101 protein-coding genes, 2 tRNA genes and 4 pseudogenes (1 of these 107 running past the window's edge) are annotated in these 115,343 nt (G+C 58.3%); 67 read left to right on the top strand and 40 right to left on the bottom strand.

Translation table 11 applies throughout. The features are described 5' to 3' along the window. The 6 genes from pheT to IFT47_RS05435 all read left to right on the top strand — a co-directional run. Positions 1–867, top strand: partial view of a phenylalanine--tRNA ligase subunit beta gene (gene pheT / locus IFT47_RS05460; protein WP_192171981.1) — the final stretch only. Its footprint begins 1,512 nt before the window's first position; only the last 867 of its 2,379 coding nucleotides appear in the window; its start codon lies beyond the left edge, outside the window; its stop codon occupies positions 865–867. Positions 868–870: 3 nt separating this feature from the next. Next, complete coding sequence (ihfA, locus tag IFT47_RS05455; protein WP_002553164.1) at positions 871–1,173, top strand: integration host factor subunit alpha; 303 nt, start codon at positions 871–873, stop codon at positions 1,171–1,173. Next, on the top strand, positions 1,154–1,510 hold the full coding sequence (locus tag IFT47_RS05450) for a MerR family transcriptional regulator (RefSeq protein ID WP_074887387.1): 357 nt from the start codon (positions 1,154–1,156) through the stop codon (positions 1,508–1,510). Before ihfA ends, IFT47_RS05450 begins: the two co-directional genes overlap by 20 nt. A 108-nt stretch (positions 1,511–1,618) precedes the next feature. Next, a tRNA-Pro gene (locus IFT47_RS05445) sits at positions 1,619–1,695 on the top strand. A 301-nt stretch (positions 1,696–1,996) separates the two neighbouring features. Next, complete coding sequence (locus IFT47_RS05440) at positions 1,997–2,368, top strand: hypothetical protein (RefSeq protein WP_244655884.1); 372 nt, start codon at positions 1,997–1,999, stop codon at positions 2,366–2,368. Between the two features lie 127 nt (positions 2,369–2,495). Further along, a complete protein-coding gene (locus IFT47_RS05435; RefSeq protein ID WP_192171980.1) occupies positions 2,496–2,837 on the top strand; it encodes a hypothetical protein in 342 nt (113 codons plus the stop codon). A 63-nt stretch (positions 2,838–2,900) separates the two neighbouring features. On the opposite strand, the gene IFT47_RS05430 is transcribed toward IFT47_RS05435, so the two are convergent. Continuing rightward, entirely contained in the window at positions 2,901–3,401 is a 501-nt protein-coding gene (locus IFT47_RS05430) for a hypothetical protein (RefSeq protein ID WP_192171979.1), read from the bottom strand. Positions 3,402–3,783: 382 nt separating this feature from the next. Here IFT47_RS05430 and IFT47_RS05425 point away from each other — a divergent pair, with 382 nt between their 5' ends. Then, on the top strand, positions 3,784–4,203 hold the full coding sequence (locus tag IFT47_RS05425) for a hypothetical protein (protein ID WP_192171978.1): 420 nt from the start codon (positions 3,784–3,786) through the stop codon (positions 4,201–4,203). A gap of 1,320 nt (positions 4,204–5,523) precedes the next feature. Here IFT47_RS05425 and arsH read toward each other — a convergent pair. Continuing rightward, the gene (arsH, locus tag IFT47_RS05420) at positions 5,524–6,237 is read right to left on the bottom strand and encodes an arsenical resistance protein ArsH (protein WP_192171977.1); all 714 of its coding nucleotides are present in this window, start codon (positions 6,235–6,237) and stop codon (positions 5,524–5,526) included. A gap of 449 nt (positions 6,238–6,686) precedes the next feature. Here arsH and IFT47_RS05415 point away from each other — a divergent pair, with 449 nt between their 5' ends. Continuing rightward, positions 6,687–7,655, top strand: a complete 969-nt coding sequence (locus tag IFT47_RS05415; RefSeq protein WP_192171976.1) for an aldo/keto reductase — start codon at positions 6,687–6,689, stop codon at positions 7,653–7,655. Between the two features lie 14 nt (positions 7,656–7,669). Here the strand turns inward: IFT47_RS05415 and IFT47_RS05410 are convergent, their stop codons facing one another. Continuing rightward, the gene (locus IFT47_RS05410) at positions 7,670–9,643 is read right to left on the bottom strand and encodes an elongation factor G (protein ID WP_192171975.1); all 1,974 of its coding nucleotides are present in this window, start codon (positions 9,641–9,643) and stop codon (positions 7,670–7,672) included. Positions 9,644–10,379: 736 nt separating this feature from the next. On the opposite strand from IFT47_RS05410, the gene IFT47_RS05405 reads away from it, so the two are divergent. The 10 genes from IFT47_RS05405 to IFT47_RS05360 all read left to right on the top strand — a co-directional run bounded on the left by IFT47_RS05405 (position 10,380) and on the right by IFT47_RS05360 (position 19,863). Next, on the top strand, positions 10,380–11,633 hold the full coding sequence (locus tag IFT47_RS05405; RefSeq protein WP_192171974.1) for a tetratricopeptide repeat protein: 1,254 nt from the start codon (positions 10,380–10,382) through the stop codon (positions 11,631–11,633). After that, on the top strand, positions 11,630–12,064 hold the full coding sequence (locus tag IFT47_RS05400; RefSeq protein WP_192171973.1) for a VOC family protein: 435 nt from the start codon (positions 11,630–11,632) through the stop codon (positions 12,062–12,064). Before IFT47_RS05405 ends, IFT47_RS05400 begins: the two co-directional genes overlap by 4 nt. Then, positions 12,058–13,203 carry an outer membrane protein assembly factor BamB family protein gene (locus tag IFT47_RS05395; protein ID WP_192171972.1) on the top strand — a complete coding sequence of 382 codons (1,146 nt, stop codon included), beginning with the start codon at positions 12,058–12,060 and terminating at the stop codon, positions 13,201–13,203. Before IFT47_RS05400 ends, IFT47_RS05395 begins: the two co-directional genes overlap by 7 nt. 36 nt (positions 13,204–13,239) lie before the next feature. After that, the gene (locus IFT47_RS05390) at positions 13,240–13,887 is read left to right on the top strand and encodes a class I SAM-dependent methyltransferase (protein ID WP_192171971.1); all 648 of its coding nucleotides are present in this window, start codon (positions 13,240–13,242) and stop codon (positions 13,885–13,887) included. A 60-nt stretch (positions 13,888–13,947) separates the two neighbouring features. Then, positions 13,948–14,781: a hypothetical protein gene (locus IFT47_RS05385; RefSeq protein ID WP_192171970.1), complete on the top strand. Its 834-nt coding sequence runs from the start codon at positions 13,948–13,950 to the stop codon at positions 14,779–14,781. Between the two features lie 81 nt (positions 14,782–14,862). Then, positions 14,863–15,849, top strand: coding sequence for an ABC transporter ATP-binding protein (locus tag IFT47_RS05380; RefSeq protein WP_192171969.1), 987 nt, complete (start codon positions 14,863–14,865; stop codon positions 15,847–15,849). After that, positions 15,849–16,652, top strand: coding sequence for an ABC transporter permease (locus IFT47_RS05375; RefSeq protein ID WP_192171968.1), 804 nt, complete (start codon positions 15,849–15,851; stop codon positions 16,650–16,652). Before IFT47_RS05380 ends, IFT47_RS05375 begins: the two co-directional genes overlap by 1 nt. Positions 16,653–16,696: 44 nt before the next feature. Next, positions 16,697–17,437, top strand: a complete 741-nt coding sequence (locus tag IFT47_RS05370) for an ABC transporter permease (RefSeq protein ID WP_192171967.1) — start codon at positions 16,697–16,699, stop codon at positions 17,435–17,437. A 62-nt stretch (positions 17,438–17,499) separates the two neighbouring features. After that, entirely contained in the window at positions 17,500–18,273 is a 774-nt protein-coding gene (locus IFT47_RS05365; RefSeq protein WP_192171966.1) for an amidohydrolase family protein, read from the top strand. A gap of 9 nt (positions 18,274–18,282) precedes the next feature. Next, positions 18,283–19,863 (top strand): M28 family peptidase, encoded by a 1,581-nt coding sequence (locus IFT47_RS05360; RefSeq protein WP_192171965.1) that lies wholly within the window; start codon positions 18,283–18,285, stop codon positions 19,861–19,863. Between the two features lie 532 nt (positions 19,864–20,395). On the opposite strand, the gene IFT47_RS05355 is transcribed toward IFT47_RS05360, so the two are convergent. The 4 genes from IFT47_RS05355 to IFT47_RS05340 all read right to left on the bottom strand — a co-directional run bounded on the left by IFT47_RS05355 (position 20,396) and on the right by IFT47_RS05340 (position 25,248). Further along, the gene (locus IFT47_RS05355) at positions 20,396–20,803 is read right to left on the bottom strand and encodes a TetR family transcriptional regulator (RefSeq protein WP_056791201.1); all 408 of its coding nucleotides are present in this window, start codon (positions 20,801–20,803) and stop codon (positions 20,396–20,398) included. Further along, the gene (locus IFT47_RS05350; protein WP_342345358.1) at positions 20,769–22,613 is read right to left on the bottom strand and encodes an integrase; all 1,845 of its coding nucleotides are present in this window, start codon (positions 22,611–22,613) and stop codon (positions 20,769–20,771) included. Before IFT47_RS05350 ends, IFT47_RS05355 begins: the two co-directional genes overlap by 35 nt. 71 nt (positions 22,614–22,684) lie before the next feature. After that, positions 22,685–24,361 (bottom strand): hypothetical protein, encoded by a 1,677-nt coding sequence (locus tag IFT47_RS05345; RefSeq protein WP_192171963.1) that lies wholly within the window; start codon positions 24,359–24,361, stop codon positions 22,685–22,687. Further along, entirely contained in the window at positions 24,361–25,248 is an 888-nt protein-coding gene (locus IFT47_RS05340; RefSeq protein ID WP_244655883.1) for a tyrosine-type recombinase/integrase, read from the bottom strand. Before IFT47_RS05340 ends, IFT47_RS05345 begins: the two co-directional genes overlap by 1 nt. A gap of 547 nt (positions 25,249–25,795) precedes the next feature. On the opposite strand from IFT47_RS05340, the gene IFT47_RS05335 reads away from it, so the two are divergent. From IFT47_RS05335 to IFT47_RS05320, 4 genes are read left to right on the top strand one after another with little or no spacing between them, the layout of a single operon-like run. Beyond that, a complete protein-coding gene (locus IFT47_RS05335; RefSeq protein WP_074805594.1) occupies positions 25,796–26,944 on the top strand; it encodes a tyrosine-type recombinase/integrase in 1,149 nt (382 codons plus the stop codon). Between the two features lie 20 nt (positions 26,945–26,964). Beyond that, positions 26,965–28,575: a hypothetical protein gene (locus IFT47_RS05330; protein ID WP_192171961.1), complete on the top strand. Its 1,611-nt coding sequence runs from the start codon at positions 26,965–26,967 to the stop codon at positions 28,573–28,575. Then, a complete protein-coding gene (locus IFT47_RS05325) occupies positions 28,572–30,413 on the top strand; it encodes a tyrosine-type recombinase/integrase (RefSeq protein ID WP_192171960.1) in 1,842 nt (613 codons plus the stop codon). Before IFT47_RS05330 ends, IFT47_RS05325 begins: the two co-directional genes overlap by 4 nt. Beyond that, the gene (locus tag IFT47_RS05320) at positions 30,403–30,816 is read left to right on the top strand and encodes a TetR family transcriptional regulator (RefSeq protein ID WP_192171959.1); all 414 of its coding nucleotides are present in this window, start codon (positions 30,403–30,405) and stop codon (positions 30,814–30,816) included. The genes IFT47_RS05325 and IFT47_RS05320 overlap by 11 nt, the downstream gene beginning before the upstream one ends. A 5-nt stretch (positions 30,817–30,821) precedes the next feature. On the opposite strand, the pseudogene IFT47_RS05315 reads toward IFT47_RS05320, so the two are convergent. Continuing rightward, positions 30,822–31,028, bottom strand: a pseudogene (locus IFT47_RS05315) (DUF4113 domain-containing protein); the annotation flags it as partial. Between the two features lie 104 nt (positions 31,029–31,132). On the opposite strand from IFT47_RS05315, the gene tnpA (IFT47_RS05310) reads away from it, so the two are divergent. From tnpA (IFT47_RS05310) to tnpC (IFT47_RS05300), 3 genes are all read left to right on the top strand, one after another. Further along, a complete protein-coding gene (tnpA, locus tag IFT47_RS05310) occupies positions 31,133–31,465 on the top strand; it encodes an IS66-like element accessory protein TnpA (protein WP_197983742.1) in 333 nt (110 codons plus the stop codon). After that, positions 31,462–31,797, top strand: a complete 336-nt coding sequence (tnpB, locus tag IFT47_RS27545) for an IS66 family insertion sequence element accessory protein TnpB (protein ID WP_192171956.1) — start codon at positions 31,462–31,464, stop codon at positions 31,795–31,797. The genes tnpA (IFT47_RS05310) and tnpB (IFT47_RS27545) overlap by 4 nt, the downstream gene beginning before the upstream one ends. A gap of 61 nt (positions 31,798–31,858) precedes the next feature. Beyond that, positions 31,859–33,385, top strand: coding sequence for an IS66 family transposase (gene tnpC / locus IFT47_RS05300; protein WP_192171955.1), 1,527 nt, complete (start codon positions 31,859–31,861; stop codon positions 33,383–33,385). Between the two features lie 42 nt (positions 33,386–33,427). Here tnpC (IFT47_RS05300) and IFT47_RS05295 read toward each other — a convergent pair whose 3' ends face one another. Continuing rightward, positions 33,428–34,348: an AraC family transcriptional regulator gene (locus tag IFT47_RS05295; RefSeq protein WP_192171954.1), complete on the bottom strand. Its 921-nt coding sequence runs from the start codon at positions 34,346–34,348 to the stop codon at positions 33,428–33,430. A gap of 124 nt (positions 34,349–34,472) precedes the next feature. On the opposite strand from IFT47_RS05295, the gene IFT47_RS05290 reads away from it, so the two are divergent. From IFT47_RS05290 to tnpC (IFT47_RS05275), 4 genes are all read left to right on the top strand, one after another. Continuing rightward, positions 34,473–35,435, top strand: coding sequence for an SDR family NAD(P)-dependent oxidoreductase (locus IFT47_RS05290; RefSeq protein WP_192171953.1), 963 nt, complete (start codon positions 34,473–34,475; stop codon positions 35,433–35,435). Between the two features lie 307 nt (positions 35,436–35,742). After that, positions 35,743–36,075 (top strand): IS66-like element accessory protein TnpA, encoded by a 333-nt coding sequence (gene tnpA, locus IFT47_RS05285; protein WP_197983739.1) that lies wholly within the window; start codon positions 35,743–35,745, stop codon positions 36,073–36,075. After that, on the top strand, positions 36,072–36,407 hold the full coding sequence (tnpB, locus tag IFT47_RS27540; RefSeq protein ID WP_192171951.1) for an IS66 family insertion sequence element accessory protein TnpB: 336 nt from the start codon (positions 36,072–36,074) through the stop codon (positions 36,405–36,407). The genes tnpA (IFT47_RS05285) and tnpB (IFT47_RS27540) overlap by 4 nt, the downstream gene beginning before the upstream one ends. Positions 36,408–36,489: 82 nt before the next feature. Then, the gene (gene tnpC, locus IFT47_RS05275) at positions 36,490–38,037 is read left to right on the top strand and encodes an IS66 family transposase (RefSeq protein ID WP_192171950.1); all 1,548 of its coding nucleotides are present in this window, start codon (positions 36,490–36,492) and stop codon (positions 38,035–38,037) included. A 30-nt stretch (positions 38,038–38,067) separates the two neighbouring features. Here the strand turns inward: tnpC (IFT47_RS05275) and IFT47_RS05270 are convergent, their stop codons facing one another. The 3 genes from IFT47_RS05270 to IFT47_RS05260 form a co-directional block, all read right to left on the bottom strand. Next, the gene (locus tag IFT47_RS05270; RefSeq protein WP_192171949.1) at positions 38,068–38,946 is read right to left on the bottom strand and encodes a DMT family transporter; all 879 of its coding nucleotides are present in this window, start codon (positions 38,944–38,946) and stop codon (positions 38,068–38,070) included. A gap of 532 nt (positions 38,947–39,478) precedes the next feature. After that, a complete protein-coding gene (locus IFT47_RS05265) occupies positions 39,479–39,733 on the bottom strand; it encodes a hypothetical protein (RefSeq protein ID WP_192171948.1) in 255 nt (84 codons plus the stop codon). Beyond that, positions 39,730–40,926, bottom strand: a complete 1,197-nt coding sequence (locus IFT47_RS05260; RefSeq protein WP_244655882.1) for a PIN domain-containing protein — start codon at positions 40,924–40,926, stop codon at positions 39,730–39,732. The genes IFT47_RS05265 and IFT47_RS05260 overlap by 4 nt, the downstream gene beginning before the upstream one ends. Positions 40,927–41,460: 534 nt before the next feature. On the opposite strand from IFT47_RS05260, the gene IFT47_RS05255 reads away from it, so the two are divergent. The 5 genes from IFT47_RS05255 (at position 41,461) to tnpC (IFT47_RS05235) (ending at position 48,445) form a co-directional block, all read left to right on the top strand. Next, positions 41,461–42,288 (top strand): Hachiman antiphage defense system protein HamA, encoded by an 828-nt coding sequence (locus IFT47_RS05255; protein WP_197983737.1) that lies wholly within the window; start codon positions 41,461–41,463, stop codon positions 42,286–42,288. Next, entirely contained in the window at positions 42,275–45,796 is a 3,522-nt protein-coding gene (locus tag IFT47_RS05250) for a DEAD/DEAH box helicase (RefSeq protein ID WP_192171947.1), read from the top strand. Before IFT47_RS05255 ends, IFT47_RS05250 begins: the two co-directional genes overlap by 14 nt. Before the next feature lie 423 nt (positions 45,797–46,219). Beyond that, positions 46,220–46,537, top strand: a complete 318-nt coding sequence (gene tnpA, locus IFT47_RS05245) for an IS66-like element accessory protein TnpA (protein ID WP_044310050.1) — start codon at positions 46,220–46,222, stop codon at positions 46,535–46,537. Further along, positions 46,534–46,869: an IS66 family insertion sequence element accessory protein TnpB gene (tnpB, locus tag IFT47_RS27535; protein ID WP_192171946.1), complete on the top strand. Its 336-nt coding sequence runs from the start codon at positions 46,534–46,536 to the stop codon at positions 46,867–46,869. The genes tnpA (IFT47_RS05245) and tnpB (IFT47_RS27535) overlap by 4 nt, the downstream gene beginning before the upstream one ends. A 49-nt stretch (positions 46,870–46,918) precedes the next feature. Further along, positions 46,919–48,445 carry an IS66 family transposase gene (gene tnpC, locus IFT47_RS05235; RefSeq protein ID WP_192171945.1) on the top strand — a complete coding sequence of 509 codons (1,527 nt, stop codon included), beginning with the start codon at positions 46,919–46,921 and terminating at the stop codon, positions 48,443–48,445. An 83-nt stretch (positions 48,446–48,528) separates the two neighbouring features. On the opposite strand, the gene IFT47_RS05230 is transcribed toward tnpC (IFT47_RS05235), so the two are convergent. Further along, on the bottom strand, positions 48,529–49,059 hold the full coding sequence (locus tag IFT47_RS05230) for a glyoxalase superfamily protein (RefSeq protein WP_192171944.1): 531 nt from the start codon (positions 49,057–49,059) through the stop codon (positions 48,529–48,531). A gap of 1,178 nt (positions 49,060–50,237) precedes the next feature. Here IFT47_RS05230 and IFT47_RS05225 point away from each other — a divergent pair. From IFT47_RS05225 to IFT47_RS05200, 6 genes and pseudogenes are all read left to right on the top strand, one after another. Then, entirely contained in the window at positions 50,238–51,140 is a 903-nt protein-coding gene (locus IFT47_RS05225; protein WP_192171943.1) for an FRG domain-containing protein, read from the top strand. A 715-nt stretch (positions 51,141–51,855) separates the two neighbouring features. Next, positions 51,856–53,022, top strand: a pseudogene (gene umuC / locus IFT47_RS05215) (translesion error-prone DNA polymerase V subunit UmuC); the annotation flags it as partial. A 289-nt stretch (positions 53,023–53,311) separates the two neighbouring features. After that, a pseudogene (locus tag IFT47_RS28060) lies at positions 53,312–54,385 on the top strand (methyl-accepting chemotaxis protein); the annotation flags it as partial. After that, on the top strand, positions 54,368–55,240 hold the full coding sequence (locus IFT47_RS28055) for a methyl-accepting chemotaxis protein (protein WP_407073225.1): 873 nt from the start codon (positions 54,368–54,370) through the stop codon (positions 55,238–55,240). The pseudogene IFT47_RS28060 and the gene IFT47_RS28055, both read left to right, overlap by 18 nt. Before the next feature lie 331 nt (positions 55,241–55,571). After that, the gene (locus tag IFT47_RS05205) at positions 55,572–55,790 is read left to right on the top strand and encodes a hypothetical protein (RefSeq protein ID WP_192171940.1); all 219 of its coding nucleotides are present in this window, start codon (positions 55,572–55,574) and stop codon (positions 55,788–55,790) included. A 147-nt stretch (positions 55,791–55,937) separates the two neighbouring features. Then, a complete protein-coding gene (locus tag IFT47_RS05200) occupies positions 55,938–56,156 on the top strand; it encodes a hypothetical protein (RefSeq protein WP_192171939.1) in 219 nt (72 codons plus the stop codon). Positions 56,157–56,215: 59 nt separating this feature from the next. On the opposite strand, the gene pseH is transcribed toward IFT47_RS05200, so the two are convergent. Next, the gene (gene pseH / locus IFT47_RS05195; protein WP_192171938.1) at positions 56,216–56,770 is read right to left on the bottom strand and encodes a UDP-4-amino-4,6-dideoxy-N-acetyl-beta-L-altrosamine N-acetyltransferase; all 555 of its coding nucleotides are present in this window, start codon (positions 56,768–56,770) and stop codon (positions 56,216–56,218) included. A 168-nt stretch (positions 56,771–56,938) separates the two neighbouring features. Here pseH and IFT47_RS05190 point away from each other — a divergent pair, with 168 nt between their 5' ends. Then, entirely contained in the window at positions 56,939–57,271 is a 333-nt protein-coding gene (locus IFT47_RS05190; protein ID WP_192171937.1) for a DUF883 family protein, read from the top strand. Between the two features lie 121 nt (positions 57,272–57,392). Further along, positions 57,393–57,680 (top strand): DUF2934 domain-containing protein, encoded by a 288-nt coding sequence (locus tag IFT47_RS05185; protein ID WP_244655881.1) that lies wholly within the window; start codon positions 57,393–57,395, stop codon positions 57,678–57,680. A 74-nt stretch (positions 57,681–57,754) separates the two neighbouring features. Here the strand turns inward: IFT47_RS05185 and IFT47_RS05180 are convergent, their stop codons facing one another. Both IFT47_RS05180 and mltA read right to left on the bottom strand, forming a co-directional pair. Further along, positions 57,755–58,966, bottom strand: coding sequence for an MFS transporter (locus IFT47_RS05180; RefSeq protein ID WP_192171936.1), 1,212 nt, complete (start codon positions 58,964–58,966; stop codon positions 57,755–57,757). Between the two features lie 119 nt (positions 58,967–59,085). Next, a complete protein-coding gene (gene mltA / locus IFT47_RS05175) occupies positions 59,086–60,243 on the bottom strand; it encodes a murein transglycosylase A (protein ID WP_192172280.1) in 1,158 nt (385 codons plus the stop codon). 289 nt (positions 60,244–60,532) lie between these two features. On the opposite strand from mltA, the gene IFT47_RS05170 reads away from it, so the two are divergent. After that, positions 60,533–61,219: a hypothetical protein gene (locus IFT47_RS05170; RefSeq protein ID WP_192172279.1), complete on the top strand. Its 687-nt coding sequence runs from the start codon at positions 60,533–60,535 to the stop codon at positions 61,217–61,219. A gap of 118 nt (positions 61,220–61,337) precedes the next feature. Continuing rightward, positions 61,338–63,332 carry a methyl-accepting chemotaxis protein gene (locus tag IFT47_RS05165; protein WP_192171935.1) on the top strand — a complete coding sequence of 665 codons (1,995 nt, stop codon included), beginning with the start codon at positions 61,338–61,340 and terminating at the stop codon, positions 63,330–63,332. Positions 63,333–63,401: 69 nt separating this feature from the next. On the opposite strand, the gene IFT47_RS05160 is transcribed toward IFT47_RS05165, so the two are convergent. From IFT47_RS05160 to ppnN, 5 genes are all read right to left on the bottom strand, one after another. Next, positions 63,402–63,848, bottom strand: a complete 447-nt coding sequence (locus tag IFT47_RS05160) for a CBS domain-containing protein (protein ID WP_192171934.1) — start codon at positions 63,846–63,848, stop codon at positions 63,402–63,404. Between the two features lie 160 nt (positions 63,849–64,008). Then, on the bottom strand, positions 64,009–64,464 hold the full coding sequence (locus IFT47_RS05155) for a type III secretion system chaperone (protein WP_192171933.1): 456 nt from the start codon (positions 64,462–64,464) through the stop codon (positions 64,009–64,011). A gap of 56 nt (positions 64,465–64,520) precedes the next feature. Further along, positions 64,521–69,335 carry an AvrE-family type 3 secretion system effector gene (locus tag IFT47_RS05150; protein WP_192171932.1) on the bottom strand — a complete coding sequence of 1,605 codons (4,815 nt, stop codon included), beginning with the start codon at positions 69,333–69,335 and terminating at the stop codon, positions 64,521–64,523. Positions 69,336–69,415: 80 nt separating this feature from the next. Next, positions 69,416–70,009 carry a GNAT family N-acetyltransferase gene (locus IFT47_RS05145; protein ID WP_192171931.1) on the bottom strand — a complete coding sequence of 198 codons (594 nt, stop codon included), beginning with the start codon at positions 70,007–70,009 and terminating at the stop codon, positions 69,416–69,418. Between the two features lie 256 nt (positions 70,010–70,265). Next, positions 70,266–71,639 carry a nucleotide 5'-monophosphate nucleosidase PpnN gene (ppnN, locus tag IFT47_RS05140; protein WP_172612611.1) on the bottom strand — a complete coding sequence of 458 codons (1,374 nt, stop codon included), beginning with the start codon at positions 71,637–71,639 and terminating at the stop codon, positions 70,266–70,268. Between the two features lie 200 nt (positions 71,640–71,839). On the opposite strand from ppnN, the gene IFT47_RS05135 reads away from it, so the two are divergent. Together IFT47_RS05135 and IFT47_RS05130 are read left to right on the top strand one after the other, a co-directional pair. Then, positions 71,840–72,367 carry a sterol desaturase family protein gene (locus tag IFT47_RS05135; protein ID WP_192172278.1) on the top strand — a complete coding sequence of 176 codons (528 nt, stop codon included), beginning with the start codon at positions 71,840–71,842 and terminating at the stop codon, positions 72,365–72,367. A gap of 130 nt (positions 72,368–72,497) precedes the next feature. Continuing rightward, a complete protein-coding gene (locus IFT47_RS05130) occupies positions 72,498–73,217 on the top strand; it encodes a dienelactone hydrolase family protein (protein WP_192171930.1) in 720 nt (239 codons plus the stop codon). A gap of 21 nt (positions 73,218–73,238) precedes the next feature. On the opposite strand, the gene IFT47_RS05125 is transcribed toward IFT47_RS05130, so the two are convergent. The 5 genes from IFT47_RS05125 to IFT47_RS05105 all read right to left on the bottom strand — a co-directional run bounded on the left by IFT47_RS05125 (position 73,239) and on the right by IFT47_RS05105 (position 78,258). Then, complete coding sequence (locus tag IFT47_RS05125) at positions 73,239–73,958, bottom strand: SDR family oxidoreductase (RefSeq protein ID WP_192171929.1); 720 nt, start codon at positions 73,956–73,958, stop codon at positions 73,239–73,241. 23 nt (positions 73,959–73,981) lie between these two features. Next, positions 73,982–74,962 (bottom strand): sugar-binding domain-containing protein, encoded by a 981-nt coding sequence (locus tag IFT47_RS05120; protein ID WP_192171928.1) that lies wholly within the window; start codon positions 74,960–74,962, stop codon positions 73,982–73,984. Positions 74,963–74,998: 36 nt separating this feature from the next. Then, the gene (locus tag IFT47_RS05115) at positions 74,999–75,865 is read right to left on the bottom strand and encodes a carbohydrate ABC transporter permease (RefSeq protein WP_192171927.1); all 867 of its coding nucleotides are present in this window, start codon (positions 75,863–75,865) and stop codon (positions 74,999–75,001) included. A 1-nt stretch (position 75,866) separates the two neighbouring features. Then, entirely contained in the window at positions 75,867–76,772 is a 906-nt protein-coding gene (locus tag IFT47_RS05110; protein ID WP_192171926.1) for a carbohydrate ABC transporter permease, read from the bottom strand. Positions 76,773–76,926: 154 nt separating this feature from the next. Further along, complete coding sequence (locus IFT47_RS05105) at positions 76,927–78,258, bottom strand: ABC transporter substrate-binding protein (protein WP_192171925.1); 1,332 nt, start codon at positions 78,256–78,258, stop codon at positions 76,927–76,929. Between the two features lie 222 nt (positions 78,259–78,480). Here IFT47_RS05105 and IFT47_RS05100 point away from each other — a divergent pair, with 222 nt between their 5' ends. Then, positions 78,481–79,632, top strand: a complete 1,152-nt coding sequence (locus IFT47_RS05100; protein ID WP_192171924.1) for an ABC transporter ATP-binding protein — start codon at positions 78,481–78,483, stop codon at positions 79,630–79,632. A gap of 147 nt (positions 79,633–79,779) precedes the next feature. Then, on the top strand, positions 79,780–80,379 hold the full coding sequence (locus tag IFT47_RS05095; RefSeq protein ID WP_192171923.1) for a hypothetical protein: 600 nt from the start codon (positions 79,780–79,782) through the stop codon (positions 80,377–80,379). A 43-nt stretch (positions 80,380–80,422) separates the two neighbouring features. On the opposite strand, the gene IFT47_RS05090 is transcribed toward IFT47_RS05095, so the two are convergent. Next, positions 80,423–81,220 (bottom strand): CAP domain-containing protein, encoded by a 798-nt coding sequence (locus tag IFT47_RS05090; protein WP_407073224.1) that lies wholly within the window; start codon positions 81,218–81,220, stop codon positions 80,423–80,425. A gap of 322 nt (positions 81,221–81,542) precedes the next feature. Between IFT47_RS05090 and IFT47_RS05085 the strand changes: the two genes are divergently transcribed. Beyond that, positions 81,543–82,079: a GNAT family N-acetyltransferase gene (locus IFT47_RS05085; RefSeq protein WP_192171921.1), complete on the top strand. Its 537-nt coding sequence runs from the start codon at positions 81,543–81,545 to the stop codon at positions 82,077–82,079. Positions 82,080–82,240: 161 nt separating this feature from the next. On the opposite strand, the gene IFT47_RS05080 is transcribed toward IFT47_RS05085, so the two are convergent. Genes IFT47_RS05080 through IFT47_RS05050 form a run of 7 tightly spaced genes read right to left on the bottom strand, consistent with a single transcriptional unit; the run spans position 82,241 to position 88,876 of the window. Next, positions 82,241–83,293 carry an ABC transporter substrate-binding protein gene (locus IFT47_RS05080; RefSeq protein ID WP_192171920.1) on the bottom strand — a complete coding sequence of 351 codons (1,053 nt, stop codon included), beginning with the start codon at positions 83,291–83,293 and terminating at the stop codon, positions 82,241–82,243. Then, positions 83,290–84,486, bottom strand: a complete 1,197-nt coding sequence (locus IFT47_RS05075; protein ID WP_192171919.1) for an NAD(P)/FAD-dependent oxidoreductase — start codon at positions 84,484–84,486, stop codon at positions 83,290–83,292. The genes IFT47_RS05080 and IFT47_RS05075 overlap by 4 nt, the downstream gene beginning before the upstream one ends. Beyond that, a complete protein-coding gene (locus IFT47_RS05070) occupies positions 84,483–85,859 on the bottom strand; it encodes an FAD/NAD(P)-dependent oxidoreductase (protein ID WP_244655880.1) in 1,377 nt (458 codons plus the stop codon). The genes IFT47_RS05075 and IFT47_RS05070 overlap by 4 nt, the downstream gene beginning before the upstream one ends. Further along, on the bottom strand, positions 85,856–86,146 hold the full coding sequence (locus IFT47_RS05065) for a (2Fe-2S)-binding protein (RefSeq protein ID WP_192171918.1): 291 nt from the start codon (positions 86,144–86,146) through the stop codon (positions 85,856–85,858). Before IFT47_RS05065 ends, IFT47_RS05070 begins: the two co-directional genes overlap by 4 nt. 43 nt (positions 86,147–86,189) lie before the next feature. Beyond that, complete coding sequence (locus IFT47_RS05060) at positions 86,190–86,984, bottom strand: ABC transporter permease (protein ID WP_037010374.1); 795 nt, start codon at positions 86,982–86,984, stop codon at positions 86,190–86,192. A gap of 3 nt (positions 86,985–86,987) precedes the next feature. Further along, complete coding sequence (locus tag IFT47_RS05055; RefSeq protein ID WP_192171917.1) at positions 86,988–87,851, bottom strand: ABC transporter permease; 864 nt, start codon at positions 87,849–87,851, stop codon at positions 86,988–86,990. Further along, positions 87,848–88,876, bottom strand: coding sequence for an ABC transporter ATP-binding protein (locus IFT47_RS05050; protein ID WP_192171916.1), 1,029 nt, complete (start codon positions 88,874–88,876; stop codon positions 87,848–87,850). Before IFT47_RS05050 ends, IFT47_RS05055 begins: the two co-directional genes overlap by 4 nt. 246 nt (positions 88,877–89,122) lie before the next feature. On the opposite strand from IFT47_RS05050, the gene IFT47_RS05045 reads away from it, so the two are divergent. Beyond that, positions 89,123–89,959, top strand: coding sequence for an IclR family transcriptional regulator (locus IFT47_RS05045; protein WP_192171915.1), 837 nt, complete (start codon positions 89,123–89,125; stop codon positions 89,957–89,959). Positions 89,960–90,224: 265 nt separating this feature from the next. After that, a complete protein-coding gene (locus IFT47_RS05040) occupies positions 90,225–91,844 on the top strand; it encodes a methyl-accepting chemotaxis protein (protein WP_192171914.1) in 1,620 nt (539 codons plus the stop codon). A 296-nt stretch (positions 91,845–92,140) separates the two neighbouring features. Here IFT47_RS05040 and IFT47_RS05035 read toward each other — a convergent pair whose 3' ends face one another. After that, on the bottom strand, positions 92,141–93,079 hold the full coding sequence (locus tag IFT47_RS05035) for a class I SAM-dependent methyltransferase (protein ID WP_192171913.1): 939 nt from the start codon (positions 93,077–93,079) through the stop codon (positions 92,141–92,143). Positions 93,080–93,261: 182 nt separating this feature from the next. On the opposite strand from IFT47_RS05035, the gene IFT47_RS05030 reads away from it, so the two are divergent. Beyond that, a complete protein-coding gene (locus IFT47_RS05030; RefSeq protein WP_192171912.1) occupies positions 93,262–93,795 on the top strand; it encodes a GNAT family N-acetyltransferase in 534 nt (177 codons plus the stop codon). Between the two features lie 9 nt (positions 93,796–93,804). Here the strand turns inward: IFT47_RS05030 and IFT47_RS05025 are convergent. Next, positions 93,805–95,093, bottom strand: a pseudogene (locus IFT47_RS05025) (MFS transporter). 176 nt (positions 95,094–95,269) lie between these two features. Between IFT47_RS05025 and hemB the strand changes: the two are divergent. Next, positions 95,270–96,244, top strand: a complete 975-nt coding sequence (hemB, locus tag IFT47_RS05020) for a porphobilinogen synthase (protein ID WP_192171911.1) — start codon at positions 95,270–95,272, stop codon at positions 96,242–96,244. 381 nt (positions 96,245–96,625) lie between these two features. Here hemB and IFT47_RS05015 read toward each other — a convergent pair whose 3' ends face one another. Then, a complete protein-coding gene (locus IFT47_RS05015) occupies positions 96,626–97,573 on the bottom strand; it encodes a VTT domain-containing protein (RefSeq protein ID WP_192171910.1) in 948 nt (315 codons plus the stop codon). A gap of 210 nt (positions 97,574–97,783) precedes the next feature. Here IFT47_RS05015 and IFT47_RS05010 point away from each other — a divergent pair, with 210 nt between their 5' ends. Then, complete coding sequence (locus IFT47_RS05010) at positions 97,784–98,269, top strand: Dps family protein (protein WP_192171909.1); 486 nt, start codon at positions 97,784–97,786, stop codon at positions 98,267–98,269. Positions 98,270–98,390: 121 nt separating this feature from the next. Here the strand turns inward: IFT47_RS05010 and IFT47_RS05005 are convergent, their stop codons facing one another. Continuing rightward, complete coding sequence (locus IFT47_RS05005; RefSeq protein ID WP_192171908.1) at positions 98,391–99,821, bottom strand: mechanosensitive ion channel family protein; 1,431 nt, start codon at positions 99,819–99,821, stop codon at positions 98,391–98,393. A gap of 235 nt (positions 99,822–100,056) precedes the next feature. Between IFT47_RS05005 and IFT47_RS05000 the strand changes: the two genes are divergently transcribed. The 4 genes from IFT47_RS05000 to IFT47_RS04985 all read left to right on the top strand — a co-directional run bounded on the left by IFT47_RS05000 (position 100,057) and on the right by IFT47_RS04985 (position 106,053). Then, entirely contained in the window at positions 100,057–101,067 is a 1,011-nt protein-coding gene (locus IFT47_RS05000) for an MBL fold metallo-hydrolase (RefSeq protein ID WP_192171907.1), read from the top strand. Between the two features lie 315 nt (positions 101,068–101,382). Continuing rightward, positions 101,383–102,909, top strand: a complete 1,527-nt coding sequence (locus IFT47_RS04995; protein ID WP_192171906.1) for an ATP-binding protein — start codon at positions 101,383–101,385, stop codon at positions 102,907–102,909. Positions 102,910–102,931: 22 nt separating this feature from the next. Beyond that, entirely contained in the window at positions 102,932–103,549 is a 618-nt protein-coding gene (locus IFT47_RS04990; RefSeq protein WP_197983735.1) for a response regulator transcription factor, read from the top strand. A gap of 218 nt (positions 103,550–103,767) precedes the next feature. Continuing rightward, positions 103,768–106,053, top strand: a complete 2,286-nt coding sequence (locus tag IFT47_RS04985) for an ATP-binding protein (RefSeq protein ID WP_192171905.1) — start codon at positions 103,768–103,770, stop codon at positions 106,051–106,053. Positions 106,054–106,120: 67 nt separating this feature from the next. On the opposite strand, the gene IFT47_RS04980 is transcribed toward IFT47_RS04985, so the two are convergent. Then, a complete protein-coding gene (locus IFT47_RS04980) occupies positions 106,121–106,765 on the bottom strand; it encodes a phosphohydrolase (RefSeq protein WP_192171904.1) in 645 nt (214 codons plus the stop codon). Positions 106,766–106,990: 225 nt separating this feature from the next. Here IFT47_RS04980 and IFT47_RS04975 point away from each other — a divergent pair, with 225 nt between their 5' ends. From IFT47_RS04975 to IFT47_RS04940, 8 genes are all read left to right on the top strand, one after another. Further along, entirely contained in the window at positions 106,991–107,413 is a 423-nt protein-coding gene (locus IFT47_RS04975) for a helix-turn-helix domain-containing protein (protein ID WP_192171903.1), read from the top strand. Positions 107,414–107,546: 133 nt separating this feature from the next. Further along, positions 107,547–108,467: a LysR family transcriptional regulator gene (locus tag IFT47_RS04970; protein ID WP_133771037.1), complete on the top strand. Its 921-nt coding sequence runs from the start codon at positions 107,547–107,549 to the stop codon at positions 108,465–108,467. A 1,029-nt stretch (positions 108,468–109,496) separates the two neighbouring features. Beyond that, positions 109,497–109,913: a DoxX family protein gene (locus IFT47_RS04965; protein WP_192171902.1), complete on the top strand. Its 417-nt coding sequence runs from the start codon at positions 109,497–109,499 to the stop codon at positions 109,911–109,913. After that, positions 109,906–110,535 carry an antibiotic biosynthesis monooxygenase gene (locus tag IFT47_RS04960; RefSeq protein WP_192171901.1) on the top strand — a complete coding sequence of 210 codons (630 nt, stop codon included), beginning with the start codon at positions 109,906–109,908 and terminating at the stop codon, positions 110,533–110,535. The genes IFT47_RS04965 and IFT47_RS04960 overlap by 8 nt, the downstream gene beginning before the upstream one ends. Before the next feature lie 145 nt (positions 110,536–110,680). Next, positions 110,681–112,519 carry an amidohydrolase gene (locus tag IFT47_RS04955; protein WP_192172275.1) on the top strand — a complete coding sequence of 613 codons (1,839 nt, stop codon included), beginning with the start codon at positions 110,681–110,683 and terminating at the stop codon, positions 112,517–112,519. A gap of 125 nt (positions 112,520–112,644) precedes the next feature. After that, entirely contained in the window at positions 112,645–113,268 is a 624-nt protein-coding gene (gene ycaC, locus IFT47_RS04950) for an isochorismate family cysteine hydrolase YcaC (protein ID WP_192171900.1), read from the top strand. Between the two features lie 159 nt (positions 113,269–113,427). Beyond that, the gene (locus IFT47_RS04945) at positions 113,428–113,835 is read left to right on the top strand and encodes an SRPBCC family protein (RefSeq protein WP_192171899.1); all 408 of its coding nucleotides are present in this window, start codon (positions 113,428–113,430) and stop codon (positions 113,833–113,835) included. Positions 113,836–114,268: 433 nt separating this feature from the next. After that, the gene (locus tag IFT47_RS04940) at positions 114,269–114,955 is read left to right on the top strand and encodes a RibD family protein (RefSeq protein WP_192171898.1); all 687 of its coding nucleotides are present in this window, start codon (positions 114,269–114,271) and stop codon (positions 114,953–114,955) included. 114 nt (positions 114,956–115,069) lie between these two features. Here the strand turns inward: IFT47_RS04940 and IFT47_RS04935 are convergent. Next, a tRNA-Asn gene (locus IFT47_RS04935) sits at positions 115,070–115,145 on the bottom strand. Here IFT47_RS04935 and IFT47_RS27435 point away from each other — a divergent pair. After that, a partial coding sequence (locus IFT47_RS27435) for a hypothetical protein (protein WP_206759204.1) occupies positions 115,146–115,343 on the top strand: 198 nt, incomplete at its 3' end.

Below are 115,343 nucleotides of genomic sequence, written 5' to 3'. Positions count from 1 at the left end.
CGCGGTTATCAGGAAGCAATTACCTACAGCTTCATCGATCAGAAATGGTTCGAGCTGTTCAGCCCGGGTGTTGAGCCGCTGCTGCTGGCCAATCCGATCTCGGCTGACATGTCGGCAATGCGCTCGTCCCTGTGGCCGGGTCTGGTGAAGTCGCTGCAGCACAACCTCAATCGCCAGCAGGACCGCGTGCGCCTGTTCGAGAGCGGGCTGCGTTTTGTCGGTCAACTGGAAGGCTTGAAGCAAGAGCCGATGCTGGCCGGCGTGATCTGTGGCAGCCGTCTGCCGGAAGGCTGGGCGCAAGGCCGCGATGTCGTCGACTTCTTCGACGTCAAGGCTGACGTTGAAGCCGTGCTGGGCTTTGCCGGTGCGCAAGATGATTTCCGTTTCGTACCCGGAAGCCACCCCGCGTTGCACCCGGGTCAGACCGCACGTATCGAGCGTGACGGGCGAGAAGTGGGCTACATCGGCGCACTGCACCCGGAACTGTCGAAGACCCTGGGCCTTGATCGTCCCGTGTTCGTCTTCGAGCTGGTTCTGGCTGAAGTGGCGACCGGTCGCCTGCCGAAATTCCATGAGCTTTCACGCTTCCCGGAAGTGCGTCGCGACCTGGCGCTGCTTGCCAATCGTGATGTTTCCGCGACCGCCGTGCTGGACGTTATTCGTGAGAATGCAGGGGAATGGCTCACAGACCTCAGGCTGTTTGATGTTTACCAGGGTAAAGGCATTGATCCGCTTAGAAAAAGCCTTGCAGTTGGCTTGACCTGGCAACATCCATCGCGCACTCTTACCGACGATGAGGTAAACGCTTCGACGCAGCAAATTCTCACCTCGCTAGAGGCAAGGTTAAACGCCACGTTAAGGATGTAGCGTATGGGGGCTCTGACGAAAGCTGAGATGGCCGAACGTCTGTACGAAGAGCTAGGCCTGAACAAACGAGAAGCCAAGGAACTGGTCGAGCTGTTCTTTGAGGAAATCAGGCACGCTCTGGAAGATAACGAGCAGGTCAAATTGTCCGGATTCGGCAATTTTGATCTGCGCGATAAACGCCAGCGACCGGGTCGAAATCCCAAGACAGGGGAAGAAATCCCGATTACCGCTCGCCGTGTGGTCACCTTTCGCCCAGGGCAGAAACTGAAGGCCCGAGTTGAGGCTTATGCTGGAACCAAGTCATAACGACGAGCTACCGCCTATCCCCGGCAAACGCTACTTCACCATTGGTGAAGTCAGCGAGCTCTGCGCGGTCAAACCGCACGTTCTGCGTTATTGGGAGCAGGAGTTTCCTCAACTCAACCCGGTCAAGCGCCGCGGAAACCGTCGGTATTATCAGCGACAGGACGTGCTGATGATCCGCCAGATCCGCGCGCTGCTTTACGATCAGGGCTTCACCATTGGCGGCGCGCGGTTGCGCATGTCCAGCGATGAGGTCAAGGATGATTCGCTGCAGTACAAGCAGCTGATCAAACAGATGATTGTCGAGCTGGAAGATGTGCTGGTCGTGCTGCGTAAATGACTTCACGTGGTAAGCCGAAATACTTCCATCATTCAAAAGCTTAGGGTATATTCCTCGACGCTTTCGCAAGAACCCTTAACACAGAAGTAGCAGTGAGTAACGCCTAGTCGGGGCGTAGCGCAGTCCGGTAGCGCACTAGCATGGGGTGCTAGGGGTCGAGTGTTCGAATCACTCCGTCCCGACCATATTTTTCAATGACTTAGCCCAATCTTCTCAGGTTGGGCTTTTTCATGTCTGGAGATTTTCGGGGCTCATCCTGACTTCATTGTTGCAGACACGTCATCTCTGAGCTCACTGAACTGGCAATTCGGTCGATGCTCGGCGAGGCTTTTTTACAGCCCCGCCCATGATTTTCTGATGCGCAGGTTTCAGGCTCACCAGACAGCATCTTCGCGGAGGCCTCGACGATTTGCTTCCGAAGGGCCGGTGGCGATAGGGGCTGAATTAAGGTATTAAAGCGGCCTGCTTACTGAAAGGATTCGAGCTATGCGCTACTGGATTGGTTTTATGCTGCTCGCGGCCTCTGCCGCTGCATGGGCTGATGAAGCACAGATGAAACAATGGGCAAAAATGGATCGCTGCTCAAACGCAGCGTCCGTCGTTGTTTCGATAATCGAAGAAACCTCCGATACGTTCAAGCAAGCGCTCGCCCTTCAAGGCGCGATAAACGGACTTAAAACCAATTCGAAGTTGGGTGAGGCGACCCCTATACCCACTGAGGTGTCGGGCTCCTACAATATGGCGCTTCGGATATCTGCGGGAATGCCGCGACCATTCGGGAAACGGGATCACGACTGGTTGATCGCACAATCTGCATCAGCGTGCTCATTGTGGATACCGGACGCCAAGCCTGAGTAGTTAGCCTGATGATTGTTTCCGACGGTGGCGGATAGCTTGGTCTGACGGGTTTTGGTGCGCGATAAGGTGCGAGTCGCTTTGGCTGCCAGCGTGCGGGCCGAAGTTTCTATCAATAGGGAGTTTTTGAATGTCGTCGATCAGAATGTCTGCTCTGCCGCTTTGTCTGGCCCTGTTGGGCTATGCCGGCAACTCTTTCGCGAGCCCGGAAGATGAAAAGCAGCAAGGCCTTGTAGTGCTGGTTGCAATGGAGCAGGTCTGCAATAACGCGAATCCTGGCATGAAGAGCGATGTTGAGAACGCCATGGCATCGGATTCCACCATTGATGAGGCAACAAAGGCGGAAGTGAGAAAAATCAAATCTGACCCTGCCTATAAATTCAAGGTTAGCAGCATGGCCGACAACTTGATGCACTCCCCAATGGGGGCGTATGTCGCCAAAGACATGTGCAAGAATTACGGCTCGAAATAGTCAGTTCCACCGCAGCGCACCCGAAAATCACCGAGATCGTTGCTCAGTATTCGAGGCTGACGCTCAGTATTTCGTATGGAGGTGCTGTGCGTCATCTCGCTTCATGGCGCTGATGCGACCGAGCGTCCAGAAGGAAATTCCGAAGAAGAGCAGCGAAATCAGTACGCCGCCGCTCATGATGTAAAAACCCGGCCGAAAGCTACGGACGTTGGCTGCGACGGCGCTGTACTCCGGAAACCAACGCGAATAGATCAGGGTGACGCCTTCGTCTACTCCGCAGTTTTCCCTCTCGCCGCATCCAGTGTCCAGGTATTGCCCTTCGTGAGGTCGGTTATCTTGGTCCACGTAACGGTAGTGGACGATGTTAGCAAGTCGGTTTCTCGGGATTTCCTCCAGCTGCGTCACCGTGCCGGTCACTTGGGCCCCATTCCACTGAAGGGCTGCGTAGGTGAAACCTTCGTTTCTAGCCATCGCGGCAAATGCTAATAAAACACAGCATGCGATAGTTAGCAGGACGACCCGGTTGTACAGATGGTCTAGTTCTGCCTCACGTGGATTAAACATCCAATGCTCCATGGCTTACGGGGGAATGTGTACCTATCGGCGAGGTACACAAGAACTTTATCGTCATGGCCAGCCAGGGCCAGGCCGCTTCTCTTCTGCTTCATGACCCGCGCAGTGCACCTGAACCGCCAGCAAGTTGGAAACTGGGGCCAGCCTGTTGCTCCGACTGCTTGCAATGGTTCAGAGGGCGATGTACCCCATACAGAGAGTTGGCACTTAACGGACACCCCCTTTTCGATGCGCGGACGGGCAGGGGGGATCGCACCTTATATGAGCAGTAAGAGAAATGTAGCATTAGGCCATCTATGGGCGATTTAAGTGTGTACAATGCGCGGCGCTCAGTTCCAGCTCTGGCTGAGCATTATTTATATAGGGAATTCAGATGTACGCTCTTCGCAACTTGTCAGCAGCCGTTCTGTTAGTTTTGACTGCTGGCTGTGCCTCCGGTTTGGATCACACGCAGGAATCTGAACTGGCTGGCTATCGCGCCAACCATCTTGACGTTCAAGAAAAAAGTCCAGGCCTGGCCGCAGGACTGGGCCTCCTGCCTGGCGGTGGATCGTTCTACGGGCGCGCTTACGGCTACGGCGTTGTCAACCTGCTGCTGTGGCCATTGTCCATTATCTGGGATCCTGTCAGTGGCTACGACGCAGCTGAGTCCATCAACTATCAGGCATCAAAAGCTCATGTAGCCAGCTTGAAGCGCCGGGACATGGATCGTCTTGACGCCAAGCTTTCAGCTAACGAGATTGATCTGAAAACCTACACCCTGGAAAAGCGAAAAGTCGACAATCTGTACTAATTATCCTGAACAGGGAGAGTCTGCTGTGATGAGCTGAACTTCAGGCTCGGTACTCATCGTGGCCGAAATTGCCTTATCCTTTCCCAGCGGCAGGCTAGTTGTTCTGCCGAGCTGGGTATAGCCTCCCCGATGAAAGCGCCGAGGCTCGTCGAAACGATATTGCAGTAAAACCTCGACGAGCTCGTCGACATGAGTTGCATGAGCCGGTTGAATGCATTCATCTTGCTGCGAATGAAGGCACCACGTGTGCCTTCAATAACATCCTGGCTGATTCGGCGGTGTGCCATTGCAAGGAATGGTTCCGGCTCTGTGTATGCCCCGATAATCGCCTTGGCTAAAGTGGTTACACCCCGACAGCATAGCGACTGCAATGACCAGTAAAGCCAGCATCCCAGATTTCATCTTGTTTTCCCTATATGTGTAAGTTTGACTTGTATTCGCAACCCCTGATTCCTCACATTTCCCACTTCCGTCACACTTCGAACCCAGCGAATTGTCCCGCCGGCGTGCCGCACATCGCCATACCCTCAATACGAGCCGCCGGCGCGACATCGTAAGCTCGATCAGCCAAAAGTCGTATCCATTAATGACCAACTGCTCTGGCACAAGCCCCTCAGAGCAACGGTCCGCAGACTCGTAGATCGAGTAGCGTCCGCACCTACGGTCACCCGTCGAAAATTCCTACACAGTACATTGACCGGAGGCAGGCTAGAACGTTAACTGTATATATGTACAGTTATTCACGGCAAGGCTTGCATCATGAGCGTCACCTTTCTTGGCCCATCGTCGGCCGGCGCCGAAAAGCTGCGTCTTTACTTCTTTCACGTACCGGCCGATCGGGTGATCTGGGGCGTGGTGATTCAGCGTTCGCGATCATGACAAAGCCTGAGCCCGTCTTTGCGCTGATCGACTGCAATTCTTCTGGGGCTTTACTAACAGTTAGATAAGATTTTTTCTTGAGAATACAGGTGGTTAGGCTAGGTAACTTTTTTCACGTTTTTTTGTTTTTGAGGTGGTCGTCGACCACGTTAATCGGGCTCTGCACATCCGCTATCCATGTGGCTCCAAGGATCAGGCATGGAGGGGCATCGCAGGACTCCACGCGGCAATCGAGTTTCTGGCCGGGTAGTTGCACAGACTTGCCCGCCCGTTTGCATTCGACCTGACCAGTCCTTTGGGCTGGATTCGACCAGCACGCTTCTTGATCATCACCGGCAGAAGACGACCCAAAGCTGCCTCTGGTGAACGGCAGCAGCCGGCCAAGAGAGATCACTTAGGTTCGTTTAGATATCTGGGTCGTTTCAGTATGCCAGTCGTCTTTCAGCAATCCCTGTCAGCCTGCAACCTAGATAGCTCTTCAGCGGACTCTTTTCTTCCGGAGTAACAATCAATGAGGTAGTCCTGCCTGTCTCGTAGGAGAAGTGTGAACTTCATCAACTCCTCCATAAGATCTACTAAACGGTCGTAGTGCGAGGACGGCTTCATACGCCCTATTTCATCGAACTCAGTAAACGCCCTGGCAACGGAAGACTGATTCGGAATAGTGAACATCCGCATCCATCGGCCTAATACTCGTAGCTGATTCACCACGTTAAATGATTGGGAGCCACCGCATACCTGCATCACCGCGAGAGTCTTTCCCTGGGTCGGTCGTACCGTACCTATCTCCAGAGGAACCCAGTCAATCTGGGCCTTGAAGACCGCGCTCATAGCACCGTGAATCTCAGGAGAACACCACACCTGTCCTTCAGACCACTCCATCAGCTCGCGTAACTTCGTTACTTTCGGATGGGTCTCGAGCGCCTCGTCCGGTAACGGAAGACCTGAAGGATCGAAAATTTCGGTTTCAGCTCCAAACTCCTCCAGTAGGCGTGCTGCTTCTTGCGTGGCTAACCGGCTAATTGAGTGATCTTGCGTCGATCCGTAAAGAAGAAGAATTCGAGGTTTATGAAGTGAGGGTGCACGTGGCGTCAGTCGATCCAACGAAGGAATATCGATCAGGGAGGTGTGTACGTTCGGCAATGCGTCTTGCATATAAACTCCTATAAATGTACCAAACAGTCACAGCATAGACGGCTCTTCAACGCGAATCGATGCGTTCAGTTCAGTTCAGCTTTGTGCTATTCAGCGGTTATGGTCCTCAGTTGCAAAACGTAAGAACGGCGCTTACGCATCCGCGAACGGTGGCTAGGAGGGTTTTAAACTCTGCCCGGTTGCTCCGGGCTGATCGGCCAAGGTCCAGTGCGGCTCAAGGTCGGGGCCAGAGAAGATGGGACATCGTCGCCCTCTGACTTCTTGAAGGCGGCTAACTCACTATGGTTTGGCGTTGCTCTCGTTCCAGCGCCGCGTAAATTACATAAGCAATCTAGGGGCCTCTCGCTTTTTTTCCTCTCGCTTTAGCACCCCTCTAAAGAAGGCTACGAAAAAGTATCAGCTATAATGCAGCCAAACATTAGGAGTCTCTGCGACAAGGAAGGTGAGCAATGAATTTCAGGCGCCTTGGCCACTCGGGGCTGAAAGTTTCCACCATCGCGCTAGGAACGGCTCAATGTGATTGGTGGGTAGATGAAGCGACATCACATCGTTTATTCGACGCATATGTCGACGCAGGCGGCAATTTGATCGATACCGCAGACGTCTATCCAGTTTTGGGCGATGGCGTGGGTGGCAGAGCTTCAGAGGAGTTCGTCGGACGCTGGTTGAAAACCACGGCCAAACGTCACGATGTGTTGTTGGCAACAAAAGTATCTGGGCGGATGGGTCCCGGACCAAACGAAGAGGGACTATCTTGGCGGCATATCACAAAGGCAGTTGAGGGTTCGCTGCGCCGGTTGCAGGTCGACTGCATCGATTTGTATCAAGCGCATGATGATTATGACGACGTTCCAGTCGAAGAGACCTTGCGGGCGTTCGACAACCTCGTCCAGCGAGGGCTGGTTCGTTACACTGGATGTTCCAACTTCAAGGCTTGGCGACTGATGAAGTCGCTCGGGATCAGCGAACACTGCGGATGGAGCAGTTACGTTAGCATCCAAGAACGCTATAACCTGCTTGAACGCGTCCGGGTCGAGGCTGAACTACAATCGCTATGCGCTGCGGAGGGTGTAGGTTTATTGCCATACAACCCATTGGCCAAGGGGTTTCTTTGCGGTCAGTATTACCCCGACGCGAAGTTGCCGGGATCGCCACGGGCGGAGGGAGTGCGCAGCGTCTACTTCAATGAGAGGAACTGGCGGACTCTTGAGGTCGTGCGTGGAGTTGCTCAGGAATACGGCAAGACATGTACGCAAGTCTCACTCGCTTGGTTGCTCTCACGTCCGGCTGTAATTGCGCCAGTGGTTGGCGCTAGTACTGTTGAGCAATTGCTAGAGATCATGGGGGCCGCGCAGCTGCAACTATCGCAGCACGCACTGTGCCAACTGAATGAAATCAGTAACGCCTCTACAATATGATCGTCATACACCTATCAGGCGCTGTTAACCGGTTGGCCAATGCGAGTCCCAAGCCTAATATGGCGCAGGTATTCATGCCTATGGTAAGGGTTGGACATGCTGCGATCACGGCTAGGAGGTGCTCCGGGAACAGGTGCATAAGCCGCGAATTCACTTTCAATGAATCCGAGACCGCTGGTGACGTTGGGAATTTCATGTTGCAGTTTGTAAATTTTAGTTGTGACGATTGAGCCTTTGATCCGAACCGTTCCTTCGCTTATCGTCGCGCCAGTAGTGATGGCCCCTGCCCTGGCCAGTAGCGTTTGGATCGATGCACTCTGAGCTATGGGGACCTCGATATGAAACTGGCTTCGCGGCTCGCATACTGTGGTGCCCGCCTGTTCGATCGCTGCAGCTAGCACGAGCGGCGTGAGATGCCTAAAGTCAGCAGCCGTGCTTGAAGGGGATTCATAATCCACCATCGTCAGGGTGACCTCGCAGTCGCATACCGGCCATCCATGTCTTCCTTCACCGAGAGTTTTGATAACAGACTCCTCGATCGCCTTGTAAAAGCTCGCGGGCATTAAACCGGCATGGACCTTGCGGGTAAATATTTGTCCCGATCCAGGTGCTCTCGGAGTGACATGTAACCCTACCGTAGCCAAAAATGGGTTAGAAGGGTCACCAAGCGATTCAAGTCCTTCCCCCGTGCCAAGCAATGCTTCGACGCAGATTGCAGAGCTCTCTTCGAACTTAGCCTGGATAGCATATTCATCCTGCAAGATAGCTTGGATGATCTCTTTCTGTACTTCTCCGTACAGCGAGACGAACATCTGACCTGCAGTATTCCTTCGCAGGTCAATTAGCGGATCCTGCTCGGCCAGGGCGATCAGAGCTTCCCAAAGTGCTTTGGTCTGAATCGACAACGCTGCGTATACATGTGTTTCGATTGCAGGAGGTGTAAAGGTATGCACTCCTTCGTCCCGCGCGCTGCAAACGCCTATACGATCACCAATGCGAACGCCGTCAAGCCCGATAACACATGCGATCTGACCTGCAGTGGCTTCCCTCGCGGATTGTAGGCCACCACTTGCAGACACATAAATTCCGGTGACTCTGCAGGAGCCATGCGGAGTTTCGACGGTTTGCCTTAGATGCAACGTCCCTGCAAGAATCACTAGGTGAAAGCGCTTGTGACCACCCCAACCTCTATCGATCTTGAAGACTGATGCGTTCAGGGGGGCATTAGCGTTGCAATGCCTAATTGGCCCCAGATACGTGATCGCTTCGATCATTGCTGCGACACCAGCCCCAGTGATAGCTGATCCAGCGAACACGGGATTTACTAGGTTATCGCCAAGCTGCGTACGTAACGCCTGTTCAAGGCGCTCCTTATTGATGAGTTTGGGGGTTGTGACATATTCGTGCAGCAACACATCATCATGCTCGCAAAGTACATCCAGCCATTGAGACAGCATCCACGAACTGAGCGGCATGTCGTACTCAACGACTGCCATGCTGGACCCAGCACTCTTCACATCGCATAGGGCAAGCGGATGGCACTTGAGCTGCGTGCCGAGCGCTTCCAAGGTTTGCTGAAAACTTGCCCCTTTGCGATCAATTTTGTTAATGAAGAATACGTACGGTATCTCCATTCGCTCTAGCGCGTTTACTAAAACTCGGGTTTGAGCTTGGACGCGTTCAACCGCCGATACCACTATGATCGCAATGTCCAACAAGACAAGCGCGCGTTCCACCTCGGCGATGAAATCCGGGTGCCCAGGGGTATCCAATAAATTTATAAGCACCCCATTCAGCTCGAAAGAGGCAACTGCCGACTTGATCGTAATGCCTCGTTCACGCTCAAGCAGAAGGCTGTCAGTGAATGTGCTGCCTGTATCTACGCTGCCCAAACAGACCCGGGCTCCAGCTTCGAAAAGAATCCGCTCAGTGAGGCTGGTTTTGCCTGCATCGACATGCGCGAGAATACCCAGATTCAGGGATTTCATTATTGATCGCTCCTGATCTTACGGCTGGAAAACCAACCGAAATCCTTCGATTACAAGTTCCTATAAAGCGCTTTTGTGGATGTATCCGTCAGGGACACATTTAACCTATCCGACGTTTGAAAAGACGTCAAACAGCTAAAAAATGTAACAAATTGTTTCAGAGAGTCTGTTTACGCTTGAGGCCGCGAAATCAAAGGCTTTGCCGCTGTATATGACCTTCTGACAAAAAGCTGTCACCTCTATGATTTTTCACGGCAACTCAATGGGATAGAGGGAAAAACTAAAATCTAACTAATCTCGGCGTTAACCCCGCGTATGGAAAATTTTATGTGGAAGGGCTTGACTGGTTTTTGGCCTGGGACTAAATCTTAAAGCGCTGCAGTTATGCAGCAGACCTTAAATCACATGGAGATCGTGAAATGATTAAATTTCATAGTGTACAAAACCGGATGCTTTCCGCGCTGTTCATCCTCTGAAGCAGTAATTTTTTGCCTACCGAACTAGAGTTGTTTGGCTAGGCCTGAAATAACGGATAACGTGAGTTATCCATGACTACTAAAAGGAGATTCAACATGATTAAGTTCACTAGCGTACAGAATCGAATCTTGTCGGCACTGTTCATCCTCTGATTGTCCGCTGTACACAAGATACCGGTGTCTTGTGAGGTACGGCCGAGGCGTTGCTTCGGCCGTATTTAAACTCGATAACGTTTTCTACATGTCATTAGGGAAGTGATATGCACAGCAAATTGGATGACGCATTTTCACGCGCCGTGTTTTTTTACGAAGATGCAGGTGCGCATCAGACAAACTGGTCTCGCTCCGTATGCGCAGGCTTGGCCGAACAGAACTTTGACGAAGTGCCTTATCGGGTTCCTCAGCTGCTTGAACCCTCAACGCTGTTTGAGGTAGCCCAAAGACACTCAATCGGAATTGATGAACTCGAATATTTCTCGTATCCCATGGATGGTCCGGTGGCCAAAGTTAAGTGGCTGGCGGACATGCTGGATTGGGCGCCCCCCGTACAGATGCTTAGCTTGGCCCAATGTTTGGCCGCCAGCTGCAGGTACCGCTTCGCCAATGAAGTGCTGGCGAAGGTACCGTATGAGAGACTCTTCCCCGATCAACGGTTGACCTACCATCTCACCCGGTTTGCCATTCAGAATCGCCTAGAAATCACTTCATCACATCAAGAAGATTTCACCGCGCTAAGAGCGCTCATACAATCAAATCAAACAGCCCCCGCTAGGGTGTTGGACGTATGCTCGCAGGCTATTGTCTGGAAACTGAAAGGCAACGCGATCAATGACGAATTGAATAGGTGGTTCATTGACACCGGTGAGGCAGCTGCTAAGCAAATAGCATCGAGCTACGAACCGGTTGATCTGGTTTCACTTTCTTCGTTTTATCGCGGATTGGCCATGGTGCCTGCTGCTAAAGGTGATATCTCGGCCACGCGGCAATACATGCTGCTAGCGGAAAACTATGCCGAGGCGGTAATTAACAGCGAAAAGGGACGAAGTATCCCTGCGAGAGAAGCACGCAAGACCGTCTACGAGTCGAAGCTGAAGGAAATGCTCTACGTTGCCCGAGATGTTGAGAATGCCAGGGAAGTAGCGGAAGAACTGATTCACTTCGATCCACACTGGAGCATTTCCTATCATGAAGCCGCAGAGGTGGAAATGAAAGATGGGCAGTGGCAGCGTGCTTCTCAGCGTTTTCAGGAGGCTTACGATATCGGTTTCCCGCGACGGACTTACTCTCAGTACATGATCGGCGCTTGTAACCAGCAACTTGGGAAGTTTGACCTGGCACTGGATGCGTTTAAAAATACTCTTTTACTGGATGCTACAAACATATCAGCTGGAATTTCCGGATATGGAGTGGCACGTGCGCATCTACCCGAGCACATGTCTTTCTTCAAGTCTTACATTGACGACTGGGAAGCGGCCGGGCTGATGACGGAAGAATATCGGGAGATGATCCGATGAGTACACCGCTTGATAAAATCAATATTTTGGGTGTCGATCATATTCAACTCGACGTTGCAAATATTGAGGAAAGCCTAGATTTTTATGCGCGAGTATTTGGCTTTGAAGTTAAAGAAGTAGGTATTCGCGCATTTACGCGCTGGATGGTAATCGGTACCAACCAAGCACTTTATTTATGTATGCACGAATATGCCGAAGGTCGTGGCGTAAAAAATGACGGTCTGGAAATAACCCATTTTGGAATTTTGGTTAAAGACTTTGATAGTGTTCTGTCACAGCTGCGCGACCATGGCGTCAAATTACTTCCTGATTATGAGGTTAACTACCACTCCTCTCGCTCTGTTTATTTTCTAGACCCGAATGGCTACAAGGTCGAAATATCCGAAAAATATGGCGGCGGCATTGAGCCGGCCGGACGGATACTATGTTGATGGATGAAAAATTCCTGGGCCGGAGCGCAGAGGCGGATTACGCAAAGCACTTGCAGACCACTTGGTACAAGAATAATCAGGCGCTTCGCTGTCACCGCCCATGGCGAAATACCTCGTCAGTGGACTGGCAATTGCCACCCTCTTATCAGCGCACTATTTCCTGCGAAGAAAGGGTATGGAGCATTCCATGCCGAATCGCGGATGATCGTATTGTATTTGGTTGTTGGGACAATAGCCTGCAATGCGTGCGCCTGAGTGATGGCGCAAGCCTTTGGCGCTTTACCACTCAAGGCCCGGTTTATAGCTCCCCAGCTGTATCTGAAGATGGCAGCTTCGTCGTGGGCTGCGAAGATTATGTATTGCGTCGGATAAGCCGTGAAGGCCAATGTCTCTGGACCTTTGAGGCACAAGGGGCGTTTCATGCGAGTGCGACAATCGACTGTGCGAAGAACATTGTGTACGCAGGCAGCTATGACCACACGCTTTACGCTCTTGACCTCGCCACCGGCACATTATTATGGAAGCGATCGTTCGACGAACAGGTCGAGGATGACCTTTATAGCTCACCGGCGCTGAACGCGGACGGCAACATCATTGTGGGCACGGACAATATTCTGATGTGCTTAAGTCCAACAGGCGAAGAGCGTTGGAGAATAACCGAGACAAGCAGGTTCGAAGGGACTGCGGCGATCGATTATCCCTCTGGGCGTGGAATCATTGGCACAGAAATAGATGGAAAAATTATTGTATTTGATACTAGAAACGGTGAAGTTCTCAAGCAATTCACAACGGACGGCTTCGTAGTTTCATGCCCGAGCCTGTCCCCCCAGGGGGTGGCGTATGTCGGCAGCAACGATGGGTATGTTCACGGTATTGACCTTCAAACACTGGAAGTGCTGTGGCGGGTAAACCTAAAGTGCGAGTTTAGGTACACGCCCTTTACTGTGCTTCCAAGTGGCGATGCGTTGTTTGTAGGCACCGATGAGCGTCTGCATTGTCTCGCACAACACACAGGAGAGACTCTGTGGTGCCTCGAACACAGGGGAGGCTTTCATTCTTCGCCGTTGCTGACGGACGATGGCCATCTAGTGATCGGCTCGCATCGTAATGCAGTGCATTTTTATCAATGGGTCCCCTAGTAAGGGTTGAATCCTTGCAGCAAACAGGAGTATCGGATGAGTCACGAACTGGAAGTCGAAGCGCTTTTCGACGAATGGGCAATCGAAGATGGGGCTGTGGATATGGCCCGAGAACATTGGGCTCGCGTCGAGCCAGTATTGTCTGCACTGACGCCTAGTGAAGGCTGGTATCTAGAAATTGGGCCGGGCAATGGTTATGCACTCGAGTACATAGCCAGATTAAAGTTCGCCAACGGCAGAGTCCGGGCGGTGGAGCTCAGCCAGGAAATGGCGAACATGAGCGCCGCTAGAGTTCAGGACTTGGACAACGTCTCCATTGATGTCGGAAGCTTTCTGAACTGGCATGCACCGAAAGACGTGAAATTCGACCTGATCTTTTCTATGGAGGTGTTCTATTACTTCCAAGACATTTCCGCCGCAATCAAAAAAGCCTCAGGCCTACTCGCGCCTGGCGGTGAACTGATCGTCATGGTGGACTATTACGAAGAGAGTGAAGAATCGCGAGACTGGTCGGAGGAGCTAGGCGTGAAGCTTACACGTTGGCCGCAAAGCCGTTACCTGGACGCATTTAAGGCTGTGGGTTTGCAAGGGGTTACACAAGAAATAAAAAGCGGTGGCGTTCACGAGCACGGTCTGACCCTCTGTACGCGAGGACGAAGTCCATCGGAAATTGTTCATGAGTAACCGAAGCAGGGCGAAGTTATAGCTCCTTTGATGGGTTGCCCGCAATTAAGGAGGGGACTGGTGATATCGCGCCTGGATCATATCGTCTACCTGGTACCAACAGACCAGCTCAATGATGTAATCGAGCAGATGGTACGTGCCGGTTTCATGGAGCACACCCGACGAGTGCACCATAGCGATGGCCGGATCAGCGCCTTCTTCAGAGTTACTGGGGGTTATTTAGAATTTTGCTCTGATGGCTCGCGCCCTGGCAGGGAGCACTACGAAAGCTCTTGCTCGATCTGGCTCTGTTCAAAGGATCTAGTGGCAGAGGTTGAAAGCTTGCCAATCTTGCAGCGTGAGGCTCTGGAAATAATAGAGAAGTCACCGCTAGGGGACGATGAACCAGCGTGGTTGATCACACACTTACCTACTCGCTGCGGGGAAGACGTGAGAGTGTCGCTGATAGAATACCTACGCGGCATCGGTGGAGATCTTACTCTTCGAGTACCAGACAATGGCTTGTTTGCGATCATCGCGGTGTCGCTGTGCTGCAACCTGCCTGAGCTGGAGCAACATCATTACCTCACCAGCCTCGGCGCACTTACAGGCGCGAGTGCAATGAAAGAGGGGGGCTTTACCATCGGACATCAGTGGCTGGCTTTTCTAAATAGCCATGCGCCACGCTACGATGGACCGTTGGTTCTGTCCCAAGCATCGTGCCTAGTACATATGGCTACGATCAACTTGGACCGGACAATGTCTATGCTTAAGGCGGCCGACTTCATATTGGATGAAGTGGCGGGCGTAGGTTTGCTGGCGCAGTCGCAGCTCGCACCATCGTTCTGTCTTGTGCTTTGCACAGGTTTGGACCCTGAGTGGCATCAGGCACGGCTTTTGGCCCGCAGCCAGTAAATATTGCAAGCAAATATCATCGCGCGCCATGCGCTTGCCTGGCGTTTTGGATGACTGGAATGCGAAATTTCAAGGAGAGGTATGTCAAAAGCAATTGAGCTGTGTGATATCAGCAAAGTATACGAAGTATACCGCGCCCGTGACGGCCATTCGCGCAGCTTGCTCGGATATTTTCGTCGTGAGAAGGCATATATCCCCGCAGTGCAGGACGTCTCCTTTTCAATCGAGGCCGGTGAGGTCGTAGGCTTTCTCGGCGGTAACGGGGCGGGTAAAACGACGACGTTGAAAATGCTTTCGGGCATTGTACGACCTAGCGGCGGGCACTTATCGGTGCTTGGCCACGACCCTTTCAAAAGAAGAGCGGAATTCCTTAAATCAATCGCACTGGTCATGGGGCAAAAGCAACAACTGACCTGGGACCTCCCCGCTTTGGAGTCCTTTCACTTGCATGGCGCCATTTACGATATTCCGCCTATCGAGTGCAGAAGGCGGATCGACGAGTTGTGTACGCTGCTGTCGGCGGATGACATCATTCGTCGTCCGGTTAGAAAACTGTCCCTGGGTGAGCGGATGAAGTGTGAGCTTATCCTTTCATTGCTTCATCGCCCGAGCGTTCTGTTTCTTGACGAACCGACCATTGGCCTAGACCTAGAAATGCAAGTCGCGATTCGTGAATTCCTTGCCGACTACAATCGGAAATTTGGTGCAACGATCATCCTTACCTCCCATTACATGGCGGACATCGAGGCATTGGCCAACCGGGTTATTGTGCTTGATCACGGCCATGTAGTATTCGACGGTGGCCGGCATGCGCTGGTGAAAGCACATGTAAATGAGCGGCGGGTCAGCCTGCGCTTTTCCCGCACGGTCGAGAGCGAAGAACTCGCTGCTTATGGCAAGTTGATTAACCTGGACAGCGAAAGCGCTGAACTGCTGGTAGCAGAGGAGCAGTTCGCTAACACCCTAGCTCAGCTGCTGACCAGCTTTCCGGTGACAGACATCTCGATTCAGAGCCCGTCCTTGGAGCAGGCATTCCCGCGCTTACTATTGCCAAAGGAGCATGCCTGATGCTCACTCTAGTTTCTTGGTCTGGTATCGCCAAGCGCCTAATCCGTACAAGCGTGCTGGTGACCTTGGTATACCGCGCTCAGTTGTTCGTGTGGCTCATTAGCGGCGTTGCACCACTGTTCATGATGATGATCTGGTGGGAGCTCTCGAGGGAAAAGGTAATCGGTGGCTATTCCGCAAATGATTTTGTGGCGTATTTTCTGGGTATCTACTTGGTCAGGCAACTGACTGCAGTCTGGGTCATCTTCGTTCTCAACGATGAGATACGCCAAGGAACCCTGTCGAGCCGCCTACTTAAACCGGTCGCACCATTCTGGTTTCATGTGGCTGAGCATTTGGGGCAGATGCTGGTTCGCGCGCCGATCGTAGTGACGGTGTTCTGTGTTGGTGCCGCGATGTTCGCCATCGACCTGACGGCTATTGCCTGGCGAATGCCTTTCTTCCTAATCTCGCTCATCCTCGCTTGGATCATCATTTTTCATATCTATTACTGTGTCGGGCTGCTGGCATTCTGGATGGCGAACTCCCTTGCTCTGGATGCGATGGTCTGGTCAATGTACACCGTCCTGGGCGGTATGCTGATTCCCGTCGATTTGTTTCCTGAGACCTCAAGATACCTGGTGGCGATGCTGCCGTTTTCCGCGTCGCTGGATTTTCCCGTCAAGGTATTGATCGGCAAGGTTGTCGGTGTCGACCTGTTATATGGATTTGCGGTTCAGTTGTTCTGGGTGGTGATGCTGGTCGCATTTCGCCGGGGCCTATGGCGACGGGGCTTGAAGCAGTATTCCGGAGCAGGCATATGAGACTTAGAACATTGAAAGTTCTATTCGCATTGATCAGGCACTCAATGCTCGCCGAACTGGAGTTTCGCATTAATGCCCTTACCAACGCGTTGAATACTGTGGTTGGGATGCTTCTGGCTCTGTACTTCCTTGATGCCATGTTCACCGAAGTTGGCAGCTTGGGCGGCTGGAACCTATACCAAGTGCTGGCACTGTTCGGTGTGGCTCTAATACTGGAGGGCTTACTTGAGGTCTGGTTGTTTCCAAGCCTGCACGCTCTTTCGGAACAGGTACGTACCGGAGACTTAGATTATCTGCTTGTGCGCCCGGTCGACAGCCAATTTCTGGTCTCCTGTTCCAAGATAAGCCTTTGGGAATTACCGCGCGTATTGATTGGTGGAGCGGTAGTGATTTACGCCATGCAAAGCGAGGGTACTCTGGGGATAGGCAATCTGATGGCCTTCGTCGGGCTTATGGCTGCGGGAGTCGCAATTTTTTACTCGCTATTCTTAATAACCTGCACCTTGTCGATATGGTTCGTAAAAATCGGTGACGTCTGGATCATCAGTTACACCTTGATGGAGATCGCACGGTTCCCCGTAACGGCTTTCCCACAAACAATTCGCACGGTTTTGACGTTCCTCGTTCCGGTATATTTCGTCTCCAATGTGCCGGTAGCTGCGGCTATGGGGCTGGTCGAATGGCAGGCTGTTATGGGCGCGCTTTTATTCGCGGTGGCGTTTCTTTGCCTTTCCCGAGTGTTTTGGCTTTTTGCCCTCAGATCCTACAGCAGTGCAAGTAGCTAGCGTTTCGAGACACGGCAGAATTAGAACGCCTTGGTAATGATCGACTCACAGGGAAGTTTTCGATGAGCAATTATTCCGGACCAATTTTCGACGCACATGTGCATACCGAGTTTGCCACGGCTGGCGATCTAGAGACGTTCAAGGCTCTGAAGTCGCGATTCGATATTCGTGCATCTATAACAGACTCGCACGCACCCGCTTGCAACACCCAGACGTTACAGACGCTGGGCGTGGGCAGATGCGCGGTCATTGCCAAGCCTGATTGGTGTCACGATTCTTTGGTGCAGGGGTTAGTAAGCGGCGTTTACGTGGCGATCAAAATCAATTTGGGATTCATGCCTGTCTATGCCGACGACCCCAGACTCATGCGGCTGTACTCGCTCGCCCACGAGTTTAATGTCCCAGTGCTCCTACATACTGGCGACACTGGTTGGCATCGTTCCAAGCTCAAGTACGCTCATCCGTTGAGTATGGACGAGGTCATCGTCGACCATCCACAGGTGAGTTTTCTTTTGGTGCACAGCGGCAACCCATGGTTTACCGACGCGGCAGTTGTCGCAGCAAAAAATAATAATGTATGGCTCGATATCAGCTCAATCGTCGAAGGGCCATTGAGCCAAGTCTCTCCAGCGAAGCTGGACAAATTGATGATCCAGCCCATCAGATGGATGCTCGACTACACCGACAAGCCGGACAGGCTCATCTTCGGCTCCGGATGGCCATCTGTCGACTATCCACACTATGTCGCCGCGTGCGCCAAGGCAATAGATCCGCAGTGTCACTCTCAGGTGTTTTTCGAGAATGCGACCAAATTCTTCAAAGTCATCAAAGACTAAGGGGCTCGTATGCGTCGGTCGTTGCCGAAAAAGACGAAACAAAAATCGAAGCAGGCTTCGGCATTTGGTGGCTACCTCAAAAACAAGACCTATGCTGCAGAGCTAGCCGCTCACTGCAAAACTTTGTCAGGTGCGCTTTACGCAGGGCGCGGTGCCGGTGAACACGGCGGGTGGCGCGCGTCGAGATGGATTGCGAGGAAGGCTAAAGCGTTAGGACTGGCCTGTTGGCACGGGCGCCAGAGCCTCTTCCAATCGGTACCGTTGGGCTGTTCCATTGCCAGGCCTGGACCGAATAGTTTAAAGATGCTCAGCTTTGGGAGCGGAGCGAAGCATGATTTTTTACATCAGGATGAGTTACTAATTCGATCCCAGCATATCAGCGTTAATTTAGACAACACGCCTCTGGTGTTCGTCGGTTACGGAATCGTTGCACCGCAATACATGTGGGACGACTACGCCGGGATTGATGTCGCAGGTAAGATAGTAGTGGTACTGCCCAATGACCCCGGAGGCGAGCGCTTCTTAGGTGAGCGAATGACCTACTACGGCCGCTGGGAATACAAGTATGAAGAGGCCGCTCGGCAAGGTGCAGCAGGTGTGATTATCGTCCACACTGATGAATTATTTGGCAGCGCCTTTTCATTGGTCATAGACGAGATGCATCGTGCGTTTCGTTTTTTGCCGGGGGCAGTGCGCGGCGGTTTAGCATTTGAGAGCATTTGCAGTGAGCGCCTCGGACGGGAGTTGTTAGCGACGTCAGGCGTCGACCTAGATGCGTTCTTGGCAGCGCCCTATCCTACCGGCAATCGCTCATCTTGGCTAAACGCCTACTTAAAAGTGCGTTTAGATTTCAACATCGATATTAGACATTGTCGAAATGTACTGGCCATGAAAAAAGGGAGGTTGTTTCCCCGTCAATGCATATTGCTATGCGCGCATTGGGATCATCTAGGCAAGAGTTCAGACAGAGCGCAACCCCGAGGTTACTATCCTGGTGCCGTCGACAATGCTGTCGGCGTTTCCGTATTGCTAGAGCTAGCCAGACGATTAACTACAGGCGCTCCTTTACGTCGAACTGTACTTTTTGCTTGGACTTCTGCAGAAGAAGTCGGAATGCTCGGTTCCGCGCGAGCAGCACAATTGATAAGCAGCACCGGGCTGGAAGTGGTCGCTGCGCTCAACGTTGATGGATTTGTACCTATCGGCAAAACCCGCGACCTAAGCCTAGTGGATGGTGATCAGTCAGACCTGCCCGAAACTTTCATACGCGCAGCCAGGGCTCTAGACCGGCATATCACCCTAGATGATGATCCTCGCGCGGGCTATTTTTACCGATCCGACCAGGCTAGCTTTGCCAAGATCGGCATCCCTGCAGTCCAAGTAAGTACCGGAAGCAATCTCCTAAAGGGGGGAGTGCAAGAAGGAATGAAACGGCATGACTTTTATGACTCGAATACTTATCACCGCACCTCCGACACATTCAACCGACACTGGGATTTCTCCAGTATCTGTTCTGATATAGATGTTCTCCATGAAACCCTAATGATTCTGGGCGATTCGTTGTGCCGCCCTAGCCTTCGCTCATCTTGACGATTAGGGATAATCTACCTTGCCTATAGGGAAAGAGCTCTACACCATACGTGGTTACTGCCGGAGCACAACTGACCCAACGGCTGACTATTCACTGATCCAAGCGCTTGTTCTCCTAACCCTCATTAGAGGTGGATTTTGAGGAGGTTACTGTGGCTCAGCTGTATACCGGTATTATTGACGCATGCGACCGGCTGCTTTTGGCCGATTGTGTTGAAAAAGTCGGTACTTCCAGACTGCCCGCGTACTGACTGCTTAAAATGCATTTTTTGCGCGCAGCTACGCGAAATCTGAGCCCGAAATCCTCTGCACAAAGTAAAGATTTCAATCTCAAGCGCTTACTTTTCTGCCGCGGAAACCATGGCCGACTTTTTCAACAGAATCGGACGTTCTCTGTCGGTCACGGCCACAAAGCGTGCTGGTCAAATCCGATGCAAACGGTAGTCAGGTCGAATGCAGACAGGTGGTCAAGTGAAGTGCAATTTGCATCTGGCGGCTCGGAACAAAAATTACAGACCGTTTTATCTATGGGTCACGTTTTATGGGAGGGCAGGGCTACTATTTTAAGGTCACCGCTCCTTGCTTTTAGGGCTCGCAGTTCTGCCATCAGAACTTCATTAATCGAGGCCAGGTCAGCGGTTTTCAGGCGTAGCTCTTCGAGCTCTTGGCGGAGCAGTTTATTTTTCTCGCGTTCCGCTATGAGATCCTGATGCTTTACGTCGCGTTGGGCGCGACTAGAACGGCCCTGAGCTTCGCGGACTGCCTCGGCCACATTCGGGTAGTGGTTATGGATCAACGCCGTTGAGACTCCGGCCTCACGAGCTACTGCGGCAATAGTGACTTTGGACTCCCCCGTATGGGCTCGGCCACGTTGAATGCGAGCTAACGCAAGTCGCAGATCTCGTTCACGACTGTCGGATGTCTTGCGTGTTGTTTTCATTCGTCATGGTCTCCGGTTTAAATTCAAGCTGTTCCAGTACATTCCGACAGCGATCCAAATCACGCAGAACGCGCTGGCGGCCACCTTCGCCGATGTCTTTACAATCCAACAAGCCTTTTAGGTTGTCGAAGAGTCCTTGGTAGACCCCAGCATGCTGGACACCAATCACAGAGCTGTCGCAGCCGCTACAGCGCGTTCTTTCCATTGTATTGCCGACGCAACCGTCATCATCAGCAGTACACCAGGAGTGGCCATTACTTCGGATCGAGGTGCTCTCGGCAATCGACTTAACCATCGAGGCATGGCTTTTGAAAATGGCGAGATTTTTAGGATCTCGGTGCCATTGCTTGATTGATCTTCCGTAACCGCCCCCTAGAGGTGACTTGCCCAACCAGCCGCTAACCACACCAGACTTGATGTCCTCGAGTTCGAACTGGATATCTTCAAAAAGCTCGATATCGAGATGCTGACCCCATTCCTGATCCATGGCGTAACCTAACGTCATATCCATCGACCAATGAGCGAAGTGTTCTCGGAGGTAGCGCAGGTCGCCGAATTTGCTATGCGCAGCGTAGTTCGCAAATTTTCGGCGGAATTGATGGCTCGCGAGATTCCAACTGAGGCCACAACTCTTTGCGAAGGCTTTCAGACACTTGTTCCAGGACGAGCCCGAGAGAGTTCTGACTAGGTTGTTTTTCGTGGAAGTTACGCCCAGAAAGAGCGCGTGCCTATGCTTTTGCGCTTCGGTGATTTGCGGGTCAGCCGGATTGACGCTGCATCGCCTAGCGATTTCGTCGGTAATCATCGCCTGGTAGGGAGCTGCCCAACGCTCCATTAGGCGCACCGCAGATACTGTGCTTTCAGGAATCATCCAATCATGGAGGCCCGCGTCGGTTTTTTCCGACCTTGAGCGAAGCCAATGGTAGACGGTGCCTTCATCGTCTTCAGTGCTGTGGTGAGCTCCGGCCATAACGTTCGCCAACTCATGGTTTCGGCAGCCGGAAGTGCTAGCTATGACAATGTAAGATGCAGTTCTGAGGCTCTGGATCGCTTGGTTAAACTCCCCAAGCCCTTCGCCCCAGCCAAGAGCAACAAGTCGACGAGTTTTCGCCTCTTGAATGCTTCTGGTTACTTGCCCATGACGCTCCGCAGAGACGCGCTCTAGATCATCGTAGATGTCGAGCAAGGCATTACCACGCCGAATCTGCTCATGGGCCTTATTGAATAGAGCGCAAAATACATCGTCGGGTAATAATGGGGTCTTGCCGGCCTCTTCGCTCCGCGAACGCTCCCCCGACATTGCGCGCGCCGACGTATCAGGCCAAGGGTTTCTAGGTATTGGGTCGTGGGTGTATTGGCTCAGCTCATAGAGGGCCTCCACAGCCATAAAGCGCCGTTCAAGCGCACTGGCAGATAAGGGCTTTCCCTTGCTTCGCCGTGTTTGACGGATAGCCCGGCACTCAGAGACATAATTTGCACAGATCATTGGTGTTATCGCACCGAAGTGATTGATCTTGAACGTGCTTATGTGCCGCAAAAACGGCAGGCTGTTTTCAAAAACGTTGCGCACTGTACTCGCCGATGGGCGTTTTTGTCCGGCACGGCCCCGGCGTAGATACCGATACATGACGGACTTCATCACAAGAACAAATTCAATGGGGACGCGACCGAAGTCGATCTCCCGTACACCGTCTGGCACGTTGCTGGTGAACCCCTCTAACCGCCAAGTCATGTCACGGTATCGACTGAGGATGACCCACTCGCTTCCTACCCGAGTGGCGCTAATGATGAGTGCTTCACGTTCGCTCACAGAGAGTTCGCGAGCATCCCCTGGCTGCAGTCCCAACTCGCCCCACTGCGGCGCGTCAGCAACATTCGCACTCACGAGAAAATCTCAAGGCTATCTAGGACATCCACTGACCAGAAGGGATGCGGACTCAGGCGAGCTTGTTCGCGGGCTGCCTCGACAGCTTCTGGTTTGAAGGCTCCTCGCCGCAGGCCTTCGGCGATAATATAGTCGTCTATCAATCTGGGAATGTGGGCGTATTGCTGACTCCAACGCCGCTTCCCCATCCGTACACGCTCCGCAAATACTCGGAAATAGAAACTGAATAGTCGGTGCAAATCCTCGCCAGTAATCGCGTAGTGCTTGCAATGTAGGCAGTTGAGAAATGAGAAGCACGCGATACCCTGGCGTTTTGGCGCGTACTGACCATTTACTGGGTCTTCGCACTGGCCCATGGGAGTTTTTTGGTATGTTGCGCCTATAGTCCGGCTGAGTAATTCCTGCACCAAGATCTCTCCCATGAAGCGCCATTTGCGCCTTGCTTCAGTGCTCGGTGCTAGATAATTTCTGTCGGCCACCTGAGGTGTATTTCCGAGCGCGATTGATGTCGTCGTCAAATCGCCATCTAGCAATTCAAATACTCGATTGGCAAACGTTTTGCGCAGGCGTGAGATATTGATGCGAAGCGGCTTACCATCTGTGTCAATAAGCTTGTAGTCGGTTACCAGTTTTCTGGTCGCTACCTTCAGCGCCCCGTCTGTCAATTCAATAATGCTCCCAAGCCCTGGCCCTCGCTGTACGCGGTAGAGCCATACAAGATCTTTGATGCTGTCAGGCGCTTCTGGCCGTAGTGGTTCACTAAGGGTCAGGATTCGGCGGATCAGGCGCTCAATATTGGTTCTGATGGTCGGAGTAGATTCAAGGAGGCGTTCGTCAGCGCTTTCTGTTCGTAGAGCAACCTTGTTTGTGGTGTGTCCACGGCGCTTCCACAAAACCAAAAATACACTGCCGTCTTTGGGATGCGCCCGCAAGCAGTCGCGCCCCATCTCTAGAAGAGGGGTGGAGTTGCGCCCTGTATGCAGTGCGATGGTCAACAGTACGTAGGCCAAAAGCTCACCACTTAGTACAGCGTCATCTTTCCATATCGGTGCAACTGCTTGCTTCAATGCTGAAGCAAACGCCTGCCGTTGGCGCTTGGGCAGTGACGTTTCCCCTTTGCTTCTACCACTACTCGGGAAGGGATTTCTTGGGAAGGTTGCGTCGTCCCCTGAGGTGATCAGAGAAATTATCCCTCTGCTACCTAGCGCGTTCAGGACGGATTTCGCAGACGTGTAGTGACTTCGCTGACTGAGGGTAGCGATGCCAAGGCCCGCGAGGTGCCCGAGAAAATCGTCGACTAAGGAGCGATTAATGTCTCCAAGCACTAGCTCACGCTCAAGCGCAGTGGCTCGCAAAGTCATAAAATTGAGAAAGTGACGTAGGCCACCTTTACAGATGCTCGCTACGGTACTTGGCTCGATTTCGCTGTCTTGCTTGGCGAGATATCGCTCAATCTGTCGCTGGCAGGCATAGGTGATTGAATCGATACCAACCCCGTACCACGACGCGAAATCGTAGTTTCTAGAGCCGGTAGCGTTCCTCCCAAAATCGACATTCGTAGTTATAGGTGGAAGCGCTTCAGGAAGTACGAAAACTGCACCCACTGAGTCACGACTATGTTCCACTTGGGGCACGCTGAGGTCGGTCTTAACAAAAATCTTTCGCTTACCCATTAAACTGCGTCCATGCCATCTGCAAGCTCGTCATCGTAAGCCAGTACCGCGTTGTCAGCGAGTTCATTGATCAGGTGCAGGTATATCATCGTCGTTTGGATGGAGCTGTGACCGAGTTGCCGCTGCAAGAACACGAGCGGCTCCACCTCTCGGCCATTGCGCTGAAGAGCGACCAGCGTATGAGTTGCATAGGTGTGGCGAAGCATGTGCGGATGTACTCTGAGGTTCGCTCGTTTTCCAATGTCACGGACAATGCGTTCAATGCGCTTTCCGTCATCGGCGTAGGGCTCACCAAGCTGATTCAGAAACAATGGTTTGTACTGGTTATGGCTCAGCGAAGCCCGCTCTCCACGAACTTGCACTGCGTATCGATGGAGCTCCATGAGGAAATGCCGACTTATGTAAATCTCACGCGGCTTGCTCCCCTTGGTGCGCATACCGCTACCATCTTGCGGATCGAGATGAATCCGAATGTTTCGCTCAGATTTGCCGGCTTTGTCGGGATCGAAGACATAGGACAAGGGAAAAGATGCGATTTCTTCCCGCCTCAGCCCAGTATGAAGACCCAGACGGATCATCATTCGGTGATGCGGATTCTCTGCTTCTGCCAGCAGCGCCTTAATCTCGTTCATGCTGAGAAATTTGGGCAGCACTCGGTGCTGCACCGGCATGATGTCGTTCACCAGTGCTTTTCCACCATTGGCAGCAACGTGAGCCAGAAAACCTGACTCGCCATTTATTTTCCGCTCCTCAAGTCCGAACGGAAGCTTGGTCACCCATCCCTGGCGCTGAGCAAACTCGTAGAACTTGCACACATAATGAAGCCTTTGGCGGGTGGTAGAACGTGCCAACTGACACTCTACCAAGCAGTAATCTCGGTAGCCCATGACTATGCTCTTGGCCTCACCTCGATCTACATCCTGCCAGTCGAGTTCGTGCGCCTGGAGGAAGCTGAAATAGTCGTATAAAGCACGCCCCGTGCTTGGCCAAGACTTCTTAGATCCTATGGCTCCTCGGAGGAGATAGTGGCGCATAAACTCGTTCGCGTGCACACAACTAGCCATGGTGTCCCACAGCAAGATCGGGAATCCAGGGTATGGACGACCTCCTATCACCAAGGACTCAGTGGCCCGAAGCAGCTCCATCTCTTTCCTCCAACCGCGCTTCAACAAAGCGATTTCTAATTTGTTGGCAGGATGATACTTTTCTCCTAACTCTTCGCAAGCCCCAGAACAACAGCTTTTATGCGAGTTGCGAGCGCGTCTTTCGGCCTGACCTCGCCAAAACGCCCATCGTGGTGTTGTCGAATAACGATCTGAGGGGTGGAAACCGTTAGTAAAACCTGTAGAGTCCGCACCACCTTCTGAAGCGCTCTGGATCAGCAGTCTAGAGCCGTCAGGGGACAATCCATTCATATTGGTTTGAGGCAGCGGAATGAGGCTTGTATTCGCAACAAAAGACCTCGCTATGGCAGGTCGATCCTTCGAAGGCTTTCCGTTGTTGATTGGTGCAGATGGGTGGCCTGTCGAACCAGCGCAAACCTTTCTCTGGCACACGCTTGTCGAATATGGTGAGTCTCTCAGTGATCTGACGTGGGAGGCATATGGACGACGTCTGTACGATTACTTCGCCTTTCTGGAAGCCAATGGGTTGGCCTGGAATGAGGAAAGCACAGCCCATGGTCTGAGCATCCTGTCCAGATACAGGGATTGGTCTAGCGGGGAGTTAGCACTTGATCCCAAAACGGTGAACAGTCGCCTCACCTTGATTGTTAGGCTCTACCGATGGGCCAAAGAGCTCAACATGATCAGCGTTCTGCCGTTCGGCGAGAAACGCGCCAGAGCGCACCGACATACAGGCCTTCTCAGTCATGTCGCTCAACCGGGAGCTGAGAGCACAAAGGCTTCAGTGATGGTGCGTGAGCGAAATCGCCTGACCAAATTCTTAACCAAGGATCAAGTCAAGGTATGCCTTGCGTTGGATACTGATGCAAGCCACCACATCATGTTCAATCTCATGGTGCGTACGGGCCTTCGCTCCTGTGAGGCTAGGTCATTCCCCCTAAAATACGTTTTCAATCCTAGGTTGAGGAAAGGACTACGGCCAGGGCAGATGATCAGCGTTGCTCTCGATCCTTCAGACATGCATATCAAGTATGACCGGCCCCGGATTATTGACGTGCCTTGGTCGCTTATGGAGCGCATGTGGTCATATTCCCTTCACCAGCGCGAGTTGCGTAAGTCGCGTGGCAACGGACGTGTTACCGCTCTTCTGCTTACTAATGAAGGGAGGTATTACTCAAAAGATTCTGTGGTGGACATTATGAGGTCCTATGAACGGAAGTGCGGGTTTTATGTAAGGGCTCACATGTTACGCCATACATATGGGACTTACACTCTGATGGCTCTGAGGAAAAGTAAAGATTTTAATGGTGAGCCATTGCTGTATGTCAGGGACAGAATGGGGCATTCCGATGTTCAAACAACTATGATTTATCTGCATCTTATTAATCAGCTTGAGGCCCAATCCGTCCTCGCGCATGAGGATGAGATTGATATGATGTTTACGGCTAACGCGTACTAAACGCATCTGAGGTGGCTAGTTTGGCTCGGCAAAAAAACTACAGAGCTGTTCTACCATCCGTTACCAAGGGATTCGAGGGAGTTGATGACAGTATTAAAATTGACTTGCCCAGAAATCCGAGAAAATATCGGCAGATCGACCATTCTCCCTACTTAGGCCTTGGCTTTGACGCTTGGGCTATCCAAAGCATTTATGTTATTCGGACGCTGCTGCAAGGAGGAAATTTCTCCGTCTCCACTTTGATTGGATACTCCACGAATGGGTTGAAGTGCTTTATGGGTTTCTTAACTGGAGGTTCCATAGAGTCGCCGCCTGCAACACCGAACTGCCTCACAAAACGTCATTTGGAACGCTACGTCTCTTGGCTGAAGCTGAAATACCCTAATGGTACGACAGCCAAAAATTACTACACCAGCTTAAAGTCCCTAGTGATTGTTCTGGCTGATTATGGATTTGTAGAAGCCGATATTGATAATCTAATGCCGCCCAATCCATTTCCCAACAACGCACAAAACACCAAGGATGCGGATCCGCTTACTATGGGGGAAATGCAACGGCTGCTTACTGCATTAAGGTCTGACCTTGTTGCCATTCACAAGGGTAAATTCCTCGGTAATGGGGCAGAGGCGATGACGGTGATGCTACTGATTACGGCAGCGAGATCTGGTATCAACACCACACCGCTACTTGAAATGACTAGAGATGCGCTACAGCCTCATCCGTTTGTGCCAAATCTAAGATTAATAAATACTGTGAAGCGTCGGGGAAAAGGTGCTCAGAGCAAAACAATACGTCAAACAAACTTGCTGGATGAATACAGTGCAATTCCACTTGATGGCGTTGCAGTCTTAAACAAGGCGCTTGAGATCAGCAAGCCGCTTGTGGCATTGGCATCAGATGATATTAGTTCATATGTATGGTTGTATCGCTCAGGGCAGCGTGGCGGTGAAAGCAACATTGTGAGCCTCTCAAACACTGCTCTATATGTTAGTGGAAAAAGTATTTGTGAGCGTCACGCGCTTCAGGACGATAGAGGTAATCGGCTGAATGTAACGCTGAGCCGACTCCGAAAGACCATGGAAAGCCGCTTATGGAAATTGAGTGGAGGCGACATTCTCGAAGTCTCATCAGTTATGGGGCATACCCCAAGTGTCGCAGATAATCATTATTTGAGGATAAATGATGAGATCAAGGCCGAAGGCGCGAGATTTGTTGGGGAAGCTTTCCCGGACAAGCTTAGGGGCATCCATGTCATACCGACGCCGCCAGGCGGCTGCAAGGACAGCCTTTACGGCAGCCTAGCGCCTAAGGATGGCGTGAATCACTGTTCTGAGTTTGTTCACTGCCTCGGCTGTCCTAGCTATGCAATCGTCGGCACGCTGGAGGATCTATATCGACTGTTTAGCTATCAACAATTTCTGTATGAAGAAGTTGAATATTTCCTTACGGATGAGTGGGAGGCATGGCGCAGACGGCAGTTTGATTACATTCGACTGATTGATGAATTTACACTGAAGAAGTTTGATCCGAATCTGATTGCGGAAGCGCGAAATAAGGCCAAATTATCACCACATTTATTCTGGGCTAAGAAGATCGAATTTATGAAGAAGAAACGGGACGGCCAAATTTGAACGCCAGAAGCGCGAACGCAGTTTTGAAGGCATATGACGTTCTTGTTGCCCAACCTGTTACGGCCAGCGGCCTAACTCCTCAAGAGCGCGATGCTATTGTGATCAGCGCAATCATTAATGAGCAAGGGGAGACGCTGGTTCTCAGCCGATTTGGCGATGCGCAGTGGGACTTTCGACCCTTCTTTGACCAGGCCAATGTTTCTCAGTCCTTTAAGTTCATCAGCTGGGATATGAGCATGCCCAAAGCGCTTGTTGATGACTGCAAGGCGGTTGCATATGCTTGGTTTAAGAGAGGTATGCCTCGCTCCAAACCTCCAATCGCACGTGGGCTTACTACTTTTTCCGTTGCGAGTATGATGCCGTTTATGAGGTGGCTGGACAAGCTTGGGATTTTTCGCTTTTCAGATGTTCGTCCGATCCATATCAGTAATTATGTCCATCATTGCAAGAATGAGCTTAAGTTAAGGCCGCTTCCGTTGTACGGGCGCCTGCGAGTTATCGATTTTCTTTGGGTGTTTGCTGTCGATACGATGTTTCCGCTTAAAAACTATCCATGGGGTAATTCTACATTGTGGAGGATTTGCGGCATTGGAAAAATAAAGGGAATGGATGCTACTAACAAAAACGTTGGTCGGACCGATATCATTCCACCGGATGAGCTGTCTAAGATATTTAATCACAGCGAAAGCATTGTTTTAGCGATGAAGTCTGAGGTGGCAGTAAATGGCATTGGATATCACCCTAGTAATGATCAAGTCTCAGCTATTTGTAGGGATGCTGTTCTTTTCATGGTTTCAATCACCAGTGGTATGCGCAACGATGAGGCCATTGGTATTGAAGTGGGTGCTTGGCGCAGAGAACTGAAAGATGGAGTCTTATTTTGCTGGGTTTCCACAATCGAGCATAAGACGGGCAAGGGACGAGTAGAGTACCTTGTCCCAGAGCTTACTCTTGATGCGTTGGAGCTCTTGGGCAAATATTCGGTGACAATTAGAAAGGAGTTAGAGCAAGAGATCAGATATCTTTCGAGAATTGCCAATCCTGATAATCCCGCTGAGCATCTTCTGCGGCTTGAAAAAGCTCGAACCGATTCGAAAAAGCTATTTCTTGAACGGCATGCTCCATGTGGAAGAATTGAGAATCAATACGTTCAGGCCCTTAGTGGAAGTGCTTCCAATGCTGCGTTTGATAGTTTAGCGAAGGCCGCTGGGAGCGATTGGCGATTGAGGACTCACCAATGCAGGCGAACATATGCAAGAACTTTTGTAGAGTCCCGAATGGGCCGTACTTCGCTCATCTACCTTAAATGGCAATTCAAGCACAGCAGCATGAGTATGACCCAACTTTATGCATCCAATCCGCAGCAAGATCTGACCCTTTTTGATGAGATCTTCCAACAGATGACGGAGTTTAAAATCGACTTGATCGAATCATGGCTCGATGATCAGCCGCTGGCAGGCGGAGCCGGCGAAAAGATTGTGGAGATGAGGGCAATTCCTATCAAAGACAGGTCCTCTTTGCTTGCTCAGACAGCCCCACATGCCAACATTCGTGCAACTGGACATGGTTGGTGCATTGCTACTGAACGTGGTTGTGGCGGCGCAGGCCTATACGAAGCCACACGGTGTCCAGGATGCAAAAATTCAGTGATCGACGAATTTTTTGCCGCCACTTGGCAGGACATTTACGGCCAGCAGCAGGAGCTGATCAAGATCGTGGATGCTGGCCCTGCAGTGAAGCAGCGGGCAGAGCGCGATTTGCAAATCGCGTTCGACGTCATCACCAGCCTGGGCCTTTCTCCTATAAACGATGATAAGGTTGACGAAAATGGTGACTAAGTTGTCCCAAGAGCAGGCCCCGAGTCGTTCAAGATCAAAGACCTTGGAAACTCTTAATAAGGTCATTGAAAGCTTGGTCGCAGCAAACGAAAAGGTCTCCATCGCTTCGGTTGCCCGAGCTGCGGGGGTTACGCCAGGTCTCATCCATAATACTTACCCTGCGGTGGCGGAGAAAATTCGCACTTTGACTGGAAAGTCGGTGCGTGCCCAGCGGGATTCGAAGCACCAGGCGCTGATGAGTGAGAAGGAGAAAAATAGGGTTCTCCGCGCAGAAAACGAAAAAATCTTAGAGGAGTTGGCCCGAATTGCCTCTGTAAACCAACGACTGATATTTGAAATGGCTGAGTTGAAAGCAGTCTCTAGCGGCAAGGTTGTGGCCTTGCCGAAGAAACCTGGCAGATAGCCCTATCAGCACTTGATCCTCCAAAGTTCATCTACCCGAGTTGTGTAGCTGGGGCTGAGCATCTCGCGCTTCATTCCCCACTCAGGGGGCACTGGGACACGACCCGGTCGCATCGTGCTCCGGCCCCATTTCGCATTGATTTGATCCATCACCTGCATGACCTTCTGCGATGCTGCGGGTTGCGTTTCGGCAAAGAGGTCGGGTGTGTATTCAGTATGCGTCTGGCCAAGTCATCTACCCAGCCTCGCAAAGCTAAGACATGGTGTGCACTTAAATTTAAGTGGGCACCAGTTCTAGCCTTTTAAGCGGGTATTTCATGCAGCCAACACGCCGTTCCTATTCAAAATCCTTCAAGGCCCAAGTCATTCAAGAGTGTGTCCAGCCCGGCGCGTCGATTGCCAGCATCGCACTCGGCCATAGCCTCAACGCAAATCTCGTCCATAAATGGATTCGGGTACACACGCAGAACAGTACCGCGCTGCAACCTGCATTTATTCCGTTACCCCTACCGTCGGCCGGAGCAAACTCTCAAGCGACATCGTCGAACATCTGCGTTGAGATCCAGCACCCGCGTGGCACCGTCAAAGTGAACTGGCCAACCGACAATGCCGTTGCCTGCGCGACCTTTCTTCGAGACCTACTGCGATGATCCGCATCGACTCCATCTGGCTCGCCACCGAGCCGATGGACATGCGCGCAGGCACCGAGACTGCATTAGCCAGGGTGATAGCGGTGTTCGGTGCGGCGAAGCCGCACTGTGCCTACCTCTTCGCCAACCGCCGCGCCACACGCATGAAAGTTCTGGTGCATGACGGGTTCGGCGTCTGGCTGGCGGCTCGCCGGTTGAACCAGGGTAAATTCCACTGGCCAGGCATTCGCCATGGCTCTGAAATGCAGTTGGATTCCGAGCAACTCCAGGCTTTGGTGTTGGGCCTGCCATGGCAACGAGCAGGCTCCGGCGGCGCGATCACACTGCTTTAACGGCTGCCATTAGCCTATCGGTCTATCGCAGGGAACCGCCTGCCCTGGCAAAATCCGGGGTATGACTTCTTCGCCCAATCTCGACTTAATGTCCCCCGACCAACTGCGTGTTCTGGCAGAACAGTTGTTGGCGCAAGTCGACACCATGGGCAAGAAGATCAACCGCGACCAAACGGTGATCGAGAAACTGACCCACGAAATCGCACAGCTCAAGCGGTTCAAGTTTGCCAAGCGCAGCGAGCAGATGAATCCCGAGCAGGCCAGCCTGCTAGATGATCTGATCGATACCGATATCGCGGCGATTGAAGCAGAGCTTCAGGCATTGCAAACAGTGCCAGCGGCAACCGAGAAAAAGCAAAAGCCCAAGCGCACTGCATTGCCGGCAGATTTTCCACGCACGATGATCCATCACGAACCGGACAATACTCACTGCCCATGCGGCTGCGCACTCAAACGCATCGGTGAAGACGTCAGCGAGAAGCTGGACTACACGCCCGGCGTGTTTAGAGTTGAGCGCCATGTCCGTGGCAAGTGGGTCTGTGATGACTGCGAAACGCTGATCCAGGCGCCGGTTCCGGCACAGGTCATTGATAAGGGCATCCCGACCGCTGGGCTCCTTGCCCACGTCATAATTGCCAAGTTTGCCGACCATCTTCCGCTTTACCGCCAGGAGTCGATTTTCGGTCGAGCGGGCTTGGCGATTCCACGTTCAACATTGGCTCAGTGGGTTGGCATGACTGGCGTGCAGTTACAGCCTCTGGTCGACGCGCTACGCGATGTGGTGCTTGGCGAGCATGTCATCCACGCCGATGAAACACCGGTGCAGATGCTTGCGCCAGGCTCGAAGAAAACCCACCGTTCCTATGTTTGGGCCTACACCACCAGCCAGTTCTCGGACTTGGCAGCGGTGGTTTACGACTTCAGCCCCAGCCGTGCCGGTGAGCATGCTCGCAACTTCCTGCAAGACTGGAAGGGCAAGTTGGTCTGTGATGATTTTGGTGGCTACAAAGCCAGCTTCGAACTCGGCGTGACCGAGATCGGCTGTATGGCCCATGCGCGGCGCAAGTTCTTCGAATTGCATGCTACCAACAAGAGCACGCTCGCCGAACAAGCATTGTGCTATATCCAGTTGCTTTACGAAATCGAGAGCGAAGCCCGCGACCTGGAGCCAGATCTACGGTGCCGAATACGGCAAGGAAAAGCCGTACCGGTGATGGAGATGCTGCATGCCTGGATGATCGCCCAGCGCGACCTCGTGCCCGAAGGTTCGGCTATCAGCAGAGCGTTGGATTACAGCCTGAAACGCTGGGCAGCGCTGTCGCGCTACCTCGATGACGGTGCCGTCCCCATTGACAACAACTGGTGCGAGAACCAGATCCGACCATGGGCTCTTGGACGCAAGAATTGGCTCTTTGCAGGGTCGTTACGCAGCGGAAAACGGGCGGCTGCAATTATGAGTTTGATCCAATCTGCGCGGCTCAACGGGCATGATCCCTATGCTTATTTGAAGGACGTTCTTACACGCCTGCCGACGCAGCGGGCGAGTGAAATCGGCAAGTTGTTGCCACATCAATGGATACCTGCCTGACTTATCAAAGTATGTACCTCGTCAGCCTACTGAAGATCAGCCCTACTGCTGGGATATGAGGGCCACTCTCTCTCTGTATTCACGAGGCGAACACGTCATAATGCGCTTGAAAGCGTGACTAAAAGCACTGTCGGAGTCATAGCCCAGCTTTTGTGCTATGGAGGAAATGGTAGTGCGGTTTGTTTTCAACAATCTCGTAGCTAATTGCATGCGCCAGCGCAAGACGTACTCTAAAGGGGCGACACCAGATTTTTGCTTGAATCGCAAAGCGAAGGTCGAGCGAGAAACACCCGCGATTTTGGCAAGGTTCTCTACTGACCAAGAACGCGCCGGATCGGCATGAATGGCTTGAATGGTTGCCCCGATACGTGGATCAGATATAGCAAGCAACCAGCTCGGTGCGGTATTTCCTTCTTGGATCAAATAAATTCGTAGAACCTGCACTAGCATGATGTGGCCGAGATGCTGAACCACAATCGAGTTACCAAGAGCCGGATTGGTAAGTTCATGAGCAATACGCTGCAAGGCCCAATTCAGCACGGAAGCTTGATCCGAACCACTTTTGATGACGGCGACGGGAGGCAATCCGTCAAATAGAAGGCGAGCCTCCTCACCGAACTCAAAACGTCCCCCGATCAGGAAAAACTCATCGGCTGTCCCACAACTGGCGATGCCATTGACGGCATGGCGATAAATCGCATCCGAGTGGATGGCCGGAAATGACAAGTCGCTGAGGAGTGAAAACGCCCGCTTGCGTGGCAAAAGAAAGCAGTCTCCGGCACTCAGTCGGATAGGTTGCTCCACGCCTTCCACCATAAGCCAACAAGTCCCTTCAACGATTGCATTGAACTTGATGCCGTCGGGTGGTGGAAAATCGATGGCCCAATCTCCACCAGCCTTCAGACCTGCAAAAAAGGAGTTATGAGTATGTAGAAGAGAGAGGGTTTCGGAAAGGGGATCCATAAGGTGCGTAGGACGATCTCGACAGATAATTGGACTTTGCTGCATTCACAGTCCCAAGTCTAGTCTAGACAATGGTGGCCATGGGTTTTGCCCCTATTCCATGTCAGATTCACAAGGACACGCCATGACCAGCAAACAGTCTCCCATCCACTCGGGTTACGGAGCGGTAACCACCGCCGCAGAGGTACTTGAAGGGTGCGATCTTTCCAACACCACCGCCATTGTCACCGGGGGGCATTCCGGCCTGGGCCTGGAGACGACAAGAGCACTGACGAAGGCGGGCGCGCGTGTCGTTGTCGCAGCGCGTGATGTAGACGCTGCTCGCGCAAAGACTAGCGGAATCTCCAATGTAGAAATCGAGCGACTTGATCTTTCCGATCTGACCAGCGTACGCGACTTCGCTCAGCGTTTCTTGGCAAGCGACCGACACGTCGACATCCTGATCGGCAGCGCGGGAATCATGGCTTGCCCGGAAATCCGAGTAGGAGCGGGTTGGGAGTCACAGTTCGCCATCAATCATCTGGGGCACTACGCCCTCGTGAATTTGCTATGGCCTGCGCTCAAGGGTCGAGCAAGGGTGGTAGTAGTGTCATCGGCGGGGCATCACCAATCGGGTATCCGCTGGAACGATGTGCAATTTACGCAGGGCTACGACAAGTGGTTGGCATATGGGCAGTCGAAGACGGCCAATGCATTGTTTGCTGTCCACCTTGATCGGCTTGGTCAACACGAGGGTGTCCGGGCTTTCTCCCTTCACCCCGGCAAGATTCTCACTCCGCTCCAGCGTCATCTGGCGCAGGATGAAATGATTGCCGCCGGCTGGCTAGACGTCAACGGCCACCTTGCCGATCCGACGTTCAAGACGACGCAGCAAGGTGCGGCAACCCAAGTTTGGGCCGCAACAGCTCCACAGTTGAATGGCATGGGAGGCTTATATTGTGAGGACTGTGAGATCGCTTCGCTGGATGCAAGCGAACCACCATCCTTTGTCGGCGTTCGGCCTTATGCCGCCGACCCTGATCAAGCCGAACGCCTATGGGCACTATCCGCTCAACTTACAGGAATTGACGCTTTTGAAAGGAAATGAGTGATCGGTACAGAATGTCCATACCTATGTTGCTATCTGTCCGAGGCTGAAGAACTTCTTTGGCTGCGCAGCGGAGAAACTGCCCATCGAGTCGCCGCCGCTGTCGCGCACGACGGAAGAACTGGGCAAAGACCCTGGGCGAACAGTTGGGATAGGGAAGGCGACTTCGCTGGACGGTTACTGTATTCACCCGGTTGGCAAATCGTATCCGTCCGGCCAAGTCATCTACCCGGCCCCGCAAAGACAAGACATGGTGTGCACTTAAATTTAAGTGGGCACCAGTTCTAGCCTTTTAAGCGGGTATTTCATGCAGCCACAACGCCGTTCCTACTCCAAATCCTTCAAAGTCCAAGTCATTCAAGAGTGCGCCCAGCCCGGTGCCTCGATTGCCAGCGTCGCGCTGAGCCATAGCCTCAACGCGAACCTCGTCCACAAATGGATTCGGGTGCAAACGCAAAAAAACACGGAGCTGCAACCTGCTTTTATTCCGTTACCCATGCAGCTAGCCGGAGCAAATTCGCAAGCTGCATCATCGAATATCTGCGTTGAAATCCCACACCCGCGTGGCACTGTCAAAGTGAACTGGCCGACCGAAAGCGCGTCTGCCTGCGCGACCTTTCTTCGAGACCTGTTGCGATGATCCGCATCGACTCCATCTGGCTCGCCACTGAGCCCATGGACATGCGCGCCGGCACCGAAACCGCTCTGGCGCGTGTGGTCGCCGTGTTCGGTGCGGCGCAGCCGCACTGTGCTTATTTGTTTGCCAACCGCCGCGCCAATCGCATGAAAGTGCTGGTGCACGACGGGTTGGGTATCTGGCTGGCGGCGCGCCGCCTGCATCAAGGCAAGTTCTTCTGGCCGGGTTCTCGACACGGCTCTCAGATGGAACTAGGTGCCGAACAACTGCATGCCCTGGTACTGGGTTTGCCTTGGCAAAGAGTTGGGCCAGGCAGCGCGATTTCCGTCATATAACGCCTGCCACGACCAGCCAGGCCGTGCAATTGTCCGATGAGCCTATCGTCGCTTTTTAGGCTGTTCTGGCAAAATCGGCGGCATGACTTCGCTTCCTAATCTCGACCACTTAAACCCTGAACAACTGCGCGCTCTGGCGGCGCAGTTGCTGCAGCGTGTCGAGAGTCTCGATCAGAAAGTCGAGACAATGGGCAAGCAAATCCACCACCACAAAACGGTCAACGAGAAACTGGCCTACGAGATCGCGCAGCTCAAGCGCTTCAAGTTTGCCACGCGCAGCGAGCAACTGAGCCCGGATCAAGCCAGCCTACTCGATGACCTGATCGACACCGATATCGCGGCCATCGAAGCCGAACTTGAGGCGCTGCAACCCGCTCCTGTTTCGACCGAGGCTCGGCAAAAACCTAAACGCACTGCCTTGCCGCCGCAGTTTCCGCGCACCTTGATCCACCACGAACCCGACAACAGCCACTGCCAGTGCGGCTGCGCCCTCAAGCGTATCGGCGAGGACGTCAGCGAGAAACTTGACTACACGCCAGGCGTGTTCACCGTCGAGCGTCATATCCGTGGCAAGTGGGTCTGCGGTCAGTGCGAAACGCTGATCCAGGCACCGGTTCCGGCGCAGGTCATCGACAAAGGTATCCCAACCGCCGGCCTGCTGGCCCATGTCATGATTGCGAAGTTCGCCGACCATTTACCGCTCTATCGTCAGGAGTCGATTTTTGGTCGGGCCGGTTTGGCCATCGCCCGCTCCACCTTGGCGCAATGGGTCGGCCGCTGTGGTGTGCAGTTGCAGCCGCTGGTCGATGCCCTGCGCGATGCTGTTCTCGAACATGGCGTAATCCATGCCGATGAAACGCCGGTGCAGATGCTTACGCCGGGCGCAAAGAAAATCCATCGCGCCTATGCCTGGGCCTACGCCACTAGCCAGTTCTCGGACTTGGCGGCGGTCGTTTACGACTTCAGCCCCAGCCGCGCCGGAGAGCACGCACGTAACTTCCTGCAAGGCTGGAAGGGCAAGCTGGTATGCGACGATTTTGGTGGCTACAAGGCCAGCTTTGAACTCGGCGTCACCGAGATCGGCTGCATGGCCCATGCGCGTCGCAAGTTCTTCGAGTTGCACGCCACCAACAAGAGCCTGCTCGCCGAACAGGCCTTGCGCTACATCCAGTTGCTTTACAAAATCGAGAGTGAAGTCCGCGACCTTGAACCGGATTTACGCCGCCGAATACGGCAAGAAAAAGCTGTACCGGTGATGGATGCTCTGCATGCCTGGATGATCGCCCAGCGGGATCTCGTGCCCGAAGGTTCGGCTATCAGCAGAGCGCTGGATTACAGCCTGAAACGCTGGGCAGCGCTGTCGCGCTACCTCGATGACGGGGCCGTGCCCATTGATAACAATTGGGCAGAAAACCAGATCCGGCCATGGGCACTGGGGCGCAAGAACTGGCTCTTTGCAGGTTCGTTGCGAAGCGGAAAACGGGCGGCAGCGATCATGAGCTTGATCCAGTCTGCGCTGCTGAATGGCCATGATCCTTACGCGTATCTGAAGGATGTCCTCATGCGCCTGCCGACGCAGCGGGCAAGTGATATTACCGAGCTGCTTCCACATAAATGGGCGCCCGTTTAATAGCGCAAGGTGTGTTGAACTGACGCGACCCTACGATCTGCGCCGGGGGGCATGCACGGTACTCGCGATTCGAAGCTCAGTTACTGCAAGCCCGAGAAGGATTAGCACCGCCCCTGCAAGTCTTTCAGGGGGCAAGCGATCTCCAGCTAGACAATAGCCAAAAAAACCACTGAAGAGAGGTTCGCAGATAAGTATCAGGGCGACCTTTTCAGGAGCTAGCACAGCCTGAGCGTGATTTTGAATTGCGTAAGCCAAGGCCGTAGCGAACAGCGCTAGTAATAAAATAGTGACCGTCGTAGGCAGTGAGCTTGGTAAAGAAAACTGGTTACTAGCCAAGCTCCATGCCATAGAAAGCAAGCCAACGATCGCCAGCTGTACAGACGCTGATGCCATGGACACGGCAGGCGTTGTGAAAGTCGAGATAATCACTATATGTACTGCGAAGCACGCTGCACAACCCAGAATTAGAAGGTCTCCGTAGTGCAGCGCGAACCCGTCAAGGCTCAGTAAGCCGAGCCCGACCACGGCAATTGCTGTTCCTCCTGCCTGTCTTGGACTAGGGCGTCCTCCGCCTATAAGATACACAAACAACGGTGTAAACACGGTACATAAACCCGTAATGAACCCGGCATTGGAAGGAGTAGTGAGGGCTGCACCTGACGTTTGCATTGAAAAGGCTGCAAAGAGCACTGTTCCTGCAACTACAGCGCCTACCCACTCGCGCGGCTTCAGATATCGAAATGAGCGGATTGAAAAGGGAAGAAGCGCTAAAGCCGCTAAGCTGAACATCCAGGCGTTCAGCGTGGATGCGGCCATGATTGCCAGCGTTTCGTGCTTAGCAACGAAGCTCCAGCCCCACACAGCCGTGACAGCAAAAAGCGCAATTGACCAAAGGGTTCGGTATGACATAGCCGGCTCCAAGGCAGGCATTTATACCGAATGCCTTGCCAAGAGCTGTATGTCAGCGGTACCCAGAAAGGCCTACGATAGTGGAGAGCAAAGGTGTTGGCAATCAATAATGCTCTCCCTGTGCAGCATGCTCGAACATGAATAGTCGGCGATTCGATCAACAATCACTATCTTGCCTAAATGACAATTCGAGGTAGGTCACTTCGCCGGACGCTTACGTAGGGCTAGAAATGGTGTCCACTTAAATAGGTGTCCACCATCGCCCTAAGCGTTGGGGCCAGGAAGGTGTGTTGGCCGGACGCTTACGGCAAATCTCCAATAGCAGAATCTCCGCCTTACTGAAGGCGAATCCATGCTGTTAAATCAGCTCTAGTCCATAAATTGCGGCCTTGGTTGTCTACGAGGTAGACTTCTCGCTTCCAGACAAACGCTGATCATTAAGCAAGACGTGTTGAGCAGACGCTAACCAATGATCTGCACCTGGATGATTTTGCTCAGGGTCTCTTTTGAGAGCAAACCGGCAAAAACTTCTTCACGACCCGACATCCTTCCCTTGTAATTGATTTTCCACTTCTTCCATTTCGACTGTCTTACCGCAGTTGTAACAGGTGTCAAAGTCCGGATCTGCTAGGCCAACGTCCCTTATCCATGAGCCTGGGTATTTTTCGATGCTCTCGGCAACGCGCTGCTGTTCTTCGGCCACGCACTGGTCACAAAGAGTGACATCCGGAAACGCCTCGATTTCTATGTCGGACGTGACATCGCCGACGATGGAACACCAATTCATTCGACACCCCCTTCCCAATAGTCCCGTAGCTCAGCCTCATTGTCCTCTTCACCGGAAGACGGCGCCAAATCCATCAGGTCGACGACCTGACTGGCTAGCGCTGGATCAACTGCGGCCAAGAATCTACTGGTCAATTTCAGGTAGAAATTATTGACATCATCATCCGACAGAACCCACCTCACCTGTGAGTTATCAACCGCGGCATTGAATAACAGCGTGGCATCGGTGTAATCCAACACATCCAGATAAGGTTCTAAATTCGCGATCGCTGCGTGCGTTGTTGCGAAACTTCCACTGTTTTCAAGATATCCGATTGCTTCTCGGATCTGCGCCGCTAAGGCGGGATCCTTGGTGGGGGGCTGCGGCGCAGCGGTCAATGTCGGTGGCATTGATGCTGTCGTAGTTGTTGCTGTCGGAATGGGCACTTGCGAAACCGGCGCCATCGGTATGACAGGAGGCGCCTGCTCGATGGCCACGACCTCTAACTGCTCTTGTTGGACCAGCTGCCTAAACCGACTCATCACCGCTTTAATAGTCGTATAGATGTGAAGTGAGCCGCCCTCTTTGAGCTTGGACCATTCCTCGGAAAGGTACTTTTTAGGGCGCACAGTCGTTTTGTCAAAGCTGGAAAATGGCGACGCGTAATCTCCATCCTTAGATATAACGTACAGATCGCCCGCAGGGACATGCATTAGAAGCGTCTCCCAATTATACCTGTCCCCAACGCCATCGCCTTTACCTGGTGGATTGCCTCTCTGCGACCGTTCCACTGCAAGGCGAAAAACCACGTCGTCTTCCTCGTATCGAGCCGCCTTGGCAAACAACCCGATTATCTTCTCATCCATGGGTAGTACGTTTTGTAAGGCCAGGCTCGTAGCATTCGCAATCAGCTGTTTACGCGCTTCTTTTGCACCATCAATTGCAGCCTGATACCGCTTTGCCGCGTCGGTACCCCGCATATGATTGGGTACGGCAGTAGGAAATTGACGTGACTGAAATTCTCTAACTGCATCATGCAGTTTCGACTCTCGGTTGCGCTCGAATTCGTTTTCCACCTGTTTTGGCAGGTGTAGGACTATCTTGTCCGCTCCGATGTGATCAAGAAGCTCGTCGACCACGCCGTCGTCGTCGTCGGGATACGTATACAGATTCAAAAAAATGTTCGTATCTATGAACAACTGCATTGTTGCCATGCCTTCTACCGCTCCCTAATCAAGGACTATCCATCGATCTGGCTTTTGTGGCTATGCCATCCTGGTGTCGGCACGCTGTGTATTTGTACCGTCATTAGAAGTCAAAAGCATGGCTAAATTGCCTTACTGTAAGCGTCCGGCAACGTCATCTAGCATAAGCCTATGCCGGCTAGGTGAAACCTCTGAAACTCAGTCCTAAAGAGGCTGCATGCCAGGTCTGGTATAAACCCGAAGGCGTGGCACTCCATCCTCTAGAGAGAAGGTCTACAGACAACCGTGAGCAGTTGAGCGTTGCATTTCACAGTGTTTACAGGCGCTCGATCAAAACCGAGGCCCTTCGCTCTACCGGAATTTCCCGAGCGCCCCCTACACAGCGCTCGCTTCGAGCAGGATAGTAGCGTCCGCAGTCATTTCCATCGTAGATTGACTGGGGAAACAACGCTACTGAACACCGTGAAAGGCTGAAATGCAAAAGAAACCAGCCCTCAGCCAATTTCAGTAACTGCGTGCAGCATGCATACTGGACAGCTTCAAGTGGCGCTGTACGCCTATGGATCAGAGCTAATTTGTCGAGGGATTGACGTGCCGCTATACAAGCGATGGTGCAAGTCCAGTAAAACCAAAGCCAAACGTAAATTCTATTGGACGTATGTGGAGAGGGCTGGCGGACGTGCTGATATCCATGATGATCTCTGCGAAACCATACGTTCGCACTACGATCACCTCGAACGAATAGCCGATGATGTCAAACGATTGGGTTTCGAGGTCGCTGGAAAAATCTTGAGCAAAGGAATGCCGCAAGACAAAAAGGGCCGCTCTGGAGACCTAGGTGAAATTTTGGCCACTGAACTGGTTGAGGAAGAGGTAGGACTGCGAGTTCCCGTCCGGCGTCTTCGCTATAAAGATGGCCGAAACATGGCAATGCGCGGTGACGACTTCATCGGCGCAGGCTACGACAAAAACGGCGAGCTTTCTTTGTTGAAAGGCGAAGCCAAGAGCAACAAAGCGCTCGGGAAGACGACGGTTACTAGCGCTCGCAAAGTGCTAAACCGTGACAGTGGCAGGTGTACACCTGATTCTCTGTTGTTCATAGCCAACCGTCTGCTTGAAAGCTCCGATGCCGCCGACGTACGGCTGGGCCGTTGCATCCGTGATGAGGTTGGTCTGGAATTGCTGCACGCCAATCAAATCAGCCACATGCTGTTTACCCTCTCCGGAAACGGCCCTCACCCATCTCTTAAGTCAGACCTAGACGCCACGGAAACTACCAGGGACCAGTACGTAGTCAACGTTCGTATCGAGGACCACCAAAACTTCATCACAGCAGCGTATGAAGGAGCGGAAGACCTTGGAAACGATTGACGAACTGACCACATTCTTACGAGCTGCGACCGAGGAAGGCATATTCGGTCGCCTCCTCTATCGTGGCGAAGCATGGTCGTTAATGCGTGATCGCGGCGTGTTGGCTCCCACCGCCCCGAGTTTCGCCTCAAGCCTCGAGACCGATCTCGCTGAGCACGGGTTCGCCCTGCTTAGGGGAGCAATGGCTCTACGGGCTCGTAATGGGAGTTCAGATCTAACCTCCAAAGGTTTCGAGCGTGCGGCGAATGCGTTCGAAGCACTGATTCGAAACGGGGACCTAGAGGCGCACGAGCGCGGATTCCGTCGTACGATTGCAGCTGCTGCATACCATCTCGCGGGCTTCTCCGCAGTCGCCTACTCTCTCTTCAATGAGTCTGACAACGACCTCAACATGACTCCGGGCGAGACGGCCTTACGTCACCTCATACTTCGTGATCTCAATGAACTCCAAGACTTCGTACGCGATTGGCTTGGAGATCCGTTGCATGGCGACGAACACGTTGCCGAGATGCTGCGAACCGAGGAATCTGACGTCGACGACACCTTGGCCATAGTTCTGAATTCGACTATATGCAGAGCGCTGGCGTACTTCGATTTTGCGCTTGAAACCGGTGAAGGCGAACCCATGGATAAGGCGCGCTCAATGCTAGAGACCGCCGTCAGACTTGCTGATAACGCCGGGAACATTCCGCTTTGGTGGACCTGCAGCCTCTGCAGCCATTTGATCGATGACTTATGGAAGCACTCACTCCACAACACCATTCCATCTGAGCTACCAGGCGCTCCTGAAGAAAGTTTTCTGGATTTGCGGCAAATGTTTATTTCCTCGCTCTATGCCCGCAAAACGTCAGAGGTCGAACTATGGCCTTCTCAGCGTGAAGCCGCTTTAAGATCAACTGACGTCACTGATGATCTGGTTGTCGCGTTACCAACCAGTGCCGGCAAGACACGAATTGCTGAAATAGCAGCACTCATGAATTTATGTTTAGGACAACGGGTTTTGATCGTCACGCCACTTCGTGCGTTGTCTGCTCAGACCGAACGCGAATTCAAGAAGACCTTCGCTCCACTGGGATTTACCGTTTCGTCGCTCTACGGCGCCAGTGGCGTTTCAGCGAGTGACGATGATGCTCTAAGGACTCGGCATATCATCATCGCCACCCCTGAAAAGCTTGATTTCGCTTTGCGCAGTGATGCAGATCTCATCAACGACGTCGGGCTAATCGTCCTAGATGAGGGCCACATGATCGGTCCGAGTGAACGGGAAATCCGCTATGAAACTTTAGTGCAGCGGCTACTGCGCCGGTCAGACGCAGAGGACCGCCGAATCGTATGCCTTTCAGCGATCTTGCCCAGTGGTGACGAGCTTGATGACCTCACAGCATGGATCCGCTCAGACAAAGAAGGTCAACCTGTACGTAGCAACTGGCGCCCTACGCGCCAACGTTTCGGGGCGCTCACGTGGCGCGGTTCTAGCAAAAATGCAATTTTGAGATTGGATCTCAACAGAAGAGGTCCATTTTTAGATAAGTTCGTTTCGGAAAAACCAGCACGAGGAAGGGAGAAAATCCCTTATCCTCGCAAAAACTCCCACCTCACTTTGTTCGCAGCATGGGAATTTGCGAGCCAGGGCAAACGCACTCTCATTTTTTCCACGCAAGCGAATTGGGTGGAAGGTTATGGGAGCCAAATAGTGGATCTCTGCAAGCGGGGTTATCTGGAGTCATTGCTGGACGCCGAGGCTCCAATCGCTCGTGCAATGGAAGTGGGCAAAGAATGGTTAGGTGAGGGCCATCCCGCTGTTGACTGCCTCAAGTGGGGAGTAGCGGTGCACCACGGCCGGCTGCCGAGCCCATTCCTTCGAGAACTCGAAATCCTCCTGTCTGCGGGTGTCCTCAAGGTCATCATTGCTTCACCCACTCTGTCACAAGGGCTGAACCTGAATGCCGCTGTTCTCCTCGTTCCCGCGCTTTACAGGTCGGGGGTAAAGATCAAAGGCGAGGAATTCGCCAATGTTGCCGGTCGCGCAGGCCGTGCCTTTGTTGATGTCGAAGGATTGATTGTCCATACAATGTTTGACAAACCGACCGAGCGCATGCGCGCCTGGCGCCACCTGGTTGCCTCCGCCAAAGCGCGGACGCTGAAGAGCGGCCTGATCCAAATCGTCGCCGAGATCATCGATAGACTTGCGAGCGATGGCGTTTTGGGCCGCACAGACGCTTGGGAGTACCTCGCCAATTCCCGCGAGGCTTGGCGGTCGCCCGATGAGCAGAGCAACGTAACTGAGCATCTGGGTTTCCCTACAGAACTCGGGGCTGATGACGGCGATGAAACCTTTGAGGGCCAAGACAGCGCGGACGAGGAAAGCACGAGCCTAGGTAAGGAGCCTCTCTCCCAACTTGTCGAGCGCCTTGATGCAGTCGTATTCGGCTTAATAGAATCGCTGGACGCCGAGGAAGAAGATCTCCCAGTGCTTCTGGATCAAGCGCTCCAAGGGTCTCTGTGGGCTCGCCAAATTAAACGAGAAGACGACGGTGAGGCCCAATTGCATGCTCGAATATTTCGAGCGCGCGCGGCCCTTATTTGGAAGTCCACCTCAGCGCAAACTCGGCGCGGCCATTTTGCCATGGGCGTCGGGCTCGAAGCAGGCTTGGCTATCGATGCCATGGCAGCCGAGTTAGCAGTAATGCTCGACCAAGCAGACTTGGCAGCGCTCAACGGGGACGTCGATACTCTTGCTGGCGCGCTTTGCGGCTTGGGAGAACGGTTGCTGGTGATACGGCCATTCATACCAGACAAAGCAAACGCGCTTCCTGTGAATTGGAGAGACATTCTTCGTAGCTGGGTTTCGGGCGGCGATGTAGGTGAGATAGGGCCAGAGAACATGCGAATCGTGGAGGATGCATTCACGTATCGCATGGTCTGGGCGTTAGAAGCGATCCGAACCCGCCGCATATGCCTTGGATGGTCCCCAGATATCGTGGCAGGCGGCGCTGCTGCTGCAATCGATACAGGAGTACCAAGGTTCATGATGGCTATGCTGATTCGCGCAGGCCTGCCATCACGGCGCGCAGCAATAGCGTCAGTTGAAGACACTGCCCCCGTCTTCGTCACCCCCGCCGAGATGCGGGCTTGGCTTGAGTCTGATGAGGTCGTTGCCTATACCGATGCCGGGAGTTGGCCGACCCCCGATACCGCCGCACTCTGGACAAGATTCCGAACCGAGGCACTTAGTGGCAACATTCAACGATGGTCTATAACTCGCTACAAGCGCCTGCTCGATCATGGGAATATCCCATCGGCGGGTCTTTATCGAATAATAACCGACGAAGGTGATGGACGGACTTGGCTAGCAACACCTGACTATAAACTGGTCTCTACTTTCAAAAAGCCGGCGCTTGATCCCAAACCTAGTCTCTTCTGGGGCAGAGTGCATGGAGACGACCGACTAGTCGAAGTAATTCGCGTGGGTCGTGGAAGGTTGCGCTGGCCACGCGCAAATAGCTGAGGCCCGCTCTAAATGCTTTCGTACCTGAGCGGTGCGACCTCACCGTAACCTAGTGGCTAAGCGTTACGACTGTTTATATCCAAATCATGATGGCAAAAGACCATGCTAACCTTAGCCTATAAGATCGGAATATCGACGAGAGCTAGGCCCAGCAAATGACCGAGTCATTTTCCCGCAACGAAATCGAATGCAGTCTCGCTGAACTACAGTCGCGTGTCGGCATAGCACTAGCCCCCTTATCGCTAGGACTTTCATGCGCCAACGAAGCTCTTACCCCAAACCATTCAAAGCCCAGGTCGTCCAGGAATGTCTGCAACCCGGAGGTAAGCGGATGGCGAACACACCTACCGAACTCCAGTATTTAGGGCGATGGTGTCCGCGTATTTTTAAGCGGACGCGATCACCCTTATCGCCAGGATTTCCATGCGCCAACGCAGCTCTTACCCCAAACCGTTCAAAGCCCAGGTCGTCCAGGAATGCCTGCAACCTGGAGCGACGATTTCCAGCGTAGCCATCCATCACGGCATCAATGCCAACGTGATCCGCAAGTGGCTACCGATTTACCGGCATCAATCTCCTGCAACCTTGCCGGCTTTCGTTCCGGTAAAAGCGGTACCAAGACGAGCAACAGAAGAGATGGTGATTATCTCGCTGCCTCTGGGCGATAAATTCATCACCGTTAAATGGCCAGCCTCGGATCCGGACGGCTGCGCGTGTTTTATTCGTGGCCTGGCCCAATGATTCGTGTCGATTTCATCTGGCTCGCCACCGAGCCCATGGACATGCGCGCCGGCACTGAGACCGCGTTGGCCAGAGTGGTCGCGGTGTTCGGTGCGGCGAAGCCGCACTGCGCTTACCTCTTTGCCAACCGCCGGGCGAACCGGATAAAAGTCTTGGTGCACGACGGCGTCGGTATCTGGCTGGCGGCGCGGCGCTTGAACCAAGGTAAGTTTCATTGGCCAGGCATCCATCGGGGGACGGAGGTCGAACTCGACCCCGAACAACTTCAGGCACTGGTACTTGGATTGCCCTGGCAACGAGTCGGTGCGGGCGGCGCAATCACATTGCTTTAAACGCTCCTTTCAGCTGTAGCACTCGGGCTGCTTTGGTAAAATCCACGGCATGACTTCCTTGCCCGATCTAGACCAAATGACTCCTGAACAACTGCGCGCACTGGCTGCGCAGTTGATGTCCAAGATCGACACGCAGGACAGAAAGATTCATCGTGATGAGACGATCATCGAGCAACTCACTCACGAAATCGCCATTCTCAAACGCCACAAGTTCGCCAAGCGCAGCGAGCAGATCAGCCCGGCGCAAGGCAGCCTGCTCGACGACCTGCTCAATACCGACCTAGAAGCCATCGAGGCGGAGTTAAGAGCACTTCGTCCTGCACCTGCGCAGACAGAACCACGCCAGCAACCCAAGCGTGCACAGTTACCGCCGCAGTTCCCGCGTACCGTGATCCATCACGAGCCAGACAACACCCAATGCACCTGCGGCTGCCAACTTCAGCGCATCGGCGAAGATGTCAGTGAGAAGCTGGACTACACGCCGGGGGTGTTCACTGTCGAACAGCACGTTCGTGGGAAATGGGCCTGCCGCCAATGCGAAACGCTGATCCAGGCGCCGGTGCCGCCGCAGGTAATCGACAAGGGTATCCCCAAGGCGGGCCTGCTGGCCCATGTGATGGTGGCCAAGTTCGCCGACCACCTGCCGCTGTATCGACAGGAAAAGATCTTCGGTCGTGCCGGTCTGGCCATCCCGCGTTCGACCCTGGCACAGTGGGTGGGCCAAGCTGGCGTGCAGCTTCAGCCCCTGGTCGATGCGCTGCGCGAAGTGGTGTTGGCCCAGCGCGTGGTTCACGCCGATGAAACGCCGGTACAAATGCTGGCGCCAGGCGAGAAGAAAACCCACCGCGCCTATGTCTGGGCCTACAGCACGACGCCGTTTTCGGCACTCAAAGCCGTGGTCTACGACTTCAGCCCCAGCCGTGCCGGCGAACATGCGCGTAACTTCTTGGGCACCTGGAACGGCAAGCTGGTATGTGACGACTTCGCCGGCTACAAGGCCAGCTTCGAGCTGGGCATCACCGAAATCGGCTGTATGGCCCATGCGCGCCGCAAGTTCTTCGACTTGCATATCGCCAATAAAAGCCAGTTGGCGGAGCAGGCGCTTCACTCGATTGGCGGACTGTACGAAGTCGAGCGAAACGCGAAGGAAATGAGCGACAAAGATCGCTGGCGATTACGCCAGGAAACAGCGGTGCCCATCGCCGAAAAACTGCATGAGTGGATGCTGGCCCAACGCGAACTTGTGCCCGAGGGTTCGGCCACGGCCAAGGCTCTGGATTACAGCCTCAAACGCTGGGTAGCGCTGACGCGCTACCTGGAAGATGGTGCTGTGCCCATCGACAACAATCAAATCGAGAACCTAATCCGGCCTTGGGCGCTTGGGAGGTCGAACTGGTTATTTGCCGGGTCGCTACGCAGCGGCAAGCGGGCGGCGGCGATCATGAGTCTGATCCAGTCTGCGCGGCTCAATGGGCATGATCCATATGCATACCTGAAGGATGTTCTTACACGCCTGCCGACGCAACGGGCGAGTGAGGTTGATCAGTTGTTGCCACATTGGTGGACGCCTACCTAACCACGTAAGTGGATTTAGGTAGGCGCTATTCCGCTAGCTATAGGATCCGAGACGGATCAGATCCAATCTAGCGTCCAGCGGATTCAGCTTTGGCAGAATCTTATCCGATTACCGAAAGGGTCATAAACCTCCAGAACCTGCCCCCATCCCTGCTGGACAATATCCGGACGACCGTATCCATACCGTTTGCAAAGTAGCTCATCACGAAGCATTTCGATATTTTGCATCGGAACAAATATCGTCGACCCTGGACTGGCATCACCATGATGTTCGGACAAGTGGAGCTGTAACCCGTTTCGATTGATCCCTAAATACAGCGGTAGATCCGCTTCGAATCGGTGCTCAAACTCGACGCTAAAGCCCAGAAAATCAATATAAAACTCGCGGGCCTTGGTTTCGTCAAATATTCGCAATATGGGAATTGCTTTGTCGAATGTGACAGCGGGTTGAGGATTTTCATCCGGGAGCATCGCTGATGCTACGTTCCAGTCCTTATAGCCCAGTTGCTGTGCCACCAGTTCGAGTGCAACGGAGTGCGACACTTCCTGATTGCGCTTCTCCAACGAAGCACGCAGGCTCTTGGCCATCTGTTTGGCTTTCTGGATTGAAGACATTATTTCTCCTGGAGTCGAAGCATTTTGGTGCTCGCCTTGCCAAACCTCGACCATCAAGAGAGATACGATGTGGTTTGTAAAAATATGCTTTCACCTTTCCTTTACGGAGCGAGCGGCTGGCAGCATCGGCCAGCCCTGATAATACACAACCACTAATAAAGGCGAAAGTTTGTGTCAGCAGGCCGCGTAAAATCACGCAAGGTGGGTTAACCGGGCGCATACGACGCGAGCTCAGCAATGTGCTGTCTGCTGGACATGTTGCGTGCTGTCGAGGAGCTGATCAACTTACACACGATTGACTGGGATGACGATAAATTCGAGCTGCAGCTTTTTGGGTTCCCTGTCATACGGAGTGCCGAGAGCATGCTTCTGCTCAAGAGCATTCGCAAGAGTCTGGCAACCCGGCTAGAGCAGCCCCTCGTCGATAGACTCATAATGTTGATCCTTCAGGGGGCTGCCATCGGTATGGCGTTTATGCTCCATGGTCCGACTGAGGCGGCGAGTGGCTTTCAGACTCTCGCGACTATGATGGGCTACATGCAGTCGAGGCGACGGCATCTCGTGGGATTACTGCACTTCATTCCGAAAGCGTGTCGAGGGTGCGCATTCCACACCATCCGGCCACCCAGCCCGCCAACATCCGGCCACCTATTCCACGCTCATCCGGCCAGGCAGTCGGAGCGCAGCGACGCAGGTTCGCATTGTTAGTCTGAAGTCCCTGCCGCCGTCAATTTCGTTGCGCGCCTGCGCATCGACCAGTAGCTGAAATCCAGTAGGGTGCCGCTCATATTGCCCACCGTCGCAGGTGTGCTACAAAAAACTGCTGAAGACGCCAATGCTCTGAGGGTCGGCCATCGCTCAAGGTTGCAACATCTCCGCCCAGTATTTGTCTCTTACCTAGCTGCCAAGTTATCTGCAGGAAATACGGCACCTGACCATTACCAAGACCGGGCTGTTCACAGGCATTCCGCATGGCGCCGCCGTGGTGCTGTGCATCGTGATCGGCAAGTTAAGGTCTTTCCTTGCTGCGCAGCCACACTCGGTGTCGGCCTAGGCTGGTAGTAGTCGTTGAGCAGCCGGAGTGGATTCGTCAGACTCTGGCGCACCTCATCGAGCGATTGTCGTACAGCCACACGCGCTTCATACAGAAACTGTTCCCCCCTTAGCAAGAGGCTAACGTGAAGACATTTACAGCTCGGACGCTCGTAGAATTTGTAAAAATCATTGACGGGCTGAAGGCCGATGAACCCAATTCGTTGTGGTATCGAGGCCAATCTAATGCCAGTCACCAGCTCATACCAGGTGCCTTGCGGAATATCCATCCGTCTCACGACCACCTCGGCGAAGAGATTGACGACTCGGTAGTAAGAATTAGCAGTGGCGGGATTTATTCGGGCCCGGACTCAGAAAGGATGCTGCAAGAATTCAAACAGCTCGCAAGACCCTTCCTTGAGCAACAACCCTTGAACGACTTCGAATGGATGTTTATCGCCCAGCATCACGGCTTACCGACTAGACTGCTTGACTGGTCAACCAACGCTCTGGTTGCCCTGTTTTTCGCGGCCCAAGGTGCTCCAGCACGTAAGGGTAATGGGATCGCAGAATGTGAGCGTTTTGAGGAAGAACATCTGAGTGATGAAGGCTTCGCTGTGTTCTCTATCGAGCCATCGAAGATCAACGAAAAAACAGTTTTGACTGCCAGAACGATAGATATCGCCTCGTACGCAGAAGACTGGGGAAAATACATCGCCCCGATGTCCAAGGACTCCACAACGCTTCCGGTCTGCATCACCGCCCCACACATGACAACTCGCATCCGAGCGCAAAGCGGTGCATTTACTCTACACGGCGCACAGATCCCGCCGCTTGATTACTACACCGCCTTGCAAGACCTCATTATAAAGATTTTCATACCCTACACGGCTACAAGAGATATTTTGGCAAGCTTGGCGAGAATAGGTATTAACCAAAGCTTTATCTATCCCAGCCTCGACTCGATTACTAAAGATATAGCAAGCACCGCCAACCTGAGGTACGCAAGCTCTCGCAGCAAAAAGAAAGTTAAGCGATCCACTCATTAAACAGCATTTGCCGTGCACCGCAGCAGCGTGGCCAATTGCCGTAGGAATTATTGGTATCAATCAAGCAGCACGCCGTTGGTAACCCACGGCGTAATCTGCGACCGCGCCCAAGCTTGTAATCTCTCTCCCTCACTCTTGTTGCCACCATCGCCCTTATTTAGAGAGATTGGTAGGCGTGTTCACCGGTCGCTTACTCACGGACTCGCGGCGCTAAGCCTTCAGAGACTTGAAAAAATTTCTCCAACTTGGCTTGTCCCTTGCTGAGTTGTGGGCAACTGCATTGGCATCAAACCAAAGAAACGCTTCTTGGGCTTCGACAGCCACCGTCTGGTTAGTCATAGAAGATGACTTCAGCCATCGCCATAATGTGCGCTGACCAGATGAGGCGGGCGCTTTCTTCCACTATGAGGGGGCTGTCCGCGCTTGATCCGGTTCTTGAGACTGCGCAGTGGGATGATCCTGGTTCGCTTATGCGAAGTGATTCCATTTCCTCAAAACGATCGCAACGCTCCGGATCATCGGGAAAGCCTGTTGATATGCGCAATTTAATATCCGCATATCCATATGTATGTATTGCACAAGCCGCCATCTCAGGTTTCCCAAATCGCATCAGGACACACAAGATCAGGCGAAAAAAAAGGAAAAATGTTAGCGCAATAAAAACTATATAAATCATAATCTTATAGCTTACTAATAGTTAGGGTCATTCAGATATAACGACGGTTGCGTGATTGCCCGAAGCTATGACGCAAAGCCCTTCGTGAAGATGGGTGCGCCTTACTTTCAGATCAAGGACCAATTACGCCGAGACGGTGTGATCGCGTTCAGCAGCAATTACGCGCTGTATGGCGACATGAGCGAGCGGGTCATGAGCATTATCGAATCGATGGTCCCCGCGCTGGAGGTGTACAGCATCGACGAGGCCTTCGCCGACCTTTCTGGCATCCCCGGCGACCTGACGGCGTTCGGCAGGCAGATTCGGACGACCCTCTACAAGCGCACCGGCATTCCGGTGGGCGTGGGGATCGCTCGCACCAAAACACTGGCAAAACTCGCCAATCACACGGCAAAACGCTTGCTGGCGAAGACCGGCGGGGTGGTCGATATCTGCGATCCGTTCAACCGTGACTGGACGTTGCGTAACACGGACGTCGGCGAAGTGTGGGGCGTGGGCAAGCGCATGAAGGCCCATCTCGAAGTCATGGGGATCAAGACCGCGATGGATCTGGCGAAGGCCGATCCCTGGACGCTGCGGCAGAAATTCAGCGTTGTGATCGAGAAGACTGCGCGCGAGTTGTCCGGCACTCCATGCCTGGAGTTGGGGGAGGTCGATCCGCCGAAGCAGGAGATCTGCTGCAGCCGAATGTTTGGAAGCCGTTTGACGACTATCGAGCCCATCAGGGAAGCCGTCGCCACCTATACCCAGCGCGCCGCGGAAAAGCTCCGGGCACAGAACTCGTTGTGCAAAAAAATCCGGGTCAGTATCCGAACGGGGATGTTCAATCCTGAGGAGGCCAAATATGCCAACGGCGCTCTGGTCGAATTGCCGTACCCCACCAATGACGTGCGCTTGATGACGAAAGCGGCAACGGAAGCGGTCAACCGGTTATTCCGGGAAGGCTTCAAATACAGCAAGGCCGAAGTCCTCTTAATGGACCTGCGGCAGCCCGGCGAATTTACCGACGACCTGTTCGCCCATTCGCAACCCGTGGAAGCCGAGAAGGTGATGAACGTGCTGGATGAGATCAATGCCAAGTGGGGGCGTGGAACGCTGCGCGCGGCGAGTGTGCCGGCTGTCCCTGAGTGGGCCATGCGGCGGGATCTGATGAGTCAAAGCTTTACGACACAAATCGGTCAGCTGTGGATCGTGAGGTGCAATTAGGGTCATCGCTGTCAGAAACGAGCGTTGCACGTGGTTTCCCTTAATTCCACCGTGGCACCCGCTCCCGAATGGCGAAAATCAGCCATTCGAATGAGGTTGGGCGTGCCCTTCAACCCTCCCGAACGAAGAGCCCGGGTTCTGAAGCCTGGCCGGGGGCCGAGGGTGATCAACGACGATCGATAGAGAAATTCGAACTAAATCATCAGTTTTAACGATGATCCTTTTGATTAACTTTTTATATAAGGAGTCGATAACAGAGCATTACGAAAAAATCAAAGGTTAAAAGGCGATGAGATCCAACTGGTTGGATAATTTGAAAGTAAGCAAGAAGCTCGGCTTGGGCTTTGGTGCCATTCTGCTGGGCGTTCTGGTGGTTACCGGGATTGGTTATGGCAGCGCGAACCTGCTTATCCAGCGACTGGAGAAAGCAGCCAGGGTCGCTGAAGTGAAAGCCGATATGCTCGACGTTAAAGTGGCGTCGCAAACCTACGCGGCCAGCCCAAGTGCCGGCGCTGCGGAAGCGTATAGCGTTGCCCTTGCGTCATTGAACAGCACCATCGATAAAGGTTTGCAGATCCTGACCGTCGCCAAAAACGTGGACATGCTCAGGGGGATCGATAACCAGGCAGCAGAACTCAAGAAAACCTTCGATCAACTGGTCAGCAACAACCAGAAAATCGATGGGGCGATGAAACCGTTGATCAAGGTCTCGGATGAAGTAAGCGCGACCTTCGAGAGCCTGCTGCAGAAGACGTTGGACGATGCTTCAAACTCGCCAGACCAGGCCGGTATCGACCATGTGAAAATTGCAGGCGACCTGCGCAATGGTATGACCAACTTCCGTCTGGTATTCCGTCGTTACTTGAGCATTCCTACCGAAGACAATCGCCAGGCCACTTTTGCGACTGCCGACGCGCTGGTTAGCCAGGTGGCTGAAGCCCGAAGCCAGTTACCCGCGCAGTCAACTGCAGCAGTTGACACCTCGCTTGTCGCGCTCCGGCAGTACAAGGAGAACATGGCGACGATCTCGCAGATGCTGCAACAAAATGACCAGATACGTGACGCGTTACAAAAGCTCACGACCGACACCGTAAAAAGTGTCGAGGACTTGATGGCCTCCCAGGTCGTTGCAGCAAACAATGAAAAGAGCAATGCGATCATCCAGTTGTTCAGTGTTGCGTTAGTGGTGCTGTTACTGGGTGTTCTCGCCGCAGCATTGATCACCCGCCAGATCACTCGTCCACTGAACGACAGCGTCATCGCTGCCCGTCGCATCGCCGATGGCGACCTGACCTACGACATTGGCACAGACCGGAAAGACGAACTGGGCCTGCTGCAAAACACCATGCAGCACATGACGTCTTCCTTGCGTGAACTGATTGGTGGCATCGGACAGGGCATTACCCAGATCGCAACCGCCGCCGAAGAGTTGTCGGCCGCGACCGAACAGACCAGCGCTGGCGTCACCCAGCAGAAACTGGAAGTGGACCAGGTGGCAACTGCCATGAATGAAATGGCTTCAACCGTGCAGGAAGTTGCACAAAACACCGAGGATGCGTCGCGTGCGGCCCGGCAAGCGACCGAGCGTGCGGCCCATGGCAGCACGGTCGTACAGCATGCAACCAAGGAAATCAGTCAGCTGTCTGGAGAGGGCGGGCAGTTGGGCGTGGCGATGCAGCGTCTGACCCATGACAGCGATAAGATCGGCAGCGTCATCGACGTGATCAAGGCCGTGGCGGAGCAGACCAATCTGCTCGCACTTAACGCCGCCATCGAAGCTGCACGCGCCGGCGAACAGGGTCGCGGCTTTGCAGTGGTGGCCGACGAGGTCCGGTCATTGGCCCAGCGGACACAGAGCTCGACCACTGAAATCGAAGCGCTGATCCAGGCCCTCCAGCACGGCACTGTGGAAGCGTCGAGCTTGATGGACGCCAGCATGCGGCGAACAGAGGGCACCGTCGAGCTGGCGCGGCAGGCCGAGCAAGCCCTCGTAGAGATTACGCATTCCATTGGCACGATAGAGCAGATGAGCCAGCAAATTTCGGCTGCGGCCGAGGAGCAGAGCGCGGTGACCGACGAAATCAATCGCAGCGTGATCAGTGTTCGTGACGTCGCTGACCAGTCTGCTACCGCGACGGAGCAGAGTGCTGCCTCGACATTGGAACTGGCACGCCTGGGCAATACGCTGCAGAACATGGTGGCTCGCTTCAAGGTGTGACGACCCCCACGGTGGGCTGCACAAAAGAAACCGCTTCGGCGGTTTTTTTGTCCGTAGCATTCAGTGCGTTGCTCAGTGTACAGGCCTGTTGAAGAGTCATTTCGAGCGACAGGCTGGGCCGAAGGCTTGGCAAAGAGGGGAGCTGGGGAACAGACTGGCTCCGGGGGGCAGATCTTGAAATGCGCCTTTGGAGGCCGGCCTGATCGCGATGACCGGCAGATCAGTTTCCATCGGCTTCACGCGCCATTCATCTTCCACCGGGCACTAATCCTTCCTGATGCACCTCTGTCCTGTAAGCGCAGATTTCCTGCGACTCGTACTGGAGGTCATCATGGGTATCGAAGACAACGGGCCAGATAACGCATATCAGGGTCCAGCGGAGCCGGGCAGCGAAGAAGAGATTTATCCCGACACGCACGCTGATAACGAGTCAGCCCGGCAGGGTGAAGACGCGGCAACTGCAGCCCGAAACAAGGGGCTGGATGAGATGGAGATTCCTGACAATCCGCCTGTCGACGAGGACGAAGAGCCCTCTCCCGGTAACAGCTAGCGGCCGATGTCACACCAAACCCCACCCAGCGTGGGGTTTTTCTTACAACACGACGAATGTGTTACACAAACGAGCCACTCGTCGGAACGCGAGCACTAACAAGGGGTTGGGCACTCCATTCATTAATCAAAAAATAAGGTGCCCCGGATGAGACCTCAGACCAACGATATTCCTAACGCACTCGACCTGATCAGCGAGCTGGATCAGGCAACTGAGCAGATGATGTCTATCCCCGTCGAACACATCGGCGGCATGCAATGGGAAGAGGCTTTCGTGCGGCAGCAGAGCGCTTTTAGAAAATGGCGCGACTATTTGTACTGCAAAGCCGATGAACGCCCGGCGGTTCGACTGCTTAACATTGCCTGATCTGCGAACAGCTCCACCCGCATCAGGCCAAGCATGGGCGCGCATTTCTGCACAATGCGCTAGCGACGTCCTGCAATCCGCTCCACCGCGGCTAGTACCTTGGGCCGCTGCGCCTGCCATTCACTTTTGGTGATACCCAGCAGCACGGCGTCGATACGCTTGCCATCGCGCACGATGTGTTCCCGCCGTACGCCCTCGATCACAAAGCCGAATTTCTGGTGCATCTTGATCACCGCCGGGTTGATCTCAAGCACTTCGCAATTGAGTTTTTCCAGTCCTGCGGCGCCGAACGCGTGGTCGAGCATCCACAACTCCACCTGACTGCCGAGGCCTTTGCCCTGCAGCGTAGTGTCGAGGTAAAAGGCCCAGTCCGCCGTGCCGTGGGTGGTGTTGATGGCACTCAGGGACACAACACCGACGGGCGCAGTTTCCATCACGATGGCGAAGACCTGCTGCCGGGCGCTGTCGCGCAGCCCCTCAAGCCAGTTCAGATGCTCGGCCTCGCCGATTTCATGGTCCGTGTACATGAACTTGCGCACGTCTGGCTGGTTGCGCAGTTGCCGAACGCTGGCCTGTTGATCGGCGGGCAGTTCGAGGATCGGCACGGCTTTCATTGAGTCCCTTTTAAACACGTCATACGGCTGTTGAATCCCGATTCAGGCTGCACCGCGAGCGGTGCATGATCAATTGCGGTGCGGCGAAAAGAGGTTTTTTCGAAGTCGCTGGAACGAATCGATTGGCGATTTAGTCAACCTTTCTCACACCCAGGAGGCAAAACTATTATGGCAAGCGATATCACCGAACAACTGCGTGACGATCTTTATCAGAAAACCCGTTCCGAGCTGAACACTTTTCTCGACGAGACCAATGCCTTGCTGGCGGCAGGGGATGCCTTGAATGAGGATCGCACCACCCAGGCCCGTGAGCGGCTGAAGGATTTTCTGGCCCGCGGCACCAGCGCAGTGACCGAGATCGAGATGGAAGCCCAACCTGCGTTGACCCGTGCGGTGGGTAATGCCAAATCCTACGTGACGACCCATCCCTGGGCCGCCGTCGGCGTGGCTGCAGGCCTTGGCCTGGTTGCCAGCCTGTTGCTCAAACGCAACAGGGATTGAGGAGGCCATCGTGGTTCGCCGCCGATTTCCGGTGGATCCGTTAAGTCCGACCAGCGGCCGGCTTGCGTTCGCTGGCCTTTGCACGCCCGTCATTTACCCTCGTTATCGGCTGGTACTATTCATGGCGGGTACCGTAGCGGAGGCTGGATTCGGCACCGCTCTGGCGCCGGCCAATGTCTTGCGCAAGCATCAATGGGGGATACGCATGAATGTCGACGAAGACACTGTTCGTCAGTTGGCCCAGTTGATCTGGGAGACCGAAGGCAAGCCTGAAGGGCAGGAATCCCGTCACTGGGAAATGGCCACACGCCTGGCGGAGTCCGCTGCCATGGCGCCGGTTCGCACTTCAAGCAAGCACAAGGTCGATACGTTGTTCCCGTCGCCCGATGAGGCAGACCCCGACGTGTGAAAGGTCTGGAGCTCGCCCGGACGCGGTGTCAGGGCAGAGCTCGGATCAACCGCGCAATCAAACAGCTCGCGGCTTCAGACTGACCCGGAAGCCTGCCGGGCAACGCGGCGATCACCCTGCCGTGCATCCATCAGTGCCCAATACCACATGCCCAGACCGCCCAGCGTCAATGCCGCTGCCGCATAGCCCGTGGCCGGCAGACCGTATCCCGCCGCAATCACGGCGCCACCCGCCAGCGGCCCAATGGCGTTGGCCATATTGAACGCGCTCTGCACCAGTGCACCCGCGAGAGATTGCGCATGGGGCGCAACGTCCATCAGGCGGGTTTGCAGGATCGCCGCCAGGCCCACGCCACAGCCAATGAAAAACACCAGCGGAATGAGCAGCCACAGGTTATCGGTGGCCGAGGGATACAGCGCCAGCACCAGCGCGGTGAAGCCCAGCGAGACGCCAGCGGCGAGCATGGTGGCGCGGTCGGCGGCCCAGCCGCAGATCAGATTGCCCACCGTGGTACCCAGACCGAAGACCGCCATCACCACCGGAATCATGAAGCTCGAGGCATGGGTGACCTCGATCAGGGTGGCGGCCAGATAGGTGTACACGCAGAAGATCCCGCCGAAGCCGATCCCGGCAATGCCCAGGGTCAGCCACACCTGCCGCGAGCGCAGGGCGTTGAGTTCGCGCAACGGGCTGGCGTCTGCCTGGGCAGGGGACGCGGGGGCGAGGCAGCGGATCAGCACCGCCGTGATGGCAGCCAGCCCGGCAACAATGGCCATGCCCCAGCGCCAGCCGATGGTCTGGCCGATCCAGGTGGCGAACGGCACGCCGATGATGGTGGCGATGGTCAGCCCCATGAACACGCGGGAGACGGCTTGGGCGCGGCGATTCTTCGGCACCAGAGACGCGGCCAGCAGCATGGCCACGCCGAAATACGCGCCATGGGGAAACCCGCTTAGAAAGCGGAAGAACACCAGCCACGGCAGCGAAGGCGCCACGGCACTCAGGCCATTGGCGATTCCGATGAAGGCAGCGAGGGCCACCAGTAACGCCCGTCGCGGCAGGCGTACGCCGAGGACCATGATCACCGGTGAGCCAATCACCACGCCCAACGCATAGGCACTGATGGCGTGCCCGGCCAGCGGCTGGGTGACCTGGAAATCGCCGGCAATAAACGGCAGCAGGGTCATCGAGGCAAATTCGGTGGTGCCGATGGCAAACGCGCCCATGGCGAGGGCGAAGAGCAGCCAGCCCATGTTGAATTCATGCGGGGTGTCGGAGGTATTCATGGGAGATCGAGAAGGGTTTCCGGGAAGAAGCATGCTGTGATACCTGAAACCGATTTCAGTTCAACCCGCGATACACGCCGCCTGACGCGGGTGGCGTATCAGGCGGCGGTTCAGCTCGATCAGTCCTTGGGTTTGGCATCCGGCAGGGCCGCGCCTTTAGGCCACAGCATCCAGATCTGGCCTTGCTGCTTCATATTGCCAGCCAGCTCGCCGGCCGCGTCGCCGGTGCCCCAGAACATATCGGCGCGGACTTCGCCGGCGATGGCGCCGCCGGTGTCCTGCGCCGCAACCGGGCGTACCAGCGGCGTGCCGTCGGGGCGGGTCGATGACAGCCACAACAGGCTGCCGAGGGGGATGACCTTGCGATCAATCGCCACGCTGTAACCGGCGGTGAGCGGCACGTTCAGCGAGCCGCGCGGGCCTTCGGTGCTGTCCGGGCGCTGAGTGAAGAATACGTAGCTCGGGTTGCTGCCCAGCAGCTCATTCACGCGTTCGGGGTGCGCAATCGCCCAGTCGCGGATGCGGCCCATGGACACTTCGTCCTTGGTCAATTGCCCTTGCTCCACCAGCCAGCGGCCGATCGGCTTGTAGGGGTAGCCGTTCTGATCGGCATAAGCGATGCGCAACTGACGGCCGTTCTCCAGCTGAACCCGACCCGATCCCTGGATTTGCAGGAACTGCAGGTCGATGGGGTTTTCCAGCCAGGCCAGCACGGGGGCGTTGGCGCCTTTGTTGCCGATGGTGGCGGCGTCGTCGTAGGGACGCAGCACCCGGCCGTCAAGGCGCCCGCGCAGGCGCTTGCCCTTGAGCTCGGGATAGATGCTGTCGAGGTTGACGATGATCAGGTCATCGGGCACGCCATACACCGCCACCGGGTGTGCGTCGTTGCGCTGCTCGCTGCCTTTGTAGATGGGCTCGTAATAGCCGGTGATCAGGCCGTTGGCGCCGTGCTCGGAGGAACGCAGGCTGTAGACCTGCAGCTGGTTCTTGAGAAAGTCGCGCACCGCTGCAGGGTTTTGTGGCACCTGGGCGGCGAGGGCGCACGTGCCACCCCAGACCGGGTCCTTGGCCAGACGCTTGCACGCCGAGAACCAGCTGTTGTAGCCCGCCATCAGGTCGGTGTCGTTCACCGCCGGCAGTTTGTCCCACTCGACGCTGACGTAGGTCGTCGCTTCGGAGGGCTTGGTCTTCGGCGCACCGCCGTCACAGGCGGCGAGCAGGGCGATCAGGGGAGCGAGGCAAAATACGAAACGGCGCCAGTGCAGGCTTGTGGTCATCACGCGGGGTGTTTCCTGAGAATCATGCGAAGGCGGCTAGCTTGGTGAAAGCGGACGGCGGCGTCAAATGGATGAGGGAATCATTTGCATGAAAGCTCACATGTCTGCCGAACCGCTTGAAACGCGGATTTGCCGCCGACATTGCACTTTTTTGCCTTCAGCCGTTCTGACCTTGGCCGGGACGCGCTGATGAACGCGGTGTCCCGTTCGTTGAAACCTGGGATTGATGCTCGCCGTGTTCACTGTTTTATCCGTTTGCCGTCACCTGCGCCCGCTGTTTGCCCTGTGCATGCTCGGGCTCTGCGCGGCGGGTTGTACGCGCCAGGACGGCCGGGATGTCGCCACGCAGTTCAGCGAGACCCGCCCCCAGGAGTTCTTCCAGACCAGCGTGGACCGCATGGCCACCCTGGCCATGGCCGACAACCTCGACAGCCTCTATCTGCTGATGAACAAACTCTACCTGCGCAATCCCGCCGAGTGGCGCAAGTCCGGCTTCGTTGACGCCGCAAGTGCGGAGCGCAACGTGCGACAGGCCATCGAGCAACAGAAGCCGTTGCCGCAGTTGGGCACCCGGCGTGACCTCGCCGCGCTGAGCTACGCCCTGAGCCCGGAGTTTCTTGGCGACCGCGTCGGTGCCTTCATCTATGCCATCGGCAGTATGTTGGTCACGGCCCACGGCGGGCGCCTGGAATTCTTCATGACCGACCAGATCAACCCGACCTTCGTCAGCAACGCCGCGCGCAATATCGAGAAGGCCACCTGGCTGCTGAGCCAGCGACAGAACGCCAATGGCGAGCTGCTGCTGTTCTCCAACGAAATTTCGGAGGAGGGCAGCAACCTCAGTTTTGCCACCGAATTCGGCAAGATCGTGGCGCGCCTCGACCTGCTCACCCAGATGCTCGACGAGCGATATAGACGCATCGGTTTGAATTACGCCCAGAGCCTGCTGTTCCTGAACTTCCTCCCGGTGCAATGACGCCCCGCCGGGCCGGGGGAAAAACCTTTTTTTGCGCCCCTCATCCTTGGCGACTTTCGGTCGATAGCCCATCAGGAGTATGCAAAACAATTACAAAATATTTGGCATGGGGACGACGATGTTTAAAACAGTGCAGGCGCGCTATACGGTCATATTTGTGGCCTTGATTGTGGTGATCGCGGTGATCACTGAACAGGGCATCGTTCACTTGGTCACGCCCAAGGTCCGCGCGACCCAGGAGCAGGTAGTCCTGAGCCAGGTTGATCAGATCGGCACGCGTATCCTGTCGGACCTGGCCCGCGTAGAGGCCCAGTCCCGGGCGATCACCCAGGCGGTGCCGCTGCTGGACAGCGATGGCATCGACAAGGTGCTGCCAGGCCTGGTTGACCAATACGGCGACCAGAAAGTCTTTGGCGGCGGCGTCTGGCCGATGCCGGACAAGCGCACCCCGGGGCGCAACAAGCACAGCTCGTTTTTCCACCGTGACGGCAGCGGCCAACTGGTGGTGAGCACCTTCTGGAACTCCGACCCTGCGCCCAACTACTGGGAACAGCCATGGCACCGCGCCGGGCAGAACGCACCCAAGGGCAAATGCGCCTGGGCCGCTGCCTACCAGGACGAAGCCAGCCCGCAGCCGCGTACCAACTGCGCCATGGGCATCTATAAGGACGGCGCGCTGTACGGCGTTTCGACCATCGACGTCACCTTGGGCTTCTTCAACGGCCTGATCCAGGAAAAGGAAAAAGACATTCAGGGACAGGTGATGATCGTCGAGCGCGACGGCAAGATCCTCACCAACCAGAGCCGCATCCCCGGCGAAATCATCCTCAAGAACATTTCCGGCTTCAGCGGCCAGTCGATGTTCGCCAAGGCCATTCAGGAGGGTCTGGGCAAGATCTCCGGCGACGCTGTGTATTCCCAGGAATACATCGACCCGCAACTGGGTGATCTGACCTTCTTCCTGCGTCCGGTCGCGGGTACGCCGTGGGTCATCGCCACATCGCTGCCGACCGCCATGCTCACCGCCAGCAGCACCGAAGTGCTGAAGACCCTGGGCTGGTTGCAGATCCCGCTGGTCATTCTGTTGCTGGTGGTGCTGGGCTTTGCCTTCCACCGTCTGCTGGCACGCGTGACCGTTCTGCGCACCAACATCGACGCGCTGTCTTCGGGTGAGGCTGACCTGACCCGCCGTATTCCGATCAAAGGCCAGGACGAGCTGGACGCTGTTGGCCACTCGGTCAACAAGTTCATCGCCTTCCAGCAAGCCATGATTGTCGAGGTGCGCAACGGCACCGAGCAGATCTCGGCCGGGCTGGTGCAGTTGCAGGATCAGTCGCGCAACATCAACCAGATCCTCAACCGTCACGCTTCGGAAACCGATCAGGCGGTGACCGCGATCAACGAGATGAGCGCCACCGCCGACAGCGTCGCCGAGAGCGCGACGCAGACGGCGAGCTTTACCCAATCGGCCAATGACGCAGCGCAGCGTTCCCGTGACGTCGTCGACGAAGCCTCGGTCAGCGTGCGGGCCTTGGTGGCGGAAGTCGAAGACGCGACGAAATACGTGCAGGAAATGCAGGTCGATGCCAAGCGCATCACCGATGTGCTCGGGGTTATCGGCGGCATCGCCCAGCAAACCAACCTGCTGGCCCTCAACGCGGCCATTGAAGCGGCGCGGGCGGGTGAGCAGGGCCGTGGCTTTGCGGTGGTGGCCGATGAGGTGCGGGCGCTGGCCGGTCGTACCCAGCAGAGCACGTCGGAGATCAACGAGATGCTCGCGCGGCTGGAGCAGGGCGTGAGCACCGCCGTGGGCGCGATGGAAAAAACCAAGGTCAGTTGCCAGTCGACGGCCGACCGGACGTCGCGGGTCAACGAAGGCCTGGATGGCATGGCTGGTTCCGTGCTGCGTATTCATGACCTGAGCGCGCACATTGCAACGGCGGCAGAGGAGCAGAGCGCGGTGACCGAGGAGATCAACCAGAACATGATCGCCATCCGGCACATGGTCGGTGAGCTGGTGGGCTGTGGTCAGCAGACCGACACCAGCGTTGACGCGCTGATGGCGTCCAACGAGCGACTGGTGGCGATGATCGATCGCTTCAAGGTTCGCTAACCGGCGATTCATTCACTCGCACAACACAAAGCCGGAGCCCTTAAAGCTCCGGCTTTTTCGTGTGGATGCTCAGTAGCTTTCGCCGCGAATGTATTCCTGCATTTTTTCGATCAGCCTGGCCTGCTCGGCGATGGCCGCCTTGACCAGGTCGCCGATGGACAGCAGACCGATCAGCCGGCCTTCGTCCACCACCGGCAAATGGCGCAGCCGGCGGTCGGTCATGATGTTCATGCAGTGATCGACGGTGTGCTGCGAACCCACGGTCTGTACCTCGTGGGTCATGATGTCGCTGACGGCGGTCCCGGCCGAAGCGCGGCCCTTTAGCTCCATCTTGCGGGCGTAATCCCGCTCGCTGACGATGCCAACCACCTTGCCATCGCGCACCACCGGCACGGCGCCGATGTTCTTTTCGGCCATCAACTTGATCGCCTCGAGGACCATCTCCCCAGGCCCGACGGTGTGAACGTCAGCGTGATGCGGGTCTTTCAACTTCAGTAGTTCGGCTACGGTCGTCATGCTGGCCTCTCCGGCGCGTTTCTTGTGAGCACGGCCTGTCTGGCCGTGCATAGAGAATCGTCGAGAGATGGCATTCCGGCAAGTTTGAAAGCGCCATGCCCGGCCCTGAAAACGTCACCGGCCCGGTTTGCCGATGCAGCATCGGCGCGTCGGCACGATGTCAGCCGATCCGCCGCGACAGGCCACCGTGTCCCTGGGCATGAGTCGGTGCCTTTGCCGGCGATGAAGGGCGCTGTTGCAGCAGGCCGGCAACGTCACGGGTCTGCAGGACGAACCCTTGCACCCAGTCCACGAAGGTCATCTCATCAAGGGCCTTGAGCGGCAGTTGTGTGCACAGGCGCACCGAGTGTTGTTCATCCAGCGCCAGCCAACAGCCGCTCATGGCGCCGCTGTCGAAGTTGAGCCTCATCAGCCGCTCGTACAGGCTCGGGTCGGGGCGCAGCGACAGTTTGCAATGCAGGATCGCGACGTCGCCGCCCGCCGGGATCTCGATGATGACCACCTCGCGGCCCTCGTCGAACAGCGCGCACACGCCGTTTTCGAGTTGCAACGCCGTGCCCAGTTGTTTGCCCAGTGCCTGAATGCAGGCGTCTGCTTGTGTCGTCGTGTTCATCATCTGCGGTGTCCTGTCCGGGGTTTCGATTGGATCAATGGAAAGTCATGGGCGTCGGCCTAGCGCGGCCGGAAGGCGCCGTTGCCGACCTGGCCCAGTTCAAGGGCGGGCTGCGAGTCGCCACGGTCGGCAATGTCGCCGTCGGCGGTGGCCTTTTTCGGGTTCGTCGGGTCCATGCCGTACTCGAAGGTGACTTCGCCCATCAGGCGTTCGATGCTCAGGGCGCTGCCACTCTTGTAGCTGACGAACGGGAAGGGCGTGCCGAACGAGTCTTCCTTGGCTGCGGTCTTGAACACCGCGATGCTCTTGATGCGCAGATTGTTCTTGTCGCTGAGCATGTCCTTGAGCATCGCGTCGGTCAGGCTTCCGTCCAACGCGCCGGTTTCGATGCGTTCCTTGATGTCGTCGCGGACCTCAAGCTTGATTTCCGCGCGAGTGGTCCCCTTGGTGTCCTTCATCGCGTCGAGCAGGCCTTTGAACTGCGGGTCGGCACTCATCATGTCGTGAATGCGCTCGGCGTTGCCTTCGTTGCAGTCGCGGCCGAGCATCTGTTTGACCCGGTCGATCTGTCGCTTGGACGGCGCCGCCTGATCCAGCCGGTTGACGTTGTTGTGCTTGACCACCATGTCCATCAGCGACATCAGGCTCGAGCCCTGGCCGGCAGCGGTGTTCTGCCGGTCGAGCTGGCGCAGGCTCTGGCGCGCGGCGTATTGCGCGTCGTTCTCATCTGGCGTGGCCGTCAGGTATTTGCTCTTGAGGTCCTGCAGCACCTGCTCAGGATTCTTCCCTTCAGCCGACGGATTCTTGCTCATGCCGGGGAAGGCCTTCTCCAGTGTTTCGCCCAACGTTTTGACGTCGGCGGTCTGCAGCGGCAGGGCGTTCTTGAAGCGCACGTCGTAGCTCTTGCCGGTCTTGTTGTCGAACGCCAGTGTCGCGCTGACCCCCAAGGGTGCACCGCCAGCCACGAACAGGTTGCTGGGGCGCGACGTAAAGACGGTGCTGAACATCCGCGCGTAGCCGGTCACCGAACCTTTTTCGAGGAAGCGGGCGCGGTTGCTGCTGTAGATATCAGTGTGCAGGCCATCGCTGCCATGGCCCTCGGTGCGTTCCCGTTCGGCGCTGAGCAGTGACACGGTTCCCAGCAGCCCCGCGCCGAAGCGCATGAAGCCGGCGACGGGCTCCGCATCGGTCTGGCCTTTGTTGGTACGGGATTCCAGGTTGACCCCTGCATCCAGGTCGAACGCGTGCTTGCCGGTGGTGCGCACTTCCTTCTCGACGCCACGATCCATCAATTCCATCGGTTTGAGGCCACCCTGGGTCGGGCGCTTGCTGCTGGCCAGCGGCGTCTGCATCAGGTCGGCCATGAAATCATCGATTTCGTCGTCACGGATGAAAAAGCTTAGTGCTGTGCTGTTGGCGTATTTGTACTTGGCGTCCAGGCTGCCGCCGAACCAGCCCCCGTTGGACTGGATGTTGGCGTGGCTGTCGCCCGGCGTGGTTTTGGTGTCACTTTTGCCGCCACCAAAACCGAAGCTTCCTGTGCCGCTGATGGCGCCTTCGCGGCTCATCGACACTTTCAGGCCGCGATCAAAGCGGGTAAAGGTCAGGCCGTAGGTGCGCTCCGGATCGATGTTGCCGCGAAAACCGAGGAAGGCCGGTTCCGCCGGGCCCGCGACGCCGCCGGTGATACCGCCGCCGTAGTTGCGGTTCAGCTTGACGCTTTCCCGGGGTTCAAGATCGCGAAGCGCCTGGGTCAGGCTGCGCGTGACATCGGCGTTATTGGGGCCGGCAGGGGTTTCCAGTCCCTGCAATATGTTGCGCTTGAGCGGGTGGTTGTCCTTGCGCAAGTGCTTGAGCAGGTTCTTGGTGGCGTCGTAACTGGCTTCGAGGGAGGCGTGGTCACGAAAGCCCGCGTCGGTATAGCGTTTGACCGGGCTGCCTTCGTAGGTGTCGTTGTGCAGGGCGGCCAGCGCCGTGGCGATGGGGGCGAAATCCTTGGCGCCCGGTTTCTTCACCTCATCGGCGAACCCGTCGAGGGCGGCGCTGATGTCGTTGAGCACCTTGACGTCCAGGGCCAGGCGAGCGCGCAGCAGCGCCTGTTTATCGCCCTGGGTGCGGGAGCCATCCAGCGGTTTCTCCGTGTTGCGACGCTCCAGGGTGAAATGCGCATTCTCCAGCGAGTCGAGCAACTGCCCCAGCTCATGGGCGTTGTCGATGCCGCTGTGGCGCAAGACGCCGGCCACTTGCGGCAGCATGTCGTTGGTGCGCGGCTTTCCCCGAAAGGCCGGATTGGCGGCACCGTTCTTGAGCAAGGCGCCCTCGTCCTGAGCCAGTTCACGGAGGGTTTTCTGCAGGTCCTCGGTGACGCTGGTCTGGAACCAGTTGAACAGCTCCGCCAGCTCGCCCGATTCAGGTGACGTCAGGCGGGGCGCCAGGTCATCAATGCGCTGTGCCATTGGCCGCCCCGGTGCTCCGTTCGCCGCCGTCGCGCGGGTGTGGAGTTCGCGCAGCAGCGCGGTTTCTTCGGTGTAGATCGGCCTCAGGCCTTCGCGGCCTTTCCAGGCGTGCTGGAGGCTGTCGGCCGGCACTTTCGCTGCGCCGGTCAAGGACAGATGAGCCGTCAGGTAATTCTGCCTGAGGGTGGCGGGGGCATATTGCTTCACCTTCGTGCTCTCGACGTTGTTGCTGCCCATCACGTTGACGGTGAGTTTGGCCGAGCCTCTGCGCAGGGTTTCCGGCTCGGCCGCCGCCAGCCGATTGAAGGCCGCGTGGTCATTGCACGGGGCCGCCGGGGTGGGTGTTGCCGCTTCCCACCCGGTCGCTGTTTTGACGAATTCTCCCGCGCTGGTGGTAGCCACCAAACGTCCGTCGTGATGGGGGCGCAGGTCCTGAAGAACGGCCCCCGGCGGGGTGGTCGGGCCCTGAACCGCTTGCCAGGCCCGCTGAGGATTGAGCTTTCGAGCGTTGGCATCGTCGCCGCTCAGCCGAAACAGGGCGCCGCCGCGCAGGGCGAACCAATCCTTGCCGCCCGTGCTGATCGCCTGGATATCACCGGTGCCGGGTGGCTTGGGCAACTGCGCGCGTTCGCCGTTCTGGTCATGCAAACGCAGTTCACCGTCGCTCAGGGTCATGAAATTCTGATCGTTCTGTACCGCCAGTTTGTCGGCGACCAGATGCTCGGCGCCGCGCAGGGCGGTGCCCTTGGCTTCGGTCCCGCGACCCTGCAGGGCCAGATCGGCGCCGCGACCCATGTCATGGGCGGCGGCCTGGGGCACCACTTTCAACTGTTTGAGCTTGCCGTCCTTGTCGATGATGTAAGCGAAGCCGTCCTGGCCTGCCTGCAGGGCTTTGATGTCCTTTTCGGTGGTCTTCTTCCATTCCTCGGTGCGCGGGTCCTGGACCAGCAGCGTGTTGTCGTGGCTGGCGATTTTGCCCCGTGGCAGCTGGATTTGCGCGGCGGCCTCAGGTGTCAGGACAGGCAAGCCGTGCTGACGGTCCATAACCAGCGGCGCCATGGACCAGCCGGGGACGAAGTCCTGTCTTTTGTCATCCCATGCGGCGCTGTGCTCCAGGCCTTGCTGATCCTTGACTCGGGCGTGCAGGACATTTTTATCGTCGTGGAAGAAGTCGCTGACGGTGTGATTGCCGAAGGCAGCCAGCAGGGCGGGTGAGGGTGGCGCTGGCTGCAGCGTGAGCTCGCCCGTGACGAGCATCGTTTTCTTGCGATCATCTACGGCCGGCATTGTCGCCTGCAGCAGTTTGCCCGACGCCGTCGTCGCCAGCAGGCGCTGCCCCGCGATGGCCACCGATTTGGGTTTCAGCGCCTCGTCGTTGTCCGTGCCGGTGGGCGTGATCAAGTGGTGTACATCGTGAAGATCGGGGCCTAGGGCATTGCGTTGTACCAGCAAGTGCTGCCCCTGAGTGTCTTCGCTCAGCGCCATCAGTTGACCGTCCGGCGAGCGTCCCAGCGCCGTGACCTTGTGATCGAAATTCAACGGGGTATTCAGATCATTCAGCGAATACACCCGGCCTTCGCCGTTGAGCCCGAACAGGTTGCCAGCGCCGATGTTGTGCAGGGTTTTCAGCGTTGCGCCTTGGGTGTTTTCCTGCCACTGGCCCCCTTGCAACGCGTACAGCTTATTTTCGTGAATGCGCCAAGCGGTGTTGTTGGCGTCTTTGTGCACGCCGGTGATCTGCGCGCGATGGGCATCGGTGGGCATCGCCACATCGAAGGCGTTGTTGGCGCGTTTTTCACTGCTTTTGAACAGGGAAATGGCCGCATCACTGGCATGGGCGTGGAGCAGCCGGTGCTGGGTGTCGACCAGCAGGTATTCGGTTTTTTCTGCAGTCTGATTGAGCTCCGCAAGACCCTGATAACGCTGGTCGTGCTTGCTCAGAATCCCTTCGAGCAGGCGCTCGGTGCGGTTGGGCTGGCCGGAGCCGCCAAAAGTCAGTTGCTGATTGTGCAACGCCATGCTTAGCCGGGGTGTCATCGCCATGGCGGGTAGCTGAGTTGTCGCAGGACCGGTTGGAGCGGTTGGCGCCGGACCGGTGGGCGGCACCGGCGCGTTCGCCTGTGGCGCGGCTGATGCAGCGGCCGTAGTTGATGCCGCCGCCGCGTTGGGTGCGAGCGCAGTGTTGGTGGTGTTCCCGGCCCCGGAGGCGCGTGGGATCGACGAGGCATCGCCCGGCCGGGCCTTGAACAGACTGCCTGCGAAGTGGCGGCTTTTCTGCAGCGTCGACCGGCTGGCAGTGGCCATGCGCGCCAGAACGTTTTTACGCTGCGTGGGGCCGGTTGCCGTTGCAGCGGCAGGGTTCAGATGGGTGGTGCCGACATTGGTGGTCTGGCCACGTGAGACTGTAGGTAAAGCCATGCTGACGCCGTCCGTGCAAGTGAGTACTTTGCAGGGTGAGTGGCGTCAGGCAGGCAGGTGGTTCCCGATTTACGAAAAGATCAGGCAGGTCCGTCAGAGGGCTTGCGCCGGGGGCGGGAAATCACCGATTCGATGTTCTTGCGCCCGATCAGCAACGGGCTTTTGGCTTTGCGTGAGGCCGGCATGTCCGCCAGCCATTTGTACATCACCAGACAATCCACCAGCCCGAGCCGGGCATGGCGGTAAGCGCGGGGCAGACGGCCGACGATCTCAAAACCGAGTTTCTGCCAGAGCGCGACGGCGACGTCGTTGGTGGCGACCACGGAGTTGAACTGCATGGCCGAGAAGCCGCTGTCCAGTGCCAGTTGCTGGGAGTGCTCGCACATCAGGCGCGCGACGCCACGACCGCGCGCGGCCGGAGTGACCATGTAGCCGCAGTTGCTGACATGGCTGCCGGGGCCGGCCGCGTTGGCCTTGAGGTAATAGCTGCCCAGCAATATGCCGTCTTCTTCGGCGATCAGCGTGTGCAGCGGGTATTCCAGCCACAGGTGCCGGGCTTGCTCGACGCTCAGGTCGGGGGCGTAGGCGTAGGTTTCCTGCGCCAGAACGACAGCCTGAAAGGTGGGCCAGAAGAGCGCGAAGTCATCGGCGGTCATGGGGCGGATGTGGATCATGGGTGGGTTCCGGAATTTCGGGGAGATGCAGGTGTGGAAATAAGTCTTCCAGGCACAACGGTGTTCTGCAGCGAACGAAATACCTGTGGGAGCGACCGGGGTGGCGCTCCACCTTGCTCGCGAAGGCGGCTACACAGCCGCCAGAGATGAGTTGGCTGAGCGGGCCTCTTCGCGAGCAAGCTCGCCCCACAGGAACTGCGTTTATTCCAGACAGCGTGGCAGATCGCCGGATGTCAGAGAGCTCGCGTCAACTGAGTCAGGACACCACTCGATAACACGGCACATACGCCGCGCCGCCCGGCAGTTTCATCCGGTGCTGCTCGACGAAGGCCTGCAACAGCTTGTCCAGCGGCTGCATCACTTCCGCGTCGCCGTGGATTTCGTACGGGCCGTGTTCCTCGATCAGGCGAATGCCCTTGTCCTTGACGTTGCCCGCCACGATCCCGGAAAACGCCCGGCGCAGGTTGGCCGCCAGTTCGTGGGGCGGCAGGTCGCGGCGCAGTTGCAGGCTGGCCATGTTGGCGTGGGTCGGGTCGAACGGACGCTGGAAGCTCTCTTCGATCTTCAGCAGCCAGTTGAAGTGGAACGCGTCGGCGCGGTCGCGGCGGAACTGGCGCACCGACGCAAGGCCCAGGGTCATTTGCCGCGCCACTTCAGACGGGTCGTCGATGATGATCTGGTAATGCTTGTGCGCGGCGTCGCCCAGTGTCGCGCCGACGAACGCGTGCAGCTGCTCCAGATACGGCGCCGTGCTTTTCGGGCCGGTGAGAATGACCGGGAACGGCAGGTCCTGGTTGTCCGGGTGCATGAGGATGCCGAGCAGGTAGAGGAATTCCTCTGCCGTGCCGGCGCCGCCCGGGAAAATGATGATGCCGTGGCCGACACGGACGAAGGCTTCCAGGCGCTTTTCGATGTCCGGCAGGATCACCAGCTCGTTGACGATCGGGTTCGGCGCTTCGGCCGCGATGATGCCCGGCTCGGTCAGGCCCAGGTAACGGCCGCCGGTGATGCGTTGCTTGGCGTGGGCAATGGTCGCGCCCTTCATCGGGCCTTTCATCACGCCAGGGCCACAGCCGGTGCAGATGTCCAGCTTGCGCAGGCCCAGCTCATGGCCGACTTTCTTGGTGTATTTGTATTCTTCGGTGTTGATCGAGTGGCCGCCCCAGCACACCACCATCTTCGGTTCGACGCCGGGGCGCAGGGTGCGGGCGTTGCGCAGCAGGTGGAAAACGTAATCGGTGATGCCCTGGGAGCTGCTCAGGTCGATGCGCTGGCTGTCGAGCTCGCTCTCGGTGTAGACGATGTCGCGCAGGGCGCTGAACAGCATTTCCCGGGTGCTGGCGATCATCTCGCCGTCGACGAAGGCGTCGGCCGGGGCGTTCAGCAGTTCGAGGCGCACGCCACGGTCCTGCTGGTGGATGCGCACTTCGAAGTCCTGGTAGGCCTCGAGGATGGTTTTGGCGTTATCGACATGGGCGCCGGTGTTGAGAATGGCCAGGGCGCACTGGCGGAAAAGGGTATAGATGCTGCCGGAGCCTGCGGCGCTGAGTTGCTGGACTTCACGTTGCGAGAGTGTTTCCAGGCTGCCCTTGGGGCTGACCGAAGCGTTGATGACGTGTCTTGGAGCCATGCTTGATTCCTTGAAAGCGGTGCCGGCCGCCGCGAGGGGGCAGGGCACGAATACAGTGAACGTCCGGGACGCTCACCCATGGGGCCATTTTTTACATCGGTTGGTCAGGAAAGCAAACGTTGTGAGCGCGAATCTGGAAATTTCCCGTGACCCCGGTATGCTGCACGTCGACGTCCAGACCCATCGGCCTTCCCGACGCTATGATCTTCAACTTCACGATTTTTCTCCTCACCCTTGCCGCCATGGAAGGGGTCGGGTTTCTCGCGCACAAGTACGTCATGCACGGCTGGGGCTGGTTCCTGCACAAGTCCCACCACGAAGAACAGCTCGGCGCCTTTGAAACCAACGACCTCTATCTGCTGGCCCTGGGCATGCTGGCGGTCGCGCTGATCGTTGCCGGCAACCACGGCCATGACCCGCTGCAATGGGTGGGCGCCGGGGTTGCAGCGTTCGGCCTGATCTACGTGCTGGTTCACGACGGCATGGTCCATCGCCATTGGCCGGCACGCCCACGGCCGCGCAGTCGCTACCTCAAACGCCTCTACCACGCGCACTTGATGCACCACGCGGTGAAAGGCCGACGCAACAGCGTGTCGTTCGGCTTTCTCTACGCGCCTTCGGCGGCCACCCTGAAAAAGCAGTTGCGCGAGCATCGATCGGCCCCACGTGACGAGCGTCGTCGAGACATGACCGGCGCTGCCATGGGCACGGATCTGCAAAACGGTTGAACGGGGTTCACGCCGAACCTGTCAGTAATTTCACGTGGGTCACGCTGTTCACCGTCGTGTTGCTGCCGTAGAACTGACGGTCAGTCGTCTTACGCTGTTAATCCAACTGAATTTCTATCCGGAGAACCCCATGACTCAAGCATCGACACAGGCAACGGGCAAGACCATCACGTTCAAACGTCCGGACGGCAAAGAGTTGAGTGGCTACCTGGCCAGCCCGGCCAAGACCGAAGGCGCACCCGCCGTGGTGGTGATTCAGGAATGGTGGGGCCTCAACGACCAGATCCGTGGCGTGGCCGATCGTCTTGCGGCGTCCGGTTATCTGGCGCTGGTGCCGGATCTGTACCGTGGCGAAATGACGGTCGAGGAAGAAGAAGCCCATCACCTCATGGACAAACTCGACTTCGCCGATGCCGCCACCCAGGACATCCGCGGCGCCGTGCAATACCTCAAGGGACACAGCCAGAAGGTCGGCGTCACCGGCTTCTGCATGGGCGGCGCGCTGACTCTACTGGCACTCAACTTCATCCCCGAGCTGTCCGCCGGCGTGGTCTTCTACGGCATGCCGCCGCTGGAATTCCTCGACCCTGCGGCGATCAAGGTGCCGGTGCAGGCGCACTGGGGCACTCAGGATGAATTCTTCCCGGCGGACGGCGTCGATCAGCTGGAAGCCAAACTCAGCGAAGGCGGCGTCGACCTGGAATTCCACCGCTACCTGGCCCACCACGCCTTCGCCAACGAAGAAGCCGTCGGCCCTGGCCGGATTCCGGGCACGCAATACGATCCGGTCTGGGCGCAACTGGCCATGGACCGCGCGCTGACGTTCTTCGGCCGCACCTTGTGGGGCTGAGTCTGGCCTTGGGCGCGGGCATCAACCCGCGCTGAAACCGCCGTCCACGGTCAGGGTCACGCCGTTGATCATGCCGGCGTCGTCGCTGAGTAAAAAGGCGATGGTCGCGGCGATTTCCCCGGGCTGAACGAAGCGGCCCAGGGGAATCCGCGACAGCATCGCGCCGGCCTTGACCGGGTCGCTCCAGGCCTTGTCTGCCATCGGCGTCAGTGTCACCACCGGATTCACACTGTTGACCCGAATGCCGTAGGGGCCTAGCTCAACGGCCATCACTCGGGTCATGGCATCCAGCGCCGCTTTCGACGCGCAATACGCCAGATGATCCCGGGTGCCCACCGCTGCCGCCAGGCTTGAGACGTTAACGATGGCGCCCGGCACGCCGCGAGCGATCAGGTCGCGGGCGACAATTTGCGCCACGACCATGGGAGCCCGGGTGTTGACCGCCATCAGGTGGTCGAAAGTCTCGACCGACGTGTCGAGAAACGACTCCAGCTCGACCACCCCCGCACAGTTGACCAACAAGTCGATGGGCAGCACCGAGGCCACGGCTGCGCGGGTGGCGCTGACGTCAGCGAGGTCCGCCACCGCTGAGTGCGCGCAATAGGCCAGATCCTCCGGATTGCGTCCCATGGCGATCACCTCTGCACCGCAGCGCTTCAGCCACTGCACGGTTTCCCGGCCAATACCCTTGCCTGCGCCAGTGACCAGAATCCGCTTGCCGCCAAAGTCGTGATGGGCCATCGCGATCGCTCCAGAAGGGGGATTTATTCGTCCTGATCGAGCAGTTGCCGCGCCGCGCTTTCGTCGATGACCAGTTCGTGGACGAAATTGCGCAGCAGCACTGCGCGAATGATGTCGGCCTTGTACGGCCCGCCGGAGACCAGCACGACCTTCTTGATCCGTCGCAGGTCTTCGAGGTACAGGGAGACGGCGCGGCGGTTCAGCGGGTGATTGACTTCGATGCCGTCGCGGTCCAGCCAGCGGCCGAGCAGATCGCCCACGGCACCGGCGGCACGCAGTGAGCGCGCGTCCTCATCGTCGACCAGCCCCAGTTCCAGCATCAGCGAACGCTCGCTCAAATCACCGACGGTGAGCAAGGCCAGGTCGGCCTGCCGCGCCTTGCCGAGCACGGCCTGCACCGAGGCTTCTTCGAGGTACATGTCGCGGTATTGCTCCGAAGGTGCGAACACCGGCGCGGCGAGGTAGTACCAGGAGCCGCCGAACAGCCCGGCAAAACTCGAGGCGATTTCCACCGTGTTGTTGGCCGAGCCGTAATGCAGGCCGCCGAGCAGCGACAGCACGGTCAGGTTCGGCAGCGCCCGCGCCGACAGTTCGCGCACCGCCTGGCGCAGGGTGCGGCCCCAACCCACGGCGACGATGCTGCCGTCGGTGAGGTATTCCTCGATGCTCGGCGCAATGCCGACGCCCAGCACGCGGAAGATGCTCGACGGATCGTCGGGCGAGGGCACGACGGTGACGCGGCGCAGGCCGAAGCGGTCCTGCAGACGCTCTTCCAGTTCGATGCAGGCCGCCAGCGGCGAGGTGATGCGAATCTGCACCACGCCGGTTTCGCGGCAGGTCGCCAGGGCCTTGTTGACCCGAACGCGGGTGATGCCCAGCCGGTCGGCGATCTGCTGCTGGGTCATGCTGTTGACGTAATAGGACCAGGCGATGCGGATATTGAGCTGATCCTCGGCGTTCACCGGTTCGGTGGCGAAGGGGGTGTCCGGGTAAAGGTTCTGCACGGCGGTGTCCTTACTGTGGCCGGTAAAGCGGGGAGTCTATTTCACGGCGCCCATGGTCAGCCCTTGTACCAGATGCCTGGATACCATCAACGCGAAAATGATCACCGGGAACACGATCAGCGTGCCGGTGGCCATGATCTCGCCCCAGGGCAAGTCGTAGCCGCTCATGAAACTGGTGGCGGTCACCGGCGCGGTGCGGGCCGTGTTGCGCGTCAGCACCAGGGCATAGAGCAGCTCGTTCCAGGAAAAGATGAACGAGAAGATCGCCGACACCGCCACCCCCGGCATCGCCAGGGGCAGGGCGATGCGCCAGAAGATGGTGAAGCGTGACGCGCCCGACAGCCGCGCGGCTTCGTCCAGATCCTTCGGCACGCCGCGAAACTGGTCCGTGCAGATCCACACGACGATGGGCAGGTTGAAGGTCAGGTAGATCAGGATCAGCACCAGATGGGTGTCGATCAGGCCCATGTTGCGCGCCATCAGAAAGATCGGCAGTGCCACGACGATGGGGCTGAGCATGCGGTTGGTGATGAACCAGAACCACAGGTCTTCCTTGCCCTTGAATTCGAACCGCGCCAGGGCGTAAGCCGCCGGCGTACCGAGGCCGACGGCGAGCACCGTGGTGCAGACCGCGACGATCAGCGAGTTGCCGAGGCTGTGCAGCACATCGCGCTCGAACAGCACTTTTACGTAGTTATCCAGGTGCGGTGTGAAGGCCCAGATCGGTGGCGAGGCGAGGGCTTCGGCCTGGGTCTTGAGGCTGGTGGCGACCATCCAGTAGAACGGAAACACCGCGAACAGGAAGATCGCCAGAAGACCGACCAGATGCCAGGCATTGACGCTCGCCCGTGGGCGAACCCGGGCGGGGGTGGCCGGGTTTTTCGCAGTCGCAACGGTGGCCATGTCAGATCTCCCGGTAAACGAATTTGATGTAAAGACGGGCCAGCACGATGGTCAGGATCAGCATGAGGATCGCCTGCGCCGACGCGACGCCCTGATCGAACACCCGAAAGCCGATGCGCTGGATGTACACGCTGACCAGTTCGGTGGCCGCACCCGGCCCGCCGCGGGTCATGGTGAACACGGTGTCGAACATCTTGAGGATGTCAGCGGTGCGCAGAATCAGAATCACCGTCGCGCTGGGCAGCAGAAACGGCAACTGCACGTAGCGCACGATCTGCCAGCGGCTGCGGGTTTCCAGGCGCGCAGCCTCTTCGATTTCATTGGGCACCATGGTCAGCCCGGCCAGCAGTACCAGCGCGCAGAAGGGCGTCCATTGCCAGATGTCCATCAGCGCCACGGCAATGAACGCGTTGGTGGTGTCGCCCAGCCATTCGACCGGCCCGGCATTGACCACTGAGAGCAGGGCGTTGGCCACGCCGAAATCGCGGTTGAAGATCAGCCGGCCGATCAGCCCGGCCACGGCGGGCGCGGTGGCCAGCGGGATGACCAGGCTCATGCGCGCCAGCAGTTTGAAACCGGACAGGCCGGGCTTGTGCAGCAGCAGCGCGATGATCAGCCCAAGTGCCAGCTGGATTGGCACCACGGTGATCAGAAACAGCCCGGTTCGGCCCAGTGCGGCCCAGAACGAAGCGTCGTTGAGCACGTTGAGGTAGTTGTCGAAGCCGATGAAAGGCGTCGCGTCTTTTGGCCGGGCCAGGTTGTACTGGCGGAACGAGTTGACCAGCGCGAACACCGTCGGAAAGATGCCGATCAGCGCCAGGGCAACGGTGGCCGGCGCGAGAAAGGCAAGGGCCGCGCGGGTATTGTTCCACAGGGTCGGGAAGGGTGGTTTTTTCTTGTTCGGCATGTGTTGGATCTCGAAGGTGCGGCCTCTCACGGCATTACGCTGAACCCCTGTGGGAGTCAGCTTGCTGGTGAATACGCTGTGCCATTCACCGCAGAGGTGTCAGACATTTTCCATTCGCCAGCAAACCGGCTCCTACGGGAGTGTGGTCAAACCGTCACTTCAGCAATTTGACCTTGCCGTCGTAATACCCTGCCTTCTTCAGGATCTCCTCCATCCTGCTGCCAATCGCCTTGGCCCCGGCCTCCACGCTGGTTTTGCCGAGCATGATCGCCGTGCCGTTTTCGCCGACCACTTCGGAAATCTCCGGCCATTGCGGGAAGCGGGGGCGGTAATCAGGCACGCCGCCTTCCCACGAGGTCACCATCGGCTGCACAAACGGGTATTTCTTCTGCACGTCGGCGTCCTTGTACACCGACATCCGCCCGCTCACGCCACCGGCGTCCAGGTACGGCTTGGCCATGGCTTCGGAGGTGACCCACTGAATGAACAGCCACGCCGCGGCTTTCTGCTTGTCGTCGGACTTGGCGTTTACCCCCAGGGAGAACCCGCCCAGGGCCGGCTTCAGACCGGCCGGGCCTTTGGGCTCGGTGGCCACGGCCAGGCAGTCGGTGATCCTGGATTTGGTCGGGTCGGCCAGGGTGCCGTAGAACGCCGACCATTCGGTGATCATCGCCACTTTGCCTTGGGCGAGGGCGTTGACCGCTTCGTTGTGGTCGTAATCGACGATGCCCGGCGGCATGTATTTCATCAGGTCCTGACGAAATTGCAGCCCTTGCTGGGACGCCTTGGAATTGAGGTTGGATTTGAATTTATCGTCCAGCAGTGAGCCACCGAACGGCCAGAGGAAACGCATGAAGCTGTCCGCCGATTGCGTTTCACCGCGCCGCGACTGCAGGGCGTAGGCGTAGCGATCCTTGGTCTTGTCGGTGAGTTTGGGCGCGTAGTCCTTGAGCAACTCGTCCCACGTGGCCGGCGGTTTGTCGAAGCCGGCTTCTTTCAGCATGCACTTGTTGTAGAACAGCAGCCCGGAGTAGTTATCGAAGGGCAGGCCGTAGGTCTGTTTGTCCCAGCTGCCGAACGACTCCAGCAGGATCGGGAAGAAGCCTTCCAGCTTGAGGTCCGGGTCGGCGAGCTTCGCGTCCTGGGTGAACGTGGTGACCGGTTCAAGCCAGCCGTTGCCGGCGAATTCGCCGATCCACACCACGTCCGTCAGCACGACGTCGAGCTGCTCGCCGGACGTGAAGCTCAGCACCTCGCGTTCGCGGCTATTCTCGTAGGGGATGGTTTCGTAGCTGACCTTGATGCCGGTTTTCTTTTCGAACTCCGGCAGCAGTTTGATGGCGGCGTAACCGGGACGGTCGAGGAAAATCGCCTTGATTTCGGTGCCCTTGTACGGCGCGGCGGCCTCTTCCAGCGTCCAGGCCTGTGCGGCGCCGGAACCCAGCGCAATCGACAGGGCGAGGGCATTCCAAACCAGCTTCTTCATTTACGTGACCTCATTATTGTTGTGGGTGAGGGTTACGCGGGGACATGTATTCAACGGTGCATATAGGTGGATCTACGGGGCAGTTGATCCGGTTCGGGCGAGTTCCTTGACATTTGTAATTTACGAATTACAAATGATCGTAGGACAAAATGCATTGCTGTCAAATCAGCGCGCCGTTGCCGTGAAAAATGCCCAAACAACAATAATTCAGGGGATACGATTTTGACTGAGCTCAGTTTGAGTGGCGTCGAGAAGGCCTATGGCGAGATCAAGGTCTTGCATGACATCCACCTGAGTATCGAGAGCCGCGAGTTCGTGGTGTTCGTCGGGCCTTCGGGGTGCGGCAAGTCAACCCTGCTGCGCTGTATCGCGGGCCTGGAGAGCATCACCCAGGGTCAGATTCGCATCGGCGCTCGCGATGTGACCTACCTGGAGCCGGCCGATCGCGGCGTGGCCATGGTGTTCCAGTCCTACGCGCTGTACCCGCACATGTCGGTCTACGACAACATCGCCTTCGGGCTGAAGATGCAAAAGACCCCCAAAGACCAGATCGAAGCCAAGGTGCGCAACGCCGCGCGCATCCTGCAGCTCGAACCGCTGCTCGACCGCAAGCCCAAGGCATTGTCTGGCGGCCAGCGTCAGCGCGTCGCCATTGGCCGGGCCATCGTCCATGAGCCGGAAGTCTTTCTGTTTGACGAACCCCTTTCCAACCTAGATGCCTCCCTGCGCGTGCAGATGCGTATCGAGATCGCCAAGCTTCATGCCGACCTCCAGGCAACCATGGTTTACGTCACCCATGACCAGGTCGAAGCCATGACCCTGGCCGACAAAATCGTTGTGCTCAACAAGGGTTGTATCGAACAGGTGGGTTCGCCTCTGGAGCTGTATCACCATCCGCGCAACCGTTTCGTTGCCGGCTTTATCGGCTCGCCGCAGATGAGTTTTCTACCGGTCACGGCGGTGGCCGTCAGTGTCGAAGGCGTCCAGGTCAGCCTGCCGGGTGGCGCGCTGTTGTGGGTTCCGGTGACGGGCGAGCAGGTGAAAGCGGGCGACCCGTTGACCCTGGGCCTGCGGCCCGAGCATCTGTCGGATCGGGGCGAGGGCGATGCGCAAATTCCGGTAAAAACCCTGATGGTCGAGCATCTGGGAGGGGAGACGTTTACCCACGCGCAGACCGACGATGGCCATGATCTGATGGTCAAGGGCGAGGGAATGTCGGCGGTCAAGGCGGGGCAATTGCTGCGCGTCGGTGTGCAGGGCCACCGTTGCCATCTGTTCGATGAACAGGGTGAGGCACTGGCGCACCGGCGGCATTACACCGAGGCGAACGTGAGTGACGGGCAGGTTCCCGCGTCGGCGATTCAGGCGGGATAATCGGCCTGTGCGTTGATCAGGGCGCCTTGGGACGCCCGTTCCAGGGCCCTCGCGGTGTTTTTTTCATTCAAGAGAAATGTGTCAGCGCCGATACAGCCCCGGGCCCGATCCGTTTTCGGGCCGGATATTTTTCCCAAGGAGCTGTAAATGCGCATTACCCACATTCTGGCGTTGGTTGGCACACTGGTGCTGACCGGCTGTTCGTCCATGATGAAACCTGCCGACAACCCAGTCATCGAAGCCAGCCCTCAGGACGGCGCACAGGTCGTCTTCATGCGCAGCGCGTTCATGGCCAAGGCCATTGATGCGTCCGTGTATGACGTGACCGGCGGCAAGACCCAGTTCATCGGCATTCTGGCCAACGGCACCAAGGTGGCGTACCCGACGACGCCGGGCCACCACACCTTCATGGTGGTCTCCGAAGCGGCGGACTTCCTGGAAGCCGACCTGGCCCCGGGCAAGACCTACTATTCGATGGTCATCCCGCGCATGGGCATGTGGAAAGCACGCTTCTCGCCATGGCCGGTCGCCCGCGATCCGAAAGCGGAATACAGCTCGCAGTCCAGCGATTTCAAGGACTGGATCGCCGACACCAAGCTGATGACCAACTCGCCTAAATCCCTGAGCTGGTTCGAGAGCAACAAGACCTCGGTCGAGTCGAAGCGGGTTGAATACTGGCCGGTCTGGCAGAAGAAAAGCGCGGCGGACGTTGAACTGCGCACGTTGCACGCCGCTGACGGCCTCTGATCGCAGAGCCGCTTGCTAAGGCGGCTCGCACTAGCGACCCGCGTTACTGCACCCCGAACAGCGCCGTCCAGTAAATGCCGGCGTCGCTCTTCGGGTCGGTGGCGTAGGCAGCGCCGAGGTCATGAAACTGCGGGTTCATGAGGTTGGCGCAGTGGCCGGGGCTGGCGAGCCAGCCTTCGACCACCTTGCGCGCATTGTCCTGCCCGGCGGCAATGTTCTCGCCGATCTGCTGGCCGATATACCCGGCCAGCTCCGCACGGTCCCCCGGCGTCCCGCCGTTGCGACCCTTGTGATCAAAATAGTTGTTGTTGGCCATGGAGCGCGAGTGGCTTTCGGCTGCGCTCATCAACGTGTCGTTCCACACCAGCGGGGCAGCAGCGGAAAACGACTGAGTGCCGCATTGCTGTGGTTGCTTGCGCGCTTCATTGATCAGCCCCAGCAGTTTCTGGCCCTCGGCCTGCGCGTTACCCAGTCCGCCCGCCAGCAGTGGACGCGCCAGCACGATGCGCCAGTCTCTGTCGTTGCGGCTGACGCCGATGTCGACGAACTGCGGATTGAGCACCACCTGACAAAAACTTTCCTGAATCGCCGCCATGGCCGCTTGCGCGTCGCGCGGGCCCGAGAGGGTGATGGCCTGGACGCTGACCATCGGATACGACGCCCGGGCCAGCATCGGCTGCAGATCCACCGTGCCACTGGCGGGCAGGTTCAGGCGCGGGTCGCTGTTCAGCGGCGGCAGCTCGGTCGACGCCACATTGGCGCAGGGCTGGGCCTGGCTGCGATAGGTATTGATTGACTGGATCAGTTGCGTTTCTTCGCTGGCGACGGCCGTCCCTGCCATCAGCAGCGCCAGGGGCACAACAGCGAGACACTGGATGAATGATCTGAAACGCATGGAAATCTCCCTCGAACTGACGCGCCCACGGTGCGCGATTTTACCTGTCGCGAAATAGTCTGAGCCGCACAAACCGTGGAGGTTGCAGCGATGAGCAGGGTTTTTGCAATAGCTGGCGTGAAAACCCAGTGTTTTGCCGTCAGGTGCACGTTGATGCATGAACTAACGGGTACGACGGGAGAGGGCGTTGGTTGATTCTGCGCCCCGGCGATAGTCGTCACGCGGGCTGGGACCCATAATCAGCGCTCGACCCTGCAGTGTGACTTCGATGACCACGACCATTCAGCGACTGACCCCGGAATATGCCTCGGCTTACCGAGCCCTGATGCTTGAAGCCTATGCCCTGCATCCTGATGCGTTCACGTCCGACGTCGGTGAGCGCGAAGCCTTGCCGATCAGTTGGTGGGAGAAACGGCTCGTGGTCGGGCCTGAGGCGACAGAGGTGGTGTTCGGCGCTGTTGAAGCAGGGAGACTGCTGGGGGTTGCCGGCCTTTCCATTGAAACCAGAAAGAAAGCTCGCCACAAATCCACGCTGTTCGGGATGTACGTTCCCCACGCCCATCGGGGAAAAGGCATCGGACATGACCTGGTTGGCAGGGTGTTGGCCTATGCGCGGAGCCTGCCGCAGCTGTTGCTCGTCCAGTTGACGGTGACCGACGGCAACCGCGGCGCGCAGGGCTTGTATGAGCGGATGGGATTTGAGGCGTTCGGGGTCGAGCCGTATGCGGTGGCGGTGGGTGAGCGGTATGTCTCGAAGGTGCATATGTGGTGTGATTTGCGGCGTTCCGGGTCTGAGACCGGCTAAAGCCGGTCCCACTATGGGATCGCGGTCGATTTCCTACTATCGGATCGCGGTCGATTAGTGGGACTGGCTTTAGCCGGGAATAGGCCAGTGTGTACGCCATCCATTTTGCGGTATGGCCTCCGACGTCTTCCCGGCTGAAGCCGGTCCCGCATAAAGAGCACCTACCGCTCGATCGAGCGGCTCCAGCGGGCGTTCCATTCCGGGCGGACCTGGTTGACCTGATCCCAATCAATGGTCACGGCGGTTTCCAGGTATTTGTTCATGGCTTCCACCTGGCCACGGGTCTTGTCGGTGGTCGGGGTTTTCGGGTTGGACGGGATCTGGTCGCCCATCTCCAGGGCCGGCGCCTGGGCTTCCGGGGTCAGCAGGAACGCCGCAAGCTTCTGCGCCAGTTCCGGCTGGTCGTTGTTGGCGATGGTGCATTCGGCCACGTTCAAGACCACGCCGCCTTCCTTCGGCGGCGCGTATTCCACCGGCACGCCCTTGAGCTTGAGCGCGGTCACCTGGGTCGGCGTCAGCGGGAACAGCGCCGCTTCGCCGGTCTGAACCATCTCCGAGATCTTCGCCGAGCTGGCGATGTACTCCAGCACGTTCGGGCCCACCGTCTTCGGCCATGCCTTGAAACCCGGCTCGACGTTGGTTTCGTTGCCACCCTGCAGCCGGTTGAACATCAGAAAACCGTGCAGCCCGAAAGTGGAGGAGGCCAGCGACTGAAACACCAGCTTCTCCTTGTATTTAGGGTCCGCCATGTCGGCCCAGGACGTCGGCGCGCTCCAGCCGTTGTCCTTGAACATCTTGGTGTTGTACGCCAGCCCGGTGACACCCAGGCTCACGGCCACCGCTTCTTCCTTGATCTTGCCCTTGGCCGGAATGTCCGCCAGGCTCGCGCTCGGGTTCAGCTTGCCGCACAGACCCATGGAAATGGCCCGGTACATGATGCCGTCGTCGAGGAACATCACGTGCATTTGCGGGTTGTCCTTGCTGGCCTGGGCCTTGGCGAGGATGTCCGAGGACGTGCCCGGCACGATCACCACCTTGACGTTGTTGGCCTTCTCGAACGCGGGCAGCACATTGTCGGCGTACAAGCGCTCCATGGTGCCGCCGTTCATGCCCAGGTACAGCGTCGGTTCGGCCTGTGCGGGCATCGAAGCAAGCAACACGGCAAGCGGCAGGCAAGACAAGCAGGTTATGGCAACACGTTTCATGTGAGTCATGGGTTCGACCTTCCTCTGAGCAATGGAATGACGTTATCGGTGCCGGACGGCACGACGATGGCGGGCGATGAAGTGTGCGGTTGCGATTGAAAGCGTGTGATCGAGAACGGGCTCAGCTCGATGTTCGACGCCCCGACGCAGACTATCTGCGCCAAGGCCTCGCCCGCCGCCGGGCCAATCTGAAAGCCCGATCCGGCGAATCCGAAGCCGTGCAGCAGACCGGGTTGGGTCGAACTGGCCCCCAGCACCGGTTCGCGGTCGGGCAGATACCCTTCGGTGCCGCTCCAGGTGCGAATGGCCTGAGCACCGGCCAGCGGCGGATACAGTTGAACGGCGTTGCGCAGGATCTCCAGAATCGCCGCCTGACCCGGCCGCGCGGTGGCCGGGTCCAGCGGAAATCCCTGACCGCCGCCCAGCACGCAATTACCCCGCGCCACCTGTCGCGCATAGATCCCGCCGCCCTCAACGCCGGTGCTGACGTCCATGAACATCGGCAGCGGTTCGGTCACCAGCATCGCCGGGTGGCCCGCGCGCATCGGCACCGGCTCGCCGAACTGCTGCGCCAGTTGAGCCGCCCAGGCACCGGCGCAATTGAGCAGCCACGGGGCGCGAAAGCTTAGACCGCTGGCGGTCCTCACCCGAAAAGACTGCCCGTCATGGCTGACCTCGCTGACTTGGGCCTGCTCGAACGTCTGCGCACCGGCGCGGCGTGCGGCAGCGGCAAACGCGGGGGAGACGAGGCGCGGATTGGCATGGCCGTCCTCGGCGCACAACGAAGCGCCCACCGCCACATCGCCCGCCCAGGGGAAGCGCGCGCGCAACTGGCCGTGATCGAGCAACTGCAGCTCCATTCCGAACCCGCGCGACGCCTCTTCATACGCAACCAGCGCGGCCATGTCCTTGTCACTGCGGGCCAGCTTGAGATGCCCGGAGCGCACGTATTCGCCGTCAGTGCCGATGAATGCGCGCAGGTCCCCCCAGATTTCGTGGGCGCGCCGGGACAGCGGCAGCTGCGACAACGGCCGGCCCTGACGGCGCACGCCGCCATAATTGACGCCGCTTGAGTGAGAGCCGAAAAAGTCCCGCTCCAGCAGCGCCACGCGTTTGCCGCTCAGGGCGAGAAACAGCGCCGCCGAGGCGCCGACGATCCCGCCGCCAATAATCACCGCATCCACTTCAACGGGCTGGCTCATTGTTCTGCCTCCACGCCAAACGGCAGCGGCTTGATAGGCGCCTGCCCGCGCAATCGTCCGACGCTGGCGATGTCGCGCCCCGACGCCTGAGCGACGATTTCCGTCGCGGCCAGTCCACACATGCGCCCCTGGCAGCGGCCCATGCCGACCCGGCACATGGCCTTGACCCGGTTGATCTCCCAGTGACCCTCGGCCACGGTCTGACGGATGTCGCCAGCGCTGACTTCCTCGCAGCGACACACCGTCAGGCTGTCCGGCGCCTTGGCCGCCCAGTCTTCGGGGAAGGGGAACGCCGTTTCCAGTCCCTGGCGAAACCGCTGGATGGTTTCCAGTTGCCGCTGCAATTCGATGCTGCGGGCGCGGTCGATGCGGTAACCGATGTCGCCGAGCAAGGTCAGCGCCGCCAGCTCGCCGGCCATTTCCGCAGCGTCGGCGCCCATGATCCCGGCCCCATCCCCGGCCAGATAAACCCCCTCGACGCTGCTGCGGCCGGCGGCGTCGCGGGTGGGCAGCCAGGCGCGATTCAACGGACTCCAGGCGAATTCGCAGCCGAGTAGATCGGCCAGTTGGGTTTCGCTGCGCAGGGCATGGGCGAAGGCGACGGCGTCACAGGCGAGGTTTTTCCGCTGATTGCCCTGTTGCCAGCTGACCCCGCTGACCCGCCGCTCGCCCTGAATGTCGTGCAGATTAACGCCCTGATGCACCGGGATTCCGTGGGCCGTCAGCCAGGCGCGGTAATAAAGCCCTTTGGCCAGCGTCGACGGTTGCCCGAGCAGCGCGGGCAGGGCGCGGGTCTGAGCGGAAAAGGGCGAGCTGTCGAGCACCGCCGCCACCGTCGCACCGGCCTTGGCGTACTGATACGCCACCAGATACAACAGTGGCCCGCTGCCAGCAAAGACCACGCGGTGACCGATGGCGCAACCCTGAAACTTCAGCGCGATCTGCGCTGCGCCGAGGCTGTAGACGCCGGGTAGGGTCCAGCCCGGCACCGGCAAGATGCGGTCGGTGGCGCCGGTGGCCACGATCAAATGCTTGAACGGCACCTGCGCCGTGCGGCCATTGCGCAGGGTGTCGAGGGTGCGTGCTTCGGCGTTCCACACTAGCGTCTCGGGGCGGTAGTCGATTTCGGTCTGCAACTGATCGAGGGTGGCGTGAACCGACACGGCTTTGCCTGCTTCGAAACCGTACAGCGCCTTGGCCGAGCGCTTGAAGTTCTCCGGCTGGCGACGATAGACCTGACCGCCGCCACGCAGGCTTTCATCCAGCAGACAAGGGCGCAGGCCGTGGGCGAGCAGTGTCTGCGCGGCGCGAATTCCGGCCGGCCCGGCGCCGACGATGACGGTGTTCATGGCCTGAAGGGTTGGCGCACTCATTGGTTGCGCCCCGGTTCACGACTCACGCACACGCCGGCTTCCAGCAGCGTCGAGCAAGCCCGCACCCGTCGGCCGTCGCCCAGTTTCACCCAGCAGTCCTGGCACGCGCCCATCAGGCAGAAACCGGCGCGCGGTTCGCCGCTGAAGTCGCTGCCGCGTAATGAATCCTCAGCCGTCAGCACCGCCGTGAGCAAGGTATCGCCCTGCAAACCACTGGCCGGCTGGCCGTCGAGGGTGAAGGCGACCACGGCGCGGTCGCGTTCGGCCAGTCGTTTCAGCAATGCCATGGCGCGCGCTCCCTGAGACAGATGTCAATGGATGAAAGAGTCATCAGTGCCTCCCCACCAGCACACGGTCGAGCCCATACACCCGATCGAGGATGATCATGGTCGCCGCCGTCAGCGCAATCACCAGCGCGGACACGGCCGCCATCATCGGGTCGATGGATTCGGTGGCGTACACGTACATGCGCACCGGCAGGGTTTGGGTCGAGGGCGAGGTGACGAAGATCGACAGCGTGACCTCGTCAAAGCTGTTGATGAACGCCAGCAGCCAGCCACCGGCCACGCCGGGCAGGATCATCGGCAGAGTGATCAGGCGAAACAGCGTGAAGCGGCTGGCACCGAGGGATTCGGCAGCCTGCTCGGCGCTGCGGTCCATGCCGATGGAGGCGGCGATCACCAGGCGCAGCACGTACGGCGTGATCACCACCACGTGGGCGAACATTAGCCAGACGAAACTGCCGTTGACCCCCATCAGCGCGAACAGACGCAGCATCGCCACCCCCAGCACCAGATGGGGAATGATGATCGGCGACAGGAACAGGCCGTTGAGAAAGTCGCGGCCGGGAAAGCGGTAGCGGGTGATCGCCAAGGCCGCCGGCACGGCAATCAACGTCGCCAGAGTGGCCGCGACCACCGCGAGAATGAGGCTGTTGTAGAACGACTGAATGAAGTCGGCGCGCTCGAATACCGCCCTGAACCAGCGCAGGGAAAAACCGTGCCACGGCAGACTGAGGGTGTTTTCCGGGGTGAAGGCCACCAGGCAGACCACCACCAGCGGCGCCAGCATGAACACCACCACCAGGGCATGAAACGACAGGGCCAGAGGACCGTTCTTGGACATCGCTCATTCCCCCAGGGATTTTTTGTAGCGGCCTTCAACCAGCCGGTTCCACGACAGCATGACCAGCAGGTTGATCAGCAGCAGCGCCACGGCAATCGCCGCGCCCATGGGCCAGTTGAGTTCCGAGAGGTATTGGTCGTAGACGACCGTGGCGACCATCTTCAGCCGCCTCCCGCCGAGCAATCCCGGGATGGCAAACGAACTGGCGGACAGGCCGAAGACGATCAGCGTCCCCGACAGCACGCCGGGCATCACCTGGGGCAACACCACCATGCGCATCACTTGCGCCTGGGTGGCGCCGAGGGACAGCGCGGCCTGTTCGGCGGAGGCATCGAGTTTCTGCAGCGAGGTCCACACCGGGATGATCATGAACGGCAGCATCACGTGGACCAGCGCCAGAATCACTGCGAACGGCGTGTACAGCATCTTGATCGGACGCCCGCCGAGGGCCTGGATCGCCTGATTGATCAAGCCGTCGGCGCCCAGCAACAGGCTCCAGCCAAACGCCCGCACCACCACCGAAATCAGCAGCGGCGTGAGAATCAGTATCAGGAAAATCGACCGCCACGGGGTGCCCATGCGGCTGAGGATGTAGGCCTCGGGCACGCCGATGACCACACAGAGCAGGGTCACCAGGGCGCTGATCCAGAAGGTGCGCAGGAAGATCTCGTAGAAGTACGAATCGGTGAGCAGATTGGCGTACTGGGCCAGGGTCCATTCACCGCCCTTGACCCCGACTTCGTAGTCGAACACGTTGAACGACAGTACCAGCGTCAAGGCCAATGGCAGCACCAGCAGGCCGAAGAACAGCGCCAGGGCCGGGGCCGACAGCAGATACCCGCGTCCGGTGTCGCGCAGCACACTCATGCCGGCACCTCGTCGACGCTCAACACCCGCAGCAGGTCCGACGGCCAGTCCAGCCCCACCGCGAAACCTTCGTTCATCGGCGCGTCCCCATCGTTGCGGCGCACCACGGTGATTTCGCCGATGGGCGTTTCGATCCGGTACAGCCACTGGCTGCCAAGGAAGTAGCGCATGACCACGCGACCTTGCAGGCGACCGGTCCCGGCAGGCACCAGATCAATTTTCTCCGGGCGCAGGCTCAACACCAGTTCGCCGTCGCCGGGCTGATGACGGACCTGGGCCGCGCCGCTGGCATCGCGATCGCCGCGCAGCAGATTGGCCTTGCCGACGAAGCCGGAGATGAAACGCGTGCGCGGGTGTTCGTAGAGGGTGTAGGGCTCGTCGATCTGGGTGATGCGCCCGGCCTGCATGACCACGACGCGGTCGCTGATGGACAGCGCTTCGGCCTGGTCGTGGGTGACCATCAGGGTGGTGATGCCGACTTCGCGCTGGATGCGGCGGATTTCGAACTGCATCTCTTCGCGCAGATTCGCATCGAGGTTGGACAGCGGTTCGTCCAGCAGCAATACCGGCGGCTCGATCACCAGCGCCCGGGCCAGGGCCACGCGCTGACGCTGCCCGCCGGACAGCTCGCGGGGGTAACGTTCGGCATGGGGCGTGAGGCGCACCAGCTCCAGCACCCGGGAGACGCGGCGCTCGATGTCGGCAGCAGAGACTTTGCGCATCTTCAGGCCGAAGGCGACGTTGTCGCGCACGGTCATGTGCGGGAACAGCGCGTAGGACTGGAACACCACACCGAGGCCGCGACTGGCCGGCTTGGCGTGGGTGATGTCGCGGCCATCCAGCAGGATGCGTCCGGCGCTGACATCAACGAAGCCGGCGATCATTTGCAGGGTGGTGGTTTTGCCGCAGCCGGAGGGGCCGAGCAGGGAGACGAATTCGCCTTGCTCCACCGAAAGGTCAGTGGCCACAACGGCATCGATGGGGCCGTAGCGCTTGCACAGTGCCTGGAGTTGAAGAAAAGCCATGGCTGCGTTCCACCTTTTTTCGTGCGCACCGACGGCGCGCGTTTTTTATGGGCAGATGCGAAGAGAAGTGCTGCGTGTGGCCGTGGACGCTGGCGCTCGATCGGTGTCGGCTGCCGCTGTTATTCAAATCGCCCTGTGGACCGATCCTAGGCCCAAGACTAGGATGCGCTCAACGAGCAATTTCATTGAGTGAGTCGTTTTTTTGAATTCATTCATTCAGCGAAAAGAAATGAGGAGTAGAGCGAAATGGATTCCACTGAGCGGAAGAGCGGTGAGAAAGATACGGGCGTTGGCGCGGTCTCTCGCCTGTTTGCCGTGCTGCGGGCGCTGGGCAAGTGTCCCGGTGGCAGTGAGCGCGTGACGCAACTGGCTCAACAGGTCGGCCTGTCGCAGCCGACCACCCACCGCTTGCTACGCAGCCTGATGGACGAAGGCATGGTCGAGCAGGACCTGCGCAGCAAGCGTTACCGCCTGAGCCTGGAATTCTTCGCCCTGGCCGCGCGCGCCGGGCAGTCCGGCAACCTGCGGGACGTGGTGCGGCCGAGCTTGCTGCGCCTGTCGGCCTCGTTGGGGGATTCGTTGTTTCTGCTCGCCCGCAGTGGTTTCGACGCCGTGTGCCTGGACCGCAGCGAAGGGCCGTACCCGATCCGCACCTTCACCGGCGATATCGGCGGCCGCGTGGCGCTGGGCGTGGGGCAGGGCAGCCTGGCGATCCTGGCGTTTCTGCCGGAAGACGAACGCGAGACCGTGATCCGCTACAACCTGCCGCGCCTGCGGGATTTCCATCTGTACGACGAAGTGATGCTGCGCTCGGAAATCGACACAGTGCGGCGTACGGGCTATGCCGCGCGCAACACCGGTGTGCTGGAAGGCATGGCGGGTCTGGCGGTGCCGATCCTCGACCGTGATGGCCGGGCAGTGGCGGCGTTAAGTGTGGCGACCATCAGCGACCGCCTCAGTGCCGACCGCATGCCCACGGTGATGGACATGCTCAAGCGCGAGGCCGCGGCGATCAGCCAGAAAATCAACCCCTTCGACCCGGTGTTGCGCAGACCCTCCCAGGTGTTCGGTCAGCGCGAGTGATTGCTGGCTGGTACGCACTCATCTGAATCCCGTTCAGCACGTCTCGACCACCGTTTGACTGGGCTGCAGCCCTTGCCGTTGGCGCTTTTCAGCCGTTGGTCGGATCTGCCGAGCCGACCTTCAAGAAGACCTGCGCGGGGTCGAATCACTCTGTGTAGGCGCCTCGTTTTCGGATCGGTCCGACGCGATGGCACAGGGATGTGGCAAGCCGCAAAAACTCCGGGTGATCCTCGGAGCAGGTTGTCCTCCCTTTTGAGATCCTCCTATGTCGAAATCCCTGAGATTGCAGATCCTCGCGCTGCTCAGCGGCAGCCTCGTGCTGGTCGTGCTGATTGCCCTCGCGTGTTTCCAGTTCCTGTCCAGCAACGTGCACGCCTATCGCGGTCTGCTTGAAGGGCCGCTGCACGCCTCGCAACTGGTCGATCAGGCCAACCTGCAATTCAAGGTTCAGGTGCAGGAGTGGAAGAACGTGCTGCTGCGCGGCAAACAGGCGGCCGATCGCGACAAGTTCTGGGCGCAATTCGAAGACCAGGAACGTCAGGTGCAGGACACCCTCGGCAGCCTGAGTGCAATGGACGGGCTGGATCCGGCCACCAAAACCCAGGTCGAGGCGCTGCGCACCGAGCACCGCACGTTGGGTGTGGCTTATCGCAAAGGCCGTGACGCTTACATCGCTGCCGGCGGTGATCCGGTCGCCGGTGACATAGCTGTTAAAGGCGTTGACCGTGCCGCCAGCGAGCAGATGACCGGCCTGGTGAATGGCCTGCGCAAGCAGAGTGACGAGCAGTCGAAAATCCTCAGCAGCACGGCTGACCGGACCATTCTCATCGGCACGCTGGTCATGCTTGCCTCGGCGCTGCTGGTGGGTGTGCTCACCCTGTGGATGGTCAACCGCAACATCGTCGGCCCGATCCGCCTGCTGATCGAATACGTCGCGCAATTGAGTCAGGGCAAATTCAGCGACCGCGTCAACATCACCCGTCAGGATGAACTGGGGCGTCTGGCCGTTGCCGCCAACACGCTGCGGGATTTCCTCGCCGACACCTTCACCCGCCTCAAGCGCAGCACCACTGACCTGGACAGTGCCGGCGGCGAGCTGAAAGCGATTGCCGCGCTGATGGCCCAGGGCACCCACGAGCAGTTCGAGCGCACCGACCAGGTGGCGACGGCGATGACCGAAATGTCCGCCACCGCCCAGGAAGTCGCCCGCCACGCGGCCCAGGCAGCCCAGGCCGCTGACGAAGCGGACCGCAGTTCCCAGGAAGGCAGCAAGGTGATGGGCGCGACCATCACCGCCATCACCCAGATGCGCACCGAGATCAGCAACACCGCCAACGTCATTCGTCGTCTGGAAACCGACAGCGGTCGGATCGGCAAGGTGCTGGAAGTGATTCGCGGCATCGCCGAGCAGACCAACCTGCTGGCGCTGAACGCGGCCATCGAAGCGGCCCGTGCCGGCGATGCCGGGCGCGGTTTTGCGGTGGTCGCCGATGAAGTGCGCACGCTGGCCCAGCGCACGGCGGCGTCGACGGCGGAAATCAACCAGATCATCAGCTCGGTGCAGACCGGCGCGGTCGATGCTGCCCAGGCGATTGAAAGCGGGCAGGCCCGCAGCCAGGAAAGCGTGGATCAGGTGGCGCTGGCAGGCTCTTCGCTGGAACGCATTACCAGCGCCGTGGAAGCCATCCGCGACATGAACCGTCAGATCGCCACGGCGGCGGAAGAGCAGACGTCAGTCGCCGAAGACATCTCCCGCAACCTGACCGAAATCACCGCCATCGCCACCACAAACCAGGACAACGTCCAGCGCACCCAGACCGCGAGCCAGGATCTGCATGTGTTGTCGGTGGGGTTGAATGACGTGATCTCGCGGTTGAGTGCCTAAGCGTCTGGCCTCACATGATGATCGTTCCCACGCTCCGCGTGGGCATGCAGCCCTGGACGCTCCGCGTCCTTGTGGGACCGGCTTCAGCCAGGAAGGCGTCGGGTGTCACACCGCAGAATTGATGGTGTACAAACTGGCCATTCCCGGCTGAAGCCGGTCCCACTGACACGGCGCGGTCACCTGGTAGGACTGGCTTCAGCCGGGAAAGCGTCGGGCGTCACACCGCAGAATTGATGGCGTACGAACGGGCCCATTCCCGGCTGAAGCCGGTCTCACTGAACCACCGGGCGTTGCGGCTAGCCCTGGCGAAACACCAGTGCTTTCAACCCGCCGCCTTCCTCGGCGTCGGCAAACTCCGGCGGGTTTTCCAGGCGCTGTTCAAACTGCAACCCGGGCGCTTCGCGGGTCACGCCTTCGATGAGAAAGTCCGCGCCCAGCAACGGGTCGTTCATGCACGCCAGCACCGTGCCTTCTGCCGTCAACAGCTCCGGCAGTTTGCGCAGCACCCGCTGATAATCCTTGGTCAGCAGAAAACTGCCTTTCTGAAACGACGGCGGGTCGATGATCACCAGGTCATAGGGCCCGGTGCTTTTCACCTTGCCCCAGGATTTGAACAGCTCGTGGCCGAGAAAGGTGACCTTGCTCAGGTCATGGCCATTCAGGCGATGGTTGTCGCGACCGCGACTCAGCGCCGCGCGCGACATGTCCAGATTGACCACAAAGTCCGCGCCGCCCTCGATCGCCGCCACCGAGAACCCGCAGGTGTAGGCAAACAGGTTCAACACCCGCTTGCCCGCCGCATTGGCCCGCACCCAGTCGCGGCCATAGCGCATGTCGAGGAACAGCCCGGTGTTCTGCTTTTTGCCGAAATCCACGAGATAGCGCAGGCCGCCCTCGGTCAGCGTCCATTCCTCCAGCAACTCGCCCAACAACGCTTCGGTGTGGCTGTCCGGCAGATAGCGGTGCTGCAACAACAGCGTATGGGCGCGGGATTGCTGCCACGCCGGTGACTCGATTAGCCTGAACAATCGCTGCTTCAGCGCTTCCAGCTCATCGGCCGCCGGCTCCTTGAACAGCGACACCAGCACCACGCCCTGCATCCAGTCGACGGTCAGTTGTTCCAGCCCCGGCCAGCGTCGGCCACGGCCGTGAAACAGCCGGCGGGTCTCGGCGGGCGCGTCGGCGAGGGCGGTCTGAAGGTGGGAGTCAAGCAGGTCGAGGGCGGCGGCGTTCATCGGTGGGCGGCAGGTCGGCAGTGGGAAAGGGCGGCATTCTAGACCAATCGCGGAACCCGCGTTCGTCGCCCCTGCGTCCGCCGCGAAACCCTCGGGCACACGCGGCTAACCGGGTTGCACAGCCCATCGCTTCACGGGCAAGCTCAGCGCTCTCTGCGTTCTGATCCGGAAAAGGAAATGCCATGGCCGACGAACCGATCCTGCGCGACGCTCGCGAGTCCGATATGCCCGCCGTGCAGGCGATCTACGCCCATCATGTGATTCACGGCACCGCCAGTTTCGAGCTGGAACCGCCGACCCTCGAGCAAATGCTGCAGCGCCGCGCCGACATCTGCGCCAACGGTTTGCCCTATCTGGTCGCCGAGCGCGACGGTGAAGTGGTCGGCTACGCCTACGCGACTCCGTACCGGCCGCGCCCGGCCTATCGCTTTACCGTGGAAGATTCGGTGTACGTGCGCGAGGGCATGGCCGGGTTCGGGATTGGTCACGCGTTACTGGGGGCGGTCATCCAGCACTGCACGGCATCCGGCCGCCGGCAGATGGTGGCGATCATTGGCAACAGCGAGAACAGCGCCTCTATCCGGCTCCACACGCGACTGGGCTTTCGCCAGGTCGGCGTGTTCGAGTCCGTCGGCTTCAAGCACGGCCGCTGGCTGGACACGGTGATCATGCAGCGCGAACTGGGGGAGGGCGCAAGCACGACCCCCGACCGTTAACCCTGCCGATCAGGTGGCCGGCGCGCCCTCGGGTTGATCCTGCGCCACGCGGTCGCCGGTTTCCGGCACCGCCAGCCACAACAGCACAAACGCCACCGCCGCAATGGCCGCCAACGTCAGGAACGCCGCGCTGTAGCCTGCCTCGCGCACGACCAGCCCCGCCAGGCCGTTGCTCAGCGCCGCGCCCAGGCCGAACACCGTCGAGATGGCACCGAGACTGATATTGAAGCGCCCGGTGCCCCGCGTCAGGTCCTTGACCACCAACGGCAACAGCGCGCCAAACGCCCCGGCGCCGATGCCGTCGAGCAACTGCACACCCACCAGCCAGTAAGGGTTGTCGGACATGACATACAGCACACCCCGCAGCGGCAGGAAAATGAAACCCGCCAGCAGCAAGGGCTTGCGTCCCCACACGTCGGCTTTGGCGCCCACCAGCCAGGCCACCGGCACCATGACCAACTGCGCGGCGACAATGCAGGCGGACGTCAGCGGCGTGGCGAGGTTGACGTCGATCTGCGAGAGCTTCTGACTCACCAGCGGCAGCATCGCCGCATTGGCCAGGTGAAACAGCCCGCAGCAGATGGCGAACACCAATAACGGTCGGTTATGCAGCAGGACAGCCCACCCGCTGGGCTGGTCCTTGCCCTGGTCATGGCTGGGGTCGAAGCCTCGGGCGACGTCGTGATCAATTGCCGAGGCATCGACGAACGCCACCGCGACAATGCTCGCCAGTGCCATGAACGCCATGAGGTAGAACACCGCAATCGGCCCGAACATCCATGAAAAGATGCCCGCCAGCAGAGCTGCGACGGCGTTGCCGGCGTGATTCCAGGTTTCGTTGCGCCCGGTCCGGCGGGTAAAGGCTTTCGGCCCGGTGATGCCCAGGGAGATGGCCGCGATGGCGGGGCGAATACGGAGCCGGCAATGGCGCTGATGCTCTGGGTGATCGCCACCCAGGTGAACGAGTGAATGAACGGCAGCACCAGACAGCCCGCCGTCACCAGCAACGCTGCCACGATGACCACCAGCCGCTTGCTGCGGGTGCGGTCAATCAGCGCACCCGCCGGGGTTTGTGTGACCAGCGCGGCGATGCCGGCGAGGGTCATGACCAGCCCGATGCTCGCCGGATCCCACTTGTGGACGGCCAGTAAATAGATCGCGAGATAGGGCCCAAGGCCGTCGCGCACATCCGCCAGAAAGAAGTTAAGACCGTCCAGCGAACGGTTATTGCGCTGATCGGATGGGTTGCTCAAGGTCGGCCTCACTCTGGCGGTGCGCAAGCGAAACGGCTGCGGCATTGCTAAATGACCCGGCGCCATTGTTTTGGTTCTGCGCACTGTTGCGGCTAACGTAACGGACTTTCTTGTCAGGGCGTTTGAATCGAAACCGTCCCAGGCATAAGCTTCGCGCCATTGATATCGCCGGACGTGTTGAGTCCGGCGATCTTCCGGATATTCTTGACTCAGGAACCGCCATGTCCAGCCTGTTTCCCGCTGCCCGTCCACGCCGTCTGCGCAGCAACGAAAATTTCCGCTCGCTGTTTCAGGAAAGCGAATTCACCCTCAATGATCTGGTGCTGCCGATCTTCGTCGAAGAAGAAATCGACGACTTCGTGCCGATCAACAGCATGCCCGGCGTACAGCGCATTCCTGAGTCCAAGCTGGCGCAGGAGGTCGAGCGTTACGCCCGGGCCGGCATCAAGTCGGTCATGACCTTCGGCGTCTCCCACCACCTGGACGCTACCGGCAGCGACACCTGGCAGGAAAACGGTCTGGTCTCGCGGATCTCGCGGACCATCAAATCCGCCGTGCCGGAAATGATCGTGATGTCCGACACCTGCTTCTGCGAGTACACCGACCACGGCCATTGCGGCGTGATGCACGGCGGCCATGTCGACAACGACGCGACCATTGAAAACCTTGGCAAGCAGGCGGTGATGGCGGCCCGTGCCGGTGCTGACGTGATTGCCCCGTCGGCGGCGATGGACGGCCAGGTGAAGGCGATTCGTGCCGCCCTCGACGCCGCCAGTTTCACCCAGACGCCGATCATGGCCTATTCGACCAAGTTCGCCTCGGCGCTGTACGGTCCGTTCCGCGAAGCCGGCGGCTCGGCGCTCAAGGGCGACCGTAAAACCTACCAGATGAACCCGATGAACCGCCGCGAAGCCCTGCGCGAATCGCTGCTGGACGAGGCCGAAGGCGCCGATGCGCTGATGGTCAAGCCGGCCGGCGCGTACCTGGACATCATCCGCGACATCCGCGAAGCCTCGAACCTGCCGCTGGCGGCGTATCAGGTCAGCGGCGAGTACGCGATGATCAAGTTCGGCGCCCAGGCCGGGGCCATCGACGAACACCGCGTCGTGCGCGAAACCCTCGGCGCGATCAAGCGCGCGGGCGCGGATTTGATCTTCACGTACTTCGCGATGGACCTGGCGCTCAGCGGGATCTGATTTTCACTCACTGGAGAGTGTTTGGGCGGGGCAGACCGCGGTTTTGAAACGTGCTGCGGACCCCTGGGAGGGGCCGGGTGTTATGTGGGTCACAGTTCCGGGACAGGCCGCAGATTTTGTGGGAGTGAGCTTGCTCACGAAGAGGCCGGCATATTCAGCAGAGGTCTGTCGCCTGAAGCACTCTTCGCGAGCAAGATCGCTCCTACAAGAAGTCTGCGCACAACCCAGTATCTGCGTCTGATACATGACCTGTGGGAGTGAGCTTGCTCACGAAGAGGCCGTTACATTCAGCAGATGTCCATCGGCTGGAGCACCCTTCGCGAGCAAGCTCGCTCCCACATTAACCGCATCCCGGCAGGCACTCCCGGCTGAATCCCAAACTCACGCCGCCGTTCTGTCCGACACCTCAGGCTGCACATGCGCCGCCTGCCAGGCATCCAGCCCTCCTATTAGCGCCTTGCCCCGGGTCAGGCCGTGGGCGTGGAGCTTTTCCGCCAGCAATGCCGCCGACAGCTCATTCGGACAGGCGCAATAGAACACCATGTCGACATCCCCCAAGCGCTCGATCCACGGGGCAATCGGCTCCTCGAGACTGATCGATACCGCCCCCGGGATGCCTTCGATAACGGCCGCATGGAAACTCGGTCGCACGTCGATGACCACCGGCGCATCGTCGGTGTCGCGCAGGGCCAGCACCTCGGGAACGGTGATGCGCGGCACTCGCGCCGTGCGCGTTTTGAGCCGGCGGCGCTTGAAGTACTTCCAGCCAATGAACAGCCCCAGCACCGCCAGCACGCTGACGATAGCGATCGGTATGTAACCGCTCAACCAGTCGAGCATGGGGATCAGCGCGTCACTGAAGAGCATGCCCAGCAGCAGCGCCGAGCCCGCCCAGATAAACGAACCGGCCAGGGAATAGCGCACGAACACCCAGACCGGCGTGGCGTTCATGCCGGCCACGGTGGTGACCAGCGCACCGGCGCCGGGGAGAAATTTCGACAGCAGCATCGCTCGCGGACCGACGCGCTCATAAACGGTCAACCCCTGACGAACGCAGGAGTCCTGAGAGAGAGAAATCTTGCAGATGGTTTTCAGCAGCACGCCGCCATAACGCTTGCCGGCCCAGTACCACAGCCCATCGGCAATCAGGCAGGCGACCATCGCCACCAGCACCCCGGCGCCCAGCAGTGGCTTGCTCTGCATGGCCAGCGCCCCGGTGACGATCAGCGTCGGGTACGCCGGCACCGGCAAGCCGATCTGCTCCAGCAGCACGTTGACGAACACCAGCAACAGCCCGTGGCTTTCATTCAGCTGCTGCAGTTCGTTCATGGCGGTGCCTGTTTGGAAGGTTCAGGGAGCGAAAAAGGGCAGGCCGTAACGTCGCCTGAACCGCCCGTTTGTGTCAACGCTGAATGTCTTGGGCCGAGGACGTTTCATAGGCCGCGTCGATGGCCGCGATTGCCATGGCTGATTTCCGTCCCTCGGTCGTCGCCACTAGAATCGACCCCTCAGCAATCAACAGACCTTAGGGAGCAATTCATGGCTATTGAAATCGGAATCAACGAGCAGGACCGTGCAGAGATCGTTGAAGGACTGTCGCGACTGCTTTCCGATACCTACGTGCTGTACCTGAAAACCCACAACTTTCACTGGAACGTCACCGGCCCGATGTTCCGCACGCTGCACCTGCTGTTCGAAGAGCAGTACACCGAACTGGCGACGGCGGTGGACTCCATTGCCGAGCGCATCCGCGCCCTGGGCTTCCCGGCGCCGGGCACTTATTCCACCTATGCGCGGTTGTCGTCGATCAAGGAAGAGCCGGGCGTGCCCGCTGCGACCGACATGATCCAGCAACTGGTCGAAGGGCAGGAGGCAGTGGTACGCACTGCCCGCGAAATCTTCCCGCTGCTGGAGAAAGTCAGTGACGAGCCCACCGCCGACCTGCTGACCCAGCGCATGCAAGTCCACGAAAAAGCCGCCTGGATGCTGCGCTCGCTGCTGGAAGGTGACGGGTTCGTTGCCTGAAAGCCAATTCAATGTAGGACCGGCTTCAGCCGGGAAGGCGTCAGGCGTAACACCGAAAATCTTATGGTGTACATACTGGCCTCTTCCCGGCTAAGCCGGTCCCACTGAATTCGCCATTCACTTAGCGCTTCTGCAACCACCCCAGAAAATTATTCTTTTTGATCACCACCGGCTTACGCATCAGCACATGCTGGGTCCCTTGCTGGCGCACCGCTTGCAGCTTGTTCAACGCCGTCACGATTTCAACTCGCTGCTCCATGGCCTGCCGCGTGGCGGCTTTGTCGATGCGGTAAACCACGCAGGAGGTGAGGGCGGTGAAGCGCGCTTGCGAAGGCGTATCGGCCAGCACACTCTGCTCACCCATGACTTCGCCCGGGCCCATGCGCCCGGCTTCCACCATCTCGTTGCCGTCCTTGACGCTCGCCGACACCACGCCCGTGGCAATCACCAGCAAGCCATCGGTGACCTCATCGACCTCGATAATCGTCTGCCCGGCCGTGTACTCGCGCGCGACCATGCTCTGGGCAAGCTGATTTTTCTCCTCGGCAGTGCTGGTGCGGAACACCTTGACCTCGTCCAGCAAGGCGCGCGGCCGGGACATCGCTTCGGCGGTGGTTTCCGATTGCCAGGCGATACCCGCGGCTTCCAGATGCCGATAGGCCAGATCGAACAGCAGATTGCGCACGTCGCTCTTGTTGTTCAGGTCGCTGATGAAACCGGTGATCACGTATTCGATGGTGGTCGGGCTGGTTTCCTTGACCACCGCGCGAGGCTTGGGCGTCTGCAGCAACGCACTGCAACCCTGCAGCGCACGCTCCAAGGCATCGAGCACCCGGCGCGGGCGAATGTGCGGCGACATCATGATGTTGATAGACACGCCATGAATATGGACCGGTCGGCTCAAATTGACGATCTTGGCCTTGGCCGCCACGGAGTTGGGGATGACCACCATGGTGCCGACGCCCGTCAGCAGGTGCGTGGCGCGCCAGTCGATGTCCATGACTTTGCCTTCCATGCCGTCGATGGAGATCGAATCGTCGACCTGATAGGGCTTGGTGGTGTTGAGGATGATCCCGGAGAACACGTCGCTCAGCGTGCTCTGCAGGGCCAGGCCGACGATGATCGCCATCGCGCCGGACGTTGCCAGCAAGCCCTTGACCGGCAGCTGCAGCACATAGCCCGCTGCCGCCACGATGGCGATGAGGAAAATCACCGCACCGATGACCTCCTGCAACAGCCGACCGCTGTGTCCCACGCGACTGGTCAGCGCCAGCCCGAGGACCACGGTGAGGGTGCGTGCGGCGTACAGCCACCATACGATCGCCAGCGCGGTGGCGCCGAATTGCAGGGCGCTGTCGTCAGGCCAGGCCGGCGCTTCCAGCGGGCTCACGCCGGCGTTGATGATCACCAGGCTGTAGGCGACGAATGCCGCCAGCCGCGTGGCGATGCGTGCCAGCCGGTTGCGGTCGGCCAGCAAGTGCCAGGCCAGCACGTCGGCGAGCAGCAGTAGCAGGCTCCACGCCAGCGAGTAATGGGGAACGACGGTCGACATGGGAGATATCCGCAGGAAAAGTGCAGGGCTGAAGTGCAGGGGCCAAGTGCAGGGCAGGACCGACCCGCGCGAAGGCGCGCGCACAATGTAGGCACCGCTCTGATCGATGTCTATAACCGATGGGGCCTGGTGATCCTGCCAAGAAACACATGGCTTCCAGCACATTGCTTCAAGACCATTGCCCCTGAGCCGCGCAGTATCGGACGTCTCACGTTCTCCGATTCGAGGCATCCCCATGCGCGCATCCGTTCTTCCAATCGCCCGTTCCGTCGCTCTGGCGGGCTCCGTCGCTCTCGCAGCCGCTTTGTGCTCCGGCGTCGCGCTGGCTCAGGCGCCCGCCCAGCAGAAAACCCAGGTGCCCGGTTATTTCCGGCTGGCCGTCGGCGACTATGAAGTTACGGCACTGTTTGACGGCTACAACGACCTGTCGCCCAAGCTGCTCAAAGGCATGAAGCCCGACGCCATCCGCGCCTTGCTGGCCCGCCGCGCCATCGAAACACCGGGCATGCAGACGGCGTTCAACGCCTTTCTGGTCAACACCGGCGAGCACCTGATCCTTGTCGACACCGGCGCAGGCCAGTGCATCGGCGAGACGGCCGGCATGCTCTCGCAGAACATCAAGGCCGCCGGGTATCAGCCGGATCAGGTCGACACCGTGCTGCTCACGCACATGCACCTGGATCACGTCTGCGGCTTGGTCGACGCCGGCAAAAAGCCCGTGTTTGCCAACGCCACGGTCTATGCCGCCAAACCCGAAGCGGATTACTGGCTCGACCCGACCGCCATTGGCCGCGTGCCGGAACAGGCCAAGGCCTACTTCAAGATCGCCCAGGATTCAACCGCACCCTACGTCGCCGCTGGCCGGTTCAAGACCTTCACCCCAGGCCAGTCGCCGGTGCCGGAAGTCAGCACGGCGCTGGAAGCAGGGCATACGCCAGGCAGCACCACGTATCAGTTCAGCTCCAAAGGCCAGACCATCCTGTTCATCGGTGACCTGATCCACAGCCTCGCCGTGCAGTTCGATCACCCGGACGTCAGCATCGCCTTCGACGAGAACAGCCAGAAAGCCATCGCCAGCCGCGATCAGGTGTTCACTCAAGCGGCCAGCAAGAAGATCTGGGTCGCCGCCGCACACCTGCCATTCCCCGGCACCGGCCACATCGTCGCCATCGACAAACACTTCCAGTGGGTGCCGGTCGAGTACGGCCCGTATCAACGCGCGGCCCATGTGCCGTTGCTGGAATAGCTCGACGATCCAATAAAAACGCCCCGGTCTAAAAGCCGGGGCGTTTTTTATTGCGCGTTTTACTCGAGGCCAGGCATCGGCCACTGCGCGCAACCCTCCTGTTCAGTCATCACCGCTTGCAGCTTGCAGCTTGCAGCTTGCCGCCTAATCCCTCGGTCACTATCCCTACAGCTAATATCGGTGTCTGGTTTTAACTGGTTAGATGAGCGCTTGTTAAAAATGGATAGCTGCGCTGAACGTCTCCGGGATTCAACCCCGCCCGGACGATGGTCAGCGAATCAGGGCCTGCGACTCCACTCCCAAGGACAGCATGAAATGATAAGTCTCGGTCAGACGATGATTTCCCGCGAGCACAGAGACGTGTTCAAGGACGGCGTCGCCATGCGCATTGGCACCCGCGCCTTCGACATACTCGACCTGTTGCTGCGTCATCAAGGTCAGTTGGTCAGCAAGGAACTGATCCTTCAGAGTGTCTGGCCGGACACCGTGGTTGAAGAGAACAACCTGCAAGTGCATATCTCCGCGTTGCGCAAGGCGCTGGGCACCGACCGCGAGCAGATCCGCACCGTGCCCGGCCGCGGTTACGTGCTGCTGGGCGGGGATGGCGCACAGACCGACACTCGCGCCTCGGTCGTGCTTCAGGGCGTCAGCTGTCATCACCCACTGCCCGCCCGCGTCGCCTTGCTCGGGCGTCAGGCATTGCTGGATGAAGTGAGCAACACACTGGCGGAAGGCTGCGCGCTGGTCACGCTGATCGGCCCGGGCGGCGTCGGCAAGACCGCGCTGGCCGCCGAGTTGGGTCAGACGCTGCTGGAAGCCGGCACCACCCCCGTGTACTTCGTGCCGCTGGCGCAACTGCAATGCGCCGAACTGCTGCTGGAAGCGTTTTCCAGCGCCGTCGGCCTGGACTGCAGCGGCGGCTACCCGGATTTGCAAGGGCTGATCCGCTATCTGCAGCAACAGCCGGGCCTGATCATTCTGGACAACTGCGAGCATCTGGTCGAAAGCGTCGCCAGCCTGCTGGAAGTCATCCTGCGTGGCGCGCCGGCGGTCCGCGCGATTGCCACCAGCCGCGAGCCGTTGCGCATTGCCGGCGAGCGCAGCCTGCAAGTGCCGCCCCTCGATATCCCTGAGCTGAACGCCTCCCCGGACACCATTTTGCGCAGTGCGTCGGCGCAATTGTTCCTGCGCCAATGGCGTGCGCTGGACAGCCATCTGGCGGCTGACGGCAACGCCGAGCTGGACGACTACAGCGTTGAGCTGGTGGGGGAAATCTGCCGTCGCCTCGACGGGATGCCGCTGGCACTGGAAATGGCCGCCGCCCGGGCCTGCGCGCTGGGGCTGTATCAACTGGTGGCGAGCCTGGATGGCAGCCTGCACCTGCTCTCGGCGTCGTTGCGCACTGCGCCGCCGCGTCAGCAAACGCTGCAGGCTTCCCTGGCCTGGAGCCTGCGTTTGCTCGGTCGCGAAGAGCGCACCGTGCTGCGGCGGCTGGCCGAGCTGGACGGTCGCTTCACCCTGGAACGTGCCTGCGATGCCTTGCAGCGCACTCGCTTGCCGCGCGCCTGCGTCATGGACTGCATCGTGCGGCTGGCGACCAAGTCGTTGCTGATGGTCAGCGCCCAGGGGCCATTCCGTTTCTACCGGATGCTCGGCACCACCCGCGCCTGCCTGCTGACGGCCACCGCTCAGGACACCGTGACGCCGGAGCTGAGCGTGCCGCGCGTACAGGATTGCGACGCACCTTCGGCGCTGGCGACCTTGCAAAGCATCAGGGCTGTGCCGGCCGGGCCCGACGGGTATCATGCGCGGCATCAGAGAGCACTGGCCGTTGGCAGTTGATGCAACCCTTTATGAGCCTGTCATGAGCATGAATCCCAAGGTCTATGTGGTGGACGATGACGCCGCCATCCGCACCTCTTTGCAGCGACTGTTGCATTCGGCGGACATCGTCTGCGAGGTGTTCGACAGCGCTCAGGCGTTTCTCGCCCAGCCCCTGAGCCAAGGCCCCCTCTGCCTGCTGCTGGACGTCAATCTGGCCCAGGGCACCGGCTTCGATCTGCAGCAGACCTTGCTGGATCGTGGCCAGACCTTTCCGATCATTTTCATGACCGGCTACGGCACCATCGCCATGTCCGTGCGCGCCATCAAGGCCGGCGCCCGCGAGTTCCTGACCAAACCGTTCGAGCCGGAGCAACTGCTGGATCTGGTGCGCGAAGCACTGACCAGCGACGCGACGAGCCTGGACGAGCGCTGCCTGACCGCAGGCGTCAAAGCGCGTTTCGCCAGCCTCACCCCGAGGGAACGTCAGGTCATGGCGCTGCTGATCACCGGCAAGATGAATAAACAGATTGCCGTGGAACTGGGCACCAGCGAAGTCACCGCCAAGGTCCACAAAAGGCACGTTTTGACCAAAATGAATGCGCGCAATGTGATCGAGCTGCTGAAGATGAGTGACCGGCTGGGCTGCCTGGCGAAATGACCCTTGAGATAGGCGGTGCTCTCAGGGGAGGTGTTGCGAACACCGGCCCTGTGGGAGTGAGCTTGCTCACGAAGAGGCCGGCACATACGCCAAATCCTCATCAGCCTGAATGCCGCCTTCGCGAGCAAGCTCGCTCCCACGGGTCGCGCAAACGGGACCGGCTTCAGCCGGGAATGGCCGGGTCGGTGCCAGCAGCGGGATTCCAATAAAGGGGCTTCATGAGCAGCATTTTCAACGGGCCTTACACGGCTATCTCCAGCGCCGGGGCATTCGGGTCTCAGTGGCTGGAGCAGCTCGTCTGGCAGTTGCTGTTTGTCGATGGAGAACTCGCCCATTACCGGGTCACACTGACGCAGGAAGATCGCCACTGGCGCATCGTCCGTCCCGCACCCGGCGCCTCGATTGCTGCGGTCCGCCGTCTTGAACACGAATTCTCACTGGCCCCCCGGCTGATGCCGCAATGGGCCGTGCAACCGGTGGCGTTGCTGTCGGGGCCGGACGGCACGCTGCTGGTGCTGGAGGATGCCAGCGGCGTGTCGTTGCATGATCAACCCGACGCGCCGCTGTCCATCGAGGGCTTTTTGCAGCGGGCCATCGCTGCTGCTGACGCCGTAACGGGCGCTCACCAGGCAGGCCTGCTGCACCGCGATATCAAACCGTGCAACCTGATCGAACGTGCCGAAGGTGAGGTGCGGCTCAGCGGTTTCGGCTTGAGTGTGGATGTGCAGTCGGCGCCGCAACTGCCTATGTCCGACACGCTTTGCGGCTCGCTCGGCTACATGGCCCCAGAACAGTCGCGCCGGGTGCAGCGTCAGGCCGACCCACGCAGCGACCTCTATGCGCTGGGCATGACGTTTTATGAATGGCTCGCCGGGCAATTGCCGTTCGAGGCCGCCGATGCAGTGGAGTGGGTGTATTGCCATGTCGCGCGCATCCCGCCGCCGCTGAGCCAGCACCGTGGCGACATCCCCGGGCCGCTGGCCGATCTTGTGCATCGGTTGATCGCTAAAAACCCGGATGACCGTTATCAAAGTGCCGCCGCGCTGCATCAGGCGCTAAGCGAGATGCACCAGCAGTGGCAGCAATTCCGGGACATTCCGGATCTGCAATCCGACCTGCCAGACGGACGACAGGGCGCGTCTGCCATCCCGCTCGGTCCGGGTCCGAACCTTGCGCCGGGGCTGGAGAACCTGTCGTCCCCGCGCACATCGATCACCCTGGCCGGACGCGACGCCCTTGATCTGTCCTCCGTCATGAAATCCGCCCACGCCCTGCGCGACGAAAGCGAGCAGGACCGCCTTATCGAGACCCTGCTGCGCAACACCATCGTCCATGCCGGTGCGCAACGGGCGTTGCTGTTGCTGGTGAAAGACGAGGCACCGGTGATTTGCGCAATCGGCCAGAGCAGCGACGACGGCTTGCGCATCGAGCTGACGGACACGGTCCCCGACAAACACCACCTGCCGCTGTCGATCCTGTACCGGGTGATGCGCACCCGCCAGCGCCTGGTGCTGGACGACGTCTGCGCCGATGCCTATTTCGGTGCCGACGAATACCTGCGTCAGCATCCGGTGCGCTCGGCGTTGTGCGTGCCGCTGGTCAAACAGGGCGGGGTGCTCGGCGTGCTGTACCTGGAAAACAACCTGGCGCCGGGCGTGTTCACGGTCTGTCGCACCGAAGTGCTGGAGCTGCTCGCCAGCCAGGCGGCCATTTCCCTGGAAACCGCGCGCCTGCACCAGGCCCTGGAGCAGGAAAACGCGCGGCGTCGGGATGTGGAAATCGCCCTGCGCGGCGCCCGGGCCCGTCTGGCCAGTGTGGCCCAGGCCACGGTGATGGGTGAACTGGCGGCGTCCATTGCCCACGAAATCAACCAGCCGCTGGCCTCGATGGTGTCCAACGCTGCCGCCGGCATCCGCTGGCTCAATCGCGAAAACTCGCAGGTGGACGAAGCCTTGTCGGGCCTGCGAGACATCGTGGCCGAAGGCCGGCGTGCCGGGGAAATCGTCAACGCGTTGCAGAGCCTGGCGCGGCAGGGGCCCCATCACCGGCGCAAGCTGCTGGTCAACGACGTGATTCGTCATGTGGTGGCGGTGACCGGCATCGAGGTCGAGCAACAGCGGGTCTTGATGACAACCCACCTGACCTGTTCACCGTTGCGGGTCTGCGCCTCCAGCGTGCAATTGCAGCAAGTGGTGCTGAACCTGATCCTCAACGCGCTGGACGCCATGACCGCGGGGGATCACGTGCTGCGGCGGCTGTCGATCACCAGCGAAGTGGTGGGTCGCGATTATGTGGTGGTCAGCGTTGAAGACAGCGGGCGCGGGATCGACCCGCTGGACCTGCATCAGCTGTTCAACGCGTTTTACACCACCAAGGACAAAGGCATGGGCATGGGGCTGGCGATCTGTCAGTCGATCATCAGTGCCCACGGCGGCCACCTCTACGCCATGCCGGCGCGCTACGGCGGTGCGACCTTCGTGTTTACCTTGCCGATCGCCGCGTAACGCCGACGGCTCAACGAGATGCACCCAGTCAATCGCACGGCTCAATCTTAAGGCCCAATCTCACCGCTCAGTACGGCCACGTCGAGGCCAGCAGTCGTTCGCAGAAGCCGCCCGCGTTCAGGCGATGGGCATGAAACGCCAGCACGTCGGCGTTGGTCGTGCCCAGGGTCGTCTGCGGGCGATGCACCTGACCCAATGCCATCACATGCAGCAACTTGAATTTGAACCCCGGTTCGCGGGGGTACGCGCTCAACACCCGTGCCTGTGCGGCAGGGCTGAAGCACCGGCAATGGGCGCCGGTCAGGTCGGTTTCGACGCCGGCGCAGAGCAGGGCAGTCAACGGCGGCTTGTGCTGCGGGATGCCCGGCGTGGTATGCAGCGCGATAGCGTCCCAGACCTGGGCGATGTCATCCCACGAGCGCCCGTGCCCGCGCAGGAACTGGGCGGCGGCATTGGCGCTGTCGACCTCGAACCGTAGTTGCGACCGGGCGTACAGCCGGGTAATGCCGATGCGCAAAAACAGGGCGGCGGTGTACAACAGATCGGCATCGAAACGCAGCCCGCGACTGTGCCCCAGCAGGCTGGCAAAAACGAACGTGCGCCAGGCCGCGTTCAGCAGCAGATCAGACTGGTGATCGCGCATCATGTCGGTCGCCGCGCGGGCCATCGCGCCGTGGGGAATCACAATGCCAGCCACGTATCGGGTGGTCACATGCCGTCCCTCGCAGCAAACCGAACCGTTGGAGTGAACAGGGTAGTGTGCACGCCAAGTGCCGTCCTTGGTGGGGTCTTAAATGTTCTGAAGTGTGGCTCGGCGCACCGCAGCGATGCACGTCGTCGTACGACTTTTCAGAACGTTTAATACCCCGAGAAGGACTTTAAGAACGCCGCCGTAGACACTTCATTCACCGCCAACTGTGAAGCTGGAGTGCCTGGCATGACTGCATTCAACCCCTCGCTGAACCCTGAATCCGTTCTCGAACGCGTCGCCCTGTCGCCCTGGCAGGAGCGTCGGGCCAAGGACTTGATGTCCAGCCAGATGGACAAGGGCCTGTCTATTGCCCGGATTGCCGCCGAGTGTTCGCTGTCACGCAGTCATTTCTCCCGCGCATTCAAGAAGAACACCGGTCTCTCGCCCCGCGACTGGTTTTTGCAGATGCGCCTGGACAAGGCCCGGGCCTTGCTTGGCGAATCAGTGCTGACCATCTCACAGATCAGCCTGGATTGCGGTTTCGCCGATCAGTCCCATTTCACCCGGGTGTTCACCCGCGTGGTGGGGCTGACCCCGTTCAGCTGGCGTCGGACCATGACCTTGTTGCCCACCAAGGGGTGCGTGGTGCAGAGCGTACATGCCTGTTGAGGACGGCTATCCTTCCATTTGCATTGGGCGGGTGGCAGCACCGATGTTCAAGACACCCCCTCGGCGCCTGTGTATACCTGCGCCGGTCTGGCATCGTCAGGCCTCCCGACAACGCCTACTCCGGAATCCCTGAATGAACCGCAACGACCTGCGCCGCGTCGACATGAACCTGCTGGTGATCTTCGAAGCGCTGATGTTCGAGCGCAACCTGACGCGGGTGGCGGAGAAGCTGTTCATGGGCCAACCGGCGATCAGTGCGGCACTGGCGCGGCTGCGCGACCTGTTCGACGACCCTCTGCTGCTGCGCAACGGTCGCGCCATGGAACCGACCGCCCGGGCGCTGGCGATTCTCAAAGAACTGCAGCCGGCGCTGGACACCATTTCCGGCGCCGTGAGCCGGGCCAAGGAGTTCGATCCGGCGACCAGCTGCGACATCTTCCGCATCGGCTTGTCGGACGACGCCGAATTCGGCCTGTTCCCGCCGTTGCTCAATCGCCTGCGTGAAGAAGCGCCGGGCATCATCGTGGTGGTGCGCCGGGCGAACTTCCTGCTGATGCCGGCGCTGCTGGCTTCGGGGGAGATTTCCGTGGGCATCAGCTACACCACCGAACTGCCGGCCAACGCCAAGCGCAAGAAGCTGCGGGACATCGGCGTGAAGGTCCTGCGCGGCGACAAACGCCCCGAGCCGTTGACGCTGGACGAGTTCTGCCAGCGGCCGCACACCATGGTGTCGTTCTCTGGCGATCTGAGCGGCAACATCGATATCGACCTGGCGAAAGTCGGGCGGGCGAGGAGGGTGGTGGTGGCTGTGCCGCAGTTCAGCGGTTTGCGGGCGTTGCTGGCGGGCACCGAGTTGATCGCGACCGTCCCCGATTACGCGGCCTGCGCGTTGATCGAAGGCTGCGCGTTGCGCGCGGAGGATCCGCCATTCCCGATCGCGCCGGCGGAGTTGTCGATGGTCTGGGCGGGTGTTCACGATAACGATCCGGCTGAGCGGTGGCTGCGTTCGCGGATTACCGAGTTCATGTCTCAGGAGACGCGGCCTTTGCCGTAGTGCAAGGTCTTTAAGATCAAGATCAAGATCAAGATCAAGATCTTTAAGATCAAGGGCGTCTGCCTGGGGGCAGACTGTTTCGCCTTCGGCGAGTTACTTGGAAAAGCACCCCAAGTAACCAAGGGTGCCTGCTCCTGGTTGGGCCCGACTTCGTCGGGTTCCTTCACTCCGGTCCCGCTCCGTGGGCCCGCGCCGAACGGACATCCATGTCCTGACGGCGCTCTCGCCGCATCCATGCGGCTCGCCCCACTGCGCGAGACCTGCGTTCAGCCTGCACCCAAGTCGCGATTTGCGGTGTTTGGGCTTTTTGCGTATGAAGATCAAAAGCGCTTTAAAGCAGATCAACGGCTTCCCGGCTGAAGCCGGTCCTACAGTCGGAGGCGATTCCAGAGGGTACGCGATGCTTTTAGTGGGACCGGCTTTAGCCGGGAAGAGGCCAGCTCAGGCGCCAACAATTTTGCTGATTTCACACCCATCCTGTGGGAGCGAGCTTGCTCGCGAATGCTCTATCAAAAACACCAGATATCTGATGGATGTACCGGCCCTTCGTGAGCAAGCTCACTCCCACAAGTCCTTAGCGCTTGACCCTCCCTTGATCTGCACTTGATCTGCTTTTGATCTTCAAACACAAAAATCCCAGACGACGCCAATCGCGACCTGGGTGCAGGCTGAACGGAGGTCTCGTGGAGTGGGCCGAGCGGCATGGATGCCGCGAGAGCCGCCCCCCGCCATGGATGGCGGATGGCGGCGGGCCCACGGAGCGAGACCGGAGTGAAGGAACCCTGAGGAACGAAGGGCCCAACCGAGAGCAAGCACCCTTGGTTACTTGGGGTGCTTTTCCAAGTAACTCGCCGAAGGCGAAACCGAGGCCGTTAGGCCGACGCTCTTGATCTTAAGGATCTTGATCTTGATCTTGATCCTCAAAAGCACGTCTGTTCAATACCCATCTCCTTCGCACCGCCACACTGAATTCATCGGCTACACACACCTGCACCTCAGGGTCGTGGCCCACGAAATCAACGGTGTGTGATGACCTACTCAACCCTCAACGACCACGCCCAAGACCTCGGACTGCTCTTCCTCAGGTCCGCCGGCGCGCTGTTCCTGCTGTTCGTCCACGGCCTGCCCAAACTCCTCGACTTCAACACCCAACTGACCCTCATCGAAGACCCGTTCCACCTAGGCGCGCCACTGACCCTCAGCATGGCCATCTTCGCCGAAGTCCTGTGCCCCCTGCTGATTCTGACCGGCGTACTGGCGCGTCTGGCGTGCCTGCCTATTCTCATCCTGCTGCTTGTCGCGCTCGTCGTGGTGCACAGCGAGTGGAGCGTCGAACAGGGCCAGTTCGGCTGGTTATTACTGATCATCTTCACCAGTGTGCTGATCGCCGGACCCGGTCGTCTGGCGCTCAACCATGGTTTACCCGGAGCGCTTCGCTATGCCTGATTACGCCACGACCGCCGACATCGTCCCGACGTCGAAACTGTCCGTCGACGAGATCGTCACCCTGGTGGTCAAGCACCGGATCAAGGCCGGCTTCGAAGCGCAATACGAAGCCTGGCTGCGGCGCATCATCGCCATGGCGGCAAGTTACCCCGGGCATCTGGGCGTCGACGTCATACGCGGCAAGGCCGACGGCCTGCACATGTTCACCTGCGTCCTGCGCTTCTGCTCGACCGACGCCATGCACAGCTGGCTCGACTCGTCCCATCGCCGCGAACTGGTGGCCGAAGCGTCGCCCATGCTGGCCGACGGCGATTTCACCGAAGTCAACCCGCACAACGAATTCTGGTTCGTTCCCGCCGCGGAAAACCCGCCACCGCGCTGGAAACAGGCCTGCGTGACCTTCCTGGTTATCTGCCCCCTGACCCTGCTGATTCCGCTGATATGGGGGCCGGTCTTTCGCCTGTACCCGCTGCTGGCCAATTACGTCATCAGCACCGCACTGGTCACCGTGACGATCGTCCTGCTGGTGGTGTACGTGCTGATGCCCCGGGCGACGCGGCTGTTTGCTCCCTGGCTGAATGCCCGGCCGGCGCCGGTGGCGGGCGCCGATCATGAAGGATGACGACGCCGATCAACCGTCTTCCAGCGAGCGCCGCCGCTTCGTCGCCAAAGGCTCCTTGCTCGGCGCGGCCGCTGCACTGCTTTCTTCACTGCCTGCCACCGGCCTTGCCGTCGGGGCGTCCCACTCTTCTGCCAACGGAGGCGCAATGAACGTCGATCTGATTCTCTTCAATGGTAATTTCCACACGGTTGACCAGGAAAAACCCAAGGCCAGCGCCGTGGCCATCAGCGGCGGGAAATTCGTCGCCGTGGGCTCCGACGCCGAGATCATGGTCCAGCGCGGCCCGGCCACGCAGGTCATCGACATGCACAAGCGCACGGTGATCCCGGGCCTCAACGACTCGCACTTGCACCTGATTCGTGGCGGCCTGAATTACAACCTCGAACTGCGCTGGGAGGGCGTACCGTCCCTGGCCGACGCGCTGCGCATGCTCAAGGCCCAGGCCGACCGCACGCCGACGCCGCAATGGGTGCGAGTGGTCGGGGGCTGGAACGAATTCCAGTTCGCCGAAAAACGCATGCCGACTCTGGAAGAACTCAATCAGGCCGCGCCCGACACCCCGGTGTTCGTCCTGCACTTGTACGACCGCGCGCTGCTCAACCGCGCCGCGCTACGTGTGGCCGGTTACACCCGTGACACGCCGAACCCGCCGGGTGGCGAGATCGTCCGCGACAGCAATGGCGATCCGACCGGCATGCTGGTGGCCAAGCCCAACGCGATGATCCTCTACTCGACTTTGGCCAAGGGGCCGAAGTTGCCGCTGGAGTACCAGGTCAACTCCACCCGCCAGTTCATGCGCGAGCTGAACCGTCTGGGCCTGACCAGCGCCATCGACGCCGGCGGCGGTTTTCAGAATTACCCGGACGATTACGCGGTCATCACGCAACTGGCCGAGGCCAGACAGCTGACCGTGCGCATCGCCTACAACCTGTTCACCCAGAAGCCCAAGGAAGAGCTGGAAGACTTCAAGCACTGGACCAACACCGTCACGCTGCATCAGGGCGATGACTTCCTGCGCCACAACGGCGCCGGCGAGATGCTGACCTTCTCGGCAGCGGACTTCGAAGACTTCCTTGAGCCGCGCCCGGATTTGCCGGCCGGTATGGAGCAGGACCTCGAGCCGGTAGTGCGCCATCTGGTCGAGCACCGCTGGCCGTTCCGCCTCCACGCCACCTATGACGAGTCCATTTCGCGCATGCTCGACGTGTTCGAGAAGGTCAACCGCGACATTCCGTTCAACGGCATTCCGTGGTTCTTCGACCACTGCGAAACCATCACGCCGAAGAACATCGAGCGGGTCAAGGCGCTGGGCGGCGGCATCGCCATTCAGGACCGCATGGCCTTCCAGGGCGAGTATTTCGTCGAGCGCTACGGTGCCAAGGCCGGCGAGCACACGCCGCCGATCAAACGCATGCTGGCCGAAGGCGTGCCGGTGGGTGCCGGGACCGACGCCACCCGCGTGTCGAGCTACAACCCATGGACTTCGCTGTACTGGATGGTCAGCGGTCGCACCGTCGGCGGCCTGGAGCTGTACCCGGAAGGTTTGTCCCGGGAAACCGCGCTCGAACTGTTCACCCGTGGCAGCGCCTGGTTTTCCTCCGAGCAGGGCAAGAAAGGCCAGATCAAGGTCGGCCAGCTGGCGGACGTGGTGGCGTTGTCCCAGGACTTCTTCAGCGTGCCGGAGGAGTCGATCAAGTGGATCGAATCGGTGCTGACCATCGTCGACGGCAAGGTGGTGTACGGCGCCGGCGAGTTCGACGATCTGGCGCCGCCGAGCGTGCCGGTGCTGCCGGACTGGTCGCCGGTTTCCAAAGTCCCGGGCCACTGGCGCCAGGGCGCACCGATGGCAGCGGCGGTTCACCAGTGCAGCGGCCCCTGCGGTGTCCACGCCCACAGCCACGATAAAGCGCGCCAGTCGAAAGTACCGGTCAGCGACTTCCAAGGTTTCTGGGGCGCGTTTGGCTGTTCGTGCTTCGCCTTCTGACCGACGCCTGAACAGGGCAATTTAAAAGAGCATGAAAGGCCTCGTCGGCACTGACCGGCGGGGCTCTCTGCCAGTGTGATGCGCTGGCCTTGTACTCATCCGTCACCCACTCAATGGAGTCAATCATGACCGTTCCCTACAAGCGTTTGAACAAAGATGATGCCGTGGTTCTGCTGGTCGATCACCAGACCGGGCTGATCTCGCTGGTCCAAGACTTCACGCCGAACGAGTTCAAGAACAACGTGCTGGCCCTGGCTGACTGCGCAAAGTTCTTCAAACTCCCGACCATCCTCACCACCAGCTTCGAGACCGGCCCGAACGGCCCGCTGGTGCCCGAGCTCAAGGCGATGTTCCCGGACGCGCCGTACATCGCCCGTCCCGGCCAGATCAACGCCTGGGACAACGAAGACTTCGTCAAGGCGATCAAGGCCACCGGCCGCAAGCAGATCATCATCGCTGGTGTGGTGACTGACGTCTGCGTGGCGTTCCCGACCCTGTGCGCGCTGGAAGAAGGCTTCGACGTGTTCGTGGTCACCGATGCGTCCGGCACGTTCAACGACGTGGTGCAGAAAGCGGCGTGGGCGCGCATGACCGCAGCCGGTGCGCAATTGATGAACTGGTTCTCGGTGGCCTGCGAGCTGCAGGGCGACTGGCGCAACGACATGGAAGGCCTGGCGAACCTGCTGTCCCAGCGCATTCCGAACTACCGCAACCTGATGAACAGCTACTCGGCTTTCACCGCCAAGTAACACCCTGTGCGCCGCCTTTTTGCGGCGCACACCCTCCCGAATCAGCGGTAACCGTGACAAGATTGCTCGCGTTTACCGCCTATTAGAGAGGGCGCGGCCCGCCAAGCCATCCAGCGCTGGCTGATCGGCCGCTGCCCCCCCATTTCTGGAGAAAGCAACATGGCTCAAGCATCTGCATCCATTCACATCCCGGTATCGGCCGACAAGGTCTGGGCATTGACCGGCGGCTTCCTGTCCTTGAACCACTGGCTGCCGTTCATCAAGCAAAGCGAGTCACAGGAAGGCGGGCGCGTTCGTCACCTGACCACCGACGACGGCGCTGAAATCATCGAGCGCCTGCAGACCTACGATAATGCGGCGCGCACTTACAGCTACTCCATCGACAAGGGACCGTTTCCAATCAAGGACTATCTGGCGACGTTCAAAGTCAAAGAGGATGGTGCCGACAGCACTTGGGTCGAATGGTCAGGGGTATTTACGCCGGACGGTGTCACTGATGGCGAAGTCGAGGAATTGTTCAAGGGGATTTACGAGGGGGGGCTTGAGGCGCTGAAGGCCAATTTCTGACCCGTCTATACGAGCTACCGATGATTTAACCCGCCGATAATCGCGGGACCGCCAGGCCATTGCGGCCTGGCATTTCGGTGCCTTGCTTAAATCGGTGTTGCGTCACGCTTGAGTACAACGCCTTAGTGATGCTCGGACACGGTCGCTGCATTGATCAGGTCGTACAGGGCGAACGCGCGGTTGACCAGGAAAACGGTCACGGCGGTGAGGGCGACGGCATTGATGATGTGCAGGGTCATGGGAGTAAGTCCGTGTCGGGTCTGGGATGACGCGATGTTACGCGAGCCCTGCCGAAGCTGAAGACAATAGGCTTCATGGTGTACATCACCGGCAATGATGGTCAGCAGGTTGTGAAGGGCAGGTCGAGTGACGGGGTGAACTATTTCCGCGTGATCCAGGTCGGCTCTACACACTTATCAGCCTGGAGCCTGCCATGCAGCCTTATGTCATTTGCCACATGATGTCCTCCCTCGACGGCCACGCCCTTACCGACGGCTGGGATCGCGCGTTCAAGAAAGACGCCGGTGATCTGTACGAAAAGCTCGCCCAGACGTTTGAGTTTGACGCCTGGATCTGCGGGCGCGTGACGATGCAGGAAATCGCCCACGACGAGGGCTATCCCAAAGGCCTCGCCACAGGTCCCATCGAGCGCAGCCATTATTTTGCCGACCGCAATGCCAAGGCCTACGCCGTGTCGATCGACCCTCAGGGCAAGGTCGGCTGGAAGAAAAATCAGGCGCTGGATTCCCACGTCGTCGAAGTGCTGACCGAAGGCGTGTCGGATGACTATCTGGCGTACCTGCAGTCGATTCAGGTGTCTTACATTTTTGCCGGAAAGAGCGAAATTGATCTGCAGCAGGTCGTGCAGATCCTGTCGAGCGAACTGGGCTGCAAGCGCCTGATCGTCGAGGGTGGCCCCCATGTCAGTGGCTCGTTCGTCAACGCCGGGCTGGTCGATGAAGTCAGCGTGCTGATCCTGCCGCTGATCGACGGGCGGGGCGAGCATCCAGCGTCGTTCGAGGTGTCGACCGAGGCGTGGAAACAACCGGCTCACTTGAAACTGACGTCGGCGGAGGTGCAGGACGGCGGCGCGGTGTGGCTGCGCTACACCAAGGCCTGACGATAAGGGCGGAGCGGGGCTGATGCAGTCCCGCTTCAGGCAGGGAGCGCCCGGGGAAAACGATCGGAAACGAAAAAGGCCAGCTAAGCGCTGGCCTTTTCGTTTACTTCTGTCTGGCTCCACGACCTGGACTCGAACCAGGGACCCAGTGATTAACAGTCACTTGCTCTACCAACTGAGCTATCGCGGAATGCGCGCTATCTTACTGATTGGAAAAGGGAAGTCAAGCGAGCGACTCAAAAAAATTCTCGGACGGATGCGTTCATCAAATGAAGTCATCCAGGATGTTGCCGCTGTTGAGCAACCTGTGGGAGATTCTATGGTTGTCATCAAGCCAAAATCCCCCCTTTCGGTTGATATTCGCTTTGGTTTTTCATCAGGGAGAACG

The sequence above is a fragment of the Pseudomonas sp. CFBP 13711 genome (assembly GCF_014842265.1).
Taxonomy (GTDB): domain Bacteria; phylum Pseudomonadota; class Gammaproteobacteria; order Pseudomonadales; family Pseudomonadaceae; genus Aquipseudomonas.
The sequence above is the reverse complement of the archived record's forward strand: the minus strand, read 5'-3'. Positions and strand labels throughout refer to the sequence as shown.

Excerpts from the sequence above, each read along its gene's own strand:
- IFT47_RS05105 (WP_192171925.1), bottom strand. The coding sequence starts at position 78,258 with ATGAAGAAGCTGGTTTGGAATGCCCTCGCCCTGTCGATTGCGCTGGGT.
- IFT47_RS05390 (WP_192171971.1), top strand. The coding sequence starts at position 13,240 with ATGAGTCACGAACTGGAAGTCGAAGCGCTTTTCGACGAATGGGCAATC.
- mltA (WP_192172280.1), bottom strand. The coding sequence starts at position 60,243 with ATGACCACAAGCCTGCACTGGCGCCGTTTCGTATTTTGCCTCGCTCCC.
- ppnN (WP_172612611.1), bottom strand. The coding sequence starts at position 71,639 with ATGGCTCCAAGACACGTCATCAACGCTTCGGTCAGCCCCAAGGGCAGC.
- IFT47_RS05345 (WP_192171963.1), bottom strand. The coding sequence starts at position 24,361 with ATGGGTAAGCGAAAGATTTTTGTTAAGACCGACCTCAGCGTGCCCCAA.
- IFT47_RS05135 (WP_192172278.1), top strand. The coding sequence starts at position 71,840 with ATGATCTTCAACTTCACGATTTTTCTCCTCACCCTTGCCGCCATGGAA.
- IFT47_RS05090 (WP_407073224.1), bottom strand. The coding sequence starts at position 81,220 with ATGGCAGGGACGGCCGTCGCCAGCGAAGAAACGCAACTGATCCAGTCA.
- IFT47_RS05410 (WP_192171975.1), bottom strand. The coding sequence starts at position 9,643 with ATGAAATCCCTGAATCTGGGTATTCTCGCGCATGTCGATGCAGGCAAA.
- IFT47_RS05150 (WP_192171932.1), bottom strand. The coding sequence starts at position 69,335 with ATGGCTTTACCTACAGTCTCACGTGGCCAGACCACCAATGTCGGCACC.
- IFT47_RS05045 (WP_192171915.1), top strand. The coding sequence starts at position 89,123 with ATGGATTCCACTGAGCGGAAGAGCGGTGAGAAAGATACGGGCGTTGGC.
- IFT47_RS04970 (WP_133771037.1), top strand. The coding sequence starts at position 107,547 with ATGAACCGCAACGACCTGCGCCGCGTCGACATGAACCTGCTGGTGATC.
- IFT47_RS05380 (WP_192171969.1), top strand. The coding sequence starts at position 14,863 with ATGTCAAAAGCAATTGAGCTGTGTGATATCAGCAAAGTATACGAAGTA.
- IFT47_RS05435 (WP_192171980.1), top strand. The coding sequence starts at position 2,496 with ATGTCGTCGATCAGAATGTCTGCTCTGCCGCTTTGTCTGGCCCTGTTG.
- tnpC (WP_192171950.1), top strand. The coding sequence starts at position 36,490 with ATGACTTCGCTTCCTAATCTCGACCACTTAAACCCTGAACAACTGCGC.
- IFT47_RS05270 (WP_192171949.1), bottom strand. The coding sequence starts at position 38,946 with ATGTCATACCGAACCCTTTGGTCAATTGCGCTTTTTGCTGTCACGGCT.
- ihfA (WP_002553164.1), top strand. The coding sequence starts at position 871 with ATGGGGGCTCTGACGAAAGCTGAGATGGCCGAACGTCTGTACGAAGAG.
- tnpB (WP_192171946.1), top strand. The coding sequence starts at position 46,534 with ATGATTCGTGTCGATTTCATCTGGCTCGCCACCGAGCCCATGGACATG.
- IFT47_RS04960 (WP_192171901.1), top strand. The coding sequence starts at position 109,906 with ATGCCTGATTACGCCACGACCGCCGACATCGTCCCGACGTCGAAACTG.
- IFT47_RS04955 (WP_192172275.1), top strand. The coding sequence starts at position 110,681 with ATGAACGTCGATCTGATTCTCTTCAATGGTAATTTCCACACGGTTGAC.
- IFT47_RS04990 (WP_197983735.1), top strand. The coding sequence starts at position 102,932 with ATGAGCATGAATCCCAAGGTCTATGTGGTGGACGATGACGCCGCCATC.
- IFT47_RS05405 (WP_192171974.1), top strand. The coding sequence starts at position 10,380 with ATGCACAGCAAATTGGATGACGCATTTTCACGCGCCGTGTTTTTTTAC.
- IFT47_RS05145 (WP_192171931.1), bottom strand. The coding sequence starts at position 70,009 with ATGATCCACATCCGCCCCATGACCGCCGATGACTTCGCGCTCTTCTGG.
- IFT47_RS05005 (WP_192171908.1), bottom strand. The coding sequence starts at position 99,821 with ATGTCGACCGTCGTTCCCCATTACTCGCTGGCGTGGAGCCTGCTACTG.
- IFT47_RS05335 (WP_074805594.1), top strand. The coding sequence starts at position 25,796 with ATGAGGCTTGTATTCGCAACAAAAGACCTCGCTATGGCAGGTCGATCC.
- IFT47_RS05185 (WP_244655881.1), top strand. The coding sequence starts at position 57,393 with ATGGCGGGTACCGTAGCGGAGGCTGGATTCGGCACCGCTCTGGCGCCG.
- IFT47_RS05170 (WP_192172279.1), top strand. The coding sequence starts at position 60,533 with ATGCTCGGGCTCTGCGCGGCGGGTTGTACGCGCCAGGACGGCCGGGAT.
- IFT47_RS05375 (WP_192171968.1), top strand. The coding sequence starts at position 15,849 with ATGCTCACTCTAGTTTCTTGGTCTGGTATCGCCAAGCGCCTAATCCGT.
- IFT47_RS28055 (WP_407073225.1), top strand. The coding sequence starts at position 54,368 with ATGCAGCACATGACGTCTTCCTTGCGTGAACTGATTGGTGGCATCGGA.
- IFT47_RS05440 (WP_244655884.1), top strand. The coding sequence starts at position 1,997 with ATGCGCTACTGGATTGGTTTTATGCTGCTCGCGGCCTCTGCCGCTGCA.
- IFT47_RS05070 (WP_244655880.1), bottom strand. The coding sequence starts at position 85,859 with ATGAGTGCGCCAACCCTTCAGGCCATGAACACCGTCATCGTCGGCGCC.
- IFT47_RS05130 (WP_192171930.1), top strand. The coding sequence starts at position 72,498 with ATGACTCAAGCATCGACACAGGCAACGGGCAAGACCATCACGTTCAAA.
- IFT47_RS04965 (WP_192171902.1), top strand. The coding sequence starts at position 109,497 with ATGACCTACTCAACCCTCAACGACCACGCCCAAGACCTCGGACTGCTC.
- IFT47_RS04945 (WP_192171899.1), top strand. The coding sequence starts at position 113,428 with ATGGCTCAAGCATCTGCATCCATTCACATCCCGGTATCGGCCGACAAG.
- IFT47_RS04975 (WP_192171903.1), top strand. The coding sequence starts at position 106,991 with ATGACTGCATTCAACCCCTCGCTGAACCCTGAATCCGTTCTCGAACGC.
- IFT47_RS04985 (WP_192171905.1), top strand. The coding sequence starts at position 103,768 with ATGAGCAGCATTTTCAACGGGCCTTACACGGCTATCTCCAGCGCCGGG.
- IFT47_RS05040 (WP_192171914.1), top strand. The coding sequence starts at position 90,225 with ATGTCGAAATCCCTGAGATTGCAGATCCTCGCGCTGCTCAGCGGCAGC.
- IFT47_RS05290 (WP_192171953.1), top strand. The coding sequence starts at position 34,473 with ATGACCAGCAAACAGTCTCCCATCCACTCGGGTTACGGAGCGGTAACC.
- IFT47_RS05160 (WP_192171934.1), bottom strand. The coding sequence starts at position 63,848 with ATGACGACCGTAGCCGAACTACTGAAGTTGAAAGACCCGCATCACGCT.
- IFT47_RS05010 (WP_192171909.1), top strand. The coding sequence starts at position 97,784 with ATGGCTATTGAAATCGGAATCAACGAGCAGGACCGTGCAGAGATCGTT.
- IFT47_RS05155 (WP_192171933.1), bottom strand. The coding sequence starts at position 64,464 with ATGATGAACACGACGACACAAGCAGACGCCTGCATTCAGGCACTGGGC.
- IFT47_RS05265 (WP_192171948.1), bottom strand. The coding sequence starts at position 39,733 with ATGAATTGGTGTTCCATCGTCGGCGATGTCACGTCCGACATAGAAATC.
- IFT47_RS05365 (WP_192171966.1), top strand. The coding sequence starts at position 17,500 with ATGAGCAATTATTCCGGACCAATTTTCGACGCACATGTGCATACCGAG.
- IFT47_RS05395 (WP_192171972.1), top strand. The coding sequence starts at position 12,058 with ATGTTGATGGATGAAAAATTCCTGGGCCGGAGCGCAGAGGCGGATTAC.
- IFT47_RS05030 (WP_192171912.1), top strand. The coding sequence starts at position 93,262 with ATGGCCGACGAACCGATCCTGCGCGACGCTCGCGAGTCCGATATGCCC.
- IFT47_RS05115 (WP_192171927.1), bottom strand. The coding sequence starts at position 75,865 with ATGGCCACCGTTGCGACTGCGAAAAACCCGGCCACCCCCGCCCGGGTT.
- IFT47_RS05000 (WP_192171907.1), top strand. The coding sequence starts at position 100,057 with ATGCGCGCATCCGTTCTTCCAATCGCCCGTTCCGTCGCTCTGGCGGGC.
- IFT47_RS04995 (WP_192171906.1), top strand. The coding sequence starts at position 101,383 with ATGATAAGTCTCGGTCAGACGATGATTTCCCGCGAGCACAGAGACGTG.
- IFT47_RS05400 (WP_192171973.1), top strand. The coding sequence starts at position 11,630 with ATGAGTACACCGCTTGATAAAATCAATATTTTGGGTGTCGATCATATT.
- IFT47_RS05085 (WP_192171921.1), top strand. The coding sequence starts at position 81,543 with ATGACCACGACCATTCAGCGACTGACCCCGGAATATGCCTCGGCTTAC.
- IFT47_RS05340 (WP_244655883.1), bottom strand. The coding sequence starts at position 25,248 with ATGGGCTACCGAGATTACTGCTTGGTAGAGTGTCAGTTGGCACGTTCT.
- tnpB (WP_192171951.1), top strand. The coding sequence starts at position 36,072 with ATGATCCGCATCGACTCCATCTGGCTCGCCACTGAGCCCATGGACATG.
- IFT47_RS05075 (WP_192171919.1), bottom strand. The coding sequence starts at position 84,486 with ATGAGCCAGCCCGTTGAAGTGGATGCGGTGATTATTGGCGGCGGGATC.
- IFT47_RS05095 (WP_192171923.1), top strand. The coding sequence starts at position 79,780 with ATGCGCATTACCCACATTCTGGCGTTGGTTGGCACACTGGTGCTGACC.
- IFT47_RS05425 (WP_192171978.1), top strand. The coding sequence starts at position 3,784 with ATGTACGCTCTTCGCAACTTGTCAGCAGCCGTTCTGTTAGTTTTGACT.
- IFT47_RS05055 (WP_192171917.1), bottom strand. The coding sequence starts at position 87,851 with ATGAGTGTGCTGCGCGACACCGGACGCGGGTATCTGCTGTCGGCCCCG.
- IFT47_RS05360 (WP_192171965.1), top strand. The coding sequence starts at position 18,283 with ATGCGTCGGTCGTTGCCGAAAAAGACGAAACAAAAATCGAAGCAGGCT.
- IFT47_RS05035 (WP_192171913.1), bottom strand. The coding sequence starts at position 93,079 with ATGAACGCCGCCGCCCTCGACCTGCTTGACTCCCACCTTCAGACCGCC.
- IFT47_RS05450 (WP_074887387.1), top strand. The coding sequence starts at position 1,154 with ATGCTGGAACCAAGTCATAACGACGAGCTACCGCCTATCCCCGGCAAA.
- IFT47_RS05060 (WP_037010374.1), bottom strand. The coding sequence starts at position 86,984 with ATGTCCAAGAACGGTCCTCTGGCCCTGTCGTTTCATGCCCTGGTGGTG.
- tnpC (WP_192171955.1), top strand. The coding sequence starts at position 31,859 with ATGACTTCTTCGCCCAATCTCGACTTAATGTCCCCCGACCAACTGCGT.
- IFT47_RS05295 (WP_192171954.1), bottom strand. The coding sequence starts at position 34,348 with ATGGATCCCCTTTCCGAAACCCTCTCTCTTCTACATACTCATAACTCC.
- IFT47_RS05065 (WP_192171918.1), bottom strand. The coding sequence starts at position 86,146 with ATGGCATTGCTGAAACGACTGGCCGAACGCGACCGCGCCGTGGTCGCC.
- IFT47_RS05080 (WP_192171920.1), bottom strand. The coding sequence starts at position 83,293 with ATGACTCACATGAAACGTGTTGCCATAACCTGCTTGTCTTGCCTGCCG.
- IFT47_RS05415 (WP_192171976.1), top strand. The coding sequence starts at position 6,687 with ATGAATTTCAGGCGCCTTGGCCACTCGGGGCTGAAAGTTTCCACCATC.
- pseH (WP_192171938.1), bottom strand. The coding sequence starts at position 56,770 with ATGAAAGCCGTGCCGATCCTCGAACTGCCCGCCGATCAACAGGCCAGC.
- IFT47_RS05260 (WP_244655882.1), bottom strand. The coding sequence starts at position 40,926 with ATGGCAACAATGCAGTTGTTCATAGATACGAACATTTTTTTGAATCTG.
- IFT47_RS04940 (WP_192171898.1), top strand. The coding sequence starts at position 114,269 with ATGCAGCCTTATGTCATTTGCCACATGATGTCCTCCCTCGACGGCCAC.
- tnpC (WP_192171945.1), top strand. The coding sequence starts at position 46,919 with ATGACTTCCTTGCCCGATCTAGACCAAATGACTCCTGAACAACTGCGC.
- IFT47_RS05190 (WP_192171937.1), top strand. The coding sequence starts at position 56,939 with ATGGCAAGCGATATCACCGAACAACTGCGTGACGATCTTTATCAGAAA.
- IFT47_RS05370 (WP_192171967.1), top strand. The coding sequence starts at position 16,697 with ATGCTCGCCGAACTGGAGTTTCGCATTAATGCCCTTACCAACGCGTTG.
- ycaC (WP_192171900.1), top strand. The coding sequence starts at position 112,645 with ATGACCGTTCCCTACAAGCGTTTGAACAAAGATGATGCCGTGGTTCTG.
- IFT47_RS05015 (WP_192171910.1), bottom strand. The coding sequence starts at position 97,573 with ATGAACGAACTGCAGCAGCTGAATGAAAGCCACGGGCTGTTGCTGGTG.
- IFT47_RS05200 (WP_192171939.1), top strand. The coding sequence starts at position 55,938 with ATGAGACCTCAGACCAACGATATTCCTAACGCACTCGACCTGATCAGC.
- arsH (WP_192171977.1), bottom strand. The coding sequence starts at position 6,237 with ATGCAAGACGCATTGCCGAACGTACACACCTCCCTGATCGATATTCCT.
- IFT47_RS05110 (WP_192171926.1), bottom strand. The coding sequence starts at position 76,772 with ATGCCGAACAAGAAAAAACCACCCTTCCCGACCCTGTGGAACAATACC.
- IFT47_RS05205 (WP_192171940.1), top strand. The coding sequence starts at position 55,572 with ATGGGTATCGAAGACAACGGGCCAGATAACGCATATCAGGGTCCAGCG.
- hemB (WP_192171911.1), top strand. The coding sequence starts at position 95,270 with ATGTCCAGCCTGTTTCCCGCTGCCCGTCCACGCCGTCTGCGCAGCAAC.
- IFT47_RS05180 (WP_192171936.1), bottom strand. The coding sequence starts at position 58,966 with ATGAATACCTCCGACACCCCGCATGAATTCAACATGGGCTGGCTGCTC.
- IFT47_RS05430 (WP_192171979.1), bottom strand. The coding sequence starts at position 3,401 with ATGTTTAATCCACGTGAGGCAGAACTAGACCATCTGTACAACCGGGTC.
- IFT47_RS05050 (WP_192171916.1), bottom strand. The coding sequence starts at position 88,876 with ATGGCTTTTCTTCAACTCCAGGCACTGTGCAAGCGCTACGGCCCCATC.
- tnpA (WP_044310050.1), top strand. The coding sequence starts at position 46,220 with ATGCGCCAACGCAGCTCTTACCCCAAACCGTTCAAAGCCCAGGTCGTC.
- IFT47_RS05125 (WP_192171929.1), bottom strand. The coding sequence starts at position 73,958 with ATGGCCCATCACGACTTTGGCGGCAAGCGGATTCTGGTCACTGGCGCA.
- IFT47_RS05230 (WP_192171944.1), bottom strand. The coding sequence starts at position 49,059 with ATGTCTTCAATCCAGAAAGCCAAACAGATGGCCAAGAGCCTGCGTGCT.
- IFT47_RS05320 (WP_192171959.1), top strand. The coding sequence starts at position 30,403 with ATGGTGACTAAGTTGTCCCAAGAGCAGGCCCCGAGTCGTTCAAGATCA.
- tnpA (WP_197983739.1), top strand. The coding sequence starts at position 35,743 with ATGCAGCCACAACGCCGTTCCTACTCCAAATCCTTCAAAGTCCAAGTC.
- tnpB (WP_192171956.1), top strand. The coding sequence starts at position 31,462 with ATGATCCGCATCGACTCCATCTGGCTCGCCACCGAGCCGATGGACATG.
- tnpA (WP_197983742.1), top strand. The coding sequence starts at position 31,133 with ATGCAGCCAACACGCCGTTCCTATTCAAAATCCTTCAAGGCCCAAGTC.
- IFT47_RS05165 (WP_192171935.1), top strand. The coding sequence starts at position 61,338 with ATGTTTAAAACAGTGCAGGCGCGCTATACGGTCATATTTGTGGCCTTG.
- IFT47_RS05355 (WP_056791201.1), bottom strand. The coding sequence starts at position 20,803 with ATGAAAACAACACGCAAGACATCCGACAGTCGTGAACGAGATCTGCGA.